Source organism: Mesorhizobium sp. M0052 (assembly GCF_040323255.1).
Taxonomy (GTDB): Bacteria; Pseudomonadota; Alphaproteobacteria; order Rhizobiales; family Rhizobiaceae; genus Mesorhizobium.
Genome location: NZ_JAMYUS010000001.1, coordinates 235,172 through 347,156, shown reverse-complemented (window position 1 = coordinate 347,156; position 111,985 = coordinate 235,172). Strand labels below are relative to the sequence as shown.

Genomic DNA, 111,985 nt, shown 5'->3' with positions numbered 1-111,985 from the left:
AGTCTTTGTAAAGACAGGCGAAATTATCGCTGCGTCAGCTGTTGCGAACGCGCCGCCAGGAGTATTTCGGCCCCTTCGGCTCCGACGCTTCGGTCGGCTGATAGTAAAGGCCCAGCCCGCCTGTGCGGCCTTCTTCGAGGCGCTTCAGCAGAACCGGGTTGGAGATTTCGAACTCGTCGAAGCCGAGGCGCAGCATATGCGGCAGCTGGTCGACGAGCACCTGGCCAGTGGCGCGGACCGCGCCCTCGAAATGGTAGCGGCTGCGCAGCAATTCGCCCTTGGAAAACGAGCGGCCGTCGCTGAAGGCCGGGAAGGCCAGCGCCACCAGCGACAGCTGGTCGAGCAGATCCACAATCTTTTCCAGCTGGTCGCCGGGCTGCAGCGCGACGCCAAGCCGCTCCTTGGCCGAGCGCCGCACTTCGGCATCGAGGCCGAGAAATGCCTGCAACGGCAGGATGAAGCGGCCATTGCCCGCCAGTGCATCCGCACTTTCGGCATGTGTCCACTCGTCTTCGCGAAAACCCGTCCGGGTCCAGAGGCGGGTCTCCGCTGTCGTCGGTTCAGTCATCGAAAATTCCTAAAAGCCCCAAAATCGAAGTCCGCGAAAGCCGGTCCACACGAAACCGGCGGCCTCCGGGCGGAAGCCGCCGTTGCAGGCCAGCCTCACCTGAATATCACCATAGCTTAAAGGGATGCGTCGGTCAGCGACACTTCCAGTCCCGACAGATGGATGCCGCACTCGGTCTTGGCATGACCGGCCCAGCGTCCGCTGCGCGCATCTTCGCCCGGCTGCACCGGCTGCGTGCATGGGAAGCAGCCGATCGACAGATAGCCGTACGCAACCAGCGGATTTTCGCGCAGCGCATGCGCGCGCATGTAGTCGGCCTGATCGGATGTCGTCCAGTGCGCCAGCGGATTGATGCGTACGCGCGGGCCGACCGCCTCGAACACCGGCAGCGCGGCTCGCGTCGCCGCCTGGAAGCGCTTGCGGCCGGTCAGCCAGGCCCGGAAGGGGGCGACGCCGCGCGCCAGCGGCTCGACCTTGCGCACGTCGCAGCAGGCATCGGTGTTGCTCTGGTGCAGATTGCCGGTCGGATCGACCCGTTCGAGCGCTGCGTCTTCGGGCTTGATCACCCTGATGTTGGTCAGCCCGAAATCGGCGACCAGCGCATCGCGATAGCCCAGCGTCTCTTCGAAATGCTTGCCGGTGTCCAGGAAGATGACCGGCAGCGTGCGGTCGACCTTGGCGATCATATGCAGCAGGACGGCGGAATCCGCGCCGAAGGACGACACGGCGGCGATCTCGTCATGAAACAATTCGCTCGCCGCGCGTTCGATGATGTCGAGCGGGCTCAGATGTCCATACAGCGCGTCGAAGCCCGCCGCTTTGGCGGCGATGCTGTCGTCGACGTCGAGGATGCGGTCAAGCGGCCTTGGTTTCGCCAGCATAGAGCGCCTCCTTGAACGGCGCGGGACCGACACGGCGGTAGGCGTCGATAAAACGTTCACTGGGACCGAGCCGAAGGCCGAGATAGGTGTCGACGATCTGCTCGATGGCGTCCGTGATCTCTTCCGAAGAGAAGCCGCGGCCGATGATTTCGCCAACCGAGGTGTTCTCGTCGGCCGATCCGCCAAGCGTCACCTGGTAGAGTTCGGAGCCTTTCTTCTCGACGCCGAGGATACCGATATGGCCGACATGGTGATGGCCGCAGGCATTGATGCAGCCGGAAATCTTGAGCTTCAATTCGCCGATCTCGCGCTGCCGCTCGAGCGAGGCGAAGCGAAGCGAAATCTCCTGCGCGATCGGGATCGAGCGCGCCGTCGCCAGCGCGCAATAGTCGAGGCCAGGGCACGCGATAATATCGCTGATCAGGTTGGAATTGGCCGTCGCGAGGCCAATGTCGACCAAAGCGTCGTAGACCGCTTTCAAATCGGCGCGCGCCACATGCGGCAGGATCAGGTTCTGCTCATGGCTGACGCGCAGTTCGTCGAACGCGTATTTCTCGGCGATGTCGGCGACCGCTTCCATCTGGCTGTCGGTGGCATCGCCCGGCACCTCGCCGATGCCTTTCAGCGAGATCGTCACCGCGGCATAGTCGGGATGGCGATGCGTCACGACATTCTGGTCGAGCCAGTCCGAGAAGCTTTTGGAATCGAGCCGCGCCAGCTTGATCGCCGCGTCGCCTTCCGGCCGGGCGGTCAGTGCCGGCGGCGCGAAATAGGCGTCGATGGCACGGATGTCGGCTTCCGGCAGCTTCAGCTCGGCGTCCTTCAGCTCCTGCCATTCGGCCTCGACCTGGCGGGTGATTTCCTCGACGCCGGTCTCGTGGACGAGGATCTTGATGCGCGCCTTGTACTTGTTGTCGCGGCGGCCATAGAGGTTGTACACGCGCAGGATCGCGGTGCAGTAGGACAGCAGGTCGGCTTCCGGCAGGAAGTCGCGGATCTTGCGCGCCACCATCGGCGTGCGGCCCTGGCCGCCACCGACATAGACGGCAAAGCCGAGCTCGCCGGCGGCGTCCTTCTTCAGATGCAGACCGATATCATGCGTCTGGATGGCGGCGCGGTCGCGCTCGGCCCCGGTCACCGCGATCTTGAACTTGCGCGGCAGGAACGAGAATTCCGGATGCACAGACGACCATTGCCGCAGGATCTCGGCATAGGGGCGCGGATCAGCGACCTCGTCGGCGGCGGCGCCGGCAAAATGATCGGCGGTGACGTTGCGGATGCAATTGCCGCTGGTCTGGATGGCATGCATCTCGACGCTGGCGAGATCGGCCAGGATCGCCGGAATGTCGGACAGCGCCGGCCAGTTGAACTGGATGTTCTGGCGCGTGGTGAAATGGCCGTAGCCCTTGTCGTATTTGCGCGCGATGTGGCCGAGCATGCGCAACTGGGCGCTGTTCAGCGTGCCATAGGGCACCGCGATGCGCAGCATGTAGGCGTGCAGCTGCAGGTAGACGCCGTTCATCAGCCGCAGCGGCCGGAACTGATCCTCGGTGATCTCGCCGGACAGCCGGCGTTCGACCTGGTCGCTGAACTCGGCGACGCGGGCCTGGACAAAATCGTGGTCGAACTCATCGTAGCGGTACATGTTTCGTCTTTCAGGGCGCGTCCGCCCGTATTTTGTTACGCTGCCCGCGCAGCCTGCTTGCCCAGATCTTCCCGGATGGTCGGGCCGGCGGCGCGGATCTTTTCGCGCAGCCGCACCGGCACGACGATGCCATTGACGACTTCAGCGTCGATCAGATTGACGTCGACAACCTGATTGTTGGCGTTGGCCTTGGCGCCGATTGCTTCCAGCCTGTCCTCTGCCGCTTGGTCATGGGCAAGGTCGGCATGGTCGACCGTCTCGGCCCAGCCGCCGTCGGCGTACCAGACGGCGATGCCGTCGGAGAGGCGGTTTGCGGTCAGTATCTTCATGGCTCGACCTCTGCGCCGGCCGCGTTGGCGGCGCCCTCATAGTTATGTGCCGCGAGCGGCTCGGAACGTTCAAAGTTGGCGCCGGCAACCGCGTCGCCGATGATGGTCATCACCGGACCGGCCAGATCGGCGCGCGCTTCCAGCGACGGCAAATCGGCCAGCGTGCCGTGGAAACGGCGGCGGTTCTGCAAGCTGGCATTCTCGACCACGGCAACCGCCGTGTCCGGCGACAGGCCGGCCTCGATCAGCCGCCCGGCGACTTCGGCGGCGACCGAGCGGCCCATATAGACGGCGACGGTGGCGCCGGAAATGGCGAGCTTGGCCCAATCCGGCAGCGAATTGCCCTTCAGATCATGGCCGGTGGTGAACACCATCGACGAGGAGACGCCGCGCAGCGTCAGCGGCAGCTCGAAGTCGGCGGCGGCGGCAAAGGCGGCGGTGACGCCGGGGACGACATCATAGGCGATTCCGGCATCGCGCAGTGCGGCCATCTCCTCGCCGGCGCGGCCGAACACCAGCGGGTCGCCCGACTTCAGCCGCACGACGCGCTTGCCCTGCCTGCCAAGCTCGACCAGCAGCGCATTGATCTCGGCCTGGCTCTTGGTGTGGCATCCCTTGCGTTTTCCGACCGGCAGCCGCTCGGCGTCGCGGCGGCCCATGGCGACGATCGCCTCCGGCACCAACGCGTCATAGACGATGACGTCGGCTTCCATCAAAAGCCGATGCGCGCGCAGCGTCAGAAGATCCTCAGCACCTGGCCCGGCGCCGACCAGGGCGATATGGCCCGAAGCCGGAGCCTTCGACAGCAACAGATCGGCGGCGGCGTCATGCGCCTGCGAAAGCTCGCCGGCTTCGACGGCGCGCGCCGGTGCACCCTGGAAAAAACTGCTCCAGAACTGGCGGCGGGCGTTGCCTTTCGGCAGCAGCTTTTCGGCGGCACCCCGGAACGAGGCGGCAAGCGCTGCCAGCGGCCCGAGCGACGGCGACAGCATGCGGTCGATGCGGCTGCGCAGCATCTGCGCCAGCACCGGACCCGCGCCTTCCGTGCCGATGGCGATGGCGACCGGGGCGCGGTTGACCAGCGCCGGGGTGAAGAAATCGCACAGCTCCGGCCGGTCGACGGCATTGACCGGAATGCCAAGGCGGCGCGCATCGTCGGCGACGCGGCGGTCGAGCCTCTCGTCGCCGCTGGCGGCAAACACCAGGATCGCGCCTTCGAGATGCGCGGCGTCGTAGGGGGCGTCGATACGGATGGCGCCGGTCGCGGCGATGAAGCTCAGCAATTCGGCGTCGGCAACATCGGCGATGATGCGAAGCACAGCACTTGACTGATCGAGCAGCCGCGCCTTGGCCAATGCTTCGCCTCCGCCGCCGACGATGGCCACGGCTTCGCCTTCGACCCGCATGAAGACCGGGAACGCGGTGAGCTTGGGATTGGCGTGCGGCATGACGAACAGATTCCGGAACAATTCGGCAGTTTTAGGCGCGGACGCGAAAAAGCTGAAGGAACCCACTCGCGCATCCTCTGACGGGAGGCAATCGGTTTTCCGCAAGCCAAGGGGCCAAGAGAAAAATATTCCACATCCGCATATCAGGCGGATTCAAGCTGCTGCCGCAGGCTTTGTTCTGCGGCTCTTTTATCCGGGAGCCGGCCAAGCTGCAAAATTATTTTTTCTAAATTCTACCAATCTAGTAGATTAAAGCCGTCACCTCGGACATTGCTCCGATGGACGATAGATCGGGCTTGATATGGCTGCGTGCGATCTCGGCGAACGAAGTGGAACGTTCCCGCTTCGCCACGCGTTCTGCCCCTGCCGTAACAGACAATCGTCGGCTGGATTTGAACCTTCAAACAGGAGCCCGCAAATGAGCAAGATCAACCTGAAACATGGCCTTTTGGTCATGGTGGCCGATGGCGAGAAAGCGCTGTTCCTGAAGAACGAGGGCGACAATCTCTATCCGAACCTGCAGCTCTTCCAGGAGATGAAACAGGACAATCCGGCAACGCGCGAACAAGGCAGCGACAGTCCCGGCCGCTACAATGACGGCCCCTCCGTGCATCGCAGCGCGGTTGAGGAAACCGACTGGCACCGGCAGGGCAAGGAACGCTTTGCCGAAGAGATCGCAGACCGGCTCTACAAGCTCGCCCATCACGGCATCTTCGACGACATCGTGCTGGTCGCGCCACCGCTGGTGCTCGGCACCATGCGCAAGAAACTGCACAAGGAAGTCACCGACAAGGTGCAGGCGGAGATCCCAAAGACACTGACCAACCGCCCGCTGATCGACATCGAGGCCATGCTGCACGCGGCGTGACGCTCATCGATCATTCGGTATTGGCGCGCGCAGCGGTTTTGCTGCGCGTGCCTTTCGTTTTCGGTGCCTCTGGCCACCAATTTACGTCTTGCGGGTTGCGTCGCCCGCACCCCCTCCACCATATTGAAAAAGGCGGCGGCTTCGGGCGGCGCACACCCGACATTTCCCGAAAGGCGCTCCATAGACAATGCCGCATGACACGCCCCTTATCGCCACCATCGTCGCCGGTCTGGGGCTGGCATTCATCTTCGGGGCGCTCGCCAACCGTTTTCGCATCCCGCCGCTGGTCGGCTACCTCGTCGCCGGCGTGCTGGTCGGACCGAACACGCCGGGTTTCGTCGCCGATGCCAGTCTTGCCAATGAGTTGGCCGAAATCGGCGTCATCCTGCTCATGTTCGGCGTCGGCCTGCATTTCTCCCTGAAGGATCTTCTCTCCGTCCGCGCCATCGCCGTACCCGGCGCCATCTTCCAGATCGGCTTTGCCACCGCGCTGGGCGCCGGCCTTGCCTGGATGCTCGGCTGGTCGATGGGCGCAGGCCTCGTCTTCGGCCTAGCGCTTTCCGTCGCGTCCACAGTGGTGCTGTTGCGCGCGTTGCAGGAGCGACGGCTGATCGAGACCGAGCGCGGCCGCATCGCCGTCGGCTGGCTGATCGTCGAGGACCTCGCCATGGTGCTGGCGCTGGTGCTTTTGCCGGCGTTGGCCGGCGTGCTCGGCGGCCAGCCGCAGGTCGATGACCATGCGAGCCTTTTGTCGCTGCCGGCCAGCTTCGGCATCTGGGGCGTCGTCGGCCTCACGCTGGCCAAGGTCGTCGCCTTCGTCATCGTCATGCTGGTGGTTGGCCGCCGCGTCATTCCGTGGATCCTGCATTACGTCGCCCATACCGGCTCGCGCGAACTGTTCCGGCTGGCGGTGCTGGCGATCGCGCTCGGCGTCGCCTTCGGCGCCGCCAAACTGTTCGGCGTCTCGCTGGCGCTCGGTGCCTTCTTCGCCGGCATGATCATGAGCGAATCCGAGCTCAGCCACCGCGCGGCGGAGGAATCACTGCCGCTGCGCGACGCCTTCTCGGTGCTGTTCTTCGTCTCGGTCGGCATGCTGTTCGATCCGTTCAGCCTGATGAGCAATGGCTGGCCGATCCTGGCGACGCTGGCCATCATCGTCATCGGCAAGTCGCTGGCCGCCTTCGTTATCGTCATCGCCTTCCGCTATCCGCTGGGAACCGCCTTGATGATCTCGGCCAGCCTCGCGCAGATCGGCGAATTCTCCTTCATCCTGGCGGAGCTCGGCGTCGGGCTGAAGCTGTTGCCCGAACAGGGACGCGACCTGATCCTGGCAGGCGCCATCCTGTCGATCCTGGTCAATCCCCTGATGTTCCTCGCCCTCGACTGGATGAAGCCATGGCTGGACGCGCGCGCCGCCAAGGCAGCACCACCGGAAGAGGCCAAGCCGGTCGGCCCGGCGACGCAGCCCGGACAAGTGGCCTCGGTGGCCGCCGCGGCAAAAGAGAATGGCCCACCGCCACGCACAACGCTCTCGGGCCACACCATCCTGGTCGGCTACGGCCGCGTCGGCAGCCTGGTCGGCGCGGCGCTGAAACAGGCATCGCTGCCCTTCCTGGTCATCGAGGACGCCGACAAGACGCTGGCGAGGCTCAGAGACGACGGCGTCGAAATCGTCTCCGGCAATGCGGCCAATGGGGGCGTGTTTGCCGCCGCCAATCCGCAGGGGGCCAAACGCTTGATCCTTGCCATCCCCAACGCGTTCGAGGCCGGGCAGATCGTGCTCAGGGCACGCGCCGCCAATCCCGGCATCAACGTCATAGCGCGGGCCCATTCCGATGCCGAGGTCGAGCACCTGATGGGGCTCGGCGCCGACACCGTCATCATGGGCGAACGCGAGATCGCCCGCAGCATCGTGCAAGAAGTGCTGGAGCAAAAGCCGATGCCGCGCCCCGAAGCCATTGAGCCCTCCCCGGCCTGAGGCTTGCCACAGGCGCATCGATCATCCAACGAAGGCGGAGCCGCCATTGTGCGCGACGCTGGCGAGATACTTTGCCGGCGGCTTGCCAAGCGCCTTCTTGAACATGGTGATGAAGGCGGTGACGGAGCCATAGCCAAGATCGCCTGAAACCTGCTGCACGCTGGCACCCGAGGCCAGCTCCCTTATGGCGACGATCAGGTGCAATTGCTGGCGCCAGCGGCCGAAGCTCAGGCCGGTCTGCTTCACGATGAGACGGGCGAGGCTGCTTTCTGAGAGCGCAACACGGTTGGCCCACTCGGCAAGCGTGCTGCGATCGGCAGGGTTCTGCGCCAACGCTTCGGCGATCCGCCGCAAGCGCGGCTCGGCGGAGATCGGCAGATGCAGCTGCTGGACAGGCATGCGCGGCAGTTCCGAAAGCAGGATCGTGGTCAAGAGCCCGTCCCTCGCCTCATCTTCCTCCACGCGATCGGCCAGCTCGATGATCAGTTCGCGCAACAATGGCGAGATCGACAGCGTGCAGCACCGGTCCGGCAGATCGGCGGCTCCCGGCTCGATATAGACGAAGAAGATCCGCGCATTGGCGGTCGCGATGTTGCTGTGTTCCATACTGCCAGGAAGCCACACACCGCAATGCGGCGGCACCATCCACAGGCCGCTCGGGACGCGGCAAGTGACGCCACCGCCGAGCGCGAAGACGAGCTGGCCCTTGCGGTGCCAATGGGCGGCGACTTCCGCTTTGGTTTCGGTGACATCGACGCGCACGGCAATCGCAGGTGCCTGCACATCATCGACATCGAAATTGACCCAGGGGTAGCGGAGCGGCTGCCTCATGATTGATGGCTTTTAGGGACTATTCGCCGTGATAGCTAAATTCTTTGATGCGGGGAGTCGATAGACTCTGGTTCGTGGCTGGCATGTCACAAACCGGCAGGAAGGCTTCCCATGCGCGCGCTTGTCATCTCTCCCGAGAGCATCACCCGGATCAGTCTCGCCGAGGTCGAGGACCCTCGGCCCCTCCCCAACGAAGCGCTTGTCTGCGTCCACGCAACCTCCTTGAACCGCGGTGAATTGCGCCTGCTCACCATACGCCCGGAAGGCTGGATACCTGGCCAGGACGTGGTTGGAGTAATCAAGCGGGCGGCAGCCGATGGCTCCGGGCCTGCCGTCGGCGCCCGGGTTGTGGCTTTGGTCGACGAGGCCGGCTGGGCCGAACAGGTCGCCGTTCCGACCGACCGCCTCGCCGTCATCCCGGACGAGGTCAGCTTCGGGTCCGCCGCCACGCTTCCGGTCGCGGGCACGACGGCTCTCAGGGTCTTGCGCCATGGCGGCGACCTCGCGGGACAGCAGGTGTTGATCACCGGCGCCAGCGGCGCGGTCGGCCGTTTCCAGATCCAGATCGCCCGCGAGCAAGGCGCCGCGGTGATTGCAATCGCCGCCGCCCGGCACGCCGAGGATCTCCGCGGTCTTGGTGCTCACGAGGTCGTCGAGTCGATCGAACTGGCCGAAGGGCCATTCTCTCTGATCACCGAGTCGGTCGGCGGCCAAAGCCTCGCCCATGCCATCGACCGCGTCGCCCCCGGCGGCACCATCGTCATGTTCGGTTCGAGCAGCGGCGAACTCACGCCGGTTGGCTTCAGACAGTTCGTTCCGGGCCATGAGGGAGCGAGGCTTCAGACTTTCGCCTACTACACATCCGGTCCAGCCATTGGCGCGGACATCGCCTCGCTGCTCGCTCTGGTCGCGGCTGGCCGGCTGGAAACCCGTGTGTCCATGACCGTGCCGTGGACAGACATCGCCCAGGCTCTGGACGCCCTGCGACAGCGCAGCTTCAGCGGCAAGGCTGTTCTCACCATCGCCGAATGAGCAGTCTGTCAGTGCTCAGACGTGCTGGCCGCCATTGATGTGGATTTCCGAGCCCGTCACATAGGACGCCTGCTGCGAGCACAGGAAGAAGATGATGTCGGCGACTTCCGAGGTGGCGCCAAGGCGCCTGAGTGGGATCGTCTCGACGATCTTGTCGGTGCCAGGCGACAGGATCGCGGTGTCGATCTCGCCCGGCGCAATCGCATTGACGCGGATGCCGTGCGGGCCGAAATCATGCGCCATCTCGCGCGTCAGCGAGCCGAGCGCCGCCTTCGAGGTCGCATAGGCGGTGCCGGCGAAAGGATGCACGCGCGTGCCGGCGATCGAGGTGACGTTGACGATCGAACCTTTCGCTGCAGCAAGCTCCTTGAAGAGGCCCCGCGCGAGCATGATCGGCGCGAAGAAATTCACCTGGAACACATCGCGCCAGACATGCATCGGCGTGTCGATCGAATCCATGCGGCTGTTGCCGTCCTTGAGCTTCGGCGAAATGCCGGCATTGTTGACCAGCGCGTGCAATTGCCCGCCATGCGCTTCCAGCCGGTGACGGATCTCCGAGACGGCGATGCCGACATCCTCCTGGTCGGCGAGATCGACCTTGATGTGGTCCTCTGGGCCGGCCGGCCACGGGCAATCCTCGGCAAAAGCCTGGCGCGAACAGGTGATGACCCGCCAGCCCTCACGCGAAAAGCGCTTGACCGTGGCATGGCCGATGCCGCGGCTGGCTCCGGTCAGCACGATGGTTTTTCTGGTGTCGGTCTCAGCCATGTCTGTCACTCCGGCCGGAGATGTAGCCGAATGCGGCGGAGGTGGCGAGAGGCCGAATTGTCAACTCAGCTCTCATATGAGGAACGGATTGCCAGCTCGCCATTGGTTTGAAGCCAGAATGACGAGCCGCTCAGCCGCCGCCGAGAATATCCAGGATTGAGGTTTTCCGCTTCTTGGCCGGGCCGCCGACGCTGCCCGGCGGTACCGGGTGCTTGATCGAGGCCGTGGTGCCGCCGTCGCCCGGCATGTCGAAGCCGTCGGCATCGACCGTTTCGGCCGGACGGCGGACCGGTGCTTGTGCGGGTACAGCAGCAGGTGCCGGCGCGGCAGCAGGCTCCGAACGGCTGACGGCCACGGCAGGCAACGGCGCCGCCTGATTGTTATCGACTGACGGAATATCGTCGGGCACGATGGTGTCGGGCGGCGTCGATTTCCAGGTCCCGGGCAGCGGCCTGACCGGCACGCCTTCATGCGCCGCCACCATGAATTCGTGCCAGGCCTGTGCCGGCAGCGCGCCACCGGTGACCTTCTTCATCGGCGTGCCGTCATCATTGCCGAACCATACGCCGGTGGTGAGGTTTGCGGTGTAACCGACGAACCAGGCGTCGCGCGAATTCTGGCTGGTTCCGGTCTTGCCGGCAGACGGCCAGGCGAAGGCCGCCTTCTTCGCCGTGCCGATCTCGACCGTGCCGGTCATCATCGAGTTCATCATGCCGACAATGTTCTGCTTGACGACGCGCGGCGCGCTGCCGCCATTGTCGTCATAGAGCACCTTGCCTTCGGTCGTGGTGATGCGGCGGATGAAATGGATGTCGGGCTTGTAGCCGCCATTGGCGAACGGCACATAGGCCGATGTCAGCTCCAGCGGCGTCACCTCCGAAGTGCCGAGCGCGATCGAGGTGTTGGCGATCAGATCGGACTGAATGCCCATACGGTGCGCCGCCTCGACCACGGCGTCGGGCCCGACTTCCATGGTCAGCTGTGCGGCGACGGAATTCAGCGACTTCGCCAAAGCGGTCGCCAACGTCACCTTGCCGAAATACTTGCCGCCGTAATTGTCCGGTGTCCACTTGCCGATCTTGATCGGTGCGTCGTTGCGCACGCTGTCGGGCGTGCGGCCGGCTTCCAGCGCGGCCATATAGACGAACGGCTTGAACGCCGAGCCCGGCTGGCGGCGTGCTTCGGAGGCGCGGTCGAACTGGCTGGTCGAATAGTCGTAGCCGCCGACCATGGCGCGCACGGCGCCGGAATTGTCGATCGAGACCAGCGCGCCTTGGCTGACATTGAGCTTCTTGCCGCTCTCGTCGATCAGCCGGCGGATCGACTGTTCGGCGAGCTTCTGCAGGTTGAGGTCGACGGTGGTGTCGACGACGATGTCGCTGCGCACGTCACCAATCAAATCGGGCAATTCTTCCATGATGGTGTCGGCGACATAGTTTTCCGAGCCGGTCCAATAGGATGGCGCGCGCGTTGCCGGCGCGCTCATCGCCGAGGCCAGTTCCTTGGCGCTGATCTTGCCTTCGTCGCGCATGGCGGCGAGCACCAGCTGCGAACGCTCCTCCGCCGCCTTCGGATCCCGCGCCGGCGACAGTCGCGACGGCGCCTTCAAGAGGCCGGCGAGAAGGGCCGCCTCCGACAGAGTGACGTCGCGCGCGCTCTTGCCGAAATAGCGGCGCGAGGCCGCCTCGACGCCATAGGCGCCGGAGCCGAAATAGACCCGGTTGAGGTACATTTCGAGGATCTGGTCCTTGGTATGCTTGTGCTCCAGCCACAGCGCCAGCAGCACTTCCTGCACCTTGCGCTCCAGCGTGCGGTCGGGCTTCAGGAACAGGTTCTTGGCCAGTTGCTGGGTCAGCGTCGAGCCGCCCTGCGAGAAACGCCGGCCCAGAACATTGGTCACCATGGCGCGTGACAGGCCGATCGGGTCGATGCCGAAATGCGAATAGAAGCGGCGGTCCTCGATGGCGATGACGGCTTCCGGAATGTAGGGCGACATTTCGTGCAGGCCGACCGCCTCGCCGCCGCTCATGCCGCGGTTGGCAAGCAGTTGCCCGTCGACCGAGACGATCTTGATGTTGGGCGCACGGTCGGGGATCGACCAGGTGGTCGCCGCCGGCATCTTGGCGCCGTAATAGACGACGATGCCGGCCACCGCGATGCCGCCCCAGATGCAGAGCACGAAGCACCAGTAGAACATCCGGGCCATCACGCCGAACAGCCCGCGCCGGGGTTTGCCGCGCTTGCCGCGTGACGATGATTTTGCCTTGGAGGTTTTGCGCGCCGAAGATGATTTGCGATTGGCCGGCACGACCCGATCCTCCTCGTTCACCGAAAAACCGGCCGCGGATTTCGCCTTTGGCGATCCCTCGAAGCTGGGTTCGACGCGACTGTCTCTGCGGTTCGCCATGCGTTGCGCTGTCTTCCCGGTATCAATGGCGCTCGGGTTGGAGGGTAGATGCGGCGGTTTAAGGGCGCGTTAAAGCAGGGCTCGTGCAGGCCGCTGAAATTCCTTACGAAATTCTTAATCCGTTACCGCGCGTTACCGCCGCCGTTACCGCTCTGTTCACGTCGCTTGACGCGCGCGTCAGCAAAGCGGTCCGCAGCCTCCAACACGGCGCGATCATACTGCTTGGTGGTGGTGGTTGCGCTATGCCCGGCGACCTTGCTGGCATCGTCCAGACTGGCATCGGATGCCCTGCCCTCGGTGATGCCTGAAGCCCGCAAGTCTCGCGCCCAAAGGGTCACCGGAAGACCTGCCACCTTGCGGTCGACAGACCAGCGCTGCGCGAAAATCGTGGCGCGCCAGGGCAAGCCGTTTTCCTCGGCCACGATGATCGGCCCCTTGCGCTTCTCGATCGGCCAGTGCTGCAGCTCTTCCATGACCATCGGCGCCTTCCTCAGCGAATAGGAAATGCTGAAGCCTGTGCTATCGGCGGTCTTGGATGGCGTGTAGTGCAGCACCATGTCGGCGTCGATGTCTTCCCAGCGAAGGCCAAACCATTTCAGATCCCGGTCGGCGTCAAGCACTTCGGAAATTCCGCCCATGTCCATCGGCCACCACTGGCCGATCACGTCCCACAACCGAAGCACCGTCTCGAAGCACAAGGCATAGGCGAGCGCCGACGAAGGCCGGCCGGCCTGATGCGCTGCCGCGCGCGCCGCGATGATCTGGGTGGCGGTGGCGGACTGTTTGCGGGGCTTGGGGTGCGGGAGCCTCTTTGCAGTCTCGCGCATGACGACCGACAATTCCGAACAGCCGGGCAAGCGCATCATGATGCCGAAGCTGACTGCAGCGAAAAGAACGGCGCGCGCGGTCGACGCAGCGGCGAGATAACGCCCGTTCTCCGACCAAACGTCATGCCAGTCGATGAGGTCAACGCCGGTTGTTTCGTCAAGCCGGACGCTGCCTATGTGGCCCTTCAGGTTCTTCAGATAGTGGTTATAGGGCCGCAGCGAACCGGGTTTCAGCTTCCGGTATGGGCTGCGCTTGTGCGTCTCGTAGATGGTCAGGAGCGACTTGATCGTTCCGTCGAACTTCAGAGGGTCGGCACGGTAGCCGGTGCGCCATAGAAGCATCTCGGCTTGGAGCGAATGGCATTTCGCCTTCAGCATCTCCGGCTGATCGGCCAGATAGTAGAGGTTCACCGTTTTCGGGATGTAGCCGTTCTTTACGTCATTTTCGTCGGCAACCCAGTGCGGCACTCGGCCGCCAGCGCGCTTGATCCATTTCAGACCTGGGGCCTTTGTCGCGTCTTCGTTTTCCATTGGCTTGCGTCCGCTTTGCCGGGTGGCGCTGTTGCCGTGGTCGAGCCGGTTCCAAGGTAATTTTCATAGAACCGCTGCACCAAGGCGACCGGGCGCCCTCCGTGAAATTCATCAATAGCCGGGAAACCGGGCTTGTTGGCAAGGGTCGGCAGGCGCTCGCGCATCCATTTGCCTGCTTTATCCTTCCCGACGATGGCCTCTGCGATCTGCTCGTCCGATGCGAACATGGGCAGATCGTCGAGGGTTGCCCCGGCGCGGGTCATCTGCCCGCCCTCGCGCAGGTCCAGAACCACAGGCCGGCTTTGTCACAATGTTGCTGTGCTTTCGAAAAATTGCTGAAATCGCCGTTCATCCGGCGCGCGCCATCGATTGGCAAGCGTCTTCGAGCCGATTGGTTGAGCCGTTCAGCGCTTCGCGTATCGGCGTCAATGTGCCGTCATCATCCAGATCTGACGTGTTGCCCAGGGCCAACCAAATGGTGCGCAGTTCGTCTCGCACTTGGTGAAGCTGGTCGATCGCTGAGAGCGGGACAACCCGGCCGCCTCCTAGTGGATCGCCCTCCCCGCTGAGCAACCATTCCCACCGGACGCCATAGCCAGCCGCATACAGGCGGGCGACTTCATAGTCGAAAGCGCGGTTTCCGCTCTCGTGGCCCGCATATGTGCCGGGCGGCACTTTCAGCGCTTCGGCGCCGCCGCTGACGGTGTGGATACCGGCCTGAGTTCTCGCCCAGGCCAGCCGCGCGCCAGCGGTCTTGATCTTGCTCGTAATGCTGACGACTTGGATCACTTCGCACCTGCCTTCGGACCTTCATGGCCCTCAAGCGCATCGGTAACGGGTCCAAGGAGTTCGTCGGCGGCGGCAAGAGCATCAACGATGCTGGTTGCCATATTCACATGGCCGCCTTCCTGGATCGCCCAGGCCGCTGCACCGCAAACCCGGACGATTGCAGCCGCTTGGATGCAGCAAGACATTATCTGATCTGCAGACATGTCTCTGTGATCGATGAAGCGGCTCATTTGCCACCTTCCCGGGTAAGCTGCCAATCGATGTCCCCGGCAATCCTGGCCAACTCCGCGACAACCGATGCAGGGCTGTCGGTGCCCCCGTCATACTGGCCGACTATGATCCCAAACTTAAGTTCGCCTTCGTCTCGGGTGCTGACTGGCCTTTGCAACACGGCCTCGCGTATGTCGTCGATCTCGCAGCCGATATTGTTGCGGAGGAACTCTAGTATCTCGCCAGCTTCGTTGTACGGTTGACCGTCATCCGGGCCGTTGAAACGAGGCTGCTCCTGAAGACCGCTGAGAACTTGGGCGACAGTGGTCAGCGTCTCGACGAGTGCCGACAGTTGCTTGAGCGAGAGAAGGTCGGTTTTGAAGCCGAGCGGGTGCGCTGGGCGGCTCATTCCGCACCGCCTTCCGACTTGCCCATGGTTTTGACCACGGCAACCATTGTCGCAGCGTAGCGGTTGACCTCGCCCAGGAAACCGATCTCGACGCCGGTCAGATGGTTGCGGGACGGCAAGCGTTCTTCCTGCCGGAGTCGGCACATATCGTTGACGATGCAGCCGAGAAGTGTGGTTGCGCCGTTGGTCGGGTGACGGCCGATGAAGTCGAGATATTCGCGCGCCAGTTCATGGCCTTTGTCGCAGTCCTTGCCGAAATGGCCGGTTGCGTCGACATTCCAGTAGCAGATGCCACCGCCGGCATCGCGGCCTTTGCGGTGCATAAACGACAGGGTGTCAGCCTCATGCGCTATCTTCGCAGCGGGGCGACCAGTTTGAATTTTCGCCGATGCGGTGTTATGTAACGCCTTGGTCATCTTCAATATCCTTTGTCGGTGATCGTGGGGAGCCGCCGTGCAAGGCGGTTTCATTTCGAACGACGATCAGATTGAGCTTGCCGGCTCGCTGGTCGTCGTTTTCGTTTCGTCCATGCGGTTACGGATGCACCGCACGATTTCAGAATTTTGAGAACTTCCGTTCCGCGCGGCCTGCGTGGCGATGAATGCCTTTACGTCTGCCGGCAGTCTCACCAGAAATTTCGGGTCCGCCCGACTCATGTCCTTTCCTTCCCGTTAACCAAGACGGAATATAGCACCGTGCTAGGTTGCGAGCAATAGCACCGTGCTATATATCCCCAGCCTATGGCGCGCGAAGATCCCCAGATAAACATCCGGCTACCGGCGAACTTGAAAGAGCGCCTGGAGGAGCGCGCCGAACGCAACAACCGCAGCACCACCGCTGAAATCGTCGCTCGGCTGGAACAGTCCTTTCTCGGCCCCAAGCATCCGCCGTCGATCACGATCCGCTTGGAGGCGTTGCCGTTTGGGACGCCTGCCATCGACGTATCTATCGGCACATTCTTTTCCGACCTGTCGAAGACGCTGAAAGAAAGCGTCGAAAGCATTCGCGCCGCTGAACGGGTCGAACGGCTTGCGGAGCGCGAGCGCGCCGCAAATAGCCTCGAACCCGCACAAGATGCCGGTATCGACGACGCAAGAATCGTTGTCTCGGTCGCGGCGGAAAATACCGAACGGCGCCGACTAAAACGGTTGGCCAAGCTCGAACGCGACGCTGCCGCCGCTAAGGCAGCCCAAGACGATGAAAGCGGCGAATAGCTCACGCCGCGCAATCCTTCAGCAGAAACGTTAGCACCTTGTGGACGGCGCGGGTGTCGGCCGCGTTGCTGAATTCGCCGCCGTCGTAAACGCCGGGCTGACTGTTGAGATAGTGGCACCAGCCCCAAACCATCGCGGCGACCCGCGCCCCATCCATGGTCTCGGGCGTGAGCGTCAGGATTCGGTCGGAGAGCTCCGAGCATCGATGGAATGCGGCCGCAATAGAGGGGTCTTTGTCGAAGTCCTCTCCTGAATCGCTGAAGGCGGCGCGCTCGTCCGCCCAGGCCTTGCGGAATTCGACGCCAAGGGCGATCAGGTCAGCGTCAGTATGCATAAGGCTTGATAAGGGAGTGGGGTTCATTGAAAGCTCCATCGGATGCGATGGATACTATTCAAGCACCGCTTAACCATATAGTCAAGCCACGCTTAACACCTTTTCAAGTTCGGCTTCACCTTGTTCGGCGCCGGAACCTTCGATGCTCGTTCATTGTCCCGACAATTCGGCCAGGATTCTTGGCTGAGATGGTCAGCGTAGGATAGTCGGGGTTGAGCGGGTAAAGTTCGATGATCGGCTGGCCGTTGTCGTCCAAGCCGCGCGGGCGGTACTTCTTGAAAGTTGCCTCTTCCTCACTCTCAATGGCGGCCACCACGCAATCGCCAGGCAGAGGCCGAAGGCCGGTGTCGACTATAATCACGTCGCCGCTCTGAAATTCGGGAAGCATGCTGTCGCCATCGATTTCCAAAGAAAAGGCGTATCCGGCCGGCTCCCAATGGATTTCAAAAGCTTGGGTATCTGGGGGCAGTGGCTGCTCGGCAATGACTGGTGACCAAGAGCCTGCTGTCACGCGGCTGATCAGCGGCGCGGCGAAAACCTTGCCTTCCGCTTTGAAAGGGAGCAACTCGCGCCGGCCACCAGCTGGGGCTAGATCGATACCCAGCAAATTGCTGAGCTTGATCAATCTGCCTCCAGTCGGCGTGGTGGTGTCACTTTCCCATTGGGATACAGCCTGAAGACTTACGCCCATGGAATTGGCGACCGAGGCCAGCGTCAAATCCTTCGCCTTGCGCGCGGCTTTGATGGTTTCCCCCAAGGTCATGAAAAAATTCTCCGTTTCAATTCAAGAGACTAAAGTCAGACTTGATTAATTCAAGCAAGCTGCACTTGAACTTATGGTTAAGCCGTGCTTGAATTTCACTTCGCAATTCGAGCCAGGGGTGCAGAACTTCATGAGTGATCCGGACGGAAAGAGCGGCCTCGAACTGGCCGTTGAAGCAATTGGCCAGGCCAAGAAGCTTGCCGAGATGCTGGATATCACGCCGCAGGCCGTAAGCCAGTGGAAGCAGATCCCGCACGACCGCGTGATTGCAGTCGAGCGGCTGACAGGCATCCATCGTGGCCGCCTCCGTCCCGACCTGTACCCGCCGGAACTGCCGTCAGTTGATTTGGTGCGAGCATCGGCATGACGGCGGCGCAATGACCAGCGGCGTTTTCGCGGTGTCTCGCGACATCTTCGAACATCATTTTTTCGCGGCGGAACCGTTCACCGAGCGCGAGGCATGGGTTTGGCTGATCCGCGAGGCGGCATGGAAAGCGCGGCGCGTTCGGGTCAAGGACGGCATGGTAGCGTTGAAGCGCGGCCAGCTCGCGTCATCGGTCAGGTTCATGGCCGATCGCTGGCAATGGCACCGGTCCAGTGTCGACCGCTTTCTAAAGCGTCTAAAAACCGAGACAATGATCAGCATCTCCGTCGAGACAGGGCAGAGCGTCATAACTATCTGTAAATACGACACTTATCAGCGCGTCAGCCTTCCAGCCGAGACAGCTAGCGAGACACCAAGCGAGACGACCGCGAGACAACCCCGAGACAAACAAGAAGACATTAAAGGCATTGAAGGCATTAAAAAGAAGAACAACGCGCCTTCGGCTGTGGTCGACAAAGTTCCCCCTCAAGCCGTCCAACCCAACCCGGCAGAAAACAAGAATGACCGCGAGGGCGGGCCGGATTGGCACGGGTCGGCCGAAGAGAAGTTTTATGCCGCCCTGCCCGGATGGCAGAAAGCCGGAGTGCCGAGCGGGATGCTGTTTCAGATCGGCGAGCATCTTGGCGGCGACTTCGATCAGTTGATTGACATCGCTGGTCGAGCCGCGAGCGCCAAAAAGCCAAAGGCCTATCTCGGCGGAGTGCTGAAACAATACCGCCCCCCGGCGCCGGCAAAGGTCGATCCCAAATTACCGGCATGGATCACAGACGCGCGCTGCCAGGGTTACCCGGTCGAGCGGGAAGGCACGTACTGGCGCTTCGCTGGCGGCCTCTACGACGACACCAAGCAACAGGTCGGCAACTGATGCGCGAGCTGAGCGAACTCGGAATTTTCATCAATGATCGCGATGGCGAGCAGCGGACTACCTGCCCGTCTTGTTCCCCGCATCGCCGGAAGAAAAAGGACAAATGCCTTGCTGTCAGGATCGACGGAGACGGAGCAACCTACTTCTGCCACCACTGCGGTTTCAACGGTGGCGTTCGAACAGGGCAAGCTTTCGGCGGCGGCAAAGGACTACGCAAAGACGGTCCGGGGCATAAGCGCGACGACTTTGGCGCAGCTCGGCGCCGCCTCAGGAACGGTCTACTTTCCTCGCCGTCTTGAACGCAAAAGCGAGGCCGTTTTCTTCCCCTACACGCTCAGCGGCAAGCGGGTGAACTACAAGGCCTGCGCCTTCCCAGAGAAGGATTTCATCGGCGAGAAGGGCGGCAAGCTTTGCTTCTACAATCTCGACCGCGTGTTGGCCGCGCCCCCCGGCGATGTCTACATGGTCGAAGGCGAATGGGACTTGGCCGCCATGGTCGAGGCCGGTTTACCGATCGGCCGGATTCTGTCTGTGCCAAACGGCGGCCGGGAGAAGAAGGAAGGCGCGGACGACAAGCCAGCGGAGCCCGCCGGCTATGAGTACGTCGAACAGGCTCTGGCGCGCGGCCTCGGCAAGCACAAGCGTTTCATCTGGTGCGGGGACATGGACGACACCGGGCTTTCGCTCCGGGCGGACATGGCCCATCTGCTCGGCGCCGCCAAGTTCTGGTTCATCGACTGGCCCGAAGGTATCAAAGACGCCAACGACATGTTGCGCGCTGATGGCATCGAAGCGCTGAAAGACCTGGTCACCAATGGTGCGTTGCCGTGGCCGGTCGCCGGTCTCTACAGGCTCGCGGAACTGCCGGAGATGGCGCCGATCCGAGCTTGGGAGGTTCCCCGCATGCCGGCCTGGCGCGGCAAGATCCTTTTCGCGCCCGGCACCATGTCAGTGGTCACCGGTCACCCTGGCCACGGCAAGACGGCAGTGATGGCGCAGGTTTGGGCCGACATCGCCGACAAATACGGGCTGGTCATCGCCACGGCCACGTTTGAGACGCGGGCCAAGCCACACTACCGGCGCATCCTGCGGACGCTGCATGCAGGCCGTCTGGAGCGAGAAATGACGCCGGAAGAAATCCGGTACTCGGACCAGTGGATAAACGACCACTACCTGTTCATGCAGCACCCGGAGCAGACGCCAACGCTAGGCTGGCTACTTGAAACGGCAGAGGCCGCGGTGGTCAGGCACGGCGCATCAGTGGTGCAGCTCGACCCATGGAACCGACTGGAAAGCCAGCGCGAGGCTCGGGAAACAGAAACCGAATACATCGGCCGCTGCCTGACGGCGATCTACAAATTTTCGCAGGACATGGGCTGTCACGTCCAAGTGTTGGCCCATCCGGCGAAAATGGACGGGCCGCGCAAAGGTTCGCCCCCGGAGCTCGACGACATAGCCGGCTCAAAGCATTGGGACAACCGCGTTGACCAGGGCTTGGTCGTGCACCGCCCGAAGATGTTCGACGAGGGCCAACGCTGCACCGATGCGGTGATCTTCCACAAGAAGACCCGCTTCGACGAGCTGGGCCATCCCTGCAAGCTGAAGATCAACTTCAACATCCAGAACGGGAGGTTTGAAGATGCCGAATAAGGAAAAATCCGAGCGGCTTCCGTGGTCTGTTGAACAGGCGTTGCTTGTCCACACGAGCATCAATCTCGCGGCCCGCGACGCTGTAATCGGCATCTGGTGCGAGTTGCCAGACAAGACTTGGTTGGCAATGAAACCCGTCCTGGAGCGGTGGATAGCGATCGGCAACGCCAATAGGGCGGATCTGCGGCGGATCATTGACGAGGTTGATTACCGGCGCCGCGAATTTCCCCGAGGCCTGACACTTTCGAACGACAACAAAGGGCGTTGCCATGACCGTGATTGAAGCTTCGGGCGGGGGCTGGATTGTGGTTTCTCGCGGCGAAACCTTGGCGGGGCCGTTTCCGACCAACGCGGAAGCCTGGCGCGCGGCTGATCGCATCGAGGGCTCGCCCATATCGCCAGCCGAAAAGCGGGCTGACTGGATCTCGAACAAGATCCTGTCGAGCGGGCCGGCAGAAAACGGGTTGCAGGAAAACCCGTTTCCCACCCTTCCGAAGCAGACCCGGCAGGAGAAGAAACAGGCCGCTAAGAAACGGCGGACGAAAGAGCGGCGGACGCCCGCTGCAGCAAAGGCTCCGAAATGGCTGCGGACAATAGCGGCGACTGACTTCGACCCGAAGGGAAAGCGCAATTATCGGGATGCGCAGCTCGGGACATTTGGCGCGGCATCGCCCGTCCGCCACATCAGTCCAGCGGAATATCTAGCGGCAAGCGAAGGGAACGAAAATTGAGCGGTTCGCAAGCGTTCGTTCACCAATCTTTCGGCTACCGGTGGGCAGACACCGAGAATGTCGGGGAAAGCTCGGCGCGCTTGGTCGTTGTCCACAGCGAGGCCTGCAACCAAGCAGCCGGGCACTCATGCAGAGGCGTCCCCGCTCAGGTTGAGCTGCGTAACAGGAAAAACTCTGTGGAACTTCTCAATGGTATTGCCGCGATCTCAACAACCGGCCTCAATCCACGTAAGCCCAGCACAGGTGAGCCGATCTGCGAGCGCGTAGATCCGTCGGCCCTATTCGTCGACCATGAGTACCAGCGTGCTATTGGCGAAAAAGGCCACAGACAAATCCGGCAAATCATCGAGAGGTTTTGCTGGACGAAATATAAGCCGCCGATCTGTGCCTACGCCGAGCATGGCGGCAAAACTATCTTGAAGGTGCTTGACGGGCAGCACACTGCAATTGCAGCTGCGAGTAATCCTCATATCGATCTTATCCCGGTGATGATCGTCGACGCGCCCGACACCCAGACCCAGGCAGCGGCATTCGTCGGTCAAAACACTCAGCGGCTTGGAGTTACCGCACTGCATCTCCATCACTCTGCGGTCTTAGCGGGTTTTGAGGACGCTGTGGACGTTGACCGTACCTGTCAGCGGGCCGGGGTCAAAGTTCTTAAGAATCTGCCCAAGTCGGGCAAATATCAGCCTGGCGATACGATTGCGATTTCGGCCATCAGGGGCCTCGTCGCCCGTCGTGAACCACTGGGAGCGCGGATCATCCTTGAGGTCTTGGCCAAGGCTCATTTGGCACCCATCACCGCAACTCACATCAAGGCTGCCGAGTACGTCATGACCGACAGTGAGATGTCGATAAAGCTCGATCCCGATGATCTGTCGAAAACGATAGGCGATCTGTACCTGTCGGCCGAAGACGAAGCGAAACTAATGGCGAAGACCCATCGCACGTCGGAATGGAAGGCGCTCGGATCAATCTGGTACCGCAAGACAAAGAAGAAGCGACAGGTGATGCGCTTGGTCGCCTGAAACGGCGCGCCGCGGCGAATTGACGGCGCGGCGCACCCCAACGGAGTTTCGTATGACGAAAGCAGCAAAGAAAACCAAGCCGACCGCGCCAAAGATGCGCAAGGGTGAGGCCGAACAGGTGAAAATCCGTCGCGACCTCGGCCATGACTTCGCTGTCCAGACGGATGATTACGGGCGCGATCGGCTTATCGCCGGGACGGCAGAAGCGCGTCGGGTCTACGATGTCAGCAATGGCGGCTATATCAGCACGGGTGGCATAGCCCGGGTTCGCAAGGTCGATCCCCTCAAGGGCATCTCGAGCCTGACGTACAAGCAGCGGGAGGCCGGTACTCGCTATCGCGCTGACTTCGAACTGGCCACGCGCGAGGGCCTGAAGACCATGGGCATGGGCGAGCGCGTGGACGGAGGGCGGTCCGGAGCGAGTGTCCCGGCCAAGCTGATCGACAACCATGCTGTCATGGCGCGGGCGCGGCAAGCTCTGGTCTATCCCGAGATACTGGCTGTAATCGATGCGGTATGCGGTCTCGGGATGTCAATCAAGGAAGTGGCGCAGCGGGAGAACGTGGTCCGAGACATTCCCGCCCAGCTTTTGCGCATGGGTCTGGAACGCCTCGTTTTCCACTACGGGTCGCAGTCAGCAACGCGTCACAACAGTTGAAACGTGCCGTCACGTATGGTAGATATTTGGGCACGGTGACGATTTGCGCCGGAACCCGCCTAAGTCAGGCGGGTTTTTTGTTGAGCAGCGAAGCAGGAAGCTCCTCCAGAGACGCGGTTCGCTCTTCTTGCAGCCTGACCGTCTCAAGTGAGCGTTGGCTCGATCCCCGGCGGGTTAAGCCTTATCCGCTGACCGGCCGCAAAATTCCTGGCAAATTCTTCGTTCTCAAAAAGATGCTGGGTGGTTTCGCCGTTCTCAAAAATCTGCACCGCCCATTTGCCGTCGATGCGTTCGATACGAACACCAGTTGTCTTATCGTCCAAGTCGCCACTCCCACACACGAGCTCCAACAAACCATAGCGTCTTAGAACGCACAAGTTCCTGCATGCGCTCAGACCGCAAGGTGCCTCAATGCCCGCAAAAGAGCTAACCCCGAAGCAAGCGCGCTTCGTCGAAGAATTCATGATCGACCTGAACGCCACACAGGCGGCAAAGCGGGCCGGCTACAGCGAATTGACGGCTCAGGTGCAGGGATCGCGCCTATTATCGAATGTTATGGTTGGCGAGGCCATCGCAGCGAGGCAAGCGGCCATCGCGCAGAAGCTCGGCGTCACTCAGGAACGCATCGTGGCCGAGTTGGCAAAGATAGCCTTTTCTGACATTCGCAAGGCGGTGCAGTGGGGCCGCAGCCCGATCGACACGGAATCGGAGAACGCAAAGCCGAATGGCCTAGGCATCTATCCGGTCGAGCTGGTCGGCAGCGACAAGATTGACGACGACACGGCCGCCGCAGTGTCCGAGGTTTCGCTCACCCAAACCGGTATCAAGATCAAGATGCACGACAAGAAATCGGCGCTGGTCGACCTGGGCAAGCATCTCGGCATGTTCAAGGAACGCGTCGAGCTCACTGGCAAGGACGGCGCTGCGCTCGTCCCCGTGGTCAATGTCCGCCTCCGCAGCCGCAGCTGAAATCAATCTCGACCTGCACGACAAGCAGGCGCTGGCATTCGAGACGGAAGCAACCGAAGCGCTCTATGGCGGTGCTGCTGGTGGTGGCAAGTCGCACCTGATGCGCGCGGCCGCCATCACGTGGTGCGCCGAAATCCCAGGCCTTCAGGTCTATCTCTTCCGCCGCATCCGCGACGACCTGATCAAGAACCACATGGAAGGCCCGCAAGGCTTTCGCCAGATGCTCGCCGGCTGGGTGGAATGCGGGTTCGTCACCATCGTCGAGGATGAAATTCGGTTCTGGAACGGATCGAGGATCTACCTTTGCCACTGCAAGGACGAGAAGGACCGTTTCAAATATCAGGGCGCTGAAATCCATGTGCTGCTGATCGACGAGCTGACCCACTTCACCGAAGTGATTTATCGGTTCCTCCGCAACCGCGTGCGCATGGTCGGGATCAAGGTTCCACCGCAATACGCCGGCCGGTTCCCGCGCATCCTGTGTGGCGCCAATCCGGGCGGCATTGGTCACCAGTTCGTCAAGGCAACATTCATTGACGGCGTGCTGCCGCTGAAGGTGTACAAGGCCGAAGTCAGCGAAGGCGGCATGCAGCGTCAGTTCATCCCTGCGCAGCTCGAAGACAACCCGTCGATGAACGACAACGATCCCGGCTATGAAAGCCGGTTGATGGGTCTCGGTTCGGAAAGCCTGGTGCGCGCGATGCGCTATGGCGACTGGGATGTGGTCGAGGGCGCCTATTTCGACAACTTCGAACGACGCCGGCATGTCGTCAAACCGTTCACAATTCCAGACCACTGGACACGCTTCAGGGCGGGCGACTGGGGCAGCGCCAAGCCCTTCTCTTTCGGGTGGTATGCGGTGGCGTCCGACGACACGATAGTGCCGTCTGGCGTGGCTGGCGCGCCCGGCATCGTCATTCCGCGCGGCGCGCTCATCAAGTACCGCGAATGGTATGGCGTGAAGATCGACAAGTCGGGCCGCTATCTGCCCAACACCGGTCTGAAGCTGCATGCCGAAGCAGTCGGCGCCGGTGTCCGGCAGCGCGATTATGACGACACCATTAGCTATGGCGTGCTTGACCCTGCTGCCTTCAGCCAGGACGGCGGGCCATCTCTCGCCGAGCGCATGGCTAACGGGACCAACTCCAACGGATCGACCTTCCGACGCGCCGACAACAAGCGAGCGGCTGGACGCGGTGCCATGGGCGGCTGGGACCAGTTGCGCGGCCGACTGACCGGCGACGAGGACGGCCGTGCGATGCTGTTCTTCTTCGAGACCTGCATCCACACGATTCGGACACTGCCGGCGCTGCAGCACGACGAGGCGAACCCGGAAGACCTCAACAGCGACCAGGAAGACCATGCGGCCGACGAGACGCGCTACGCGTGCATGTCGCGGCCATGGGCAGCCAAGACCAAGACGCCGGCTCCCAAGGTGCCACAGGGCTATGTCCAGCTTCCCGGCGTGCCTGACGACGGCAACGGGCGTCGAAGGATTCGCATATGATCAACGACACTGAAGACGAGATCGACAACACTGCAGATGATGCGGTCGACCCGTCGCTGAAGCCGAAGGCCTCCAAGGGCTGGCTGAAGCTGATCACGGATCAGGAGAAGGCCGGCATTGCCGACTATCAGACACGGTGCACCAACATCCAGAAGCGGTATGCCGATCTGGAGCGCCTGGCGAACGTCACCCGAGACCGCGAGTTTCAAATCTTCTGGGCCAATATCGAAGTCCTGAAGCCTTCCATGTATTCCCGCCCACCGGTTCCGGTGGTCGCGCCGCGCTTTCAGGACAGGCGGCCGCTCCCGCGCACGGCATCGGAGCTTGTCGAGCGCTCGACGGCGGTGACGTTCGATCGGCAGAACATTGACGGCGTGATGCGGCTGGTGCGAGACGACCTGGCCACGATTGCGCGCGGCTGCATGTGGATCCGGTACGAGACCAAGAGCCGAGAGAACGGCTACACCGAAACCGTCTGCATCGAGCACAAGAACCGTCGCGACTTCGTGCATGATCCCGCCCGAAACTGGAAGGAAGTGGACTGGGTCGCGGGCGGCGCATGGATGACGCGCAAAGAGATGCGCAAGCGCTTCAAGGCGACGTCGGGCAACGCCTATCAGGATGCCGAGTTCGCCAAGCGCAAGGACGACAAGAACAACACCGACGGCAAGCTGAAGGCGCGGGTCTGGGAACTGTGGTCGAAGTCCGAAAACAAGGTGGTGTGGCTGTCACCGGGCGTTGATGTCGTGCTGGACGAGGGCGCGCCGCACCTGACGCTGGAAAACTTCTTCCCGTGTCCGCAGCCGGCCTACGGGACGTTGCAGCCGGAGAGCCTTATCCCGGTCCCCGATTACGTCTTCTACAAAGACCAGATCGAGGAAATCAACGACATCACCAACCGCATTTCGGCATTGACCGAAGCGCTTCAAGTGCGCGGCTTCTATCCGGCCGGCGCTGGTGAAATCGGCGATGCGATCGAGGCTGCGGTTAAGACGCGCGATCCGCGCCAGATCATGGTTCCGGTCAGCAACTGGGCCGCGTTCGGCAATGGATCGGCCAAGGACACGGTTGTCTGGCTGCCGACCGACATGGTGGCGTCGACCATCACGCAGCTGATCGCGCTTCGCAAGCAGCTCATCGAGGACATTTACCAGATCAGCGGCCTGTCGGACATCATGCGGGGCGAGAGCAACCCGAACGAAACGCTCGGCGCGCAGCAGATCAAGACGCAATACGGCTCTGTCCGCATTCGCGACCGGCAGAACGAGCTGGTGCGCATCGCTCGCGACGCGGCGCGCATCATCGCCGAGGTGATGGCAGAGAATTTCCAGTCGAAGACGCTGCTGGAAATGAGCCAGATGGAACTGCCGAGCGATGCCGATATCGCCAAACAGGTAAAGCCGCTGGAGGCCCAGGCCAAGAGCATCGAGAAGGAATTGGAGGGCGCGTCGAGCGATCCTGAAGTCGCCGCGATGGCGAAGCAGAACCCGGAAGCCGCGCAGCAGATCATGCAGCAGGCTCAGGGCCAGATTGCCGAGATCGCCAATCAGATCGAGGAGCTGAAAAAGACCGTCACCATCGACCAGGTGATGGACTTCCTGCACGACCAGAAAATCCGGCCGTTCAGTCTCGACATCGAGACAGACAGCACCATCCAGCCCGACGAGAACGCCGAGAAGCAGCGCCGCAGCGAGTTCCTGACGGCACTGGCTGGCACGCTCGCCCAGCTTGGCCCGATGGTGCAGGCGCAACCCGAGACGGCTCCCTTTGCTGCCGAGGTGCTGAAGTTCGCCATGGCGCCGTTCCGTCCCGGTCGCAGCATGGATGCGACGATCGACGAGTTCGCCGAGCAAATGAAGGCGATGGGTTCCCAGCCTAGGCCAGATCCCAGTGCAGGTAAGGCCGAAGCTGACGCCAAGGCCAACGAAGGCAAGATGGCGGTGGAAAAGGCCAAGTCTGACGCCGCAATGGCCAAGTCCCAAAGCGACGCGGAAATCGCCAGGACTAAGGCGGAGGCCGATATCGCCAGGATCAACGCCGATGCCGCGCAAAAGCAGCGCGAGGCCGATATCCGCATCCGCGAGATTGAGGCGAACGCGGCCGCCGCAGCTCAGAAGCACGAGCAGGACATGCAGAAGGGTCAGCTCGAAATCGAAAAGCTGCGCCTTCAGGTGCTCGGCCAAGCGCAGAAGAACGCCGCGCCTCAGCCAGCTGCTGCTCAACTTTGACAAGGACAACACCATGCCAGTCAGTGCTGATGAACTCTGCCGGGGCGGGATGTCATATCCGGTGGCGGTCGAAGTAGCCCGCCAGATGAATGCTGGCCTCACCAATGGCAACGTCGACCGGCTTATGTCCGTTGGGGTGCCTGGCGAGCAGGCAAAGGAACTGGCCAAGCAGATCAACGCCGGTGTCTTCGATGCGCACAAGCTTGCTTTAAGCAATGTGAACCCGGGCGTCGCAACTCTGCTGAAGCGGACCAGCGGCCTGTGATGGCTTACACGTGGATCAATCTCGGCGACGGCCGGCAGGTTTTCCGCAAGGTGGATACCACCAAGCCGAAGCGCTCGCATCTATCGGCGCCAATGATTAATTCGGACACCATGTCCGAAGTCCAATCAATGCACGACGGCAAGGTCTACACCTCGAAATCGGCTCTTCGCGCGACTTACCGCGCCGCCGGGCTCGAGGAAGTTGGCAACGATCCGGCACGGCTGCGGCCCCGCAAGCGTCCGAAGATCGACCGTAAGGCGATCAAAGAAACAGTGCTGAAAGCAAAAGCCCGATTTGACCGCGGCGAACGGGTCCGGGCGCCGTGATCAGCGCCGGCCTCGCCAACGCGATCGAGGCATCATTCAAAGCCAGTCGCCTCGATATTGGCCAGCAGGCTGTCTTGTGTGTCGCCATGATTGAGGGCGCGCTGTCCCTGATCATCCCGAACGACATTCAGGCGAAGATGGAAGACAAGTTTCTGCGCGGCATCACGCGCGAGCACATTGACCAGGCGCTGGAATTGATGCGCCAGGACCACCAGTAACCAGCAATCCCTCAGACGGAGCAATCCCATGGAAGACTTGAACGGAGGCGCTTCGGCGCCCGCCGAAATCTCGACTGTTGCCGACGACGTGCAGACGCCGACTCCGATCAGCACCGAACCAAACACCGCCGAGCCCAAGCCGGAACCGGAAGCGAAGAAGGCCCCGACCGCTCGGGAAGCGCTGAAGGCAGCGGCCGAAAAGGTCAATGAGAAAGCCAAGGCCGAAGGGACCGACACCGGCAAGAAACCTGCGCCGGTGGAGACCCAGCCCAAGCCGGGCGAGAAGGCTGCTGACAAGACCGACAAGACGCTTCCCGATCCGAAGCCTACCAAGCACGCGAACACCACTCAGCAGCCTGCCAAGCCGGCAGAGACAGCCAAAACCGAGTCCGGCAAGACGCAAACCAGCCATGCCGAGGCGCCAGCGCGCTTCAAGAGCGATGCCGCTGCGATGGCCGAATGGGAGAAGGCTCCCGACCCGGTCAAGGCGGCCGTTCACCGCTCGATCCGCGAGCTTGAAGCCGGCATCGAAAAGCACCGCGTGCCAGCGGAGGAATTCGAGAAGGTCCGTGACTTCCACGAACTGGCCACCAAGAACAACACCACGATGCGCGATGCGATGACGCGCTACACCAATCTGGAGCGGACGCTACTCTCGGACCCGCTGAAGGGCATTGAAGCCGTTTGCGACTATGCCGGCATCTCGCTTCGCCAGCTCGCTGCGCATGTCATGGGCCAGAAGCCGGACGAGGTGCAGGGCCAGAACGACGCCACCATCCAGCAGCTCAAGCGCGAGATCGAGACCCTCAAGCATAGCGTCGGCGGCGTGACCAGCACGATGCAGCAGCAGCATGTCGCAACGATCGACGCCCAGGTGCAGAAATTCGCGGCTGACAATCCCCGTTTTGAGGACCTGGCCGAAGACATCGCCTTTTTCCTGAAATCAGGCAAAACCGCCAATCTGGCCGAAGCTTACAAGCTCGCGGAAATGCTCAATCCCGACCCGGCCGCATCGACAACCACAGTTTCAGCAGCGCCTCAGACGCGCACCGCTCAAGACCCGCAGGCTCAGACCCTGAAGGGCCAGAAATCCATCACAGGCGCGCCCTCGGCTGGCTCAGACCCGGCAACGAAGCGGGCTTCCACCTCAATCAAGGATTCGCTCCGGCGGGCTGTGTCCCAGATCGGATAATCCATCGCAAAAAGGAGGGCCGAAATGGCTCTTACTTCCGTAGAAAAGAACCAGGAGATTTTGTCTCTGGCGCTTGAGGATCGAGCCTCGGGTTACCAGGACCTGGTCTCCAATTCCAACGCCTTGCTCAACGTGCTTAAGCGCAAGGGCAAGTTCAAGGAATACTCCGGCCCGAAGATCCGCCAGCGCCTGCTCTATACCAAGACGGGTTCGGCGGTCTGGTATAACGGCTTCGACTTCCTCAACCCGGTTCCGGCCGAGTTGTTCAACGACGCCGAATACTCGCCGAAAATGTGCGCGGTTGCCGTCACTCTCGCGAACGAGGACATCCTCAACAACGAGGGCGAAAACCAGCTCATGGACATTCTGGAGTCTCATATCGAGGCTGCGGAAGGTGAGCTGCAGGACGAGGTCGATATCTCGCTCCACGGCAACGGCACTCGCTTCGGCGGCAAGGAACTTGGCGGCCTCCAGCTCGCGGTTCCGACTGTGGTCAACTCCGGCGTCTATGCCGGAATCGACCGCGGCGCCAACGCGATTTGGCGCACTTCAGTGTTCGACGCGAACTCTGCCTTCCCGGCTATCGGAACGCAGGTCACGGCGACCACCATTCGCCCGATGCTCAACTCGATCATGACGCAGCGCTCGCGTGGCACCAGGGCCGCCGATCTCCTGCTGATGTCGCCGGAGCATTACGCGGCCTATGACGCGGCCACCGTGGCAATCCAGCGCGTCAACGATGTTTCTGGGCTCGGCAAGCTCGGCTTCACGTCGCTGAAATACTTCGGCGCCGGTCGCTCTGCTGAAATCGTCCAGGAAGGCGGCATTGGTTCCAACATGCCGGCGAACACGACCTATGGTCTGGACACCGACACGCTCTGGCTCCGCTACCACCCGGAACGAAACTTCAACAAGATCGGCAAATCCATGATGCCGATCAATCAGGACGCAAATGTCCAGTACATCGGCTTCATGGGCGAACTGACGATGAACAATCCGCTGTTCCAGTGGAAGCTCATCGACAGCAACCCGGCCGCGTAAAGGAGAGGATCCAGAAAAATGGCTTACGTTCCTCACACTCCGCACCTCGGTCTCCCGCCGATCGCCGCAACGCTCCCGGCCTCTACGGCGGCCGGGCGCTCCACTCCTGGCCCTTGGCTGGGTCAGATCATCCAGGCGCAAGATCCGGTCTACGGCGTCGGCGAGTTCATCTATCTCGCCGGCGTCGCCACCACCGGTGTCGGCTCGTGGGTGCTCTACAATCCTGACGACTGGTCGACGGTGCTCCTCGGCCCCGACATGATCGGTTCCGTTGCAGTCGCCATGTCCGCGAATGTCGCCAGCCAGTTCGGTTGGTATCAGATCAAGGGCAAGGCGATCGGCAAGGCTCTGGTCGGCTTCCTCGACAATGCCAACGTCTACGCCACGGCGACCGCCGGCAGCGTCGACGATGCTGTTGTCGCTGGCGACCGCGTCAAGAACGCCAAGGGCGCTTCTGCGATCGGCGTACCGTCTGCCGGTCTCGGCGAGTTCGAGATCGATCGACCGTACGTCGACGACGCTCTGGCCGCGTAAACGGGCCAATTCCAACAGGACACTGAAACGGGGGCTTCGGCTCCCGTTTTTCTTTGCACCCTCTCAGACAGGAGTTTCGCCATGAGTGCGAACCTGAACATCGTCAACGTCGTTTTTCGAAATCACGTCATCCCCAACGAACAAGCCAGCAGGTCCGCCGGCCGGCCGATCTTCACCGATATGGAGGTCTGCGACCTTTCATTCCCGGCAAACCGCCAGACCAAGGCGACCTATCCGGCACATGATGCCGAACCGAACGCCACGCGCGAGAGCATCGCGGCCGGCGGCGGTCTCGTCACGTATGCGCAGCTCTACAACAAGCAATATCTCGCCTTCAAAGACGGAACCTCTCAGCCGCTCTCCGGCACGCCGCTGTCCGAAGCGCCGTTCCTGAAGGAAGGCAAGCGCCGCGAACTGAAGGCTCTCGGCGTCCACACAGTCGAGCAGCTTGCTTCGCTGGACGGCACCCCGCTGAAGCAGCTCGGCATGGGCGGACGCGAACTGAAGAACCAGGCGCAGGCTTATCTCGACAATGCGGCCGGCAGCGCCGACATCGTCAACCTTGCGGCTCAGGTCGCGGCCCTGACCCAGCAGTTGGCGGATGAACGCCGGCTGCGCGAGGAGTTCATGCAAGCGGGAAAGCCACTGGAGGGCGCCAGCGCGACGGCCAAAGATACCGCCGCCGACGATGAACCCGGCGACGACGACGAGGAAACTAGCGAGGACGAGGACGGCGACGAAGAGACCGAGCCGACCACGCCGCCAACCGCTGCCGAAATCGAGGCGATGGATGATGAAGCTCTGAAGGTCTACATCGCCAAGGAAACCGGCAGTCGCCCTCGCGGCAATCCGAACCATGACACCTTGGTGGCCGCCGCCAAGGAACTGGCGATGGTGGACTGATCCCAATGACGATCCTCAGCGTCATCAAGGATGTCTGCACGGTCATCGGTTTGACCGTGCCGACCGCCGTCTTTTCGTCGACCGACCGCGAGGATATCGAATTGCAGTCGCTCGCCAACGAGATGGCGCAGAGGATCGCATTCGACACACGGGACTGGACCAAACTCAAGACGCTTGCCACCCTCACCGGCGACGGCGTTTCGACCGGCCTCAATCTCCCGGTCGATTACCAGCGCATGCTGAAGAAAGCACGCGTCTGGCCGTCGGCAAGCCCTTATACATCGCTCACGCACTATCCCGACAGCGACGAGTGGCTGGGCCTGGCGGTGCAGAATTTTCAGATCCTCGTCGGCGCCTGGACGATGATCGGCGATCAGATCCAGATCAAGCCCGCCATCCCCAACCCGGCCACGGCGCAATTCTACTATCTGACGAACAAAATCATCAAGGACAAGGACGGCGCCACAAAAGCAGCTTTCACGGCTGACGATGACGTGTTCCGGCTCGATGAGCGCGTGTTGAAACTCGGCATGATCTGGCAATGGAAGGCCAACAAGGGGCAGTCCTATTCCGAGGACATGGCGACCTATGAGGATGCCATCTCGGTGTCAGCCGGCGCTGACAAGGGCTCCAACATTCTGGCCGTCGGTGGGCGCCGCTCGACGATCGATGCTGACTTTGCCTTCCCGGGAGTAATCACGCCATGAGGGCCGGCTTCAGGCGCGTCCCTGTTGCGGCCCAATCGCAGCAGCGGCACAGCACGCTTACATTTCCAGCACCGATCCGGGGCAAGATTTCGAATGAAAATCTCGCTGCATCGAAGCCGCAGGGTGCCCGCGTCCTCGAGAACTGGTTTCCGACGACAACCGGCATCCGATTGCGCGGCGGCGAGAAGAAGAAGGCGACGATCGGCACTATCGCAGTGGTCAGCATGATGTCCTATGACGCGTCGCCGGGCCGGTTCATGTTCGCGGCGGATGGCACGAAGATTTTCGATGTCACGAACCCTGCCAACCCCAATGTAGCGCCGGCTCCCGTGGTCTCCGGGCTGACCAGCGGTTATTTCTCCTATGTGCAGTTCGAGACCGCTGGCGGCGACTACCTGTCGGCGGTGAACGGCACGGACAGCATGCGCCAATTCGACGGCACGGCATGGACGACGGTGGCCGCGCTGGGCACCATTGCCACGAACAAGCTCTCGCACGTCTGGACCTATCGCAACCGCGAATTCTTCATCCAAAAAAACAGCCTTACGGCGTGGTTTCTACCAGTCGACACCATTGCCGGCGCCGCCGTCGATCTCTCACTTGCCGGTGTCTTCCAGAAGGGCGGATCGCTGCTTTTTGGCGGCACCTGGTCGCTCGATGCCGGCGACGGTGTCGACGACAAATTCGTGTTCGTTTCGACCAAGGGCGAGGTAGCGGTCTACGAGGGTGCAAACCCCGCCGATCCGAATGACTGGTCGCTCGTCGGCCGCTATGACATGTCGCCGCCTCGCGGCAAACGGGCTGTCATGCAGGCTGGCGGCGAACTGCTGATCGGCATGGATGATGGCATCATCCCGATCTCGCAGGCGATCCAGAAAGATCGTGCCGCGCTGTCCATGATTAGTGTTTCCCGCAACATAGAACCGGACTGGCGCCGTGAGGCGGCGGCGCGCGCCAATCTGCCTTGGGAAATCCTGAAGTGGCCGCTGTTCAACATGGCAATCGTCTCGCTGCCGGCGGATGTCGGACAGGATGCGAGGTGCTTCGTCGTCAACCTGCAAACTGGAGCATGGGCGGACTACACAGGCTGGGATACGCGATGCCTAGTCCTGCATGACGGCTGGGCGTATTTTGGGACGTCGGACGGCAAGATCATGCAGTGCGAGGTCAGCGGCAGTGATGATGGCTCGCCTTATACCTGCACCTATGTTGGCCTGTTCGATCACATGAAGTCGCCGGCGCGGAGCAAGATCGTTCACATGGCGCGGACGGTCTTCCTGGCCAGCCGCAAATTCATCGCCAAGCTTTCAGTCTCGAAGGACTATCAGGTCTCACTGCCTTCGGCGCCGTCGTCGGTTGCCGACGATGTCGTTTTCGATGAATGGGATCTGGGCCTCTGGGATGTTGCGAAGTGGGACGCCAGCGCAACGAAGACGGTTTCCACGAAATGGGTCTCTGTCGGCCTGACGGGCTTTGCCATCGCGCCTCAGGTGCAGGTGACCTGTGGTGTGACGCCGACGCCTGATGCCGAGCTCGTCGCGATCGACATGACCTATGAAGTCGGTTCGGTGGTCGTTTGAAACTGATTTTCGGCCATAGCGAAGCGGTCGCTCGGTTCGTGGCCGACATGACGCCGGGCTGCGAAACCGGCTTCGGCAAATGCCAGGCGATCGGCGTGGGCGATGACGAAACCGGCGAACTCGTCGCCGGCATGGTGTTTCATGACTTTCAACCAGGCCCGGGGCTGATCCAGATTTCGAGCGCTTCGAAAACGCCGCGGTGGCTGACGGCGGATGTCCGCCACATCATGTTTTCGTATCCGTTCGACCAGATCGGTTGCCAGATGGTGGTTCTGCAGGTTTCCGCAAAGAACGAGCGCATGGTTCGAATCGCGAAGGCCTTCGGCTTCACCCCTTACCTGATCAAGCGCATGCGCGGCCGCGACGAAGACGGCTACGTTTTCACGCTCACTGAAGAAGACTGGCGCAACGGCCGTTTTACGAGGAAGACAAATGGGTAAAGCCTCAGCACCTAAGCCGCCAGATCCCAAGGAAACATCCGCGGCGTCGACCGGGACGAACATCTCGACTGCTATTGCCAACTCGTATTTGAACAACGCCAATCAGGTCGGGCCTGATGGCACGATCACCTATACGAACAGCGGCACGCAATCGATCACTGATCCCTATACGGGCAAGACCTATCAAATCCCGACGCGCACCGCGACGACGACGCTTTCCGCTGCGCAGCAGGCGATCAAGGATCAGACCGACAAGGCGCAGCTGAACCTTGGCACCCTTGCCAACAATCAGTCGTCGTTCCTGAACGATTACATGGCCAAGCCCTTCGACGGCTCAAACGATGCGACCGAAGCACGGCTGCTGCAGCTCGGGAAAGCGCGCCTCGATCCGATCTTGGCTCAACAACAAGATGCCTTGGCAACAAAGCTCTCAAATCAGGGCATCAAACTTGGCTCGGCCGCCTATGACCGAGCGATGGCCCAGCAAGGCCAGAACGTCAATGACGCCAACAACCAGCTAATCCTTTCGGGGCATGGGCAGGCGTTCGCGGAAGGGCAGGCGATCCGCAACCAGCCGATCAACGAAATCACGGCGCTGCTTTCCGGCTCGCAGGTCAGTTCGCCACAGGCCGCCGGCTATACCGGCAGCACCATTCCGACGACCGACAACGCTGGGCTGATCAACCAGAATTACCAGCAGCGCGTCGACGCAGTGAATGCAAAAAACGCGCAGACCGGAAGCTTGGTCGGAGGTCTTTTCGGTCTCGGCAGCAAGCTCATCGGACTGTCCGACGACGACGCGAAAAAGGACAAGGAACGGCTCGCCGACATCACCCCGGAAATGGGGCTGTGGAAGTTCCACTACAAAGGCGAGGCAAAGGGCGCTCCGATGCGGCTTGGGCTCATGGCCAGCGAAGTCGAGAAGGTGCGACCCGATGCTGTTTCGCGTCGGCCTGACGGTTATCGCCAGGTCGACTACGGCAAAGCTCTGTCGTTGGGGGCCTGAGACATGGCGTTGTCATTCATCTTCGATGCCGAGAAGGGCGAGACGCCTGCGTCGGTCGCCAAGAAGCGGGCTATTGTCCAGGCGCTGATGACGTCCCAGCGCGCGCCGCAGAACATCGGCGAGGGCTTGAACGCGCTCGGCGATGGCATCGTGCAGAATGTGCTCAACAGGCGCGCCGACGCGGCAGAGACCGCCGGACAAGCCCGTGCAACCGACGCGTTTGGCGGCATGATCAATGCGGGCACCTTCCCGGCGGCCCCGGGCTCTCCAGTTGCGGCCTCCGCGAGCGGCGCGGCCGACTACGGCGGCGACCAACTCGCATGGCAAGACGCAAAGCCCTATCAGAAGGCGCTGCTCAACACGATTTCCGGCCCAGAAAGCGGCGGTCGCTACAACGTCATCTATGGCGGCGGAAAGTTCGATGATTTCTCCCACCATCCGAACCAGGCGGTGCGCATCCAAACAGGGCCGAATGCTGGCCGCACCTCGTCGGCCGCCGGCAAATATCAGTTTCTTGGCTCCACATGGGACGATGAGGCGAAGGAACTCGGTTTGCCCGACTTCTCGCCAGTCAACCAGGATAAGGCTGCATGGAACCTCGCCGCTAAGACCTACAAGGCCAAAACGGGCCAAGTGCTTGATGACGTTCTTCAGTCCGGCGATCCTGACGCAATCGCCAAGGTCGGCCAGGTCTTGAGCGGGACGTGGACGAGCCTTCCCGGTGGTATCGAACAGGGGACAAACACGAACAGGTTCGTTGCGACCTATCAGAAGGCGCTTGGCGCTGGCGCTACACCCGCACAGGCAGCGCAGGTGGCTCAGCAGGAGCAGTCACAAGACCCAGTTCAGGTTGCCTCGCTTGATCCCTCCGCTGGCATGAAACCAGCCCCAGCCCCCCTCACCGCCATGGCACCCGGCACCACGGCTCCTGCGTATGATCCCAGCGGCCTCCCTCCGCTCGATCCTAATGACCCGATGGCACCCGCAACGCGTCCGACTTATCCAGGCGCTCCGCAAGGGTCTGGCACAGCTGGTGAAGTTCGCCGGGGCGCCGACGGCAAGACCTATCAGTTTGTCGAGACAACTGGCATGGCCGGCGCGACTGGTGATCAGGGATGGATTCCGGTCAATGCTGATGCGCCTTTGCCCAATCCCGGCCCCGGCGATCCTGCTGCGACCACGCCGGCCGGCCAGCGCGTGCTGTCAACAATGATGAGCCCAGAACTGCTGAGCGGTCGCGGTGGCGTCGTGCAGGCCCTCAGCGCGGCTCAGCAGCCCGTACCAGCAGCGGCAGCCCCGTCGCCGGTAGTTGCGGCTCTCGCGGGCGCTCATCAGCCGCAGCAGGCCTCGCCAGCCTCTCCCGGCGTCCAGAAGGTCGCTCAGGCAATGTCTCCGCAGCAAGACCTGTCCAGCATCCCGGTAGAGGCTGGCGGCACTGGCGGCGCTATCCAGCCCGGTCAGGGCGGTCCGTCTATTCAGCAGATCATGCAGGTTGCCGCTGACCCGTGGGCATCGCCCGAGCAAAAGGCGATGGCCAATATGATGCTCCAGCAGAAAATGCAGGAGGCCGATCCTTTGCGGCAGCTGCAAATTCAGGCTGCGCGAAAGTCTTTGGCCGTTCCGCCGAAGCAGTGGCAAAAGCTCGATGACGACACCCTGTTCGATCCGGCCAGCGGCGAGACGAAAAGCATTTCAGGCGGCGGCCCGACGAAGTTCGAAGGCAACGGCCTCGATGCGCAGGCTTGGAACATCCTCTCGACCGCCGATCCCGCTTCGCGAGAATATGCGACTGCCTACGCTATCATTTCGCAGCCAAAAACGCAGATGGTGCAGACGCCTGATGGCATGGTGCCTATTCAGATGCCGCCCAACCTTCCGGCATGGCTACAGGCTCCCGGTGGTGGTGTCGTGCCTGCCGCACCAGCCGCGCCAGGAGTGACTTCGCCCGCTCAGGTAGCGCCTCCTGCTGCTGGGGCACCGGCTCCCGCCGTCGCTGCGCCGCCTTCGGCCGCTCCTTCTGCAGGAGCCGTCATCCCAGGCACAATGAAGCCGACAGAAACACAGCGGAACCGGGTTTCCTCGGTCGACCAGGCGTTCGATGCCATCACCGGCGAACTCGACCGCTATTCGGAGCTGGTCGCCAAGACCGGCATCGAGGCAATGCCCGGCGCGTCCAAGGACAATCTGAACACCGTCCGCCAGGGCATCATGTTGCAGATGAAGGAACTCTTCAATCTGGGCGTTCTCAACGGGCCTGATCTCCAGTTGATGGAAAACATGATCTACGACCCGGTTGTCGACGTGACCAAGGACGGCGGGGCATGGAACCTTCCGAGCCAGGTCTACACCGCAGCTACTGGCGGGGCGGGTGACAGGGCGGCCAACAGCGTCAAAGAGCTGAAGCGCATGCTGGAAGGCATCAAGGATTCGGTCGACCGGACGACGGCCGAGCCGAACGCTCCGGCAGCATCGCCAAATCCGGATGGCTGGAAAGATGTCGGCAACGGTGTTCGGATCAGGGTGAAACCATAATGGCGACATTCGAAATTCAAGGCGCGGACGGCAAGACCTACGAAGTCGACGCGCCCGACGAAAGGACCGCGCTGAGCGCGCTCGGCCAGGCGGGCGCATCCTCGGGTCCCGATGCTCGCGCTCAAGCCGGCATTGCGCTCGCCCAACAGATGCATGCGCTGTCGCCCGACCAAAAGCGCGCGATTGCCGGGGTCGACCAAGAGACGTTGCAGCCGGCCCGCGTGCCAGCATTCGCGCCTCCTGGCTATAATTCGCTCACCGACAAGATCGAGGGCGATGATGCTCTGAGCAAAATGCGCACCACGTCGGGCGGGATTCTGGAGGGCATCCCGATCTTGGGCCCAATGATCCGAGGCGGCGTCGATCGGGCAGCTGCTGCGACAATCGCAGGAGCGTCTGACGAGACCTATGACCAAGTTCTGAAGCGAATTCAGGCCGGCACCGCTGCGGAAAAGTCGATGAACCCGAAGCTGGATCGGGCGTCTCAGATTACTGGTGCGGTTGCTGGCACGATACCGGCCATGGCCGCAGCGCCGGAGGCTTTTGGCATTAACGCCGCCACTAATTTCGGCAAATTTGGAATGGGTGCGGCCTCTGGCGCGGTCATCAATGGAACTGACGCGCTAGTCCGCTCTGGTGGCGATCTGAACGAGGCCGGTTGGGGAGCTGCCACAGGCGCGGGCCTCGGCCTCGTTGCCCCTGCTGTGGCTCCTTTGGTCGGGAAGGGCGTCAAATATCTCGCCGATGGCTGGAACCTGCGAGGTGCGGCGAAGTCGCTCGGCGTCGATAAGGTTGCTGCCGCGATGATGGCAAAGGCTTTTGGGAACGATGCGCTCGACGCAGGTGCGCGAGGGAAACTAGCCGATCTCGGGCCATCGGGCATGGTCATGGATCTCGGCGACAACATGCGGCAGCAGGCCGCCGGCTTGGTGACGTTGCCCGGAGAAGGCCGATCGATTGTAAAAGGGGCAATCAACGCTCGCGACGCTGACGCCAACTGGCGCATTCGCTCGGGACTTGACGAAACCCTTGGCGAGGCTCCTACGCCGTCGCGCATCATCGATCGCGCCAACCGCAATCAGCAGGCGCTGGCGCCGGAGTATCGCGAAGCTTTGCGTGATGCCGGCCCCGTCGACACTCTGCCGATTGCCCGATATTTGGAGACCGAAGCCCAGACGCTGCGCGGCGATCCTCAACGGCTCGTTCAGCGCGTCCGCGCGATGCTGGACCACCAGCCTACGCCGGCCGATATTGCCAGGGCTCGCGCTAACGGCCAGCCGCCGCCCGGGACGACGCTGGTGAGCGATGCCAGCGAGTTGTTGAACACCCGTCATGCGATCGATGACATGCTGGAGACTACGCAGGGAACGAATGCGGTCAACGCGCTGACCACAGCCCGTCAGGCCGTCGATGACGAGCTTCGCGCGTCTGTTCCCGGCATCAAAGAGGTTGACGCGAAATACGCCGAACTCGCAAGGCAGAAGGAAGCGGTCGGCCGTGGTCAGACGGTCCTATCCAGCGGTAGAGAAGCGCCTCGCCCCGACGAGTTGGCGGCAGAGGCCAGCCAGGGCGCCTTGCCGCAGGGGTTGCAGATCGGACCGTCTGCCGTCCCGGTTCGTCTGCGCGAGGGAGCTCGTGCCGAGATCGAGCGCATTGTTGGCACCAAAGCCAACGACCGGGTCGCGCTTCAGCAGATCATCAAGGGCGAAGGGGACTGGAATCGCGCTCGGCTATCGACGCTCTTCGGGCAAGAGAGGGCCGGAAAAATCATCGATCTGCTGGACAGGGAGCGACTCTTTGCCGAGACCACCGATGAGGTTACCCGCAATTCGTACACAGCTGCGCGGCAGGCGGCGCAGAAGGCGCTCACAGGTCAAGGTGGCGACGGGTTCGGCGTTCCTCAAGCCTATATGGCCGGAGGGCTTCCGGGCGTGGCTCGCGCAACAGGCGTCAAGGGCGTGAATGCAGTTGTCGACGCGCTGAGCGGCCTCAAATCGGAAGCATCTCGCGCTGCGATTGCCAGGACCCTGACCAGTAACAACAGCGCCGTGATCGATGCCTTGTTGAAAGCTAACGCGGGATCGCGGTTGCCAACCTCAGAGATCGACGATGTCGCTCGAGCCTTACTGCTGTCGTCGGGCCAGCGTCCGTCGATCCCACAACGCCAGTGAACCAAAGAGCGCCAACATCGCAACTATGCCGACCCCCACTCCGACCACGAATAGCCGTCCGCTGGCTATCGTGTCCGCTGCGGCAAACCAAAAGGCGTAAGTCCCCGCCAGGCATGCGGCAATGACAAACGATATCTGGTATCGCCCGGCTTTGCTCACTCCCGCAGTCGCAGCCGGGTTCTGCATATGCACCGCCATGACAGCGCCGATTGTGCCGATGCCGCCCACCACAAGCCCTGCCATCAGATGCAGCTCAAGCATGCGCACAAGGACGGCTAGGACATCGTGAACGAAAACCAAGATCACGATCGTGATCACGGCAGCGATGACCTGAAGAATTCTGACGCGCATGGGCGCGGAACATAGACCAATCCCCCAAAAAGCAAAAGGTGCTGCCAATGCCTATGAATGGAGCCGGCGTCACGTCATGGCCGCCGAACACAACGGCGATTCCGAACACGACGATCGAGAGCGGGAAGTACAACGCCTTCTTGGCCGATCTTCTGTCGATCATGAACACGCCGCGCCCAATCACGATGGGCGGCACGGGCGCGAGCTCGGCGGTCGGTGGCAATGATGCTCTGCACACGACCAGCAGTGTCATCGCATCAGCTGCGACGACTGATCTGGCCGCGGCAACCGGTGTCTCCGTCACGGTGTCGGGCGCGGCGGTGATCACCGCTTTGGGCGTGCTGCCCAGCGGCGTCTTGCGTTTCCTGACCTTCTCCGGAGCGGCGACGCTTACCCATAATGCCGCCACGCTCATCCTGCCGGGGGCCGCCAACATCGTTGCCGCAGCCGGTGATACCGCCGTGGCGCAGTCCCTGGGTGGTGGCAACTGGCGTGTTCGATCCTACATCCGCGCGTCTGGCCAACCAGTCGCAGTAATCTCTGATGCCAACCTCCCCGCGCGCCTTGGTGTGGTGGCTAAGACGATCACCGACTGGAACACTGCGGTCGACAACGGCTGGTATATGGGCAGTGGGGCGGCCAACGCCCCTGCGGCAAACACCGGGTGGAATATCGGCACGGTCGAGGCACACGGGGCGGCCGGCTACCGAACCCAAACGGTTTACGATTTTGTGAATGCCACGGCGGCCAACACCACCATCTGGCGCCGTTACCAGAACGGCGGCGTGTGGGGTGCTTGGTTTAAAATCCAGTGGTCTCAGGCCGAGCAAGACGCCCGCTACGTTCAGTCGAGCACGGCGCTTCTGCAGAAAGCCTACGAGAGCGCCCAGCAGACCATCACGGCCGGCGGCACATTGACGCTGGCGCATGGGCTAGGGGTGAAGCCGAAGCTCTACATCGCCGTCATCCAGTGCACGACTGCGGACTTGGCGTATTCGATCGGCGATGAAGTCGCCATCAATCCTATGCTGAACACTACTGACGCTACCGTGCAGGCCATCAGCATGGTTCCGGATACAACCAATTTGAATGTTCGAATTGGCGCCAATTCCAGTTCACTTCGAATTATGGCCAAAAGCGGAGCAAGCCTTACCAACATAACGAACACAAGCTGGAGGCTGGTATTCAGGGCGTGGGCCTAGCTTGCTGAATAGGATCCGTCTAAACCTGCGAAATGCATGCTACTGTCGTGGTTCAAGGCGAAATACCCTGCAAAGGTTACGGTGGCACTCAGCGCCAAGTAGACTGGCTGGCCACCACGCTGGTCGGTCTGGGGCATCGGGTCACGCTGATTGCCGCCCATGGCTCTACACATCCCCTTTGTGAGGTTCGACACGCTGCATCTGCGCCCGAAAGCGTGGCGGCAATCCCGCCAGATACCGACATTGTGCATTTCAACGGCTGGTACGAGGCCGAGACCAGTCACCGAGCGCTCTACACGCTGCACGGCTATGTGCCGAATACGCCAAGGGAAGGGCTGAACTGGAGTTTCGTTAGCGCCAGCCACGCCCGGCACCAGGGCCGGCAGACATTCGTCTACAACGGGTTCCCGGTGGATGCCTACCGGCTCGCCGACAAGAAGACCGGTCGGCTGTTGTTTCTCGGCGGTATCGCAAGAGCGGGAAAGGGTCTCGGTCGCGCCGTCGACCTCGCCAAGAGATTTGACTTCGATCTCGACGTTGCCGGCGGCTCTCGCTGGAAGTTGCTCGGGCGTAGCAAGACTCGGGGCGTGTTCCTCAAAAGCCTTTCGCGTCGTTTCAATTTCACGGGGACTGTCGACGGTGACGAAAAGCTGCGGCTGTTGGGCGAGGCAAAAGCCTTCCTCAACCCGATTTCTTGGGATGAGCCGTTCGGCATGGCGCCGGTCGAGGCAATGCTATGCGGAACTCCAGTACTGACTACTCGACGCGGCGCGCTACCTGAAACAGTTAACGCAGAGACCGGACGCTTTTTCGACAGTAACGATGAATTCGCGACCGGCCTGAACGAGATCAGCGGGATGTCCGCACTCCGCTGCCGCGAATCGGCTGCTGACCGATTCCCAATCGAAAAGACCACTAAAGCCTACCTGGCCCTCTACCAGCGCGTTCTTGACGGCGAAACGCTTCCGTAAAGTTTCCGGACGGGCGGCAATGCCCAAACCGGAGGTTTCCCATGACAAAATACTTCGCCAAAGCTCAAGGCGTGCGCCGCTAGCCGGCGGAAGGCCTATGCTGCTAACGCTCTTCCCCCCGCCTGATCTCAAAATCATCATGGTGCGTCCAATAATAAACGGCAGCTGACATTGCCACGATGCCCAACGCAAAGCCGACCGCCAACCCCAAATAAAACATCTCTGCCTCACGGCGAAAAACCATGCTTGGCGAAGGCATACACCAATGACAAATTCTGAGTAAAGGGATCGGCAGATATGACCAAATTCTTCGTCGACGCGGATGGCGTCTATCTCGGCGGCTTTGACGGTGAAAACGTCGATCTGCCTCAAAATGGCATTGAGGTCTTGGAGGCCCCGGCAGATGCCCGCCAACTCTGGGATGGCAAAGCGTGGAGCGCGCCGCCTGGTGAGCGTCGCATGGTGCCAAAATCGGTTGTGCAGGCTCGGATTATTGAGGCTGGCAAGATGTCGCAGGCCTATGCCGCCCTGGCGGGCAACCCAATCTATTTTGCCCGCTGGTTCGCGCCGGATCGGCCGGAAGTTTACAGCGACGATCCTGACGCAGTCGGGCTAGTCCGTGCTCTTGGGCTTGATCCTGCAGTCATCCTCGCGCCTTGAGTTTTTGGCGAATGATATCCACCGGCGTCCGCCACACTCGATATCGGCCAGCTTCGACGATTTGCCGTGCAACGGGCTCGGCAGCGTATGCATCGAAGAAGCGATGTACACGAGGTTCTGCGAACGCCTTCTTCCCTCGCGTATTATAGTCCCTGATCTTGAGCTTATGCGGGCTGATCGTCCGCCCCCCCAAGGACAAGGCTATGCCGATGCAGAACTGCTCCGCAGCGTCAATTTTCGATATCTGATGGACAGCAAGCATCGGTGGATACGCGTCCATCAGAGCGGGAAGATTGTCTCGATGCACTCCGAGAATGCCACTTTGCCACATAGGTTCGCGGCCCGTGATAACATGTTCGCCGATCCGAAGGCCTTCCCCTTCCAGCACAGGCGTCCATTTGTGGGGTTTCTCTAGGCGTCGCATCACTGAATGCTTAGGCGAAATGCTTTCGAAGCCAAGGGATAGAAATCCTGCTGGGTAGTGGTCTGAGTCCATGAAGATGAGGCGGTCGGTCATCCTCAGCAGTTTGATCAGCGCCCGTGCCTTGATGCCAAAATGATATTGACCGCTGAAGGACCAAGCCTCTTTCTGCATGTCAGTCAGAAGCAACGTCTCCATGGGATAGTCGATAAACAATTCGGGCCTGTCCGTCGCAACAATGATCTTTGCTTCTGGACAATGATACAAAAGCTTGAGTGCGCTCAGCAACGCGCCGCGATGGTACAATTCGTTTTCGCCATACGCGATATAACCGAAAACGTCCCTCATCGAGTGGCGTGCTTTGCAATGAAAGTCTCGATCGGACCGCTGAGAGTAGCTGCCTCGCTCTTGATCTTATCGTCGTCCCACAACCACCACTGTATTTCCAGCAATTGCACAACGGTATCAGCAGGGAACCGGCTGCGGACAACTTGCGCGCGATTGCCGGCCACTATCGCATAGGGCTCGACAGACTTGGCGACGACGGAGCCGGCACCCACAACAGCGCCGTCGCCGACTGTCACGCCTGGCAATATGATCGCACCGTGGCCAATCCAAACATCGTTGCCGATCGTGATGCCCCCAGGCTTCCCAGCGTTGGGTAAAGGCTCAGGCTGCTTCAGGACGCGGCTATAGATCGGGAATGAAGTGGCACTCTTGGTTTGGTGTTGGCCGGTGCACATGAACAGGACTTGGCCAGCAACAGAGCAGAAGCTTCCCACATTTAGAGGGGCTTCATTAGTCGGAAAAAGCACCTTCCGCCAAGTGACGCCATAGGTGTGGCGGCCGACCGACACATTATCGGGCAGTTTCGCGCGCGCGTCTTTGAACCACTTAGAGAATACTGACATTTAGACATCCCGCCCTGACCGCCAAATAGCGGTTACCTTCTTTCAAATGCAACCTCAAGAGGCTTACACATGGACCGCAATTTCGCGCGGGCGCTCTCGCTCGTTCTCAAATCGGAAGGGCTCTGGTCGGACAATCCGGCCGACCCTGGCGGCGCGACCATGAAAGGCGTGACGCTGGCCAACTTCCGCCGCTATGTGAAGGCCGATGCCAGCAAAGCCGATCTGCGCAAGATCAGCGATGACCAAGTCGCGACGGTCTATCGCCGCTTCTATTGGGACGCAGTGGCCGGCGCTCAGTTGCCAGGTGGCGTCGATTACGCGCTGTTTGACTATGCGGTGAACTCCGGGCCGGGACGTGCTGCAAAGTGCCTTCAGGCGGTCGTAGGCGCCAAGCAGGATGGGAAGATCGGCCCTGACACGCTGGTCAAGCTGAAGGGCATGATGCGCGCTACCGTGGTGGACGAGGTCTGCGACCAGCGTATGGCCTTCCTGAAGCGTCTGCCGACATGGAAGACTTTCGGCAAGGGTTGGTCGTCCCGCGTGTCCTCAGTGCGGGATGAAGCCATAAAGATGGCCGCTCTGCCCGATGCGCCGCCGCCGATCAGGGTTGAAGTGCCCGTCGAAGTCCCGAAACCTGTCGTTCCTGAAAAGGTGGAGCAGAAGGTCAAGGAGAAATCCGGCTTCCTGTCCTGGCTCACCGGCCTCTTCGGTTCCGGCGCCATCGGGCTCGGCTGGCTCGGCGGCATGGATTGGCAGGCGGTTCTCGCCGGTGGCGTCGTGCTGCTGGTGTTCCTCCTGATCTTGCTCTTGCTGCGCTCGCAGATCGTCGCAGCGGTGCGTCAGATCAAGGCTGAGGTGGCCGAGTGATGGAAGGCTTCCGCGAACTGCTCATCCCGGCGTTCGATCGCCTGCTGCGCACTGTCGGCGCTGTCAGCCTGGCTATCATCGCCGCCTTTGCCGTCTGGTTTTGGTGGCCGCTATGAGTGCGGTCATCGCATGGTTCCTGAGCAACCCGACCGTCCTTGCAATCGGGGCGGCCATCATCGGCGCGCTTGGGTTCGGCTTTCAACAGCGACTCGCCGGCGCAAAGGCCGAGCGCAACAAGCAGACAGCAGACAATGCCGTGGCCGCAACCGAAGCCGACAAGATCGATGATGCCGTCGCCGGCCGCGCGCCGGGCGTCAACCGGGAGAGGCTGGGCAAATGGTCACCAAAGCAATAGCCCTTGCGGTGCTCATCGCGATTGCCGGCTGCGCGACGGCTGGCGGCTCATTTTGCGCGGTGGAGCACCCGATCCGCCTATCCGCCGAGGCCATCGCAGCGCTCTCAGACGGCGAGGTGAGCCAGGTCTTGGCCCACAACGAAAAAGGTCAAAAGCTTTGCGGCTGGCGGCCGTAAGCAGTGCGTGGGTGGGGCGAACAGAATGGCGGATGACATGAACAACGGACAGTCAGTCCCTTTCGACCCCTTGGCGTCATATGCCCGTCTCAGCGAGCGGGTGGAGAACCAGGGCCGCGACATCGTGGATCTGCGGTCCAACATGAACACCGGCTTTCGCAACATCGAAGGCGCGGTGAATTCGCTGGCAACCGAGTTGCGCGGGAGCTCCAAGACGCAATGGCCTGTCATCTGGTCGGCGATCGGCGTCTCGTTCGCTATCCTGCTGGCCGTAGGCAGCCAAGCTCTGGCCCCGATCCGTGAAAATGTCAGCGATGTCAAGGGCGCGCTGAGCGTCGTTGTCGACAAGATGGTCACGCAAGCCGAGATGAAATGGCGAACGGATCGTGGGGCGGAAGACCGCCTGCGCACTGAGGCTGCCATTGCCGACATCCGCAGCGGCCTGGTTCCGCGCGCCGAACATGAGCGCGTCTGGCAAAACTACGATCAGCGCTTCGCCGATGAGCAGCGCCAGATCGATGAGATGAAGGCCGCAACCGCCAGCGTCTACAATCAGCGGGATATAATCCGCGACATCCTCGAGCGGCTTGACCGGGCGGAGCATCGCGTGCCGCCGGCGCCCTGACGACGGTATCCTTCTGACTTTCTGACTTTCTGACCTTCCTACTCGCCCGTCTCGGCTTCGCGCCGGGGCGGGCTTTTCGCTTTTCTCGCCCCCCCAGCTGATGCGAAATTGAGTACTGAGGTTGTTATTGGGCTACTTGTTCCATACCCTCACGTACGTTTCACTCTGTGTAAGCGCGAGCCTAGCAGCAACCGGCAGCAAGTATTTGAGCAAGTCCAGTTTCCGGCCTGAGATTCAGGGGCTGCGTGCTATCGCTGTCTGCTCAGTCGCTTTGTTCCACGTCTGGCCGTGGCTGGTCCCCGGCGGCTATGTGGGCGTTGACGTGTTTTTTGTGATTTCTGGGTTCTTGATCACCGGCGTCTTGCTGCGGGAGGTGGAGGACACCGGAAGAATTGGCCTACTTGGTTTCTATATTCGCCGGGCGCGGCGCCTGTTGCCTGCCGCGATGCTTGTGCTTCTGGTGGTGGGCTTGGCGACCCCGCTCTATCTACCCTCGGCCCTTTGGAGGGACGGCACAAACGAACTAGTGCACAGCGCCCTCCAATTGGAGAACTGGCGGCTCGCCGCGAAGGCGATTGATTACCTGGCGATGACGAGCGCGCCGAGTCCGGTCCAACATTACTGGTCGCTGTCGATCGAAGAACAATTCTACGTTGTCTGGCCGGGGCTGATCATCGGCGTCCTGTGGCTTTCACGAAAGGCCCGCAGGCCTTGGCGGCCCTTGCTGGTCACCGTGCTAGGCGCAATCTTCATCGCCTCGCTTGCCACCTCCGTATGGCTCACCCTTGTTGACCCGGCGCGGGCGTATTTCGTCACTCACACTCGTATCTGGGAGCTGGCGCTCGGCGCTCTGCTGTGCCTTTCGTCTGCGGAAATGTGGTTCAGCGAACGAACCCGGCGGGTGCTGGGCCTTGCCGGCATAGCTTCAATCCTCGCGGCTGCCTTTCTGTTCTCGGCCAAGACACCCTTCCCCGGCTACGCGGCGCTGTTGCCGACGGTAGCGGCCGCGCTGGTGATCGTCTCCGGTCAAAGCCGGTTGTCGTTCAGCGCCTTTGCTTTGCTCAAGTCACGACCGTTCCAATTCCTCGGCGACATCTCTTACTCGCTCTATCTTTGGCATTGGCCGATCATCGTCTTTTCCACACAGCAAAGTGGCGAAACGATGGGCTTTTGGGGAGGCGTGGCCATCCTTACGGCAAGCGTCGGTCTGGCCGCCGTCACAAAGGTCCAGGTCGAGGACCGTTTCCGCTTCCGCGCATCGTTGCCATCACGCCCCCGACTGATCGAGTGCCTGACCGTTTTCGCCCCGGTTCCCCTGGTGCCTCTAATCGCATTTTGCGCTGTCTCAATAGAAATTGCCCGGCAAGAAGCGTTGATCTCGAACAACCCCGACGACTATCCAGGGGCTAGGTCGTTGTTCTCCAACAAGCCGGTGCCGACCGTAGCGGCCTATGCTCCTTCGCTACCGACAATAAAGCAGGATAAGCCACAAACGGACAGCTGCCGCCCGCCTCGCGAAAACAGCGAACCTGTCGGTTGCCAGGTTGGCGATCCAAATGGGCGGCTCAAGGTGTTCCTGGTTGGCGATTCGCACGCAGAACACTGGCTTCCGGCGTTTCAGGTGACCGCGTCGGATCGAGGGTGGAATGCGGAGAGTTTTACCAAGCCCGGTTGCCCGCTGTTCCCCGCCATGATCATGGTGTCTGACAGCGACCGTCCGTTTCCAGATTGCCTGACCTGGGGCCAGCATATGCTGCGAATTTTTCAACAACAAAGGCCAGACATCATCATTTTCGGACAGAGAGACGTTTTACGTGCTTATCCCGACGACGGAAGCCAGCTGCCCGTGAGCGATACGTTGGTGCAGCTATGGCGCAACATCGAGGCATTGGGCATTAAGGTGGTGGTAATAGCCGACACACCAGCTTGGGGAACGAACCCGGAGCGATGCATGGCTCGGGACCGTCGCTGCTCCGTTCCATATAAATCGGAACGTGATCGTGATCCGCTGGTCGTTGCTCACCGCCTCTACCCGCATGTGCCCCTCGTCGACTTCAGCGACATCGTGTGCCCAGGCAACATCTGCGCCGCTGTTATCGGCAACGTGTATGTCTGGCGTGACGGTGACCACCTCACCGCCACCTATTCACGCTCTATGGCCGACATTTTCGGCAAACGCATCGACGCGGCAATCAATGAGCCACGGGCGGCTGGCACTCATTGGTCGAACTCCAGGGGCTCGTGATCTGGTTGCTGGTGCCACATGACCTGGCGGAAGTCGCGCCGGTCGACCTGCTGGCCGCAGATGGGGCAGACATGGAAATGCTCTTGCAAGTGAGGATCATGTGGCTTACCGGGCTTAGGCGGTCCGAGGTCGGCTATTCTCGTCATGCTCGAACGAACACCATTCCACGGCAAAAGTTCCGTCAGTTTGGTCTTCTCAGTTGGTGAAAGACATCGCACCAAAAGCGGCAGTCATGGCGGAGCGACTGCTTCCATCGGCACCGGCGGCGCCAATGACGGTGTCGTCACCGGGGTCGGTACCGAAGTAAATGTCGGCGTTGGAGCCAATCCAGCCGCCAACCCCAGCAACCCGACCGCTCCGAGCAACCCGAATCTGGCTAGCGTTGTCGGCGATATGTCGAACGCCCAGGTCACTCGGATGAAGAAGCGCTGCGTCGAAGTGCTTAGCAACGAAGATACCTATGATCGTGACCTGCGCCGGCTTGCCTGCTGATCTCGCGCCGTTAACCAGCGACCCCTTTCCGACCTGTCGCGGCTGTCGACATGACACTCTCCAGTTCCGACAGTGCAAGCCCGCCCGCCGAAAGGTTGGGCGGGCTTTTACAGTCAGCGTCCTTCCATCCGCAGCAGACAATCGCGCTTGGCATCAGCGACCTGGCCGAGCAAGCGAAGGAAGACCGCGCGGACAAGCTGGGCATATCCTGCGCAGAGGAAGTCGGCAGCGTGTACGCCGCGATTCTCGGTGCTATCGTGCACCGCGACGCCGGCTTGGCTGACTGACCGAGGCCGCTATATCGCGCCCGGCGGGCGTATTCAGTTCAGCGAGCCCGTGGGAAGCCAAGGCCATCCAGTTGATAACAGCGGCAGAGAAGGCCGGCATCGCCCCTCATGAAATCGCTGGCGAGGTCGAAAGCCTCTTCGAACTGCTCTTAGAGGGATGCGGCGGTGAGGTGCGCGAGACCGGGCATAGCCCGGACAAAACGTCTCTCAGAAGGGCAATTGGCGGAGAGGATGGGATTCGAACCCACGAGAAGCTTTTGACCTCTACTCCCTTAGCAGGGGAGCGCCTTCGACCACTCGGCCACCTCTCCATAACGCCGCAAGCTACAGCGACTTCTGCACCCAATGGGACGTGGGTAAGGTCTGACAAAATGAAAACCCGGCGGTTGCCCGCCGGGTTCCATTTTCCAATCAAGCGCGCTATCAGAACGAGCGCTGGAAGCGGAGCATGCCGCCGATGGCGTCGTCGCCATCAGTGATACCGGTCCAGTTGTGGTTCAGGGTGCCACCGTCTTCACCGATGCTGCCTGCATTGACGTAGTCAACTTCGGCAGTGATCGTGAACCCGGGAACGACGTCGTAGGCGATGTTGGCTGCGATGCCGAGGTTTTCACCTTCGTCATACGAAACCTGAGCGTTGAACGAGGTCTTCTCGTTGATGGTGTAGGTGCCACCACCCCAGACTGCCCAGTTGCCATCCCACGGCTTATAGAAGCCGCGGCCGCCGGCCGGGAACGCGTAGCCCGTATCCGTCAGGTTGTCGTCGGTGCCGTAGCCGCCCATGATGAAGAGCGACAGGTTCTGCATCGGGGTGATGTCCAAACGAACCTTGCCGGAGACTTCTTCATAGTTGCTGTCATAAGCGAGCACGCCGGTGATGGCGCCCCAGCCCTGCGTGTACTTCAGACCGCCGACGACATGCGGAACGTAGCTGTCGATAGTGCCCACGCCGTAGACGCCGTTGCCGGCAAGATCTACCGTGCCGCCGCCCGAACCTTCTTCGAGCGAGATCACGGCCGAGAAGCCGTTGCCTGCGTCGAAGTAGTACTGGATGACGTTGGTGTCGAAATCACCGTAGGGAACGAGCGTATCCTGGATGACGTTGCCGGCGTAGCCGATGAACGTGTTGAACGCCGATTCGTCCTTACCGACGCGCAGACCACCAAGCTGGATCCAGGCGAAGTTCAGCGAAGCACCGGTGTTGCCGGCAGGATTTACGTCACCAAGCGCGCCCGCATCACGGTTGTTGTTCTGGAAGTTGAAGCGGGTCTCGGTGTAGGTCTTCAAGGTGCCGAGCTCGGTTTCCTGGCCGGTCCAGGTCTTCAGCGAGAAGCGGGCCTTCTTGAAGTAGGTGTCATTGCTGCCGCCGTCCTCAACGTCAGCGGACGTCGCACCGTCGAACGAACCGACATCACCCACGCCGATGTCGTAACGGACATAGCCGCCGATGCGCAGGCAGGTTTCGGTGCCGGGGATGTAGAAGTAGCCCGAGCCGTAAACGTCGCAAATCTTGACGTATTCAGCCGGTTCCGGCTCGGCGACGACGACGGCGTCGGCGGCGCGCGCACCGGAAACTGCGATCAGGGCCGCAGCGGAGCCGAGAAGAAGGCTCTTAATGTTCATTTTCTGACCTCCAGTCAAAAGTTAAAAAACGGGTCTGGGTATTCTTTGCTGAAGGACAGCGTTCCCTGCCCCATCCCCACTACCGAAAAAGTGCGCACCGCGCCGCTCCTTCGAAGTCAACATTATCCATGAGGTTTTGATGATCAACCCAGATCGTCAATTCGAAGGACGCCTCTTACCGCTATCCGCGGCGCGTGTTGCAGAAACGTCACGTTTTCGCCCTGCGAGCAACAATTTGGTAACGAATTGGCGTTGCTCGGCCCGCTTTTATGATCTTTGTATGGCGGTGGGATGCCTTGTCTAACAACAGAATCGAGAGCGCAATGACAACCAGAAGACGTTTTTCCAAACTGCGGCACAGGGAAAAGCTTGAAAGCCGCGAAGGCCTGCAGGAGACCCTCTATCTAGCCATTGAAAGCGTGCTCCAAACGGATGGACCGAAGATTCGCCTGCCGGCGATGAGGGCTGCGGCTGAGATAGCGGCCATCATCGTATCCCAGATAGTATGTCAGCCAGACGCTATTCAGAGGGCCTTCAAAACCATTGAGGAAGACGTTCCGAATTACGCGACTGAGTTTGCGACCGAGTTGACACAGATCGCCTTGGGACAAGTTTCTAGGCGCCTCGTTCGTCTCAAAGCCAGCCGTTCCGAACAGACAGCAACTCTGAAACTGGCGGACGATTGGGCCGGCCCGGTGGCTGGCCCAACGGAGATCGAGCGTTTCTTCGGAATTCCGCGCTCCACATTATATCGTTGGCAGAAACGAAATGAAGCCGTCGCTCTAAATACCAGGAGCAGCAGCAAGCCCGTATTCCCTTTAAGGCAGTTTGCTGATGGACGGCCCGTTCCTGGCATCGCTGAGGTAATCTCGGTCGTTGGTAGTCCACGTCAAGCATGGGAATGGCTCATATCCCCAAACGTTCTGCTTAAGGAACAAAGACCAATCGATGTTCTTCACGCTGGCGACGTAAAAGGGGTGGTTTCAGCTGCTCGGAACCTCGCACCGAATGACCCTACAGTTATCCCGTTCAAAGTCTCAACGTAAGTTTTGGTTGTGCCAACACGAAAATCCCGCCCCTCGGTTGGTCGCGAATAGCTCGCCTCGTTCTTGAGTTCATTTCGCACAGCGCGCTCCATCGCGGATTCCATTGGATTGTAGTTTTCCATTGCATTTCTCTCCCCAACGCCCCGAACGATCGGAACCAACGGTAACGACTTCAAACAAATTCAACGGCTTAGTGTTAAGGGCGCGTTAAAGCAGGGTTTATGCACCCTTCTGAAATTCCTTAAGAATTTCTAAAATCCGCTGCCGCCAACTGGGTCCGAAAGCCGCATCCTCGCGGCCTGTCTGCCGCAAAAGGCAGAGGCCCTGGCTACCCCGAATATTTCAATTCTGCTGGATCGAAATGCCCTTGTCGTCGATCTTCAGTTCGACGCCCTTGGGCTTGGTCTATTCGTGATAGACATATGCACCGAGCGCGATGACCACGACAACGAGCGCGCCGACAAGGAGATAGAGAGTGTTCTGTTTCACGGCGCGCTCCTTTGGCAGCAATTCCAGGAAAGCACAGGCTTTCTCCTGAGGAATTGCGTTGAATGAAACTTAGAGCGTCAAGCTCGCTTCAGAACCTTGACCAGCACCAGCAGGATGACGGCGCCGATCGTGGCGTTGATGATGGCAGCCAGAATGCCGCCGCCGATAGCGAAACCGAGCCTTGGAAATAGCCAGCCGGCGATCAGGGCGCCGATAATGCCGACGATGATGTTGCCGATGAGGCCGAAGCCGAAGCCCGAGACGATGAGGCCGGCGAGCCAGCCGGCAATGGCGCCGATTATGATGAAGATGAGAAGGCTTTCGATGCCCATGACGCGTTCCTCCAGGAAGAGAGGCTACGGAGCGGAAGGCCCCGAATCGGCCTCGATATCAACGACTTCAGGCTATGCGAAAGCAGTTGCACCCGCCAGCGGCGCTCATTGATCGTCGTCATCGTCGCTGGAGACTGGCCGCCAGCTGGTCGGGTCGACCTTTTTCTGGGTATCGCTGTCGGTGTAGACCCACCAGGCGCCGTCGCGATATTGCCCGACGGATTCGCTGACGACGCCGGCGCCGTCCTTCCACAGAACAGTGACCTTGGATCCATCCGTCGGGGCGGTCGCTATCGGTTTGCGGTCTGCCACGTCATCCCCCTCATTGAGTCGACAGAACGCCACGACGCGTGTCTGGTTGCAAGGCTGCCGGAAGCGTTATCCGAAGGCCATCAGCTGTGGGCAAAAATATCCTCTTCGTCCCAACCCATCAAATCGAGCTTGGCACGCGTCGGCAGGAAGCGGAAGCAGGCGTCGGCTTCCTTGGTGCGCCCGTCCCGCGCCAGGCGTCCAGCCAGCACCTCGCGCAGACGGTGCAGATAGAGAACGTCGGAAGCGGCATATTCGAGCTGTTCGGGCGACAGGGTCTCGGCCGCCCAGTCCGACGATTGCTGCGCCTTCGACAGGCCGACGCCAAGCAGTTCGAAGCAGATGTCCTTCAAGCCGTGCCGGTCGGTATAAGTGCGGGTCAGCCGCGAGGCGATCTTGGTGCAGAACACCGGCTCCGGCATGACGCCGAAGGCGTTGTAGAGCACGGCGAGGTCGAAACGGCCGTAGTGGAACAGTTTCGATATGCCGCGGTTGCGGAGCAGGCTGACGAGGTTCGGCGCTTTCTTCTGGCCGGGCGCGATCTGGATCACGTCGGCCGAGCCATCGCCGGGCGAGATCTGCACCACGCACAGCCGGTCGCGGTGCGGGTTCAACCCCAGCGTCTCGGTATCGATGGCCACCGCGTCGACATTGTAGTGGGCGAGGTCGGGCAGATCGTTCTTGTGGAAGCGGATGTCGGGCATAGTTGTCTCCGGATCGCGGCGTAACTCGTCCTCGCCGCGATCCGCTGAAAAATCAACAAGAAAACTTCCCAGCCTCCTCAGCGCGTCAGCGCATCGAGAATGCGCGCCCAGGAGCGCTGGCCCTTGTGGAAGGAGGTCAGCTCGTATTTCTCGTTGGGCGAGTGGATGCGGTCGTCGTCGAGGCCGAACCCGACCAGCAGCGATTCCATGCCGAGATAGGTCTGGAAGTCGCCGACCACCGGTATCGAGCCGCCGCTGCCCGTCGTCACCGCTGGCTTCGGCCATTCATCCGACAGCGCAGTCTTGGCCTTGGCCAGGAATGGCGAGTCGTAGGAAAGCTGAATTGCCGACCCGCCGCCATGCGGGTGGAATTCGACCGAACAGTCCCCGGGAATGCGCGCCTTGACGAATTTCCGGAAAGCGGCGCGGATCTTCTCGGGGTCCTGCTTGTGGACGAGGCGGAAGGAGATTTTGGACGACGCTTCCGCCGCGATCACCGTCTTGAACCCCTTGCCGGTATAGCCGCCGATGATGCCGTTGAACTCGGCCGCCGGCCGCGCCCAGGTCAGTTCCATCACCGAGCGGCCTTTTTCGCCCGACGGGATCGAGAGGCCGATCGGTCCGAGGAAGGTTTCGGCGGTCTCGCCCAGAGTTTCCCATGATTTCAGGATCTGCGACGGCGTTTCCTCGACCCCGTCATAGAAGCCGGGAATGGTGATGTGGCCGTTCTCGTCATGGATGTCGGCGAGGATTTTCGCCAGGATGCGGATCGGGTTGGCGGCGGCGCCGCCATAGAGGCCCGAATGCAGGTCGCGATCGGCAGCCTTGACCGTGACCTCCTCGCCGACCATTCCGCGCAGCGAAACGCAGATCGACGGCGTTTCGCGGTCCCACATGCCGGTGTCGCAGACCAGAGCGAAATCGGCCTTGAGCTCATCGGCATTGGCCTCGAGGAACGGCTTGAGCGACGGCGAACCGGACTCCTCCTCGCCCTCGAACAGGATGGTGATGCGGCAGGGCAGATTGCCATGCACCTGCTTCCAGGCGCGGCAGGCCTCGACGAAGGTCATCAGCTGCCCCTTGTCGTCGGCCGAGCCACGGCCGGTGATTACCTTGTGACCGGGCTCGATCTCCTTGACCGCCGGCGCAAACGGGTCGTTCTCCCAAAGCTCGATCGGATCGACCGGCTGCACGTCGTAATGGCCGTAAAACAGCACATGCGGCGAACCGGCGGGACCTTCATGGTGCGCAACCACCATCGGGTGTCCCGGCGTGTCGCGCACCGAAGCGTCGAAGCCGATCAGCTTGAGGTCCGCCACCAGCCACTCCGCGGCCTTGCGGCAGTCGGCGGCATAGTCGGAATCGGTCGAGATCGACTTGATGCGAAGCAGGCCGAACAGGCGCTCCAGGCTATGGTCGAGATTTTTGTCGAGACGGTCTAGGACGGAGGAAATGGTGGACATTACTGCGGGCCTTTCTTTTCGGTGCCGGGACCGTAAAGGCAGCGCATCAAAACGAAAAGCCCGCGATCGTTGGACCACGGACCGTAAACACTTGTCAGAAGGCAAAAAAGAACCGCCGTGGTGGAGGGGAACCACGGCGGTCTTTTACTCGAAACGATGCGGCAGCCCGGAGAGGGGGGATAGGCTGCCGCAATTGTCCGGGATAGGCGGGGGACGGGCCTTGCTCCGGACTCGGCGAAAACTGCCGATGACCTTTATTTGTGTCTCGGATCGTGGCGTTTCAAGGGCACAAAAATTACACTTTTGTAACATCGCCGTGAGCGCCGAGGCAAACAGCAGCAGGGCCTATCGGCAGGCAGGCTCTGTCAGGATGTCGCCGCAACACCTGTTGGAAGCCCGCCTTTGCCATGGACCGCGCCGTCCCGCCGCGCTATCCCTGCCGGCATGAAAAAAGGCGATCATCTCTTCCTTATCGACGGCTCCGGTTACATCTTTCGCGCCTATCATGCGCTGCCGCCGCTAACCCGCAAATCCGATGGGCTACCGGTCGGCGCGGTCTCCGGCTTCTGCAACATGTTGTGGAAGCTGATGCAGGACGCCCGCAACACCGATGTAGGCATTGTGCCGACGCATTTAGCGGTCATTTTCGATTATTCGTCGAAAACCTTCCGCAACGATCTCTACCCGGAATACAAGGCAAACCGCAACGCGCCGCCCGAAGACCTGATCCCGCAATTCGGTCTGATCCGCCAGGCAACCGTGGCCTTCAACCTGCCTTGCATCGAGATCGAAGGCTACGAGGCCGACGACCTCATCGCCACTTATGCCAGGCTGGCGTGCGAGGCCGGCGGCGACACCACTATCATCTCCTCCGACAAGGATCTGATGCAGCTGGTCGGACCCACGGTCGGCATGTACGACCCGATGAAGGACCGCCAGATCGGCATCCCCGAAGTCATCGAGAAATGGGGCGTGCCGCCGGAAAAGATGATCGACCTGCAGGCGCTGACCGGCGACTCCGTCGACAATGTGCCGGGCGTACCCGGCATCGGGCCGAAGACGGCGGCGCAATTGCTGGAACAGTTCGGCGACCTTGACGGGTTGCTCGCAAGGGCCAGCGAGATCAAGCAGGAAAAAAGGCGCGAATCCATCATCGCCAATGCCGACAAGGCGCGCATATCGCGCCAGCTGGTGACGCTGAAGAACGACGTGCCGGTGACCGACGGGCTCGACGATTTCGTGTTGCACGCGCCGGACGGGCCGAAGCTGATCGGCTTCCTCAAGACCATGGAATTCACCTCGCTGACCCGGCGCGTTGCTGAAGCGACCAGCACCGAAGCCGGCGATGTGCAGGCTGTCGCCGTCACCGTCGAGCGCGCCGACACCGCGCACGGCCCCGATGTCGGTTCCGGCATAGCGGCGCCTGCGGCAACACAGGATGAAGCCAAAACCGAAACCGCCAGGGCCGGCGACGCCCCTTCGCTGCTTGCCGCACTTCGCCTGGAAACGGCCGCTGCGGCCAAAATCGATCCCGCCGCCTATGTCGCCATCCGCGACACGGCGACGCTCAAGACCTGGCTGGCCCAGGCCAAGGAGACCGGCATCGTCGCCTTCGACACCGAAACCACGTCTTCCGATCCGATGCTGGCCGACCTCATCGGTTTCTCTCTGGCGATCGGCCCCGGCCGCGCCGCCTATGTGCCGCTCGCCCACAAGAGCGGCGCCGGCGACCTGCTCGGTGGCGGTACGCTGGAGAACCAGATTCCGGTCCGCGAGGCGCTGGCGCTTCTGAAGCCGCTGCTGGAAGACAAATCGGTCCTCAAGATCGCCCAGGACGCCAAATACGACATCGTCGTCATGAGCCGCCACGGCATCGATATCGCACCCTTCGACGACACGATGTTGATTTCCTATGTGCTCGACGCCGGCACCGGCCACCACACTTTGTCCTCGCTTGCCGACAAATGGCTCGGCCATGCCACGACGCCGCTCAAGGATCTCGCGGGTTCCGGCAGAAGCTCGGTCGGCTTCGACCAGGTCGACATCGACCGGGCGACCACCTACGCCGCCGGCCATGCCGACGTGGCGCTGCGGCTATGGCAGGTGCTGAAGCCCCGACTTGCCGCCAAGGGCCTCGTCTCGGTCTATGAGCGGCTGGAGCGGCCGCTGGTGCCGGTGCTGGCGCGGATGGAGCAGCGCGGCATCTCGGTCGACCGCCAGATCCTGTCGCGGCTCTCCGGCGAGCTGGCGCAAGGCGCCGCACGGCTGGAAGAGGAAATCTACGGCCTTGTCGGCGAGCGCATCAACATCGGGTCGCCAAAGCAGCTGGGCGACATCCTGTTCGGCCGCATGGGCCTGCCCGGCGGCTCCAAGACCAAGACCGGGCAATGGTCGACTTCCGCGCAGCTTCTGGAGGATCTCGCCGCCGAAGGCCACGAACTGCCGCGCAAGATCGTCGACTGGCGTCAGCTGACCAAGCTGAAATCGACCTACACCGACGCGCTGCCCGGCTTCATCCATCCCGACACCAGGCGCGTGCACACATCTTATGCGCTGGCCGCAACGACGACGGGCCGGCTGTCCTCCTCCGATCCCAATCTGCAGAACATCCCGGTGCGCACCGCGGAGGGACGCAAGATCAGGACGGCCTTCATCGCCGACAAGGGCCAGAAACTGGTCTCGGCCGACTACAGCCAGATCGAACTGCGCGTGCTTGCCCACGTCGCCGAGATCCCGCAGTTGAAGCAGGCCTTCGCCGATGGCGCCGACATCCACGCCATCACCGCCTCGGAAATGTTCAACGTGCCGGTCGAAGGCATGCCTTCCGAAGTGCGCCGCCGCGCCAAGGCGATCAATTTCGGCATCATCTACGGCATCTCGGCCTTTGGGCTCGCCAACCAGCTGTCGATCCCGCGCGAGGAGGCCGGCGCCTACATCAAGAAGTACTTCGAGCGTTTCCCCGGCATCCGCGACTATATCGAGGCAACAAAGGCCTATGCGCGCGAACATGGCTTCGTCGAAACCATCTTCGGCCGCCGCATCCACTATCCTGAGATCCGGTCGTCAAACCCGTCGATCCGCGCGTTCAACGAGCGCGCCTCGATCAACGCCAGGCTGCAAGGCACCGCCGCCGACATTATCCGTCGCGCCATGGTGCATATGGACGAGGCGCTGGAGAAGGCCGGCCTGTCCGCCCGCATGCTCTTACAGGTGCATGACGAATTGATCTTCGAGACGGTTGAAGCGGAAGTCGAGGCGACGATCCCCGTGGTGCGCAGGGTGATGGAGAACGCGCCGATGCCGGCCATCTCGATGTCGGTGCCGCTGCATGTCGATGCCCGCGCAGCGAACAACTGGGACGAGGCGCATTAGCGCCGGATACGCCTCGATCCTTCACACCCCCCTCTGCCCTGCCGGGCATCTCCCCCGCAAGGGAGGAGATCAGCCGCCACTTCCGGTTTCGCCAATCTACGACGTTGCTGCAATGGGCGCAGCGCTTGAACTGCCAATCTCCCCCCTTGCGGGGAAGATGTCCGGCAGGACAGAGGGGGTGCTGTCCCGCCAGCGTCGAAAAGTTAGGCAGCCTCAGCCAGGCACTTGGCACACGTCCCCCGAAACTCGATCACCGCCTTCTTGGCGGCAAACCCGGTCGAGCGCACCCATTCGTCCAGCCGATGGTCGACGTCATGGTCCGACATTTCCATCACCTGCCCGCATGTGTCGCAGATAGCGAAGGCCGTCATCGAATGCGTATGGTCGTGCGGTTCGGCGCAGGCGACGAAGGAGTTGAGGCTTTCCAACCGGTGCACGAAGCCTGACTTCACCAGGCTGTCGAGCGCCCGGTAAACCTGTAGCGGCGCGCGGAAACCGCGCTCGCGCAGCTGGTCGAGAAGCGTATAGGCGCTGAGCGGTCCGCTGGCGGCCTCAAGCTTCTCGAGCACGCTCAGCTGATTCTTCGTCAGCACATCCCTTGCCGCCATGATCCCGTTTCCGATCGTTTAGAGCATGATGCCGAAAAGTGTGAAGCGGTTCTCGGACGACATCATGTTCTATCTGTTTGATCCAGCGCCGCTCGCAAATCATTTCTGCCATGCGACGGTCTCAATTCTCTTGAGATAGCGATGAAGCCGGCTTTTTGCCACTGTTTCCGTTATCGCCATCGACACCATGACCACCACCGCCGATTGACGGCACCGACCACATTCAAAATACTGACAAAATTCGCGACGAAAGGTGCCGCACTTGCAAATTCGATCGGGCTTGGGGAAGCAATTATGATCAAACTGACACGACGGACGCTGCTCGTCGGCACGTCGGCGCTTGTGGCTGCCGGTACTGTCTCGTTCCGCGCTCTCGCCGCCTCGCGCACCTATCACGCGCTGCTGGTTGCCTGCACCGACTATCCGAACCTGCCGCAGAAGAACTGGCTGATCGGGCCGAAGAACGATGCCGGCCTAGTGCGCGACTATCTCCTGAAGAACACGCCCGATCCGGTGAAATTCTCGGCCGAGAACGTGATCCTGCTCGCCAAGGACGTCGAAGGCGCCAACGGCCCGCCGACGCATGCGGCGATCAAGGCCGCTCTTGCCGACCTCGCCGGCAAGGTGCAACGCGACGATTTCGTCTATCTGCACCTCTCCGGCCACGGCGCCCAGCAGCCGCAGGCCAAGGCCGGCGACGAGACCGACGGCCTCGACGAGATTTTCCTGCCCTCCGATATCGACAAATGGATCAACCGCGAAGAGGGCGTGCCGAACGCGCTGGTCGACAACGAAGTCGGCGCCGCACTCGACGCCATCCGCGACAAGGGCGCCTTTGTCTGGGTGGTGTTCGACTGCTGCCATTCCGGCACCGCGACGCGCGCCGCGGAAGTCGATGACGAACTGGAGCGCAAGGTCGAGTTCGCCGACCTCGTCGGCGGCGACGACGCGGCGGGAGCAGCGGCGGTGAAGGCCTATGACGACATCTCGGCAAGCGCATCGCGCGGTTTCGACGAGAATGGCGGCCGCAAGCCGGCCTTCAACCTGACCCCGACCGGGGCCGAGCCGATCGCCCGGGGCAAGCTGGTCGCCTTCTATGCGGCGCAGACGGTCGAGACGACGCCGGAAATGCCGCTGCCCAAGGGCACGCCCGACGCGCCGCGCTTCGGCCTGTTCACCTTCACCATCCTGTCGAAATTGGCCGAGAACCCCAACGTCACCTATCGCCAGCTCGGCCAGGCCGTGCTGCAGCAATATTCGGCCGACGGCCGCACAAGGCCGACGCCCCTGTTCGAGGGCGAACTGGACGCCCGCGTGTTCGGCACCGACAAGACCGACGCCGTCATGCAATGGCCGATTGCCGTCAAGGACGGCGATGTCGCGATCGGCGCCGGGCTGCTGCAGGGTCTGACCCCCGGCAGCAAGCTCGCCATTTTGCCTTCGGCGCTGTCGAAGCTCTCCGACGCCGTCGGCTATCTCGAAGTGAAATCGGCAAAAAACCTCGAAAGCCAGCTCGCACCGGTCGAATTCGACGGCAAGCCGGCGCTTGCGCCGACGGCGGTGCCCGCCGGCGCCTATGCGCGCGTTGCCGAACTCGCAGTCGACTACAAGCTGCTGGTGGCAAAGCCGGCCCCGACCGCAGGGCTCGAAAAAGAAACCGAGCTGGTCAATTCGGTTCTGGACGAATTGGTGGCGAAGCCGAAGTCCGGCTTCCACATCGCGCTGGTCGAGCCCGGCAAGAGCGCCGATCTGCGGCTTGCGGTGCTGCGCGAAAAATCCATGGACGGCGCTGCCGCCAACGCCAGCGACGAACCGGCGCTGTGGTTCCTGCCGGCGTCCGGCGACATCAGCCTGAAGGACGGCAGCAAGCCGCCACGCATCGTCATCCATCAGGATGGCCGCGACAAGCTTGCGGAAAACACAGCCAAGACCCTGACCACGATCTTCCGCGCCACCGGCCTGTCGCGGCTCGCCGCGGCGTCCGACTACCGGCCGGACGAGGTCAGCGTCCAGTTCCTGATCAAGCGCCAGGACAGCGATGCGCTGGAGCCGATCGAATCGTCAAAGGTGCCGCGCGTTTCGCCGGGCGATCAGGTACACATTGCGTCAAAGAACGAGTCCGACGAGTTCGTCGACATCAACGTGCTGTATATCGGCAGCGACTATTCGATCACCCACATCGTCGCCGAGCGGCTGGCCCCGATCAATCAGCAGGCCGATCAGGGCCTGAAGGAAGGGCTGCTCGCCTTCACCGACACCAGCTTCGGCATGGAGCGCATGATTGCCGTGCTGACCGAGGCGCCGCCGCAAAGCGAGAAAGAGGATCTGAGCTTTCTTGCCCAGGAAGGCGTGCGCGCCGTGACGCGTGCCGCATCGGGAACGCCTGGTTTTTCCGACATGCTGGCCGACATCGGCATGGCGCCGGCAACGCGCTCCGTGATGCGGCTTGCCGACAAGAGCGGTCCCAAAGGCGCGGTGATGATCTTCCCGATGGAGACGGTGCCCCGCGCCTGACCTGACATCGCTTCGCCGGCTCTTGTCGGCGTGATATAGGAACATTCCCGGCTCGCGACACTTCTATGCGCCGCGGCTGAATGCAACAGATGAGGACATCAGTGACTATCCCCGTGCTCTCCTGGCGTGCAGCGACAGCCGGCCTTGCCGGCAGCCTGTTGCTGGTTGCCAGCGCCTCGGCGGACGAGAATTGCGGCTTGTGCGCCAAGCAGATCGTCACCAACTCCGAGCTCGCCACCTGCTTTCTCGACCAGTACGACCAGATCGCCAAGACCGGCAACAGGGCCGTTGTCGTCGATCTCTCCAGCTGCGCCTCGCGCGGCGTGGTCGAGCCCTTGCCGTCACCCAGCAAGGCGGCTGCCGAACCGGACGTGCAGTTCATGATTTCGCGCACGCAGCTCGATTGCCTAAAAAAGAAGCTAGAGACACCCGGCATCGTGCTCGATCCCACCGCCACCATCCAACTGGACAGCTGCGGATGAAAAAGCCGGGGGGCACTGCAACGCAGAAATCGCCGGCCACATTGGCGCCTCCGCCGGCCAAGAAGCCGGCGACCTTGCCCGAAACCACCGAAGGCTTTCCGTGGCCGAGCAGTCACGAGATCAAGAAGGAAGCCAACCCCTTCACCGACCGCGACTGGCGCATGCTGATCTACGCCTGGTCGGGTCTCGCCGTGCGCCTGGCGATCATCTTCACCCTGGCCTTCTCGGTCTTCCAGTTTCTCGCAAACCAGGAACAGAAGCGCGTCGAGCAGACGATGTCGCTGGTCGAGCTTTGGGAAAGCAAGGATTTTCAGCAGGCGCAGCGCGCGCTCAAGGAGCGCCTCTCGTCGCTCAACGCCAAATACGACAATCTGCTCAGCGCCACGCCGTCGCCGACCGAGGAACGGGTCTTCCGGCAACGCATTGGCATTGAGGCGATGACTGCCGGCGGCGGCACCATGCCGATCGCCGATTTCAACGACAATTTTGATCGCATCGTCTATTTCCTCAATCGTCTCTCCATCTGCGTTGAGGGCAAGCTCTGTTCGCGCGATGTCGCCGATGCCTATTTCCGCGACTATGCGGTGTCGTTCTGGAGCTATTTTGCCAGCTACATCGAAAAAGAACGCAAGGCCGGTTCCGCCAATTATGCCCAGGCGATCGAGAATTATGTGCGTCACGGGTCGCCGCCGCCCGCCGACTCCAAATAGCGGCGCAACAAGGTGCCGGGCAGCTCCCATCCCTTGCGTGCTATCCGGTGGCTAATCCTGGTCGGTCTTCTGGCGTTAACGTCAACCGCCGGTGCCGAGGACCTCGATTTCCATCTCGATCTCAACACCGGCGGCCACAGCGCCAGGGTCACCGATCTTGCCTTCACGCCGGACGGCGAGGGACTGGTCTCGGCGTCCGATGACAAGACCATCCGCATCTGGGACTGGCAGAGCGGGGTGACGCTCCGCACCATTCGCGGCTATCTTGGCAATGGCAATGACGGCAAGGTCTTTGCGATTGCCGTGTCGCCGGATGGCAAGACGATCGCCGCCGGCGGTTATTTCGGCGCCGGCATCGGCGACAAGCCCCCTTATGGCGATATCAGGCTGTTCGATTTCGCCACCGGCAAGATCAAAACCGTGCTCAAGGCCGCCGACTATGCCATCTATGATGTCGCCTTTTCACCCGACGGAAACACGCTCGCCGCCGGCGGTGGCGATGGTTTCGTCTACCTCTGGCGGGCGGACGACAAATCCGCGTCGGGCTGGACGCTGGCGGAAAAACTCGATGCCGATTCCTGGCGTGTGGAAAAGCTCGCCTTCGCCGCTGCGGGAACCCGGCTGGTGGCGACGACCACCGACAACGGCATAAGGCTCTGGGACATCGCCAAGTCAGAGGAAATCGCTTTGCCCGCCGAGGCCGAACCGCTGCGCGATGTCGGCGTCGCCGCACTCGCCGTGTCATTGGATGGCAGGCTGTTCGCCACCGGCAGCAAGGACGGCGACGTCCAGCTCTGGCAGGCCAGCACCGGCAAATTCGTCCGCGCCATGCCGAAGCAGGATTTCCAGATCGGCGCTCTGAGCTTCGCCACGGGTTCGCGGCTTGTGGCGTCATGCAGCTATCGCTGCGCCGACAAGCATCGCTCGGCGGTCTGGAATACCGACAGCCGCGAGCAACTGCTCGATTATAACGGCCATGACGGCACGGTCTTTGCTGGCGCCGGCAATGCCGACGGCTCGCTGGTGGCGACAGCCGGCGGCACCCGCAACGCCATCCAGGTCTGGAACCCCATGACCGGCGAGCGCAAGGCGCTGCTGCAAGGGGTCGGTGAACCGGTGACGGCGATCGGGATCGATGCGGCGAGCAGCTCCATCGCTTGGGGCAACACCAACCCCTGCCCTGAACGCGTGTCCTGTCCCGAGCTGCAGGGCACGCTGGACAAGGTACTGGCGCTACCGACGGCCGAGCGGTTCTTCGAGGACCCGGAGGCGCTGGCGGAACAGGGCGCCTATGCCCGCGCGGCACTGACCGACGGTGGGTGGTTGCTTCGCGCCGTCCCCGGCGGCAAGGACGGCCTGGAGAATGCCGTGCTCGAAATCGCGAGCGGCGGAAAGGTGATGCACAGCATCGAGAATTCCGCCACCAATGGCTTCGTCCATTCGGCTTACACGCTGATCGGCAATGGGCTTGGCCTGATCACCGGCGGCAGCGACGGCACGCTGTTGGAATACAAAACCGCGACCGCCGAGGTATCGAGTGAATTCACCGGCCACACCGGCGAGATCAACGCCATGGTTGCCGTCGAGAAGGAAGGGCTGTTGGTCACCGGCAGCGCCGACCAGACCGTGCGGCTGTGGAATTTGAAGAGCCACAAACTGATCGTGTCGATGTTCTTCGCCGACTCCGAATGGATCGCCTGGATGCCGCAGGGCTACTATTATTCCTCCGCCGATGGCGACAAGTTGATCGGCTGGCACGTCAATCAGGGCCGCGACCACGAAGGGCGTTTCATCAGCGCCGGCCAGCTGAAGAAATATCTCTGGAGCCCGGAAATGGTGCGCCGGGCCATCATCCTGCGCAGCGCCGAACAGGCGGTCCAGGAAATGCGCCCCGGCGTCGACCGCGAACTGGAAAAGCTGCTTGAACGCAAGCCGCCGGAATTCGGCATCAAGCTTGCCGCCGACCAGAGCAGTGTCCGCGAAGGCTATGTCGCCGTCGAAATATCAGGCGTGCAGGAAGCAGGCGCCGACGTCGCCGGGTTTTCGATCCTGTCGAACAGCCGCAATGTCGGCAATGTCACGGCGCGCTCGGCCGATGGCGGCAAGAGCACCATCGTCGAAGTGCCGGTCGAGAATGGCGAGAACACCATCCGCATCACCGGCACGAATGAGTTCGGCTATTTGACCGAGCGCAGCGTAACGGCACTTGGCCAAAAACCCGAGAAGCAGGCCAACAAGGGCAAGCTCTACGTCGCCGTGATCGGCGTCGACAAATATCCCTTCCTCACCGACGCATGCGCCGGCCACGCCTGCGATCTGCGCTATCCCGTCGACGACGCTACCGAATTCCTCAAGGTGATCTCGCAGAAATCCGCGCCCTTGTTTTCGGCGATGGAGACGCTGGTTCTGGTCAACCGCGAAGCGCTGGATGAGGCGCCCGATTCCGGCAAGGACGTGTTCAAGGTCGCCAGCGCCGACACCATCCTGGAACCGGATTCCGACACCATCGACGACCAGCTCGCCGACTTCCTCGACAGACCCGGCGAGAACGACACCACCATCATTTTCGTCGCCGGTCACGGCATCAACATCGACGAAGACTATTATTTCATCCCCACGGACGGCCGCAAACAGGATGCCGACCGCTGGAAGCGCTCCTCGCTGGTCGACTGGGGCGACATCCAGAAATCGGTTGAGCGGGCCAAGGGCATGCGCTTCATGCTGCTCGACACCTGCCACGCCGCCAACGCCTTCAACCCGCGCCTGGAAAAAGACGCGCAGGACGCACGCATCGTCGTCTTCTCGGCCACCGCTGCCAACAACACCGCCGCCGAAATGCCCGAGCTCGGCCATGGCGTCTTCACCTATTCGATCCTCGAAGGCCTGCGCGGCCGGGCCAAGACCTCCGGCGGCGGCGTGACGCTGTTCGGCCTCGCCGACTATATTTCGCGCGAAGTGCTGCGGCTGACCGCGTCCAAGCAGAAGCCGTTCTACTATGTCGGCGGCGTGGAGAACATTGTGCTGGCTGAGCCGTGAGAGGTCGGCACCCAGGCACCCACCTCTGGCCTGCCGGCCATCTCCCCCGCAAGGGGGGAGATCAGCCTCTTCATTGCTGGAGATCTATTTTCAAGGTTGATGATTGGCGAAAGTCGAGGCGACATCCAATCTCCCCCCTTGCGGGGGAGATGTCCGGCAGGACAGCGGGGGGTGCCTGGGCACGGACCAGCATTCTGGTCTTTGCCACCGCCTTGCTTATCCTCTCAGTGCTTCAAGCGTCTGCCGCCCCCATCACCTGCCCGCCCGGCGACACAAACTTCCCGTCCTTCTACTCCGACCCCACACCCTTCACCGACGCCATCGCCGCCGTCGCCAGAATCGAGCCGTCCAACCAACGCCTCACCGGCATCACAGTCCCCCACCACCTGCTCGTCGCAGATCTCGTCGCACTCGGTTTCCACGCCGCGTCCGGCTTCCGCTACAAGCGCATCGTCATCCTGTCGCCGGACCATTTCCACGAGACGCAGAAACTCTTCGCTACGACGCCGCGCGGTTTTGAAACAGTGCTCGGTCCAGTCCAGGCCGACACGGAAGCCGTGCACCTTCTGGAAGCGAACAGCGACATGGTCGAAGACTCCTGCCTGTTCGCCAGGGAGCATGGCGTGCAGGCGATGCTGCCTTTCCTGCATCACTATTTCCCCGAAGCTGAAATCGTGCCGGTGGCGATGTCGGTCAAAGCCAAGCGAGCCGACTGGGACCGGCTGGCGCAGGCGCTGAAAGCGATCGTCGACAAGGACACGCTGATCGTCGAATCCACCGATTTCTCCCACTATCTGCCGCAGCACGAAGCCAGGCGTTTCGACCAGCAGACGCTGAACATGCTCGCCGCCGGTTCGCTCGACGGCATCGCGGCGCTGCGCCAGCCGGATCACGCCGATTCGGTCGGTGCGCTCTATATCCAGACCAGGCTGCAGCGCGAACTGTTCGGTGCTGCGCCGCTGGTCGTCGCCAACGAGAACTCGCAGGCGCATTCAAGCCACTATGTCGAGCGCACCACCAGCTATGTCGTGGCGCTGTTCGGCGCCTTCGGCCCCGGCTTCAACAATCCTGCCCGTCCCGACGACAAGCTCTATTATTTCGCGGGCGACGTGAATTTCGGCCGCGCCATGAAGAAGATCCTGGTCCGCGACGGTGTTGCCGAGAAGATCGTCGAAAGCGTGCTGGCCCTGACCCGCTCGCGGCCGCTGATCGTCAATCTCGAAGGCGTGATCCTGCCCAACGTCCCTGAAGCGATCGACGACATGACGCTGGCCATGCCCGCAGACCTCGCCATCGACATGCTCAAGAAATTGCATGTCGCCGCTGTCAGCCTCGCCAACAATCACGCCTACGACCTCGGCCCGTCAGGCTATGCCGAGACGCTGGCCGCACTCGATGCGGCCGGCATCGCCCATTTCGGGCAGGGCGAGACGCTGGCGCTTGCCGATCTCGACCTGGTCGGGCTGACCGACATCGATACCAACGGCTCCAGGAACACCGACCTTCTGACGCCTGCTTTGCTCGACCGGCTGCTGCACGACAATGCCGAGCGGCCGGTGATTGCCTTCGTCCATTGGGGCCGCGAGTACAAGACGGAGCCGTCGCCGCGCGAGGAGATGCTTGCCGACCAGATGCGGCTGCGCGGTGTCACGGCAATCGTCGGCGGTCATCCGCATGTATCGAGCGAGGCGATCCTGCCGCTCGGCGGCGGCGATGTTGCGGAGATCTATTCGCTCGGCAATTTCCTGTTCGACCAGAAAGCCGAACGATCGTCCGGGTCGATGCTGGAACTCAGGGTGTTCAGCCAGGGCACGATCTTTGCCCGGCTGATCCCGCTGCCCAATTTTTTCGAGATGGGCTCGAAATGACGCGATTCCCGAAAGGACGTGACAGGACCTCAACAGCCTTGCAGATCTTCCGGCAGATAGCAGACCGCCGGCTTGGTGCTGGTTTCGAACAGCGACTGCTTCGGCCTGAAATAGAAGAACGTGGCCGGCTTGCTCTCGCGTGTGCTGCCATCGGCGAAATGGGCGGCGATGCTGAAGCGATGGATCGACGACATTGACGACCACATTTTCAGCCGTGCCGTGTAGGCGCTGAGATTCTTGTTGCCGCGCACCGGCATGGGGATGCTGTAATCGGTCTTGCCGATCGGAAATTCGATGTTCTGGTAGCGCAGCGCTTCGGGCGACGCGCCGCCGCCATCGCCGCATTCGGCGAGCGATTCTGGGACCTCGATGCTGACCAGCGAGACGATGACGCGAAACGGCTCGCTCTGCTGGTAGACAGCGCCCTGATCGTCCGCCCAGGAATAATCGAGCTTGCCAATCCCGGTCACGCTCATTTTCTCGACGCTGCCGCTGACGTAATCGGCAACGTCGCCGAACTTGACCTTGTTGGCCACCTGGGCGCGGCAGACATCCAGGCTGTCCCTTGACGGGCAGGTGAAGCGCTCGGTCTCGAGCGTGGTTGTGTCGACGCCGGCTTCAGTCAGCACGTCCTTGATCGAGACGTCGACGCCATCGCCGAAAGTGCCGATGTCCTTCGTGAACATGCGGCTCGGCTCGCCGGTCGCGTTGTCCTCCTCGTCGGTCCTGGTGAACTGGATCGACATCTTCATGTCTTTCACGTCGCCCCAGCCATTGTTGACGATCGAGAAGTCGGGGCGGAAGCCGACGCAGCCATAGTGCTCGCTGATCGACAGCATCGGCTTGCGGTAGGCCTCGCTCGCGGCCACCTTCATTTCCAGGCTGTCGATCTTGACCCTCGACCGGTCGGTGGTCTTGAGGTCGACTTCGGCGAAGGCCGGCGCCGTCTCCCAGTCCATGCCTTCATAGACATTGCCGGTACGAATCTCTCCGGTGCCGTTCCAGGCATCGTTGTACTGGTCCGACACCGGATAGATCGCGATGTCTTCGTCGCGCACCAGATGCTGGTACTGCATGTCGGCCTGCTGCGTCATGCGCTGGTCGACGGCAATGCCGATCTCGACCTTGTCGGCGGAACCGCCGCCGGTCTGCGCCTTGAGCAACCCGCCCACTCTGGCATCGGCCAGCACGTCGGGGCGCGCACCGCCGATCTCCTTGCCCATCGCCCATTGCGACCAGTAGACGGTGCCGCCGGACAGCCGGGTGCGGCCCTTGCCGTCCTTCAGCCCATCGGCAAAAGAGCCGACGAATATCTCGCCTGTCTTCGTCTCCAGCCTGCCCTCGCCATTCGGCACACCGGCCCTGAATTGCCCTTCATAGCGATTGCCGTCGGCATCGACATGGATCGCATGGCCGTAGAGCTGGCCGGCGACCCAACGGCCGTCGAGAATCTCGCCTGAACGCAGCTCCAGCCGGCCTTGTCCTTCAGGGCGGCCATTCCTGATCTCGCCGAAATAGCTGGAATAGATCGTCTTGGGGTCATAGCTCGCCGAGCCGCGTACGCGCCAGACCAGCCTGCCCTTGCCGTTGACGGTGCCGTCGGCTGCGACGGTGCGGTCCGGCGACACGCCGGCTGCCGGCTCCCAGGTGAAATCAAGACCCAATTCCGGGTGGGAATCCCAGACCCGTACATTCTTGCGCAGCACCGAACGTGTTTCGCTTTTATAGAGGATTTGCACCCGCTCGGCCCAGGCGCCATCGGGTGTGGCACCGCCTTGATCGGCCATAGCGGAAAAGCATGTCAGTGCGGCCAGCATGGATGCAGCCGCCATCGCTTTGACTCCGAAGATCATTCTTGCCCGCGCCATCTTACCCAACCCCTTGGATCGCCTAGCGTAAGCACCGCTGTAACACAGTGCAAGAGAGGTGTTCCGATACAAAAACACCGGCGGCAGGAACGTCCCGCCGCCGGTTTGCTAATGCTGTTTCTCGCCGCTGTTTGCCGGCGAAAGATCGGGCCTTATTTGTACAGGCTGTTGATCCACGCCACGTTGGCAGCGTTCAGGCGCACCGCTGTGTTGGCGTTGGGGCTTTCGGCCACGTTCACGCCGGTGACGACGCGCTGCTTGGCGCCATTGTCATAGGCGTAGACCGAGCTGCCGCTCGACCCCGGATAGGTGTCGCAGTCGTACTGGAAATACTCCGCGCCGATGTTTTCGGCTTTCACTTCGCAGGTCGCCTTCCACATCGTACCCATCGGCTTGTCGCCGGGGTAGCCAACGATGTTGGCGGTGAAATCGCCGAGGTTCTCATAGTTGGCATAACCCAGCCAGCCGAGATTGGTGCCGACATCCTGCTTCAGCGTGATGATGCCGAGGTCCCACGGAATGACCGAGCCGTAGTAACCCTGATAATTGTCGATGAAGCCCTGCAGGATGTAGACGCTCTCATAGCTGAAAGCGCCAAACGGTGCATCGTCGGCGGTGTTGCCGTTGAGCGACGGCACGAAGATGACGTCGTCGAGCCAAGCCTTATCTTCATTGCTGTAGAGGCAATGCGCGGCGGTGAGCACCGTGCGCGGACCGATCAGGGTTCCCGAGCAGCTGCCATAACCGCTCTTGGCTTTGCCTTCGATATACCCGATCGCGGTGAACGGGTAGGTCTTGGTGTTCTTGATCTGCTCGCGATCGTCGGCCCCGAACACCTGGCGGCCGGCTTCGTCGCCGCCCGTCAATCCGGTCTTGTCGGCGTTCGGTGTGTTGGCGGGCGCGTTCAATTCCTTGATGACAAGGTCCTTCAGCGTCTCGCCTGCATCGATCTTGATGTCCTTGCCATCGGCGGAACGTCCGACGATGCCATAGGATTTGACCGCCGTGCCCTCGTCGGTCAGCGGCGCTGCCCGGCTGGCTTCATCTTCGGTCAGTTTCGGCGGCGCGATCGGCTTTGCACGGCCGGGCTGGTAGTCGCCCGTTCCGAGATCGCGCATGCTTTCGCCATTGCCGGCATTCGCTGAGCCGGGATCGGCGGCGAAGGCAGGCATCGTCCACAGTGCGGTGGATAGCAGTGCGGACGCAATGATAGTGCTTGTCAGTTTCGTCATGGTGAGACTCTCCCAAAGGTCAGCAAGGAGTGGAGCAAAATACAGAAATATTGTCGAGATCGTGGTGGAGTTAAAAAATTAGTTTGGTTACCCGCCCGTATCGGATCATCGGTCCGGGCGGCCTCGTTAAAGCCCTCCGCCAAACGCACCCGCGTCGATATACTGCCTAAAATAATCCAACATTGGCAATGACAAATCGCTTCCACGTAGGCCGTGGGGGGCTATAGGGTTTGGGTGGGCTCTGCCCGATGGGGCACGATTAGCAAAAGTGGTATTTCGGTTTTATGACCGCGCGGATGTCGTTCGTTCTGGCAGAAGGCGATCGAGGTACCGCTACCGCTTCTGTTGGTTATGCGTCAGTGCGGCATGGCTCGGCATTTTTCATCTCAGGAGGGTTTCAAGGTGAACATTATCCATCGGTTCAGGCCGCTTGCCGCTGCATCGCTGCTGGGCATCGCGGCCGCTTTCCCCGCCGTCAACGCGCTCTATGCAGCCGACGACGCCGCCAGGCCGGAAGCGGCGGTCTCGCCGATGCAGCGCGTCGCCGAATCCCGGGACAAGGCCAAGGCCGAGAATCCCGACGGGGCCGACCGCGTCTATGGCGGCAAGGAAGCCGACAAAGGGGCCTATCCGTTCCAGGTGGCGCTGCTGACCAGCGCCCGGCTGGACCCCAGCCCGGCCTCGCAGCCGAACGCGCAATTCTGCGGCGGCAGCCTGATTGCTCCGCAATGGGTGCTGACGGCGGCGCACTGCCTCAACGACAAGGGCCGGCCGATTTCGCCCGACACGGTGACCGTGCTGACCGGCGCCACCGATCTTACCGAAGGCAAGCGCTACAAGGTGGTCGAGGTCATCGTCAACGAGGGCTACAGCGAACAGACGCTGGACAATGATCTCGGCCTGCTCCGGCTGGCGGAGCCCGCCGATGCGCCGGTCATCAAGATCACCAATGAGCCGACGCCAGACAGCGGCAAGACCACGGTCATCGGCTGGGGCAAGATGCAGGACGGCACCTTCCCGACCGCGCTGATGGTGGCCGATCTCGATCTCGAGCCGAGCGCTGCCTGCAACAGCGGCATCAAGTCGATCTATGCGCATGACCTGAAGGCGGCACTTGGCGATCTCTCGCATCGGATGCGTTATTCGGAAAAGGGCATCGATGCCGCCGCCAATGCGATCGCCGCCGATATGTCGGATCCGCTGACCAAGAACATGATCTGCGCCGGCACCGACAGCGGCGAACGCGACGCCTGCAACGGCGACAGCGGCGGTCCGCTGTTCATGACCGGCGCCAACGGTCCGGTCCAGGTCGGCGTCGTCTCCTGGGGCGAAGGTCCGTCCGACGGCACCGCCGCTTGCGGCCACAAGAATGCCTATGGCATCTACACGCGATTGGCCAACTATACGGGTTGGATCGAAGCCAAGATGAAGACCCCGGCTCCGGCAGCCGCGGCGGCGCCCAGGGCCGGTCTCGGCACGGCCAAGAAGCCCTGAACGGGCCCGAAGCTTGATAAACGCAAAACGGCGGGATCTTTCCCGCCGTTTTAATTCATGTCCGGTGCCGGCTGTTCCGCTTACTTCCGCGGCGGGCCTTTGCGCTCGGCCGACGCCGCCCACAGATTGATGTCGGACTCGCGTGCGTAAGTGTCGATTTCGGCGAGCTCGGCATCGCTGAACTCGAGCACCTTGAGCGCGCCGACGCAGTCCTCGACCTGTTCGGGCCGGCTGGCGCCGATCAGCGCCGAGGTGACCCGGCCCTTGCGCAGCACCCAGGCTAGCGCCATCTGCGCCAGCGTCTGGCCACGCTTGCCGGCGATCGCGTTCAGCGCCTGGATGTTAGCGATGGTCTTTTCGTTGATGAAGGCGGGCCGCAGCGACTTGCCTTGGCTGGCGCGGCTACCCTCGGGGATGCCGCCGAGATATTTGTCGGTCAGCATGCCTTGCGCCAGCGGCGAGAACACGATCGATCCGACACCGAGCCCTTCCAGCGTATCGAGCAGTCCGTCCTCTTCGACCCAGCGGTTGAGCATCGAATAGCTCGGCTGATGGATGATGCAGGGCGTACCGAGCTGCTTCAATATGTCGGCGGCCTCGCGCGTGCGCTGCGAATTGTAGGACGAGATGCCGGCATAGAGCGCCTTGCCAGAACGCACCGCATGGTCGAGCGCGCCCATCGTTTCCTCAAGCGGCGTATCCGGATCGAAGCGGTGCGAATAGAAGATGTCGATATAGTCGAGCCCCATCCGCTTCAGGCTCTGGTCGAGGCTCGCCAGCACATATTTGCGGCTGCCCCATTCGCCGTAAGGCCCTGCCCACATCTCATAGCCGGCCTTGGTCGAGATGATCAGCTCGTCGCGATAACTGGCGAAGTCGGTGCGCAATATCTCGCCGAAGGCGATCTCGGCCGAGCCCGGCGGCGGGCCGTAATTGTTGGCAAGATCGAAATGGGTGATGCCGATATCGAAGGCCTTGCGCGCGATCGCCTGCTTGGTCTTGTGTGGCGTGTCGTTGCCGAAATTGTGCCACAGGCCGAGCGAGATCGCCGGCAGTTTCAGGCCGGATCGCCCGCACCTGTTGTAGAGCATTTTCTCATAGCGGTGTTCAGCCGGCTGCCAGCGCATGGGTACAGATCCTGGATTGTATGGATGTCGGCGCGAGCGCGCCGACACCCTTCTACCTCATTTCTGCTTCGCCAACAGTCCTTTTGCGTCCTTGACGCCGAGCGCGGCCGGCCGCTCGCAGCTGGTCTGCATAGCGACGAACTTGCCGGTCTCGCCCGACCGCAACAGGCCGGTCATGACGTCGACGGCATGCAGCGCGAGCTCCATCGAGCAACGATGCGGCCGGCCCTCGGCGATCGCCAGCGCCATGTCGGCAAGGCCTGCGGTGCGGTAGTTGGCCATCATGCCTTGGCCGTGCATTTCGTTGGGCACGCCGAACGGATGCTGCCATTTCGGCAGTTTCTTCACCGGTTTTGCCGCCTTGGTTATGCGCACGTCGCCACCGAAGAAATTCGGATCCGGCACGAACACCGTGCCCGTTTCGCCATAGAGTTCCATCGGCGCATGACCATGCGCCCAGACGTCCCAGCTGGTGTTAAGCGTGATCACGGCGCCGTTCTCGAACTCCAGCAGCCCGTGGATCGTCGTCGGCGTGTTGACCGGGATTTTCTCGCCCGCGCGCGGTTTTGATGAGATCGTGCGTTCCTTGGCAGGCGTCGTCGCGAAGGCCGCCACCTGCTTCACCGGCCCGATCAGCTGGATCAGGTTGGTGATGTAGTAAGGCCCGATGTCGAGCACCGGCCCGGCGCCCGGCTGGAAGAAGAAATCGGGATTGGGGTGCCAGTGCTCCATGCCGTGGCCCATCACATGACAGGTGCCGCTGGTGATCTTGCCGAGCGCGCCGGTGTCGACGAGGTTGCGCACCAGCTGGTGCGCGCCGCCGAGGAAAGTGTCCGGAGCCGAACCGATGCGCAGCCCTTTCTTCTCGGCCCGGCTCTTGAGGTCGAGGCCTTCCTTGACCGACAGCACGAACGGCTTTTCCGAATAGACGTGCTTGCCGGCATCGAGGATCTGCTTCGACACCCCGTAGTGCACCGCCGGGATGGTGAGGTTGACGATGATGTCGATCTCGTCATCCTTGAGCAGTTCTTCGACGGTCTCGGCGCGCAGCTTGAACTCCTTCGCCCGTGCCTTGGCCGCGTCCATGTTGATGTCGGCGCAGGCGCGCATCTCGATGCCGCGAAACAGAGGCGCCAGCGAGAAATACGCTTTCGAGATGTTGCCGCAGCCGATGACGCCGATACCCAGTTTCTTTGCCATGATGATTGTTCCTAGTAAGCCTTGACGGATGCGAGCGAGCGGCTGGCGAAGCGCTCGATGTCGTTGGGGTTGTCCTGTTCCATGACGTAATATTTGGCCGCGCTCTTCGCCCGAAGTGTCTTGATCAGGCCGGCCCAGTCGATGGTGCCGTGGCCGACATCCGCCCAGCCGTCCTCGTCAAGGCCTTCGCCTGACTTGGCCATGTCCTTGACATGGACGGCGCTGATGCGCTTGCCGTGCTTTTCGATCCACGGCAGCGGATCAACGCCGCCGCGGATTACCCAGGCGACGTCCATCTCCCAGCCGATGTCGGGCGCAGCCGACAGGATGTGATCCTGCGGCACCGAGCCGTCGGCGAGTGTCTTGAACTCGAAATCATGGTTGTGCCAGGCAAAGCCGTAGCCGGCTTTTTTTGCGGTCTCGCCGACCTTGGCCAGACGCTCGCCAAAGCCGCGCCAGCCGGCAGCGTCGGCCGGCCGCTGCTCGGCCAGCAGATAGGGACAGATGACCAGCGTGATGCCGAGTGCGTCGGCTGTTTTGCGTACGCCGTCGAAATCATTCTCCAGCGCATCGATCGAGAAATGTCCGGTCGGCATCGAAAGCCCGTTCTTGTCGAGTTCGGCGCGGAACGCCGTGGGGTCGTCATAGACGCCGCCGAAACCTTCGACTTCCTTGTAGCCGAGCTTGCCGAGCATTTTCAGGATGCCGTCCCACGGCTGGAAATTGCGGGCGCTGTAGAGTTGGAATGACCAGTTCATCGTCTCTGTCCGTTTCTTGGGTGGTTAAGGCTTGGGGATGTTTTCGGGGGATCGTTTTCGCGAGATCGTTTTAGGGGGATCGTTCTTGGGAGGATGGTTTGCGGATGATTCTAGAGGGTCACAGGCGATTGCCGGTCGCAGCGTCGAACAGCGAGGCGCGCGCCGGATCGAAACCGAACTGGATCGGATCGCCGCTGCGCAGCGTCCGTTCCGCCTCGACGCGGAAGGAGAGGTTGCGGCCGGCAAGCTTCGTCCACACCAGCGTGTCGGAACCCATCGGCTCCACGATCTCGACCGAACCGCCGGCGGAAAACGGCATCGACTTCGCCGCGTCACCGAAAGCGATATGTTCAGGCCGGATGCCCAGCACGCAAGCGCCGGCCGGGCGCTCCGTGCCGTCAAAGGTATAGCGATCGAGCGGCACCGAAACACCGTCGGTCCTGAACACTGGAGCAGCACTGGCCTCCAGCTCCCCTTCGAGGAAATTCATCGCCGGCGAGCCGAGGAAGCCGGCGACAAACCGGTTGACCGGCCGGTTATAGATCGTCTGCGGCGCGTCAAGCTGCTGGATGACGCCGCCGCGCATGACCGCGATACGGTCGGCCAGCGTCATCGCCTCGATCTGGTCGTGGGTGACGTAGATCATGGTGTTCTGCAGCTTGCGATGCAGAAGCTTGATTTCGACGCGCAGTTCCGAGCGCAGCTTGGCGTCGAGATTGGATAGTGGCTCGTCGAACAGGAAGACGTCGACGTCGCGCACCAGAGCCCGCCCGATCGCCACGCGCTGGCGTTGGCCGCCTGACAAGGCCGCGGGCTTGCGCTGCAAAAGCGGCTCGATCTGCAGGATCTCGGCGGCGCGGGCGATGCGCTTGGCGATCTCGTCCCTAGGCACGCCGGCAACGCGCAGGCCGAACGACAGGTTCTTCTCCACCGTCATTTGCGGATAGAGCGCATAGGACTGGAACACCATGCCGATGCCGCGATCCTTGGGCTCTTCCCAGGTGACGTTCTTGCCCTTGATGAAGATGCGGCCTTCGGAAATATCGAGCAGCCCGGCGATGCAGTTGAGCAAGGTCGACTTGCCGCAGCCCGAGGGACCGAGCAGCACGATGAACTCGCCCTCTGCGACCTCGAGATTGAGGGTCTGCAGCACCGATACAGAGCCGAAATTCAGGGACAGGTCCTGGATCGAAACGCTGGTGCCGTTGGCTGCCGTCATCGCCATCACCCTTTCACCGCACCGGCGGCGATGCCGCGCACGAAAAGCTTGCCGGAAATGAAGTAGACGATGAGTGGCACAAGGCCGGTCAGGATGGTGGCGGCCATGTTGACGTTGTACTCCTTCACGCCTTGCACCGAATTGACGATGTTGTTGAGCTGCACCGTCATCGGATAGGTGTCGGGGCGGGTGTAGACGACGCCGAACAGGAAGTCGTTCCAGATGCCGGTCACCTGCAGGATGATGGCGACGACGAAGATCGGCAGCGACATCGGCGCCATGATCCGCAGGAAGATGCCCCAGAAGCCGGCGCCGTCGACCCGTGCCGCCCTGAACAGCTCTTCCGGCATCGAGGCAAAATAGTTGCGGAACAAAAGCGTGAGGATCGGCATGCCGAAGATGGAATGGACGATCACCAGGCCGCTGAGGCTGCCGTAGAGGCCGATCTCGCGCAGGATGATGACGATCGGATAGATCATCACCTGATAGGGGATGAAGGCGCCGACGATCAGGATGACGAAGAATGTGTCGGCGCCCTTGAAGCGCCAGTTGGCGAGCGCATAGCCGTTCACCGAGGCGATCGCGATCGACAGCAGCACTGACGGCACCGTGATGCGCACCGAATTCCAGAAGCCGCGCGAAAGCCCGTCGCAATTGAGGCCGGTGCAGGCCGTCGCCCACGCCTTCACCCACGGTTCGAACGTGATTTCGAGCGGCGGCGAGAAGATATTGCCCATCCGTATCTCGGGCATGCCCTTGAGCGACGTGACCACCATCACATAGAGCGGCAGCAGATAGTAGACTGCCACCACGATCAGCGTGCCATAGAGGAAGATGTTGCGGCGCGAGAAGACATGCCGCGGCTTCGGCCCGCGCGGCCCCGAGGCTTCGCGCTCGGCGGCACCCGCGCTGGCGGGCAAAGGGACGGCCGGGTCAGCCACGCTTCCTGCCTCCGAATTCAAGGTAGGCCCACGGCACGACGACGATCACCACCGAGAGCAGCATCATGGTCGAGGCGGCGAAGCCCTGGCCAAGATTCTGTGCGAAGAACATGTAGTCATAGACATATTTGGCCGGCACTTCGGAGGCGATTCCGGGGCCGCCGCTGGTCTGGGCGACAACGAGGTCGTAGACCTTGACGATGCCCGACGCGATGATGACCAGCGTGGTGATGAAAACCGGCCGCATCATCGGGATGACGATGAACAGATAGGTCTTCCACATCGGGATCCCGTCTACCCGCGCCGCCTTCCAGATGTCCTCGTCGATGCCGCGCAGGCCGGCCAGCATCAAGCACATGATGAGCCCGGTGCCTTGCCACAGCGCCGCAATCGAAATGCCGTAGATGACGATGCTGGAATTGTAGAGCGGGTCGAAGTTGAAGCTCGTCCAGCCGAGGTCCCGCACCACATGCTGGATGCCGAAATCCGGATTGAGCAGCCACTGCCAGACCAGGCCGGTGACGATGAAGGAAAGCGCGAACGGATAGAGGAAGATGGTGCGGAACGTGTCCTCGAAACGGATCTTCTGGTCGAGAAGCGCTGCAAGCAGGAAGCCGATGACCAGTGAGAACACCAGCGAGATCGCGCCGTAGATCAAAAGGTTCTCGATCGATATCAACCAGCGCGGCGTCGCCCACAGCCGGTAATACTGGTCGAGCCCGGCGAAATTCAGCCGTGGCAGCAGCTTCGAATTGGTGAAGGAATAGAACACCGTCCAGACGGTGCCGCCGACGAAAACCACCGACGCGGTGAGGATCATCGGGATCGAGGCGACCTTCGCATTGAGGTTGCGGAACAGCGGGTTGGGGCGTTCGCTCTTGCTCATCTCGTCAGCCGGCTGGGTAAGGGCGGTGCGATCCCGGCCCTGCTTTCGCAAGACCGGGAGCGAGGTGTATTGCCTCCAACGTCAGTCTGCCGAAGCGATGAGGTCGGCGAAGCGCTTCTGCGCGTCTTCGATGGTCAGGTCCGGCTTGGCGAAGAATTCGGCGAAGAGATCTTCCTTCTGCTTCTGGGTGTCCTGCGAAAGCAGTTGGTCAGTCCACGGGATGACGGCGCCCTTGGCGAGGATCGCCAGACCCTTCTTCATGCAGTCGTTCGCCGCATTGAGATCGACGTCACCGCGCACCGGCAGCGAACCCTTCTTGAGATTGAAGGCGACCTGAGTCTTAGGGTCGAGCAGCGTCTCTGCCAACACCTCCTGCGCCTTGGACTTGTCGGCATCCTTGAGCAGCGGGAAATAGAAGGCGTCGCCGCCGGTGGCGATAACTTCGTTCAGACCGAGGCCCGGCAGGCAGGCATAGTCCTTGCCGGCGACCTTGCCGGCAACCTGGAACTCGCCTTGCGCCCAGTCACCCATGATCTGGCCGCCGGCCTTGCCGGTGATGACGAGATTGGTCGCTTGGTTCCAGTCCTGCACATTGGTGTTCTTCGCCATCTTGCGGGCATCGTCGGCGGCCTTGAAGACCTTGGCGATCTCGGGCCCGGCGGCGAACTTGGCGTCCTTGTCCTTATAGACCTTGAGGAATGCATCGGTGCCGCCGACCGCCGCCAGCAGCACATCGAAGGCGCCGGAAGATTGCCAGGCCTGTCCGCCGACAGCGAGCGGGATGATGCCCGCCTTTTCCAGGGCGGGCGCTGCCGCCACGAATTCATTCCAGTCCTTCGGCAGCGGCACGCCGGCCTTCTCGAAGGCTTCGTTCGACAGCCACAACCACTGCCAGGAGTGGATATTGACCGGCACGCAATAGATCTTGCCGTCGATGGTGCAGCTGTCGAGCAGGCTCTTCGGCCGCACGATTTCCGTCCACTTGCCCTTGGTGGCGACATCGGTGAGGTCGCGCATCAGGCCGGCCTGCACCAGTTCTTCGGCCTGCCGGCCGTGATTGAACTGGGTGGCGCCCATCGGATCGCCGCCGGTGATGCGGCTGATCATGATCGGCCGTGCCGTGCCGCCGGATCCGGCAATGGCGCCATCGACCCAGTGATTGCCGGTGGCGTCGAAGGCCTTGGCGAATTCCGCAACCGCCGCCGCCTCGCCGCCCGACGTCCACCAATGGGTGACTTCCAGGTCGGTGGCGGCCGCCGGGCCGGCAAGCTGAAGCGCGGCCGTCGCGGCAAGGGCAGCGGTCAAAAGTCTATAGCGCATTTCGGTTCCTCCCAGAATCTGAAACGTTACAGATTTTCGATACGGCAATTATGCGGTGCGTGCAACCCCTGAGATAAACGAGCTCGAATGTTTTTTCGAGGCGCGAACAAATTCGTTGCGTGCAAACCGGCAAACTCCGCGCAAAACCGGGTGCTGCGCTTCAAAATCATGCTGCAGCGCAAGAAAACCGTCTCGAACCTGATTGTCGCGCAACGTTTCTGGCCGCCAAAACCCTGCCAAAACCATGGCTTGAGAGACCCACGCGCTGCGATGTTGGAAATCTGTAACGTTTCAGTGTATTGAGGCCTGACGGCGAAGAACCGTGCCACATCGTCATCGAAGCGATTGTCGGCTGGTCCGGCGGCTGCTATGCGCCTGACGGGGCGGGACGAATGGACAGGGACCAGACGGAGAAGGACGACGAGGCGTCGGCGCATGAGCGGCCGACGCTGAAAACGCTTGCCTTCATGACGGGGCTCGGCGTCACCACCGTCTCGCGCGCACTCAAGGATGCACCCGAGATCGGCGCCGAGACCAGGCGGCGGGTTCAACTCGTCGCCAGGCAGATCGGCTACCGGCCGAACCGCGCCGGCGTGCGCCTGCGGACTGGCAAGACCAATGTTATCAGCCTCGTGCTCAATACCGAGCGCGAGATCATGAGCTTTGTCTCGGACATCATCTACGGCGTCTCGGAGGTCATTGCCGACACACCCTATCACCTGATCGTCACGCCCTACTCGCGCTCGCAGGATCCGCTGGACCCGGTAAAGTATCTGGTCGAGTCCGGCTCGGCCGATGGCGTCATCATCTCACGCACGCAGCCCAACGATCCGCGCGCCCGCTACATGCTGGAGCGTGGCATACCCTTTGCCACGCATGGCCGCACCGATATGGGGCTTGTCCACCCCTATCACGACTTCGACAATTACGCCTTCGCCGCCGAAGCGGTGCGCCATCTGGCCGGCGTCGGCCGGCGCCGGCTGGCGCTGGTAGCGCCGCCGGTCGGGCTCACCTATTACGACCACACGGTCAATGGCTTTGCCGACGCACTGAGCGAGGTCGATGCCAGCGAAGTGCCGTTCAACGCTGTTTCAATCGACCAGTCGATCGATCAAATCAGGACGCGGACCGCGCAGTTGATGCGCCGCGACGTCAGGCCGGACGGTTTCGTCAGCAGCGCCGCCGCAGCGACGCTGGCAATCGTCGCCGGCATCGAGGATGCCGGCCTGAAACTCGGCCGCGACGTCGATGTCGTGTCCAAGCAATCGTCGGAACTGCTGCATCTGTTCCGCCGGGAGTTGCTGATCGTCAACGAAGACTTCCGCCTCGCCGGCACCGAGCTTGCCCGCGCCGTGCTGGGCTGGATAGGCGGCGCGGCACCTGGCTCTTTGCAGACAGTGGTCAAGCCAGGCGACGTCGTCGCGTATCAGGGCTGACTGGCACGACCTGAGAGGTCCGCCTCACCTGACCCTATCCGGCCGCTCCACTTCCCCATGGCCCATGGAAAGCGCCCTGCTCGCCGATGCGCTCGAAGCCATGCGCGCCGAAGAAGTCGCGCTGCGCCTGGATCAGGTTCGAGGTGCCGCGGCCCTGGCGGTAGCTGTCGAAATAGGCAAGTGCCGACGCCAGTGCAGGCACCGGCGAGCCTGCTTCCGATGCCTTGGCAACGGTGCGCCTAAGCGACGGATGCGCCTCCTGCATCATGGTGGTGAAAGCCGGCGCCATCAAAAGGTTGGTGGACGCGCCGCCCGAGCCGAAGGCTTCCGCCATGGTGTCGAGCATCTGCGAGCGGATGATACAGCCGGCACGCCAAATCTTGGCGATGGTCGGCATCGGCAGGCTCCAGTTGAACTCCTTCGAGGCGGCGCTCATCACCGCGAAACCTTGTGCATAGGCGGCGATCTTGCCGGCGAGCAGCGCCAGCTCCAGGTCTTTCAGAAGTGCCGCCTTGTCGCCGGAGATCTTGGTGACGCCGATATTGCCATAGGCTTTTTCGGCCGCCTGCCGCTCATCCTTGATCGAGGACAGCACGCGGGCCGCCACCGCCGCCTCGATGGCCGTCGCCGGAATGCCGAGCTGCTGCGCCTCGATGACAGACCATTTGCCGGTGCCCTTCTGGCCGGCACGGTCGAGGATGATGTCGACCACCGGCTTGCCGGTCTTTGCATCGTCAGCGGCCAGCACCCTGGCGGTGATCTCGATCAGATACGAATCGAGCCGGCCCTTGTTCCAGTCCTCGAAGACCTTGCCGATCTCCTTCGGCCCCATGCCGAGACCGTCACGCAGGATACCGTAGATCTCGGCGATCATCTGCATGTCGGCATATTCGATGCCGTTGTGGATGGTTTTCACGAAATGCCCGGCGCCGTCTGTGCCAAGCCAGGCAGCGCACGGTTCATCCTTGAACTTGGCCGAGATCGCGGTCAGCACGCGTTCGACGCGCTTCCAGGAGTCTTCGGTGCCGCCGACCATGATCGACGGTCCATGGCGCGCGCCTTCCTCGCCGCCGGATACGCCCATGCCGATGAAGGTGAGACCTGAGCCCGACAGTTCCGAAAAGCGCCGCATCGTATCGCGGAAATTGGCGTTGCCGGCATCGATGACGATATCGTTGTCAGACAACACGCCGCGCAGCGCTTCGATCTGTTCGTCGACCGGCTTGCCGGCCAGCACCATGATGATGACCGGGCGCGGCGGCTTGATCGCAGCTGCCAGTTCCTCCAGGCTGTAGCAGGGCACCACCATGTCCCTGAGCGAACCGGCGCCTTCGAGGAAGGCATCGGTGCGCGCCTTGGTGCGGTTGAAGACGGCGATGCGGTGCCCGTGCTCGGCAATGTTGAGCGCGAGGTTGGAGCCCATTGTGCCAAGGCCGATCAGGCCTATTTCGGCTTTTTCCATCGTTTCTTCCCTGCTTTCGGATTTTGTTGAGGCCGCGTTTTTCGGGATGCCCATTTTTCGGCGAGATGATTGACGGGCCTTTCGCGCCACGTCAACCGCCTCGCCGAATTGTGTTGCGTCTGCGTTGTGTCAGACCGAGTCAGGAAGGGTCAGTTGGTGACCAGGCGACGCCTTGCCGATCGAACATATGACGTTAGGTTGAACTTATGGCAGTCAAACGGATGGACAATGTCGGAATCGTCGTCGATGACCTCGACGAGACGATTACCTTCTTTCGCGAGCTCGGCCTCGAACTGGAAGGGCGGGCGACGATCGAAGGCGAGTGGGCCGGACGTGTCACCGGGCTCGGCGATCAGCACGTCGAGATTGCCATGATGCGCACACCGGATGGCCATAGCCGGCTCGAGCTCTCCCGCTTCCTCACGCCGACGGTCGTCGCCGATCACCGCAACGCCCCGGTCAATGCCCTGGGCTACCTGCGCGTCATGTTTACCGTGGACGACATCGACGACACGCTTGAAAGGCTCCGCAAGCGTGGCGCGCAGCTGGCCGGTGAAGTCGTCCGTTACCAGGACGTGTATCGGCTCTGCTACATCCGCGGGCCGGAAGGGCATCTCATCGGGTTAGCCCAGGAACTCGGCTGAGCGCCCTTCGCGGGCGGGCTGAATATCACTCGGCGCGGATATCGATCGGCGCTTCGATCTTTATCACTTCGAAATCCGAAACCAGAACATCGAGCCGCGCCGTCCAGCGGCCTGGAATCGGAATGACGAGATTATCGACCCGCCAGGTGCCGTCGCCTGGCTTGGTCGCCGGACGCTTGATCGGCTCGATCTCCGAATCGGGCTTGGACAGCACCAGCGTCACTTCCTTGGCGTCGAGCGGGCCGAAATCGCCATCCATGATGACGATGGAGGCGGTGACCTCCCCGGTATGGCCGGGCGTGATGTCGATGTCGGCCATCGCCTTCATAGTGTGGATATGGGTTGACGTCGGTTGTGCCGCGGCGATTGCCAGCGCCCGTGGCGGCGGCGTGAAGCGCCAGCCGGCGGCAACGCCGAAGATCAGGAGCACGATCAGCATTTCGACTGAGATCGAGCGGCTAAGCCGTCGCCGCACTTCCGTCGCTCCGGCCTCGGCCAAGGCGGTGAGCCGCCATCGATTGACCGCCGCCAGCGTGAACAGAAACACCAGCAGCGCCAGCTTGATCAGCAGCAGCCGGCCATAGGCGGTGTTGACCAGTGCCGCCGGTGTCTGCACCTGGATGATGGCGAGCGCCACACCGGCGGCGGCAAGCGCTACCACCACGGGCATGATCGCGCGCGAAAACCGCCGCAGGAACGCCCCGGCTTCCACCGATTGGCTGCTCAACGCCAGGCCGAGCGGCAGCAATGCTCCAGCCCAGAAAGCGATGCCGGCGCCATGCAGGAACACCATAGGCCGCGTCAGCCATTGCGGTTCGGCTGCACTGGCATGGCCGCTGGCGGCAAGAGCTGCACCCACACCGGCCAGCCCGGCGAGCGCCAACGGCCTGGCGCCGGCACGCGATCCGACCAACGACAGCAGGCCAAGCCCGAGCGCCGCCAGCGAAATCAGCACCGTCCAGCCGAAGCTGGTGCCAAGCGCCGTCCGCCAGACCACCGGTTGCGCCAGCCGGGCGAGTGGCGCGCCCAGCGCGTCCAGCCCCTGGAACCCGAGCGACAGGGGTGCTGCGACCAGCCCGCAGAGGATGGCGGCAATGACGAAGCGCTGGCCTGAGCGCTGGCCTTGCGCCAGCCATGTCAGCGCGAAGGCGCCGCCAATGCCGAGGAAAAGCCCGATGTAGAGAAGAACCTTGCCGGTCCAGATCGCTGACCGCAAATCTATATCGACAGCTTCCCCCACCGCCGGCGCCGCACTTGGCGCGCCAACGGAAAACAGCACCGAGCCGCCGACCGGATGGCCATCGGCGGAAATCACCCGCCAGCTCAAGACTTGGGTGCCCGGCCCGAGCTTTTGTGGATTGTCGATCTCAACCGTTTGGTCGCTCAACCGAAACGAGGTCAAAGCGACAGGCGTACCGTCGGGCCGCACCAAGGTCAGCACCAGCGGCGACACAGGCTCGCTGAAGGTCAGCGAAAATTGCGTCGGCGCTCGCTCCAGAACCGCGCCGTCGGCAGGCTCGGCCTTGATCAGCGCCGCATGGGCAAAGGCCTGGTTTGGCGTGGCAAGGACGGCAAGCAGCAGGATCGCGGCCAGCAAGCTGAAGCACCTGCCGGCTGTCCGTTCTATCCGCTGGAAACAGGCCACGTTCATGCCATCCACCAAAACAGTGGCGCGCCGCTTCGAAGCAGCGCGCCGCCAATGCATCATTTCTTCGGCAGCAGGTTGAGGCCGGGCGCCGGATCTTCCAGCGCATCCTCATCCTGACCAGCCGCCGGAATCTCTATCCAACGCGCGGTGGCGCCATCGCATTCCTGCACCACCGGAAAATAGAGTTTTTGCCCGGCCGGCAGATCGGCGGCCAACGTGCCGCGGAAGACGAACTCGTCATAAAATTCATCCGGCAGGCTGCCGCCGCTCCAGTCGACTTCCTTGACGCCCGAGGTCACCGCCTCGCCATAGAGCTGGTAGGATTTCTCGTACTTGCCTTTCTTGACCTGCAGCGTCCAGCCCGGCTTCGGCATCGGCTTCACTCCGATCACCCCTTCCGGGATCTGCACGCGCACGGCAATCGTCGCCTTGCCGTCGCAGCCATGCGGCACCCGCAGCACGGCCTTGTAGGTCGAACCGACCGGCGCTTCCTGGGTTTCGAGCGTGATATGGCCGAAGGCAGCGCTCGTCCCCAGGACAAGAAATGCAGCGGCCGGCAAAAGATACTTGTTCATGATGGTCCCTCTCGAAAAATCGATTGGCAAATTGATTGGTCAGTCGTTGTCTTCGAGGGGTGGCGCGCTGCCTATGGCTTGCACGGCAAACTCGACGGTCACGGTTCCGGCCTTCTCGAAAGTCAGCGTGGCGGCAAACATCTGGCCTCCTTTAGGCGGCTGCTTCAAATCCATGAACATCACGTGGTAGGCGCCAGGACCCAGCGTGATCTTGCCGCCCGCCGGAATGTCCAGGCCGCCACTGACCGGGCGCATGGTCATGACGCCATCCTTCACCCCCATTTCATGCAGTTCGGCCTTCCCCGAAATGTCGGAGGAAATCGACAGCAGCCGGTCTGGTGCGCTGCCCTTGTTGACGATGGTGAAATAGCCGCCGGCAACCTTGGCGCCGGCTGGCGTGGCACGGGACCAGGGATGCTCGATCTCGATGTCACCGGCCTTGAACTCATGCGCAAGGACGGAATGGGCGCCGACGAACAACAGTGCAAAGGCAAAGAGGGCGCTGCCGAGACGCTGCTCGATAGTGGTGAAGATAGGGGTGCTGCGGCGCAACGCGCCGGCATGACGAAAACGGGACATGGGTAGGCTCCATGAATATGAGGTCGCGCCTTTGTCCGGCTGCGAACGAGTTTATCATTGGATGATTATCGCCCGCGCGGGTTACGCCAAGCGAGCGGCGGTTTTTCAGCCCGCAAGCGGCGGGGCGCGCGGATTGGCCGGAGAGCGCTCACGCGTAACGTCGGGATGCCTGACTGCCGGCGGAAGAAACGCGACTGTTTCAAAAGACAGGCTCACCGGCGCCACGCCGACGCCTGCTGGCGGCGCATAGGCGACGGAGGCCATGCTGCAGCCGAGCATGCAGCATGCCGGCATGTGCGGCTGGTGCGGATCGCCGCCGGGAAGCTGGACCGCCCCCTCATGTGTACAGATGACGTTGCCGAAAACGTCGAGTTGCGAGGCATCCGGCGCAATGCCGAAAGCAAACACGCCGAGCGTCGACTGGAGCAGCAGCACACAGGCCGCGACAAAGGCGGCCATCATGCTCCATCTCTTACGCCGGAAGTCCAAAGACCTGCCTCTTCACGCAGCAACGCTTGGATATCTAGCACGCGGCATGTCGGCGGAAAATCGCCAAATCATCGCTGCGGCAACGCGGCGCGTTCAATCCATGTCGCCAAAAAGTGCGCTGCGGTTTGGGATAACGACATGCATAGGCAAAGATCTTGTGCGCATAACCTCCCTTCGGACGTCGCGCTCAGGAAGCCGGGCGGCCGCCGATTTCCGGAATCGACGTCAACAGCGTGTGGCGTGCCGACTTCAGATGCTTGCGGCAGGCGGCGTCGACCTTGCCGAGATCGCGCGATTTCAGCGCCGCGATGTAGGCGAGATGCTCGCTCACCGCGACTTCGTTGCGCTCGCGCTCTTGCGCCTTGTTCCACTGGTAGTGGTAGTGAAAGATCATGGCGATGACGTCGTAGAAATCGACGATGAAGCGGTTGTGCGACGCCCGGTGGATCAGCCGGTGGAAGCGCTCGTCTAGCTCAGAGAATTCGTTGAAGCGGATGGCGATTTCGCTGGCCAGAAGCCGGTGCTCGTCTTCCAGCCGGTCGAGATCCGCCCAGACCGGACTGTCCCCAGGCAAGGCGGCAAAGGCCGCCGCCGAGCGTATCTCGAACATCTCGCGGATTTCAGTGAGTTCGAGCGCGAAGGCTCGCGTAAATCCTTTCAGCACCCAGTGGCTGTTGCGCCGCTTCTCGATCAGGCCGAATCGGGAGAAGCGGATGAGGAACTCTCGCACGCTGGTGGTGCCGACGCCGATCTCGCGCGCCAGTTCGAGCTCGTTGATCTGCATGCCGGCCGCGGCGCCGCCGGCCAGCAACCTGCGCATAAACGACCGCTCGATGATCTGGGCCAGTGTGTCTGTCTCCTCCTCGGGGAAGAAATCATCCGGCTTCGGCGTCCTGAGCACTGTCTTGCTGCGTTTGTTCCACGCGATCAGCCCGGTCTCTTCCATGCGCGCCAGAATGGTGCGCACGGTGGTACGGCTGACGCCAAGCAAAGTGCCCAGCTCCGGCTCCGACGGCAGGCTCTGCGTCTCATCGAGCAGCCGCAGACCCCTGTTGTAAGCGTCCTTGTAGACGTTGTTGCTCTTCGACATCCCTGCCCCGTTGCGCGCCGGCGCTTGCTGTGGCTGGCTTGAAGCGCGATATCACATATGTCCTGGCGCTCACCCGGCAAAGCAAAACGCTCTGCGTGTCAGACGCCGCTCCCCACAAGCCAAGCGTCCATCGGACGCATGGTCTCCTCCTGAAAAAACAATTGACGCACAAATGTTTTTTCACGATAAAAGACATTATATGTAAACAGACGCGTGTCAATCCGCGCATCCCCAGGAACAGACCCAGGAAACTGCCCGTGAACGCCTCGAACAGCATTCTTCTGTCCCCCGCCGACAATGTCGCGGTCGCCAATGGCCGCATCGAGATCGGCACCCCTCTGCCCGGCGGCGCCGTCGCCACGGCCTTGATCGAGCCCGGCCACAAGGTGGCGATCAAGCCTATCGCCGCCGGCGAGGCGGTGGTCAAGTATGCCCAGGCCATCGGCCGCGCCACCCAGGACATCGCGCCCGGCGACCACGTCCATTCGCACAATCTGGTTTTTGAATCCGGCCGCCTGCCGGTGGTGCCGCCGAGCGAGGCCGAGCACGCCACCGAAGCTGACCGCGCCCGGACATTCATGGGCTATCGTCGCGCCGATGGCCGTGCCGGCACCCGCAACTTCATCGGCATCATCGCCAGCGTCAATTGCTCGGCCACCGTCTGCCACGCCATCGCCGACGAGGCCAACCGCGTGCTGCTGCCGAAATATCCGGGGATCGACGGCTTCGTCCCGATCGTCCATGGCCAGGGCTGCGGCATGAGCGGCACCGGCGACGGCATGATGGTGCTGCACCGCACGCTCGCCGGCTACACCCGCCACCCGAATTTCGGCGGCGCGCTGATGGTCGGCCTCGGCTGCGAGGTCAACCAGCTTACCCTTTACGGCCAGAAAGGTGCGGCGGCGGGAAAACGCCATTTCAACATCCAGGACGCCGGCGGTTCGCGCAAATCGGTCGAAAAAGCGATGGGCGTGCTCGCCGAAATCGCCGAGGAAGTCGGCCAGTATCAGCGCGAGCCGATCCCGGTCTCGGAGATCGTCGTCGGCCTGCAATGCGGCGGTTCCGACGGCATGTCGGGCATCACCGCCAATCCCGCGCTGGGAGCGGCGGTCGACATCCTGGCCGGCGTCGGCGGCATCGGCATCCTGTCGGAGACGACGGAGATCTATGGCGCCGAACATCTGCTCGCCTATCGCGCGGCAACGCCGGAGATCGCCAAGAAGCTCGACGGTTTCGTCAAATGGTGGGAGGACCATGTCGCCAAGCACGGCGCCTCGATCGACAACAACCCCTCGCCCGGCAACAAGCGCGGTGGCCTGACCACCATCCTGGAAAAGTCGCTGGGCGCCGTGGCCAAAGGCGGCCAGACTCCGCTCAACGGCGTCTTCGGTTATGCCGAAAAGGTCACCGGCAGTGGCTTGGTGTTCATGGACACGCCCGGTTACGACCCGGTCTCGGCGACCGGTCAGGTGGCGGGCGGCGCCAACATCATCGTCTTCACCACCGGCCGCGGCTCCTGCTTCGGCTGCCGGCCCACGCCGTCGATCAAGGTCGCCACCAACTCGACCATGTACCACCAGATGGAAGAGGACATGGACGTCAATTGCGGCGTCATCGCTTCGGGTGAGAAGACCATCGCCGGCATGGGCCGGGAACTCTTCGAACTCATCGTCGAGACGGCATCGGGCCGCAAGACCAAGAGCGAGGCGTTCGGCTACGGCGACAACGAGTTCGTGCCGTGGCACCTCGGCGCGACGCTCTAACCACCGACGAAAAAAGCGGGCTGCAAAGACGGCTCACAAGGGGAGGCTGTGGATGGACAAACGCCGCATCGGCACGACTGCGCTCGAGGTAACCGAGATAAGCTTCGGCGGGGCGGCGATCGGCGGGCTCTACCGGGCCTGTCCGCGCGAAGCGGCGATGGAGACGCTGCAGACAGCCTGGGATGCCGGCCTGCGCTATTTCGACACCGCGCCCTTCTATGGCTTCGGCCTGTCGGAACGGCGGACCGGCGATTTCCTGCGCTACAAGCCGCGGGATTCCTATGTGCTGTCGACCAAGGTCGGACGGTTGTTCCGCCCGGTGCCGGAAGACCAGGTTCCCGATCATTCCTATGTCGACCCGCTGCCCTTCGAGCTCGACTACGACTACTCCTATGACGGCATCATGCGCTCGGTCGAGTTCTCCTATGCCCGGCTCGGGCTGAACCGGATAGACATCCTGTTTGTGCACGACATCGGCACCTACACACATGGCGTCGAGAAGACGAAGCTGCACTTTCGCCAGCTGATCGACGGCGGCTTGAAGGCGCTGGAAGAGCTTAAAACGTCCGGCGTGATTTCCGCCTATGGGCTCGGCGTCAACGAGGTGCAGATCTGCCTCGACGTGCTGTGCGAAGCGCCGCTCGACTGCATCCTGCTGGCCAGCCGCTATTCGCTGCTCGACCGCTCGGCTGAAGCCGAGTTGCTGCCGCTGTGTCGTGAGCGACAGACTTCGCTCATCATCGGCGGCGTTTTCAACTCCGGCATCCTGGCGACCGGGCCGGTGCACGGCGCGCATTTCGATTATCTGCCGGCGACGCAGGACATACTCGAGCGTGTTGGGGCGATGGAGAAAATCGCTGATGAGGGCGGATATCCGCTGGCGGCGGCTGCATTGCAGTTTCCGCTGCAGGAGCCTGTCGTGGCCAGCGTGCTGACCGGAACGGCCAAGCCCGCCAACCTGACGCGCAACCTCGACCTGTTCAACGTCCAGGTGCCGCAAGCGGAATTCGCCCGCTACACTCCCTACACCATCGTTCAGGAGCTCGGCTGACGAAACGCCACGATCACGGCTCTCAAGAAGGAATGAATATTCCATATTGACTCGACGGTGGAATTAATATTCCATGATGATCAAGGAGGATCGGGAGCGTCTGGACGTGGCACTGAGGATCGGCAGGGAGGTTTCCCCGCCGAGCCATGCGCAGGCCTATATGAAACACCGCTTGCGTCGGCCGGACCGATGCACTATCAAAAAGCGGCAACTGTTTTTTATTGATAAAGTTCCTTTTGGGCCGCGCCTATCCAAATGGAGCTTCCGCAACCTTCACCGGGCGATCTAGGGAGGATTCCTAATGAAATTCGTGACCAGCATTCTCAACCGCCGCTCACTGATGGCACTTGCTGCCGCCTCGATGCTTGCCGGCACGCTGCAGACGGCGCCGGCTTCGGCGGCGGACGTGACCATTCCGATCATCGTCAAGGACACCACGTCCTTCTACTGGCAGATCGTCCTGGCCGGCGCCCGCAAGGCCGGCAAGGATCTCGGCGTCAACGTACCCGAGCTCGGCGCCCAGGCTGAAACCGACGTCAACGGCCAGGTTTCGATCCTCGAGAATGCCGTCGCCGGCAACCCGGCCGCGATCGTCATCGCGCCGACCGAATTCAAGGCGCTCGGCAAGCCCATCGATGAAGCGGCCAGCAAGGTCAAGGTCATCGGCATCGACTCCGGCGCCGACTCCAAGGCGTTCACCTCGTTCCTGACCACCGACAATGTGCAGGGCGGTCGCGTCGCCGCTGACGGTCTTGCAGCAGCCATCGGCGAAGCCAATGGCGGCAAGATCGAGGGCGACGTCGCGCTGATCACCAACGCGCCGGGCGCCGGTTCGCTGGAGCAGCGCAAGCAGGGCTTCACCGAGCAGCTGGCCGCGAAATATCCGGGGCTGAAGCTCGTCGCCGACAAATATGCCGACGGCCAGGCAACGACCGGTCTCAACATCGCCACCGACCTGATCACCGCCAACCCGAACCTCAAGGGCATCTTCGCGTCCAACCTGATCATGGCGCAGGGCGTCGGTCAGGCAGTCGCCGAGAACAACCTTGGCGGCAAGCTGGCGCTGGTCGGCTTCGACAGCGACGAGAAGCTGATCAAGTTCCTCAATGACGGCGTCATTTCCGCGCTCGTCGTCCAGGATCCGTACCGGATGGGCTATGACGGCATCAAGACCGCGCTCGCCGCCTCGAAGGGCGAGAAGGTCGAAGCCAATGTCGACACCGGCGCCAACCTGGTGACCAAGGCAAACATGAAAGACCCCAAGATCGACGCCCTGCTCAACCCGAAGCTTTGAGCCCGTCAACCAAAAATCCTTTCCGGGGCCTCGCGCCCCGGAAACACCGGATACAAGCTTGAATATCCACCGGCTTGAATTACCTCGACGATGCGGCTTGACTGCATCGTGACGTGCCAATCGTAAGGCCAATCTGGGAGGATTGTCATGACGCCCACGGCGCAGGAACTGCACCCGGCCCCAACGCTAGCGCCCGGCAGGACGATCCTGGAACTGCACGGGCTGGAAAAGCGCTATCCCGGCACGCATGCGCTGAAGCCCGTTCACCTTGCCTTCAAGGCAGGTGAGATCCACGCCATCGTCGGCGAGAACGGCGCCGGCAAATCCACCTTGATCAAGCTTCTGACCGGCGTCATGCCGCGCACCTCCGGCGATGTCATCTGGGAGGGCAAGCCGGCAGCGCTGGCAACCCCGCACGAGGCGATGGCGCTCGGCATCAACGCCGTGCATCAGGAGGTCGTGCTCTGCCGCCATCTCAGCGTCGCCGCCAACATGTTCCTCGGCGAGGAGAATTCGCGCTTCGGCATCCTGCAGCAGCGCGCCATGGTCAAGGAAGCGCAGAAGATCATCGACGGTCTCGGCTTCGATCTGCCCGCGCATGTCATGCTGGGTGACCTCACCATCGGTCAGCAGCAGCTGATCGCCGCCGCCCGCGCCACCGTGCGCGGCACCAAATTCCTCATCTTCGACGAGCCGACCGCCTATCTCACCCGCAAGGAAGCCGACCAGCTGTTCACGCTGATCCGCAGGCTCAAGGGCGAAGGCGTCACCATCATCTACATCAGCCATCGCATGGAAGAGGTGTTCGAGCTCGCCGATCGCGTCTCGGTGCTGCGCGACGGCACGCTGGTCGGCACCCGCAACATTGCCGAGACCAATGACGCCGAGCTGGTCAAGATGATGATCAACCGCTCGATCGAGCAAGTCTACCACAAGGAGCATTTCACTCCCGGTGCCGTGATCGTTGAAGCGAAAAACCTGTCGGGCAAGGGCTTCGAAGACGTCTCGATGACAGTGCGTGCCGGCGAGATCGTCGGGCTCTATGGCCTGATCGGCGCCGGCCGCAGCGAGTTTGTCACCACGCTTTATGGCCGCCACAAGAAGTCGGCCGGCCAGATCCGCTGGCAAGGCAAACCGGTGCTGATCAATTCCGAGCACGACGCGATCAAGCTCGGCATGGCGCTGGCGCCGGAAAGCCGCCGCGACCAGGGCCTGTGCCTGAACCTGCCGGTCGGCCTCAACCTCAACTTGCCGATCTACAAGCGCATCTCCAACAACCTGCTGATTTCGAACACAAAGGAAAAGGCTGAAGCCGATCGCCAGATCGCCGGCCTCCGCATCAAAACGCCGACGCGCGGCGCACTGGCCTCCAGCCTCTCCGGCGGCAACCAGCAGAAGATCGTCATCGGCAAATGGCTGGCGCATGGCGCCAAGCTGTTCATCTTCGACGAGCCTACGGTCGGCGTCGATGTCGGCACCAAGGCCGAGATCTACCGCCTGTTCGGGGAACTGTTGTCCAAGGGCGCCGGCATCATCCTGATCTCGTCCTATCTGCCCGAGGTTTACGAGCTCGCCGATACGCTGCACGTGTTCCGGCGCGGTAAACTGGTCGCCAGCCATGGCTTTCGCGCCGCTAGCCACGAAGACGTGCTGACGCAGGCGATCGGCTGACAAAACAAGAAACGGGAGGAACCATGAGCATCGAAACCGCCGCGATCGAAAAACCGAAACGGAACTACAACGTCCTGTTCGGGCTGACGCTTCTGGCGTTGCTGGTTCTGCTCTGGATCGTGCTGTCGGTGGCGACGCCGAGCTTCGCCTCCTCCAACAACATCGCCAATCTTTTGCGGCAGGGCTCGATGATCGCCATCATGGCGGTCGGCCAGACCTTCGTCATCATCACCGGCGGCATCGACCTCTCGGTCGGCGCCGTGGTCGGCTTCGCCACCGTCATTGTCGCCATGATGATCAATGCCGGCTTCCCGATCTGGGTCGCCATTCTGGTGACGCTGCTGGTCGGCGTTGCCATCGGCCTGTTCCATGGCTTCGGCATCGTCAAGATGGGCCTGCCGCCCTTCATCATCACGCTGGCGACGCTGACCTCGTTGCGCGGCATCGGCCTGTTGATGACCAACGGCAATTCGATCAACATCAACAGCGACAGCTTCACGGCCTTCTCGCGCAGTTCCTTTGTCGGCATCCCCAATCTGTTCTGGATGGTGATCCTGGTCGGTATCCCGGCCTACATCTTCCTGCACCACAGCCGCTGGGGCCGCTATCTCTTCTCTGTGGGATCCAATGCCGAGGCCTCGCGCCTCTCGGGCGTCAATGTCCAGCGCACCATCTACATGGCCTACACGCTGTCGGGCCTGTGCGCGGCCTTCGTCGGCGTGCTGCTGGCGGCGCGCATCGGCATCGGCAACCCGACCCAGGCGGAAGGTTGGGAGTTGCAGGCGATCGCCTCATCGGTGATCGGCGGCACTTCGCTGTTCGGCGCCGTCGGCTCGGTGCATGGCCCGCTGCTCGGCGCCTTCATCCTGGCCACCATCAACAACGGCGCCAATCTGCTCAATGTCAACTCGTTCTGGCAGCGCATCATCACCGGCGCGTTGATCATCATCATCGTCTATTTCGACGGCCTGCGCCGTCGCGGCAAGTAATCCTCCCTGACCTTCCGTGTCGGTCCGCTCAACAACGGACCGGCGCCTTTTTGAACACTGGAATTGCCGAATGAAAGCTGTTGTCTGCCGCTCGCCCGGCGAGCTTGTCCTGGAAGACCGGCCGGCGCCAGGAGCGCCGCTTGCCGGCTGGGCGCTGGTCGCCGTCAGCCATGTCGGCATCTGCGGCACCGACTACCACATCTTCGAAGGCAAGCACCCGTTCCTCGCCTATCCCCGCATCATGGGCCACGAAGTGTCGGGCACCGTCGTCGAGACCGGCGAAGATGTCGACCTTGCCGTGGGCGAGCCCGTCATCATCAATCCCTATCTCGCTTGCGGAAAATGCATCGCCTGCCGGCACGGCAAGCCGAATTGCTGCGTCAGGATCGAAGTGCTTGGCGTGCATCGCGACGGCGCCATGGCCGAGCAGATCCTGGTGCCGGCACGGAATCTCTATCCAGCAAACGGCTTGTCGCTGGCCGACGCGGCGGCGGTGGAATTCCTCGCCATCGGCGCGCATGCCGTGCGGCGTGCCCGCGCCGAACCAGGCGCCCGCACGTTGGTCATCGGCGCCGGGCCGATCGGCCTTGGCGCAGCGCTGTTTGCGCGCATCGCCGGGCTCGATGTCAGCCTGCTCGACATGAGCACGGAGCGGCTGGATTTTGCAAAAGGCGAACTCGGCTTCGCCACGCTCGACGGTTCACAAAAAGCGGCAGCCGAACTGGTGCGCGACGCAACCGGCGGCGAAGGGTTCGACGTCGTCTTCGACGCCACCGGCAACACCGCCTCGGTGCAGTCGGCCTTCGCCCATGTCGCGCATGGTGGCACGCTCGTGCTGGTCAGCGTCGTCAAGGACGACATCGTCTTTTCCGATCCGGAATTCCACAAGCGCGAAATGACATTGATCGGCAGCCGCAACGCGCTGAAAGTCGATTTCGACCACGTCGCCGCCTCGATACGCAACGGCGCCGTGCCTCTGGCAAAACTCGTCACCCACCGCACCACGCTGGCCGGCACGCCGGATGATCTCGCCCGCTGGGCGCATGAGAAATCGGGGTTGATCAAGGCTGTGATCGAGGTGGGGTAAGACATCCGAAAAATTTGGTGGAGCGATAAGTGCCGAGTTAAGGCAGATCGCATACCTCGGCGATTTGCGAAAAGGCCCGTCGCTTCCTCATCCACGGGCGGAGCAAGGAGCGAAGCGACGCGGCGCAGACCCGAGGTTTCATTCGGTGACGTCTGCGCTAGAATCCACCGGTGCAAAAAGAGGCGTCCATTCGCATCTCCTACCTGCACCGCTGCGGCGCGCGACAGTCGCGGCATGGGTCCTCGGGTCTCCGCGTCCGCTGCGCTCCCGCTCCGCCCGTGGATGAGGAAGTGAGCGGCTAAGCCGCCCGCTTCCACCCATCCCTGATATGCCTGTATCCCTCGCGATAAACTGCCTCCGGCGTCTCGGAAAAATCCCGCCACACCTTGGTCGCCGCCGCCAGATCCTTCAGCGATCTGCCAAACGCCTCGATCGTCAGCCAGTCGTCATAGCCGCTCTTGCGGATGGCCGCGAAAGTCTCTTTCCACGGAATGTTCCCGCGCCCCGGCACGCCGCGATCGTTCTCCGAAATGTGGATGTGCACGACATTCCGCCGGTGCTTCATGTAGGCGCCGATCGGGTCGGCTTCCTCGATATTGGCGTGGAAGGTGTCGTACATCGCCTTGATGTGCGGCCGGTCGATGGCATCGACGTGCTCGGACAGATCGGCCATCGTGTTCAGCAGATAGCACTCGAAACGGTTGAGCGCCTCCAACCCGATGGTAACGTTCCGCTTGCCGGCATGATCGCCAATGGCGCGCTGCGAGGCGATCGAGCGCTTCTTCTCGGCAGCGGTCGGCCCGCTGCCGGAGAAGGCGCCGAGCGTCGAATGCAGCGGCCCGCTCAGCGTACTCGCGCCGAGCGCCTGGGCGCAATCGATCGCCCATTTCATGTAGCCGATGCCGGCCTTGCGGGTCGCGGCATCCGGCGAAATCAGATTCATCGCCGGGTCGCCCATCGCCGTAACAGCCGTGCGCTCCAACCCGATGCGGTCGAGCAAATCGCCAAGGTTCTTGTAGTCCTCTGGCGTGCCTGAGAAGATCGGTATCTCGACGCCGTCGAAGCCGGTCGCCTTGATGTCGCGCAGCAACGGCTCGTGTTTCTTAGACACGGAAGTCGTCCACAAAAACATGCACATGCCGATTTTCATCGACAGCCCCTCCCCGTTTGACGGCGCGCGCTGGTTTCTTTCGCACCTCGCACCATGCGCCCTCATTCGGCCGCTTCGCGGCCACCTTCTCCCCGAAGGGAGAAGAGACTTGGCGCCGGCGCTCCCTAAAGTTTCGTCCACGCCCCGTTCTTCTTCGATGACTTCACGCAGGCCTCGATGAACGCCATACCTTCGACGCCGTCCTGGATGGTCGGGAACACCACGTCCTTGCCCGGCTTGCCGCCCTTCTTGCGTGCCGCGCGGATCGCCCGCGCCGCCTCCTGGTAGATGTTGGCGAAGCCTTCGAGATAGCCTTCCGGATGGCCAGACGGAACGCGGCTGACGCGTCCCGCAACTGGCAGCGCGCCGGCGCCGTTGCGGGTGAGCAGCTGCTTGGGCTGGCCAAACGGCGTGTACCAGAGATAGTTCGGATCGGCCTGCACCCATTCCAGCCCGCCTTTAGAGCCATAGATGCGCAGCTTCAGCCCGTTCTCGTGGCCCGGCGCCACCTGGCTCGCCCAGATCATGCCCTTGGCCGGATGCACCTTGCCGACCGGCTTGAAGCGCAGCATGACATTGACATTGTCGTCGAGCAGTCGCCCCGGCACGAAAGCGTCGAGATCGGCCGACAGGGAATCGAGCTCCAGACCCGAGACGAAGCGCGCCAGATTGTAGGCATGCGTGCCGATGTCGCCGAGCGCGCCGCCCGCGCCCGCCTGCTTGGGGTCGGAGCGCCACGCCGCCTGCTTCTGGCCGGTGGCGGCAAGATCCTCGGTCAGCCAGTCCTGCGGGTACTCGGACTGAACGATGCGGATGTCGCCAAGCTGCCCCTTGGCCACCATCTCGCGCGCCTGCCGGATCATCGGATAGGCAGTGTAATTGTGCGTCAGCACGAACACCTTGCCGGTCTTTTCAACCACGGCCGCGAGCTTCTTGGCCTCGGCCAAAGTCGTCGCCAGCGGCTTGTCGCAGATGACGTGGATGCCCGCCTCGAGGAAGACCTTGGCCGCCGGCACGTGCACATTGTTGGGGGTGACGATCGCCACCGCCTCGATGCCGTCCGGGCGCTTGGCCTCGGCCTTGGCCATCTCGGCATAGGAGGCGTAGCTGCGCGCCGGGTCGAGACCGAGTTCGGCGGCGGAAGCCTTGGCGCGCTCGGGATTGGCCGACAGGGCGCCGGCCACCAGCACGAAGTCATTGTCCATGCGCGCCGCGATCCGGTGCACCGCGCCGATGAAGGCGCCTTGGCCGCCGCCGACCATACCATAGCGGATCGGGCCGCCCCCCGCTTCCGACTTCGATGCGCCGACCATGTCTTTCTCCTGCTTGTGTCAAATACCCATCATGGCGCGCAGCATCTTCTTGTCGGTGGTGCCGCCGGCGAAATCATCAAAGGCCTTTTCCGTCACCCGGATAATGTGGTGCTGGATGAAGGGCGCGCCTTCGGCCGCGCCGTCCTCCGGATGCTTGAGGCAACACTCCCATTCCAGCACCGCCCAGGAATCGTAGCCATACTGGGTAAGCTTGGAGAAGATGCCGCCGAAATCGACCTGCCCGTCGCCAAGCGAGCGGAAGCGGCCGGCGCGATTGGTCCAGCTCTGATAGCCGGAATAGACGCCTTGCCGCCCCGTCGGATTGAACTCGGCATCCTTGGCATGGAAGGCCTTGATCCGCTCGTGATAGATGTCGATGAATTCGAGATAGTCGAGTTGCTGCAAAAGGAAATGCGACGGGTCGTAGTTGATGTTGCAGCGCTTGTGACCGCCAACCGCATCTAGGAACATCTCGAAGGTTGCGCCGTCGAAGATGTCCTCGCCGGGATGGATCTCATAGCCGACGTCGACGCCGTTCTCGTCATAGACGTCGAGGATCGGCTTCCAGCGCTTGCCGAGTTCGGCAAAGGCCTCCTCGATCAGCCCGGCCGGCCGCTGTGGCCAGGGATAGAGATACGGGAAGGCCAGAGCGCCGGAAAACGTCACCGAGGTTTTCAGGCCAAGATTCTTCGAGGCCTCGGCGCCGAACTCCATCTGTTCGACCGCCCATTTCTGCCTGGCCTTGGGGTTGTTGTGCACCGCAGGCGGTGCAAAGCCGTCGAACTGGGCATCATAGGCCGGGTGCACCGCCACCAGCTGCCCTTGAAGATGCGTCGACAGCTCGGTGATCTCGACGCCGGCATCAGTGCAGACGCCTTTCACCTCGTCGCAATAGGTCTTGGAAGACGCCGCCTTCTTGAGGTCGAACAGGCGTGCATCCCAGGTCGGGATCTGCACGCCCTTGTAACCGAGACCGGCCGCCCATTTGGTGATCGAGGCCAGCGAATTGAACGGCGCGGTATCCCCCGCGAACTGCGCCAGAAACAGCCCCGGACCCTTCATTGTCGACGGCATCGGCATCCTCCCAATTCATTTTTCCAAGGACCAAGCATAGCGCCTGATGAAAGCAGGGCCAGCCTCTTTGGTCTCTTGTGATGTGCATTCTCGTATCGGCATTCTGGTATTACCAAATACCGGAAATGGGTCAAGCCATTTGACTCACGCGCAAAGCTGCCGGGGCATTCCATTTTTGGCGATATATACCAGCATAATCAATACGGTACACAGATGCCGATATCGCATCGCGGCGGTTCTTGCCGCGCGACAAAAATTGCTGTAGACCTCCATTAGGGCCCAATTGGTCGAACCAGTTGCGCAAAAACGCTGGAGCGCCTTGGGGAGGAAACACGCGACGCGCCTTGTGGGGCGCATCGCAGGCGAACTGGCACAGACGAATTCTGGGAAGGATAGACCATGCATCTTTCGACGCACAACTGGATGCGCGCGGAACCGTTGGAGGTGACGCTGAAGCGCATCAAGAAATTCGGCTACGAGTCGATCGAGATTTCCGGCGAGCCCGAGCAATACAAGACCAAGGAGACCCGCGCGCTGCTGAAAGAATACGGCATCCGCTGCTGGGGGTCGGTGACGCTGATGCTGGGCGAACGCAACCTTGCCGCCAGGGACCAGGGCCAGCGCGAACGCTCGGTGCAGTACGTCAAGGACGTGCTGACCATGGTCAGCGAACTTGATGGCGAGATCATAACGCTGGTGCCCGCGACCGTCGGCAAAGTGGTGCCGGACGGCACCGAGCAAGAGGAATGGAAGTGGGTGGTCGACGCCACCCGCGAATGCTTCACCCATGCCAGGAAGGTCGGCGTCAAGATCGCGGTCGAGCCGCTCAACCGCTTCGAGACCTATCTGTTCAACCGCGGCGCGCAGGCGTTGGCCCTGGCCGATGCGGTCAGCCCCGAATGCGGCGTCTGCCTCGACGCCTATCACATCCATATGGAAGAATTTAACGTCCATGACGCGATCCGTCAGGTCGGCAAACGGCTGTTCGACTTCCACGTCGCCGACAACAACCGCTTTGCCGCCGGCCTTGGCCAGATTGATTGGCCACGGATCGTGCAGACGCTGAAGGAAGTCGGCTATGACGGCGCGCTGACGAACGAATTTGTCGCGCCCGTCGACCGCACACCCGCCGCGCCCTATCCCGACATGGTCGAGCGCAATCCGGTCGACATTTCTCCCGAACAGCTGAAGTTCATCCAGGATCACGGCTCCAGCGTGCTGACGGAGAAATTCTACACCGACCAGATGCGCATCACGGCCGAAACGCTGCTGCCGCTGATCAAGTAGCCGATCGGGATGCGCATCAAAACGGTCCAGGCGTGGTGGGTCCGCGTGCCGATTGAGGCCGCGAAGCAGCATCGCAGCGACTTTGGCCAGGTGACGACGTTCGACGCCGCCATCCTGCGCATTGAGACTGACGACGGGCTGATCGGCTGGGGCGAGGGCAAGAACGCCGCCGGCAGCGCCGGCAGCTATGGTGCGCTGGTCTACATGCTGAATCACGAGGTCGGGCCGCAGCTGATCGGCCGCGACCCCGCCGACATCGGCATGATCTGGGAGATGCTCTACAACGGCGTGCGCCATGACAGTGCCGCGCGCGCCGGCCATGCCATGCCGCAGCTGGCGCGGCGCGGCATGAGCATTGCGGCAATCAGCGCCGTCGATATCGCGCTCTGGGATATTCTGGGCAAGTCGTTGGGACAGCCGGTGTGGCGGCTCATCGGCGGCCGCAAGCTCGACCGCATGCCGGCCTACGCCTCCGGCGGCTGGGCTGCCGCCGACGCTATCGGCGAGCAGCTCAAATCCTACATCGCCAAAGGCGGCTTCAAGGCGCTGAAGATGCGCGTCGGCGCCATGGACGGCGCCCCGCACATTTCCGCCGCCCGCGTCCGCGCCGCACGGCAGGCGCTCGGTCCTGACGTCGAGTTGATGGTCGACGCGCACGGCACCTATACGGTGGCCGAGGCCAAGCGCTTCATCAGCCTGGCCAGCGATCTCGACCTCGCCTGGTTCGAGGAGCCTGTTATCGCCGACGACAAGGCTGGTATGGCCGAGGTGCGCGCCTCGGGTTCGATCCCGATCGCCACCGGCGAAAGCGAAGCGACGCGCTACGCCTTCCGCGATCTCGCGGTGCTGAAATCCGCCGACATCTTCCAGCCGGATCCGGCCTTTTGCGGCGGTATCAGCGAGGCGATGAAGATCGGCACCATCGCCAGTGCCTTCAATCTGCGCTTTGCCCCGCATCTGTGGGCCGGCGCGCCATGCTTCTTCGCCGGCCTGCATGTTTGTGCGGCCTCGCCTGCCAGTTTTACCGTCGAATATTCGCTCGGCGCCAACCCGATGATCCACGATCTTATCGAAGAGACTGTCGAAGCAAGGGACGGTATGATAGCGATCCCTGAAAAGCCGGGTCTGGGATTCACCATTTCGGAGCGGTTCCTGGAGGCGCACGCGCAACGCGGTTGACGATGAAAGAAAAGAACCTTCTCGCCGAGCTCGCCGCCTATCTCTTCGCCCATTCGGACAAGGAGACCGGCCGCACGCCTTCGGAGCGCGAACTGGCGGAGCATTTCGTCGTCAGTCGCGGCCAGATCCGCGAGGCGCTGGCCATTCTGGAGGCCATGCGCATCGTCGAGCGCCGCGCCAAATCCGGCATCTATGTCGACACCAGGCAGGCCAGTGTCGAGGCGCTGGCGCTGTTTGCCCGTGCCGGCCTGCCGCTCGACCCGGTGCAAATCTACGAGACCGTCGAACTGCGCAAGATCCACGAGATAAAGGCCGCCGAACTTGCCTGTTCCCGCGCCACTGAAGAGAATTTCGAACGCCTGCGGGAGATCCTGAAAGCCTCGGAGGAGTGCATCGCCGCCGGCGAAGGCCTCGCCAAGGAAGACCGCGAATTCCACCTCGAAATCGTGCGGGCGACCAAGAACGGCGTCTTCCACAATATCTGCAGTGTCTATTACCTGATGGGCGAGCAGCGGCTGCCGATCTACTTCAACGATCCCGAGCGCTCAGTGCGCTCGCATGCCGAGCATATCCAGATCTACGAGGCGCTGCTGCGTCGCGACGGCAATCTCGCCCAGGCGCTGATGAGCGCCCACCTGCAAGGCGCGGAAAGCTACTGGAAGGGGATCATCGAGGGCCGCGAGGCGCAAGCGCAAAGCCTGGCATTTGAGAAAGCCTAGAGCAATTCCAGGAAAAGTGTGAAACGGTTTTCCCGGGAAAGCGCGCAGCGCTTTCCCTTGCGACAAACACGAGAGCCCCATGCCCAGAATCCTGTCGACGCACACGCTGCATCCGCGTGCCTCCGCAATGCTGGCGGGCGCCGGTGAACTCGTCGTCGCCTCAGCGCTCGATGCGGCAACGCTGACCGCCGAGGCGAAGCATGCCGACGTCATCATCGTTCGCGCACCGCTGCCGCCGTCGCTGTTCGAAAACGCCACGAAACTCAGAGCAGCGGTCCGCCACGGCGCCGGGCTCGACATGGTGCCGATGGAGGCCGCGGCCGCGGCCGGCGTGCTGGTCGCCAACGTGCCGGCGGTCAATGCGCGTTCGGTCGCCGAATATGTGATGTTCGCGGCCCTTGCCCTGCTTCGGCGCTTCCGTTCGGTCGACCGCGACTTGCGCGCCAAGGGCTGGAATGCCGGCCGCGACCACGCCAGCCATGCCAGCGAGCTTGCCGGCAAGACCATCGGCATCATCGGCTTCGGCGCCATCGGTCAGGCGGTCGCCCATATCGCCGCGCACGGCTTCGGCCTCGACGTCGTGGCGACGACCCGCAGCATGCAGCCGGCACCCGACAGGATCGGCTTCCTGTCGATCGATGCGCTGATCGAACAGAGCGACATCATCGTGCTCTGCTGCCCGCTGACGCCGGAAACGCGCGGCCTGATCAGCCGCGAACGCATTGCCCGCATGAAGCCGGACGCGCTTTTGATCAACATTTCGCGCGGACCGGTGATCGACGACGAGGCGCTGATCGAGGCCTTGCGCCAAGACCGGATCGGCGGCGCCGCACTCGACGTCTTTGCCACGCAGCCGCTGCCGGCAAACCATCCCTATTTCGGTTTCGACAATGTTATCGTCACCCCGCATATGGCGGGGATTACCGAGCAATCGATGATGCGCATGGGCGTGGGCGCGGCCGGCGAGACCTTGCTGGTGCTGGCCAACCGGCTGCCTGTCAATCTGCGCAATCCCGACGTGGTCGAGCATTACCGCAGACGGTTCCCGGCGGACGCGTGAACCATGTCCGGTTTTCGCTTCGCATCTCTGGTTCTCGCAGTGTCGTCGATCGTGGCCTTACCTTCGCTCGCGGCGGCACAAAGCAGCGATTATGTCTATTGCAGCAATGGGATCGTCTGCATGATGGCGCCCTGCCCGTCAGGCAATGCGCTGGATCTGACCACCGGCAATGTCGTTAAAGGCGTGGAGCTCAACACTACGGAATTGCCGCCGCTGGACAGATCGGCACCTGACCTCTCCGACAAGCTTTATGCTGGAAAACTCGTCGTCCGAGGATCGATCCAGCATCGCGGCCAGCCGAACGATCCGCCGATGCTGGTCGTTACCAAAATCGAACGCTCCTCCAAGAAAAGCGAGCGCAAGCGCTGCGCGGCACGTTGACTGCCGACCTACGGCTCGCTGCCTATCGGAGCAGCCGCTCGACTTCAGCCGCGATGCGCAGCAGATGGTGGTCGTGGCCATTGCGCGCCACCAGCATCAGTCCGGCCGGCAGCGTCATGCCGGGCATCGGCAGCGAGATCGCGCAGAGGTCGAACTGGTTGGCGACCTGGGTATTGCGCAGCAGCAGACCTTCGGTGCGTTCACGCAGAGCCGTATCCTCGGCCATCGAAACGATAGTCGGCGCTGTCACCGGCGTGGTCGGCAGAGCCAGCACATCGACCGAACCCAACCGCTCGTCCATGGCTATGCACAGTGCCGCGCGACGACGCATTGCCCTGATATAAACCGGCGTCGGTATGGCCGCCGCCCGCGACAGCGGCCCGCTGACATGGGGATCGACCGGCACCGATGCGCCCGTCGCCAGCCAGTCGGCATGGATTTCAGCACCTTCCATGGCCGCGATCGAGCCGCGTTTGGTGGCCAGGCGCAGATCGGCAATGAGGTCGTCGATCGAAATGTCCGTGAGCCACGCGCCTGCCTGCTCGATCCCGGCAAGGCTGCGATCGAACGCGGCGGCAATCTCCGTTTCCGTGTCTTCGAAAAGCAGGCCGCGCGGAATGCCGACACGAAGCCCGGCAAGCGCTAACGGCAGGGGCAGTTGCGGCATCTGCTCGCCCGTCATCGCGGCGTCAGCCAGGGCACACGCAGCAACACTCAGCGCCAGCGGCCCGATCGAATCCAGCGTCGCGGAAAGGGGATAGGCACCAGTCAGCGGCACGCGCCGCGCCGTCGGCTTGAAACCGACGACGCCGTTCAGCGATGCCGGGATGCGCACCGAACCGCCGGTGTCGGAGCCGATGGAAATGTCGCTCGTCCCCTCGCCAACGGACACGGCGGCGCCCGACGACGAACCGCCTGGAATGCGGCTGGTGTCGGCGGCATTGCCCGGTGTGCCGTAGTGCATGTTGTCGCCGATAGCGGTGAAGGCGAATTCGGTCATGTTGGTCTTGCCGATGATGACGGCGCCGGCCTGGCGCAGACGGCTGACGACCGCAGCGTCGTGCCGACGGGGCGCGGTGTCCCTCAGCATCAGCGACCCGGCCGTGGTCGATTCACCGGCGACATCGAACAGATCCTTGATCGAGATGATGGCGCCGTCGAGCGGCCCGAGCGATACGCCGGCCTTCTTGCGCGCATCGGTGGCCTCGGCCGCTGCGCGCGCCGCCTCGGCATAGAGTTTGGTGAACACCTTCTCGCCTGCCGCGCAACTGGCAAGACGTGACAGGATGATCTCGAGACGATCGCGGATTGATTGCATGTCGATGTCGGATTCCGTCAAGGTGGAGCGTCTTTAAGGCATATGGGCCGCTAGGTCAGCGGAAGGAATAGCCCGGACAGCGTGCCTTTGCACCTGCCAGCGATAGGAAGGGACTGATGCTGTACAAAGGCAGCTGCCACTGCGGCAAGGTTGCGTTCGAATTCAAGGCGCAGCTGACCGGCGCCGTGCGGTGCAATTGTTCGATCTGCTCGCGCAAGGGCGCGCTGTTGGCCGCCATCCCGCATGACAGCCTGACGGTGCTGGCGTGGGGCGACGATCTCGGCACCTACACATTCGGCAATCATGCAATGGCGCATCGCTTCTGCCGCACCTGCGGCATCCATCCCTTTGCCGAGGATGTCAGTCAGGGCAGCGAACGCAGCGCCTACATCAACCTCAGCTGCGTCGCCGATTTCGATCCCACCGGCCTGCCGGGCTTCGACTTCGACGGCCGCGCGGTCTGACCCTACGGTGGCCTCTCACCACAAAAGCAACGCCCCGAAAACCTTGATAGTTCTCGGGCCCGCTGCTTCAGCCAAGGATGGCTATCGGCTATTCGACGCGCTTAGGGCCGCGCGCGAACACAACGATCGCCGCCAGCAAGGTCGCAGCGCCACAATAGGCGAAGGCGCTGGCCACACCGGCATTGTCGACCACCAGGCCGCCGAAGACGGCGCGTTTCTGGCGCTCGCCGTTTCTTGCGTCTTTCCCGCTCGCGCCTTTGCCCTCGAGGACAGCTATCTCCCGGCCGACAAGATCCCCTATGTCGCCGAAGTGCCAGACCAGCCGCATCGCCTTGGCCCGTTGTGGGGTGACCGGGCCAAAGGCCCGGCGGGCACCTTGCTGAAAGTTCCCGGCAACTGGCGCGCGCCGGTTCATGCGCACACCGCCGACTATCGCGCGGTGGTCATCAAGGGACTGTGGGCGCATTGGCAAATGGACGGCGGCGAAGCGACGAAGGTCGAATTGCCGCCGGGATCCTACTGGACCCAGAAGGCCAACGAGATGCACGACGACGCCTGCCTCTCAGAGACGGAGTGCGTGATCCTGCTGATCAACGATACGCCTTACGAGACCTACTTCCAGAAATAGTCAGGCGGCGCCGTCGTTCGACCGCAACTAGCTGGCGTGCCGCAAGCTCACGTCGCTGCCCTTGTCGAACAGCACCACCTTGTCCTGATTCCAGGCAAAGCGCACCGGCTGCTCGATCTGGACATCGGTTCTGGCCGGCACCGTGGCGCGCAGCGTCGTGTCGCCGACCCGCAGAGTCAGGATCTTTTCCACGCCATGGTTCTCGACATCGTGGACGCGTGCCTCGACCGGCGCACCGCTTTCAAGATACACATCCTCAGGTCGAATACCGAAGACGAGCGGGCGACCGTCGGTCGCACCGCCCGCCTTGGCACCCCCAGAGAAAGGCAGTTCGAAATTCAGCGGCGCCATCACCGCGCGGCCGTTGACCAGCTTGCCATCGATCAGGTTCATCGGCGGCGAGCCGACGAAGCTGGCCACATAGGTATCGCGCGGATTGTTGTAGATCTCGTGCGGCGTGCCGGTCTGGATGATGCGGCCATGGTTGAGCACGCCCACCTTGTCGCCCATCGACATCGCCTCGATCTGGTCGTGAGTGACGAACAGAAAGGTGGCGCCGAGCTGGATCTGCAGGTTCTTCAGTTCCGTGCGCAGCGCCTCGCGCAGCTTGGCGTCGAGCGCCGACAGCGGTTCGTCCATCAGGAACACGCGCGGCTTGCGCACGATGGCGCGCCCGATCGAAACGCGCTGCATTTCGCCGCCTGAAAGGCGGTCGGTCTTGCGGTCGAGCAGATGTTCGATCCTGAGTGTTTTGGCGGCGCGGTCGACACGATCCTTGATCTCGGCGTCGGGTCCTCCGGTCAAGCCGGAGGATGACGGCGTGAGAGTTGAGAGGGCGACGCACACCGACCGTCGCGGACGGGCGCGAGCGCGACCTGCCGGATAGCGTCAGCTGCTGATCATCGCGCTGTCTTGTTGAGAGCGGTGACGATCAGCGCGAGAATCACCGCCGCGGCGGCGATTTCCCACACGAAAGCCTGCTTGTAGAAAGGCGGCGTGGCGAGCTGCGCCTTGCCGGCGAGAGTGTTGGGGTCCGGTGGATTGAGGAAGAAGACGCCGTAGAGATGCGCCGCCGTGATCGATACCAGCAGCGCAATGCAGAAGACCAGCGCCACGACCAGCGCTACGGTCACCACACTGCGCACCTTGACGCCCGGCTGGGCCAACGGCAGCAGGTTGTTGATGAGCCCGGCAAGCACCACGAGACCGCTGCCGACCGCGTACAGGCCGATGGAAAAGGGTTGAAAGATCAGCACCAGCGCCAAGACGCCGAGGCCAATGATGAAGAGCTCGAGGCGGAACGCGCCGGCGCGGCTCATGCCGGAAGAACTGTCGCTCATGACCGCACCGCCTTTCCGGCGCCATCGAAGACATGGGTTTGCCTGGGATCGGGGCGTAGATTCAGCGCCTCGCCGACCTTGACCCACTGGCTTCTCGTCACCACGACGCGGATGTCGGCGCCTGCCGCCGTGCGGGCATGAATAAGGGTTTCGGCGCCCATGGGCTCGATGAGCTCGGCTCTGGCGGAGATGGTGCCACGGTCCCCCGTATCGGTCACGGTGAAAGCACGGGGGCGGACACCGATCGTCACCTTGCCGGGCTGCAGGCGCGCGACCGCCGCGTCCGTGCGGATCGCCAGACTAATGCCGGCCACGGTCATGTCCGCCGTGCCATCGGCGAAGGCCTTGAGGTCGGCCTCGAGAAGATTCATCTGCGGCGTGCCGATGAAGCTCGCCACGAAAGCATTGGCGGGCTTGGCAAATACCTCGTGCGGTGAGCCGACTTGCTCGATCAGGCCGTCCTTCATGATGGCGATGCGGTTGGCCATGGTGAGCGCTTCGAGCTGGTCATGGGTCACGATCACGGTCGCTTTGGAGAGGCCCTGCAGCACTTCCTTGATCTGGCCACGCATGGTTTGGCGCAGTTCGACATCGAGACGCGACAAGGGCTCGTCGAAGAGGAAGCAATTGGGGTCGCGGACGATGGCGCGGGCCATGGCGGCGCGCTGCTTTTCGCCCTCGGATATCTGGTTCGGCAGCCGGTCGAGAACGTGCTCCAAGTGAAGGATCGCGGCGACGCGGTTGACGCGGGCAGTCCGCTCAGCCCCGGAAATGCCGTCATGATAGAGCGGGAAGGCGATGTTCTCGGCGATCGATGCCGACGGGTAGAGCGCGTAGAACTGGAACACCATGGCGATGTCGCGCTTTTCGGGCGGCAGTTTGTTCATCACCTTGCCGGCGACGACGACCTCGCCGTCAGTGACGCTTTCCAGCCCGGCGATGACGCGTAAGGTCGTCGTCTTGCCACAGCCGGACGGGCCGAGAAGGCAGACGACCTCACCGGCGGCCACCGACAGGTCAACGTCCTTGACCGCGGTGAAGGAGCCGAAGCGCTTGGTGACTTTGCGGAGTTCGATGGTTGACATCTCAGCGCTTCACCGTGCCGAAGGTAACACCGCGCAACAGATGGTTTTGCAAGAAGAAGGTGACCAGGAAGACTGGGACGAGGAACAGGGTTTCGATGGCGGCAAGCAAAGTCCAGTCGGTGCCGCGTCCACCCGACGACACGGCCTGGTTCATGGCGACCGGGACCGTCCTCGTGTCGGGCCCCGAGAGCAAGAGGGCGAAGAGGAACTCGTTCCAGGTGAGGATCAGGCCGAACACGAACGTGGCGGCGAGCCCGGCAATGACCTGGGGCAGGCAAATCTTGAAGAACACCCGCATTCCGGACGATCCGTCGAGGCGGGCGGCATCCTCGACGTCTGGCGACAATTCATCGAAGAAGCTCTTCATCATCCAGATGGTGAAGGCCAGGTTGAAGGCGGTGTAGAGCATGATGATGCCGAGATACGAGCCCGACAGGCCCACTACGCGGAACATCAGGATCACCGGAATGATCACCACAATCGCCGGCAGCATGCGCGTGGTCAGGATGATGAACAGGTAGGTGTCATTGCCTTTCAGCGGATAGCGCGAGAAGCCGAAGGCCGCCAGGGTGCCGATGACCAGCGCCAGCAGCACCGAAGCCGAGGCGATGAAGATCGAGTTGAAGAAATAACGGTCGAATCCTGTCGCTTCCGGGGCACCGCCCGACGTCATCGAGCGAGAAAAGACGGACCCAAAATTTTCGAGCGTGGGCTTGAACACAAAATGATCCGGAATCAAGCCGAACAGCGACGTGGGCGACAGCGTCGGAGGCACCAGAAGCGCGTCGCCCTGCGGTTTGAAGGCGGTGAATATGATGAACAGCACCGGCAGAAAATAGATAAAGGCGACGACGGCCACGGCGAGCGTCCGCCCCCAGCCGGCCTCGTCTACTCCGCTGGCCCTGCGGAAGCCGAGCTTTCCCAATATCGATTCGGTCACGGGTTAGGCTCCCTGCGTACGGCGGTTTGCGAGGTACAGGTAGAGGTTGGTGAGAACGATCACCATGAACAGCATCAGATAGGAGATCGACGCGCCCTCACTCGTCTTGTTCTGCTCGTTGGCGATGCGGATCAAGTGATAGGAGATCGTCAGCGTGTCGTTGCCGCCCTTGGTGAGGAGGATGACGAGATCCGCCAGCTTGAATGCCTCGATGGTGCGGAAGAGAAGGGCCAACATCAGAAGGCCGCGGATGTAGGGGAAGGTGATCATCCAGAATTGCCGCCAGCTGGAAATACGGTCGATGGCAGCGGCCTCGTAAAGGTATTTCGGCACCGAGACGAGGCCCGCCAGCACAAGGAGCATGACGAAGGGCGACCACATCCATGCGTCGGCGAAAACGATTCCCGCCACGGCACCGACTTTGTTGCTCATCAGGATGAACTGGTTGCCGGAGATGGAATTGATGACGTAGCTGAGAATCCCGAATGTCGGGTCATAGTAGTAGGTGAAGAACACGCCAGAGGCGACAACCGAAAGCATCATCGGTGTCAGCACCAGGATCAACAAATACTTGCGCAGCGGAAATTGCTTGGCGAACAGGATGGCCAGCAGAAAGCCGACGATCATCTGCGCGGAGACGGTGAACACGACGAACATGGCGGTATTGATCAGCGCGCCCCAAGTCGCGTGAGCAGCGAGATCGTTGGTAAGGATCCGGATGTAGTTCCCGAGTCCGACGAAGCGGATCGTCTGCTGGTTTGCCTGGTAGGCGAAGAACGAAAGGCCCAGCGACCACAGCAGGGGGAAGATATTCATCACAAACAGAACGGCGATTGCCGGAGCGACCAGCAAGGCGCCGAAGTAGTGGCGGCGATACGCGTTGACGGTAAATGCGGCCGCGACCAACGCCACCGCGGCGCCCACCACCCAGAAGGAGACAGCCGCAGGCAAGCCCGCCATTGATATGGCCGACACGACGACAGCGACAGCGATGGCGAGTTTCCAGTTGTGGGCAACAACCGCGGTAAGGCGTGGTGTCAGCAGCGTGCTTGAAACAGCGGTCATGGGAGTCCGAAATATGGAGCGCCTGAAGTGGCAATGACGGGGAGCGGCTTTTGCCCGCTCCCCGCAGCTATGTCGGAAGGTTACTGGATAAGACCATCGTTCTTCAGGAGGTCCTCCTGGAACTTGGCGATGTTATCCAAGGTGGTCTTGGCGTCCTGCTTGCCAGTGATGGCTAGGTCGTACTGGTCCTGCTGCTGGGTGAGCAGTTCGAAGAACTGCGGCACGTGCCACATGTCCTTCTGCCAGTCGAGCGAGTTCGCCCAGGCGCGGTC

Annotated in this window: 113 protein-coding genes and 1 tRNA gene (1 of these 114 only partly in view); 61 read left to right on the top strand and 53 right to left on the bottom strand. The window is 62.1% G+C overall.

Features of this window, described 5'->3' with window-relative positions:
* Window positions 1-34: 34 nt before the first annotated feature.
* The 5 genes from NKJ77_RS01680 to cysG form a co-directional block, all read right to left on the bottom strand.
* On the bottom strand, window positions 35-568 hold the full coding sequence (locus tag NKJ77_RS01680; protein WP_023686582.1) for a DUF934 domain-containing protein: 534 nt from the start codon (window positions 566-568) through the stop codon (window positions 35-37).
* Window positions 569-684: 116 nt separating this feature from the next.
* Window positions 685-1,449 carry a phosphoadenylyl-sulfate reductase gene (locus tag NKJ77_RS01675; protein WP_023691979.1) on the bottom strand — a complete coding sequence of 255 codons (765 nt, stop codon included), beginning with the start codon at window positions 1,447-1,449 and terminating at the stop codon, window positions 685-687.
* A complete protein-coding gene (locus tag NKJ77_RS01670; protein WP_023726455.1) occupies window positions 1,424-3,094 on the bottom strand; it encodes a nitrite/sulfite reductase in 1,671 nt (556 codons plus the stop codon). Before NKJ77_RS01670 ends, NKJ77_RS01675 begins: the two co-directional genes overlap by 26 nt.
* A 35-nt stretch (window positions 3,095-3,129) precedes the next feature.
* A complete protein-coding gene (locus NKJ77_RS01665) occupies window positions 3,130-3,423 on the bottom strand; it encodes a DUF2849 domain-containing protein (protein ID WP_023691980.1) in 294 nt (97 codons plus the stop codon).
* The gene (gene cysG / locus NKJ77_RS01660) at window positions 3,420-4,871 is read right to left on the bottom strand and encodes a siroheme synthase CysG (protein WP_023826332.1); all 1,452 of its coding nucleotides are present in this window, start codon (window positions 4,869-4,871) and stop codon (window positions 3,420-3,422) included. Before cysG ends, NKJ77_RS01665 begins: the two co-directional genes overlap by 4 nt.
* Window positions 4,872-5,289: 418 nt before the next feature.
* On the opposite strand from cysG, the gene NKJ77_RS01655 reads away from it, so the two are divergent.
* A complete protein-coding gene (locus tag NKJ77_RS01655; protein WP_023726453.1) occupies window positions 5,290-5,739 on the top strand; it encodes a baeRF12 domain-containing protein in 450 nt (149 codons plus the stop codon).
* Between the two features lie 187 nt (window positions 5,740-5,926).
* Window positions 5,927-7,717: a cation:proton antiporter domain-containing protein gene (locus NKJ77_RS01650; protein ID WP_352534060.1), complete on the top strand. Its 1,791-nt coding sequence runs from the start codon at window positions 5,927-5,929 to the stop codon at window positions 7,715-7,717.
* A gap of 21 nt (window positions 7,718-7,738) precedes the next feature.
* Here the strand turns inward: NKJ77_RS01650 and NKJ77_RS01645 are convergent, their stop codons facing one another.
* Window positions 7,739-8,548 (bottom strand): AraC family transcriptional regulator, encoded by an 810-nt coding sequence (locus NKJ77_RS01645; RefSeq protein WP_352534058.1) that lies wholly within the window; start codon window positions 8,546-8,548, stop codon window positions 7,739-7,741.
* A gap of 111 nt (window positions 8,549-8,659) precedes the next feature.
* On the opposite strand from NKJ77_RS01645, the gene NKJ77_RS01640 reads away from it, so the two are divergent.
* Window positions 8,660-9,580, top strand: coding sequence for a zinc-binding dehydrogenase (locus tag NKJ77_RS01640; protein WP_023712327.1), 921 nt, complete (start codon window positions 8,660-8,662; stop codon window positions 9,578-9,580).
* Between the two features lie 15 nt (window positions 9,581-9,595).
* On the opposite strand, the gene NKJ77_RS01635 is transcribed toward NKJ77_RS01640, so the two are convergent.
* The 9 genes from NKJ77_RS01635 to NKJ77_RS01595 all read right to left on the bottom strand — a co-directional run bounded on the left by NKJ77_RS01635 (window position 9,596) and on the right by NKJ77_RS01595 (window position 16,177).
* Window positions 9,596-10,348 (bottom strand): SDR family NAD(P)-dependent oxidoreductase, encoded by a 753-nt coding sequence (locus tag NKJ77_RS01635; RefSeq protein ID WP_023669777.1) that lies wholly within the window; start codon window positions 10,346-10,348, stop codon window positions 9,596-9,598.
* Window positions 10,349-10,478: 130 nt separating this feature from the next.
* Window positions 10,479-12,755 carry a transglycosylase domain-containing protein gene (locus NKJ77_RS01630; protein ID WP_352534057.1) on the bottom strand — a complete coding sequence of 759 codons (2,277 nt, stop codon included), beginning with the start codon at window positions 12,753-12,755 and terminating at the stop codon, window positions 10,479-10,481.
* Between the two features lie 122 nt (window positions 12,756-12,877).
* Window positions 12,878-14,113: a site-specific integrase gene (locus tag NKJ77_RS01625; protein ID WP_352534055.1), complete on the bottom strand. Its 1,236-nt coding sequence runs from the start codon at window positions 14,111-14,113 to the stop codon at window positions 12,878-12,880.
* Window positions 14,077-14,406 carry a hypothetical protein gene (locus NKJ77_RS01620; RefSeq protein WP_023820563.1) on the bottom strand — a complete coding sequence of 110 codons (330 nt, stop codon included), beginning with the start codon at window positions 14,404-14,406 and terminating at the stop codon, window positions 14,077-14,079. Before NKJ77_RS01620 ends, NKJ77_RS01625 begins: the two co-directional genes overlap by 37 nt.
* Before the next feature lie 55 nt (window positions 14,407-14,461).
* The gene (locus tag NKJ77_RS01615) at window positions 14,462-14,902 is read right to left on the bottom strand and encodes a helix-turn-helix domain-containing protein (RefSeq protein WP_352534053.1); all 441 of its coding nucleotides are present in this window, start codon (window positions 14,900-14,902) and stop codon (window positions 14,462-14,464) included.
* Complete coding sequence (locus NKJ77_RS01610; protein WP_023820561.1) at window positions 14,899-15,132, bottom strand: hypothetical protein; 234 nt, start codon at window positions 15,130-15,132, stop codon at window positions 14,899-14,901. Before NKJ77_RS01610 ends, NKJ77_RS01615 begins: the two co-directional genes overlap by 4 nt.
* Window positions 15,129-15,521, bottom strand: coding sequence for a hypothetical protein (locus tag NKJ77_RS01605; RefSeq protein ID WP_352534051.1), 393 nt, complete (start codon window positions 15,519-15,521; stop codon window positions 15,129-15,131). The genes NKJ77_RS01610 and NKJ77_RS01605 overlap by 4 nt, the downstream gene beginning before the upstream one ends.
* Window positions 15,518-15,937, bottom strand: coding sequence for a hypothetical protein (locus NKJ77_RS01600; RefSeq protein ID WP_352534049.1), 420 nt, complete (start codon window positions 15,935-15,937; stop codon window positions 15,518-15,520). The genes NKJ77_RS01605 and NKJ77_RS01600 overlap by 4 nt, the downstream gene beginning before the upstream one ends.
* Window positions 15,938-16,003: 66 nt before the next feature.
* Window positions 16,004-16,177 carry an Arc family DNA-binding protein gene (locus tag NKJ77_RS01595; RefSeq protein ID WP_081731199.1) on the bottom strand — a complete coding sequence of 58 codons (174 nt, stop codon included), beginning with the start codon at window positions 16,175-16,177 and terminating at the stop codon, window positions 16,004-16,006.
* Window positions 16,178-16,261: 84 nt separating this feature from the next.
* On the opposite strand from NKJ77_RS01595, the gene NKJ77_RS01590 reads away from it, so the two are divergent.
* Window positions 16,262-16,735 (top strand): Arc family DNA-binding protein, encoded by a 474-nt coding sequence (locus NKJ77_RS01590; RefSeq protein ID WP_352534047.1) that lies wholly within the window; start codon window positions 16,262-16,264, stop codon window positions 16,733-16,735.
* 1 nt (window position 16,736) lies between these two features.
* On the opposite strand, the gene NKJ77_RS01585 is transcribed toward NKJ77_RS01590, so the two are convergent.
* Both NKJ77_RS01585 and NKJ77_RS01580 read right to left on the bottom strand, forming a co-directional pair.
* On the bottom strand, window positions 16,737-17,096 hold the full coding sequence (locus tag NKJ77_RS01585) for a hypothetical protein (protein ID WP_155921514.1): 360 nt from the start codon (window positions 17,094-17,096) through the stop codon (window positions 16,737-16,739).
* A gap of 88 nt (window positions 17,097-17,184) precedes the next feature.
* Window positions 17,185-17,832, bottom strand: a complete 648-nt coding sequence (locus NKJ77_RS01580; protein WP_023820555.1) for a LexA family protein — start codon at window positions 17,830-17,832, stop codon at window positions 17,185-17,187.
* Between the two features lie 130 nt (window positions 17,833-17,962).
* Here NKJ77_RS01580 and NKJ77_RS01575 point away from each other — a divergent pair, with 130 nt between their 5' ends.
* From NKJ77_RS01575 to NKJ77_RS01545, 7 genes are all read left to right on the top strand, one after another.
* Complete coding sequence (locus NKJ77_RS01575; RefSeq protein WP_023820554.1) at window positions 17,963-18,199, top strand: transcriptional regulator; 237 nt, start codon at window positions 17,963-17,965, stop codon at window positions 18,197-18,199.
* A 10-nt stretch (window positions 18,200-18,209) separates the two neighbouring features.
* A complete protein-coding gene (locus NKJ77_RS01570) occupies window positions 18,210-19,082 on the top strand; it encodes a hypothetical protein (RefSeq protein WP_352534045.1) in 873 nt (290 codons plus the stop codon).
* A 33-nt stretch (window positions 19,083-19,115) separates the two neighbouring features.
* Window positions 19,116-20,732, top strand: coding sequence for an AAA family ATPase (locus NKJ77_RS01565; protein WP_081731198.1), 1,617 nt, complete (start codon window positions 19,116-19,118; stop codon window positions 20,730-20,732).
* Window positions 20,722-21,015, top strand: a complete 294-nt coding sequence (locus NKJ77_RS01560; RefSeq protein WP_352534043.1) for a hypothetical protein — start codon at window positions 20,722-20,724, stop codon at window positions 21,013-21,015. The genes NKJ77_RS01565 and NKJ77_RS01560 overlap by 11 nt, the downstream gene beginning before the upstream one ends.
* Window positions 21,002-21,463 (top strand): hypothetical protein, encoded by a 462-nt coding sequence (locus NKJ77_RS01555; RefSeq protein WP_352534041.1) that lies wholly within the window; start codon window positions 21,002-21,004, stop codon window positions 21,461-21,463. The genes NKJ77_RS01560 and NKJ77_RS01555 overlap by 14 nt, the downstream gene beginning before the upstream one ends.
* Before the next feature lie 176 nt (window positions 21,464-21,639).
* Complete coding sequence (locus NKJ77_RS01550) at window positions 21,640-22,491, top strand: hypothetical protein (RefSeq protein WP_352499011.1); 852 nt, start codon at window positions 21,640-21,642, stop codon at window positions 22,489-22,491.
* A gap of 52 nt (window positions 22,492-22,543) precedes the next feature.
* A complete protein-coding gene (locus tag NKJ77_RS01545) occupies window positions 22,544-23,149 on the top strand; it encodes a DUF6456 domain-containing protein (protein ID WP_352499010.1) in 606 nt (201 codons plus the stop codon).
* Between the two features lie 143 nt (window positions 23,150-23,292).
* Here NKJ77_RS01545 and NKJ77_RS01540 read toward each other — a convergent pair whose 3' ends face one another.
* The gene (locus tag NKJ77_RS01540) at window positions 23,293-23,472 is read right to left on the bottom strand and encodes a hypothetical protein (protein WP_081731211.1); all 180 of its coding nucleotides are present in this window, start codon (window positions 23,470-23,472) and stop codon (window positions 23,293-23,295) included.
* 88 nt (window positions 23,473-23,560) lie between these two features.
* Here NKJ77_RS01540 and NKJ77_RS01535 point away from each other — a divergent pair, with 88 nt between their 5' ends.
* From NKJ77_RS01535 to NKJ77_RS01460, 16 genes are all read left to right on the top strand, one after another.
* Entirely contained in the window at window positions 23,561-24,118 is a 558-nt protein-coding gene (locus tag NKJ77_RS01535) for a terminase small subunit (RefSeq protein ID WP_023820547.1), read from the top strand.
* A complete protein-coding gene (locus NKJ77_RS01530) occupies window positions 24,093-25,625 on the top strand; it encodes a terminase large subunit domain-containing protein (protein WP_352534039.1) in 1,533 nt (510 codons plus the stop codon). Before NKJ77_RS01535 ends, NKJ77_RS01530 begins: the two co-directional genes overlap by 26 nt.
* On the top strand, window positions 25,622-27,853 hold the full coding sequence (locus tag NKJ77_RS01525; protein ID WP_352534037.1) for a hypothetical protein: 2,232 nt from the start codon (window positions 25,622-25,624) through the stop codon (window positions 27,851-27,853). Before NKJ77_RS01530 ends, NKJ77_RS01525 begins: the two co-directional genes overlap by 4 nt.
* A 13-nt stretch (window positions 27,854-27,866) precedes the next feature.
* The gene (locus NKJ77_RS01520; protein ID WP_156939134.1) at window positions 27,867-28,118 is read left to right on the top strand and encodes a hypothetical protein; all 252 of its coding nucleotides are present in this window, start codon (window positions 27,867-27,869) and stop codon (window positions 28,116-28,118) included.
* Window positions 28,118-28,444, top strand: a complete 327-nt coding sequence (locus NKJ77_RS01515; RefSeq protein ID WP_352534035.1) for a hypothetical protein — start codon at window positions 28,118-28,120, stop codon at window positions 28,442-28,444. Before NKJ77_RS01520 ends, NKJ77_RS01515 begins: the two co-directional genes overlap by 1 nt.
* Window positions 28,441-28,662 (top strand): hypothetical protein, encoded by a 222-nt coding sequence (locus tag NKJ77_RS01510; RefSeq protein ID WP_352534033.1) that lies wholly within the window; start codon window positions 28,441-28,443, stop codon window positions 28,660-28,662. The genes NKJ77_RS01515 and NKJ77_RS01510 overlap by 4 nt, the downstream gene beginning before the upstream one ends.
* A gap of 28 nt (window positions 28,663-28,690) precedes the next feature.
* Window positions 28,691-29,854: a hypothetical protein gene (locus NKJ77_RS01505; protein WP_352534031.1), complete on the top strand. Its 1,164-nt coding sequence runs from the start codon at window positions 28,691-28,693 to the stop codon at window positions 29,852-29,854.
* A 24-nt stretch (window positions 29,855-29,878) separates the two neighbouring features.
* Window positions 29,879-30,895: a phage major capsid protein gene (locus tag NKJ77_RS01500; protein ID WP_023831661.1), complete on the top strand. Its 1,017-nt coding sequence runs from the start codon at window positions 29,879-29,881 to the stop codon at window positions 30,893-30,895.
* An 18-nt stretch (window positions 30,896-30,913) separates the two neighbouring features.
* Window positions 30,914-31,429: a hypothetical protein gene (locus NKJ77_RS01495; protein ID WP_352534030.1), complete on the top strand. Its 516-nt coding sequence runs from the start codon at window positions 30,914-30,916 to the stop codon at window positions 31,427-31,429.
* Window positions 31,430-31,510: 81 nt separating this feature from the next.
* Window positions 31,511-32,332 carry a hypothetical protein gene (locus NKJ77_RS01490; protein WP_352534028.1) on the top strand — a complete coding sequence of 274 codons (822 nt, stop codon included), beginning with the start codon at window positions 31,511-31,513 and terminating at the stop codon, window positions 32,330-32,332.
* Between the two features lie 5 nt (window positions 32,333-32,337).
* Window positions 32,338-33,039 (top strand): phage adaptor protein, encoded by a 702-nt coding sequence (locus tag NKJ77_RS01485; protein ID WP_352534026.1) that lies wholly within the window; start codon window positions 32,338-32,340, stop codon window positions 33,037-33,039.
* Complete coding sequence (locus NKJ77_RS01480) at window positions 33,036-34,619, top strand: hypothetical protein (RefSeq protein ID WP_352534024.1); 1,584 nt, start codon at window positions 33,036-33,038, stop codon at window positions 34,617-34,619. Before NKJ77_RS01485 ends, NKJ77_RS01480 begins: the two co-directional genes overlap by 4 nt.
* A gap of 47 nt (window positions 34,620-34,666) precedes the next feature.
* On the top strand, window positions 34,667-35,059 hold the full coding sequence (locus NKJ77_RS01475; protein ID WP_081726051.1) for a GNAT family N-acetyltransferase: 393 nt from the start codon (window positions 34,667-34,669) through the stop codon (window positions 35,057-35,059).
* Entirely contained in the window at window positions 35,052-36,065 is a 1,014-nt protein-coding gene (locus NKJ77_RS01470; RefSeq protein WP_031201276.1) for a hypothetical protein, read from the top strand. Before NKJ77_RS01475 ends, NKJ77_RS01470 begins: the two co-directional genes overlap by 8 nt.
* Window positions 36,066-36,068: 3 nt before the next feature.
* Entirely contained in the window at window positions 36,069-38,597 is a 2,529-nt protein-coding gene (locus NKJ77_RS01465; RefSeq protein WP_352534022.1) for a glycoside hydrolase family 24 protein, read from the top strand.
* Window positions 38,597-40,768, top strand: coding sequence for a hypothetical protein (locus tag NKJ77_RS01460; protein WP_352534020.1), 2,172 nt, complete (start codon window positions 38,597-38,599; stop codon window positions 40,766-40,768). Before NKJ77_RS01465 ends, NKJ77_RS01460 begins: the two co-directional genes overlap by 1 nt.
* Here NKJ77_RS01460 and NKJ77_RS01455 read toward each other — a convergent pair.
* A complete protein-coding gene (locus NKJ77_RS01455) occupies window positions 40,721-41,119 on the bottom strand; it encodes a hypothetical protein (RefSeq protein WP_352534018.1) in 399 nt (132 codons plus the stop codon). The two genes, NKJ77_RS01460 and NKJ77_RS01455, sit on opposite strands and share 48 nt — an antisense overlap.
* A gap of 47 nt (window positions 41,120-41,166) precedes the next feature.
* Between NKJ77_RS01455 and NKJ77_RS01450 the strand changes: the two genes are divergently transcribed.
* The 3 genes from NKJ77_RS01450 to NKJ77_RS01440 all read left to right on the top strand — a co-directional run bounded on the left by NKJ77_RS01450 (window position 41,167) and on the right by NKJ77_RS01440 (window position 43,952).
* On the top strand, window positions 41,167-42,321 hold the full coding sequence (locus tag NKJ77_RS01450; protein WP_352534016.1) for a pyocin knob domain-containing protein: 1,155 nt from the start codon (window positions 41,167-41,169) through the stop codon (window positions 42,319-42,321).
* Between the two features lie 47 nt (window positions 42,322-42,368).
* Complete coding sequence (locus NKJ77_RS01445) at window positions 42,369-43,292, top strand: glycosyltransferase (RefSeq protein ID WP_352534014.1); 924 nt, start codon at window positions 42,369-42,371, stop codon at window positions 43,290-43,292.
* Window positions 43,293-43,589: 297 nt separating this feature from the next.
* Window positions 43,590-43,952: a hypothetical protein gene (locus NKJ77_RS01440; protein WP_352534013.1), complete on the top strand. Its 363-nt coding sequence runs from the start codon at window positions 43,590-43,592 to the stop codon at window positions 43,950-43,952.
* Here the strand turns inward: NKJ77_RS01440 and NKJ77_RS01435 are convergent.
* Entirely contained in the window at window positions 43,936-44,721 is a 786-nt protein-coding gene (locus NKJ77_RS01435) for a hypothetical protein (RefSeq protein WP_352534011.1), read from the bottom strand. The genes NKJ77_RS01440 and NKJ77_RS01435 overlap by 17 nt on opposite strands.
* Complete coding sequence (locus tag NKJ77_RS01430) at window positions 44,718-45,284, bottom strand: CatB-related O-acetyltransferase (RefSeq protein ID WP_023807183.1); 567 nt, start codon at window positions 45,282-45,284, stop codon at window positions 44,718-44,720. Before NKJ77_RS01430 ends, NKJ77_RS01435 begins: the two co-directional genes overlap by 4 nt.
* A gap of 69 nt (window positions 45,285-45,353) precedes the next feature.
* Here NKJ77_RS01430 and NKJ77_RS01425 point away from each other — a divergent pair, with 69 nt between their 5' ends.
* The 7 genes from NKJ77_RS01425 (at window position 45,354) to NKJ77_RS01395 (ending at window position 50,331) form a co-directional block, all read left to right on the top strand.
* Window positions 45,354-46,151 (top strand): glycoside hydrolase family 108 protein, encoded by a 798-nt coding sequence (locus NKJ77_RS01425; protein ID WP_352534009.1) that lies wholly within the window; start codon window positions 45,354-45,356, stop codon window positions 46,149-46,151.
* Between the two features lie 112 nt (window positions 46,152-46,263).
* Entirely contained in the window at window positions 46,264-46,506 is a 243-nt protein-coding gene (locus NKJ77_RS01420; RefSeq protein ID WP_352534007.1) for an ABC transporter permease, read from the top strand.
* A complete protein-coding gene (locus tag NKJ77_RS01415) occupies window positions 46,488-46,682 on the top strand; it encodes a hypothetical protein (RefSeq protein ID WP_352534005.1) in 195 nt (64 codons plus the stop codon). Before NKJ77_RS01420 ends, NKJ77_RS01415 begins: the two co-directional genes overlap by 19 nt.
* Window positions 46,683-46,707: 25 nt before the next feature.
* Window positions 46,708-47,307, top strand: a complete 600-nt coding sequence (locus NKJ77_RS01410; protein WP_352534003.1) for a hypothetical protein — start codon at window positions 46,708-46,710, stop codon at window positions 47,305-47,307.
* Between the two features lie 205 nt (window positions 47,308-47,512).
* On the top strand, window positions 47,513-49,552 hold the full coding sequence (locus NKJ77_RS01405) for an acyltransferase family protein (RefSeq protein ID WP_352534001.1): 2,040 nt from the start codon (window positions 47,513-47,515) through the stop codon (window positions 49,550-49,552).
* 144 nt (window positions 49,553-49,696) lie between these two features.
* The gene (locus NKJ77_RS01400; RefSeq protein WP_352533999.1) at window positions 49,697-50,044 is read left to right on the top strand and encodes a hypothetical protein; all 348 of its coding nucleotides are present in this window, start codon (window positions 49,697-49,699) and stop codon (window positions 50,042-50,044) included.
* Between the two features lie 50 nt (window positions 50,045-50,094).
* Complete coding sequence (locus tag NKJ77_RS01395) at window positions 50,095-50,331, top strand: hypothetical protein (protein ID WP_352533997.1); 237 nt, start codon at window positions 50,095-50,097, stop codon at window positions 50,329-50,331.
* Window positions 50,332-50,551: 220 nt separating this feature from the next.
* Here NKJ77_RS01395 and NKJ77_RS01390 read toward each other — a convergent pair.
* Window positions 50,552-50,642, bottom strand: a tRNA-Ser gene (locus NKJ77_RS01390).
* A 112-nt stretch (window positions 50,643-50,754) separates the two neighbouring features.
* A complete protein-coding gene (locus NKJ77_RS01385) occupies window positions 50,755-51,954 on the bottom strand; it encodes a porin (RefSeq protein WP_352533995.1) in 1,200 nt (399 codons plus the stop codon).
* A gap of 323 nt (window positions 51,955-52,277) precedes the next feature.
* Between NKJ77_RS01385 and NKJ77_RS01380 the strand changes: the two genes are divergently transcribed.
* Window positions 52,278-53,000 carry an antitoxin Xre/MbcA/ParS-like domain-containing protein gene (locus NKJ77_RS01380; protein WP_023814763.1) on the top strand — a complete coding sequence of 241 codons (723 nt, stop codon included), beginning with the start codon at window positions 52,278-52,280 and terminating at the stop codon, window positions 52,998-53,000.
* 566 nt (window positions 53,001-53,566) lie between these two features.
* Here the strand turns inward: NKJ77_RS01380 and NKJ77_RS01375 are convergent.
* From NKJ77_RS01375 to NKJ77_RS01360, 4 genes are all read right to left on the bottom strand, one after another.
* A complete protein-coding gene (locus tag NKJ77_RS01375) occupies window positions 53,567-53,821 on the bottom strand; it encodes a GlsB/YeaQ/YmgE family stress response membrane protein (protein WP_023704219.1) in 255 nt (84 codons plus the stop codon).
* 105 nt (window positions 53,822-53,926) lie between these two features.
* Entirely contained in the window at window positions 53,927-54,133 is a 207-nt protein-coding gene (locus tag NKJ77_RS01370) for a hypothetical protein (RefSeq protein WP_023683046.1), read from the bottom strand.
* 80 nt (window positions 54,134-54,213) lie between these two features.
* The gene (locus NKJ77_RS01365) at window positions 54,214-54,834 is read right to left on the bottom strand and encodes a ribonuclease D (protein WP_023698188.1); all 621 of its coding nucleotides are present in this window, start codon (window positions 54,832-54,834) and stop codon (window positions 54,214-54,216) included.
* A gap of 77 nt (window positions 54,835-54,911) precedes the next feature.
* Complete coding sequence (locus NKJ77_RS01360; RefSeq protein WP_023831633.1) at window positions 54,912-56,297, bottom strand: M20/M25/M40 family metallo-hydrolase; 1,386 nt, start codon at window positions 56,295-56,297, stop codon at window positions 54,912-54,914.
* A 444-nt stretch (window positions 56,298-56,741) separates the two neighbouring features.
* Here NKJ77_RS01360 and polA point away from each other — a divergent pair, with 444 nt between their 5' ends.
* Window positions 56,742-59,669: a DNA polymerase I gene (gene polA / locus NKJ77_RS01355; RefSeq protein WP_023831632.1), complete on the top strand. Its 2,928-nt coding sequence runs from the start codon at window positions 56,742-56,744 to the stop codon at window positions 59,667-59,669.
* Window positions 59,670-59,872: 203 nt separating this feature from the next.
* On the opposite strand, the gene NKJ77_RS01350 is transcribed toward polA, so the two are convergent.
* Window positions 59,873-60,277 (bottom strand): Fur family transcriptional regulator, encoded by a 405-nt coding sequence (locus NKJ77_RS01350; RefSeq protein ID WP_023669789.1) that lies wholly within the window; start codon window positions 60,275-60,277, stop codon window positions 59,873-59,875.
* A 294-nt stretch (window positions 60,278-60,571) separates the two neighbouring features.
* Here NKJ77_RS01350 and NKJ77_RS01345 point away from each other — a divergent pair, with 294 nt between their 5' ends.
* The 5 genes from NKJ77_RS01345 to amrB all read left to right on the top strand — a co-directional run bounded on the left by NKJ77_RS01345 (window position 60,572) and on the right by amrB (window position 68,887).
* Complete coding sequence (locus tag NKJ77_RS01345; protein ID WP_352533992.1) at window positions 60,572-62,791, top strand: caspase family protein; 2,220 nt, start codon at window positions 60,572-60,574, stop codon at window positions 62,789-62,791.
* Window positions 62,792-62,892: 101 nt separating this feature from the next.
* Window positions 62,893-63,273: a hypothetical protein gene (locus NKJ77_RS01340; RefSeq protein ID WP_245266142.1), complete on the top strand. Its 381-nt coding sequence runs from the start codon at window positions 62,893-62,895 to the stop codon at window positions 63,271-63,273.
* Window positions 63,270-63,983, top strand: coding sequence for a DUF4760 domain-containing protein (locus NKJ77_RS01335; protein WP_023831629.1), 714 nt, complete (start codon window positions 63,270-63,272; stop codon window positions 63,981-63,983). Before NKJ77_RS01340 ends, NKJ77_RS01335 begins: the two co-directional genes overlap by 4 nt.
* 12 nt (window positions 63,984-63,995) lie before the next feature.
* Window positions 63,996-67,019: a hypothetical protein gene (locus tag NKJ77_RS01330; protein WP_352533990.1), complete on the top strand. Its 3,024-nt coding sequence runs from the start codon at window positions 63,996-63,998 to the stop codon at window positions 67,017-67,019.
* 149 nt (window positions 67,020-67,168) lie between these two features.
* On the top strand, window positions 67,169-68,887 hold the full coding sequence (gene amrB / locus NKJ77_RS01325) for an AmmeMemoRadiSam system protein B (RefSeq protein ID WP_352533988.1): 1,719 nt from the start codon (window positions 67,169-67,171) through the stop codon (window positions 68,885-68,887).
* A gap of 29 nt (window positions 68,888-68,916) precedes the next feature.
* On the opposite strand, the gene NKJ77_RS01320 is transcribed toward amrB, so the two are convergent.
* Window positions 68,917-70,719, bottom strand: a complete 1,803-nt coding sequence (locus NKJ77_RS01320) for an MORN repeat-containing protein (protein ID WP_245266141.1) — start codon at window positions 70,717-70,719, stop codon at window positions 68,917-68,919.
* 188 nt (window positions 70,720-70,907) lie between these two features.
* The gene (locus tag NKJ77_RS01315) at window positions 70,908-71,987 is read right to left on the bottom strand and encodes a trypsin-like serine peptidase (protein ID WP_023733608.1); all 1,080 of its coding nucleotides are present in this window, start codon (window positions 71,985-71,987) and stop codon (window positions 70,908-70,910) included.
* 402 nt (window positions 71,988-72,389) lie between these two features.
* Between NKJ77_RS01315 and NKJ77_RS01310 the strand changes: the two genes are divergently transcribed.
* Window positions 72,390-73,481 (top strand): S1 family serine peptidase, encoded by a 1,092-nt coding sequence (locus tag NKJ77_RS01310; RefSeq protein ID WP_023831625.1) that lies wholly within the window; start codon window positions 72,390-72,392, stop codon window positions 73,479-73,481.
* A gap of 80 nt (window positions 73,482-73,561) precedes the next feature.
* Here the strand turns inward: NKJ77_RS01310 and mgrA are convergent, their stop codons facing one another.
* The 7 genes from mgrA to NKJ77_RS01275 all read right to left on the bottom strand — a co-directional run bounded on the left by mgrA (window position 73,562) and on the right by NKJ77_RS01275 (window position 80,932).
* Complete coding sequence (gene mgrA / locus NKJ77_RS01305) at window positions 73,562-74,608, bottom strand: L-glyceraldehyde 3-phosphate reductase (protein WP_352533986.1); 1,047 nt, start codon at window positions 74,606-74,608, stop codon at window positions 73,562-73,564.
* A 57-nt stretch (window positions 74,609-74,665) separates the two neighbouring features.
* Window positions 74,666-75,808 carry a Gfo/Idh/MocA family protein gene (locus NKJ77_RS01300; RefSeq protein ID WP_023691996.1) on the bottom strand — a complete coding sequence of 381 codons (1,143 nt, stop codon included), beginning with the start codon at window positions 75,806-75,808 and terminating at the stop codon, window positions 74,666-74,668.
* A gap of 11 nt (window positions 75,809-75,819) precedes the next feature.
* Entirely contained in the window at window positions 75,820-76,566 is a 747-nt protein-coding gene (locus NKJ77_RS01295) for a sugar phosphate isomerase/epimerase family protein (protein ID WP_023831623.1), read from the bottom strand.
* A gap of 118 nt (window positions 76,567-76,684) precedes the next feature.
* Window positions 76,685-77,785, bottom strand: coding sequence for an ABC transporter ATP-binding protein (locus NKJ77_RS01290; RefSeq protein ID WP_023728557.1), 1,101 nt, complete (start codon window positions 77,783-77,785; stop codon window positions 76,685-76,687).
* Between the two features lie 5 nt (window positions 77,786-77,790).
* A complete protein-coding gene (locus tag NKJ77_RS01285) occupies window positions 77,791-78,726 on the bottom strand; it encodes a carbohydrate ABC transporter permease (protein WP_023669802.1) in 936 nt (311 codons plus the stop codon).
* On the bottom strand, window positions 78,719-79,612 hold the full coding sequence (locus NKJ77_RS01280) for a carbohydrate ABC transporter permease (RefSeq protein WP_023669803.1): 894 nt from the start codon (window positions 79,610-79,612) through the stop codon (window positions 78,719-78,721). The genes NKJ77_RS01285 and NKJ77_RS01280 overlap by 8 nt, the downstream gene beginning before the upstream one ends.
* A gap of 81 nt (window positions 79,613-79,693) precedes the next feature.
* The gene (locus tag NKJ77_RS01275) at window positions 79,694-80,932 is read right to left on the bottom strand and encodes an ABC transporter substrate-binding protein (protein WP_023683028.1); all 1,239 of its coding nucleotides are present in this window, start codon (window positions 80,930-80,932) and stop codon (window positions 79,694-79,696) included.
* Window positions 80,933-81,324: 392 nt separating this feature from the next.
* Between NKJ77_RS01275 and NKJ77_RS01270 the strand changes: the two genes are divergently transcribed.
* The gene (locus NKJ77_RS01270; RefSeq protein ID WP_023692000.1) at window positions 81,325-82,368 is read left to right on the top strand and encodes a LacI family transcriptional regulator; all 1,044 of its coding nucleotides are present in this window, start codon (window positions 81,325-81,327) and stop codon (window positions 82,366-82,368) included.
* Between the two features lie 34 nt (window positions 82,369-82,402).
* Here the strand turns inward: NKJ77_RS01270 and gnd are convergent, their stop codons facing one another.
* Window positions 82,403-83,830, bottom strand: a complete 1,428-nt coding sequence (gene gnd, locus NKJ77_RS01265) for an NADP-dependent phosphogluconate dehydrogenase (RefSeq protein ID WP_352533983.1) — start codon at window positions 83,828-83,830, stop codon at window positions 82,403-82,405.
* Between the two features lie 206 nt (window positions 83,831-84,036).
* Between gnd and NKJ77_RS01260 the strand changes: the two genes are divergently transcribed.
* The gene (locus tag NKJ77_RS01260; protein ID WP_352533981.1) at window positions 84,037-84,474 is read left to right on the top strand and encodes a VOC family protein; all 438 of its coding nucleotides are present in this window, start codon (window positions 84,037-84,039) and stop codon (window positions 84,472-84,474) included.
* Between the two features lie 25 nt (window positions 84,475-84,499).
* On the opposite strand, the gene NKJ77_RS01255 is transcribed toward NKJ77_RS01260, so the two are convergent.
* The 5 genes from NKJ77_RS01255 to NKJ77_RS01235 all read right to left on the bottom strand — a co-directional run bounded on the left by NKJ77_RS01255 (window position 84,500) and on the right by NKJ77_RS01235 (window position 88,855).
* Window positions 84,500-86,125, bottom strand: coding sequence for a copper resistance CopC/CopD family protein (locus NKJ77_RS01255; RefSeq protein WP_352533979.1), 1,626 nt, complete (start codon window positions 86,123-86,125; stop codon window positions 84,500-84,502).
* A gap of 53 nt (window positions 86,126-86,178) precedes the next feature.
* On the bottom strand, window positions 86,179-86,697 hold the full coding sequence (locus NKJ77_RS01250; RefSeq protein ID WP_352521595.1) for a YcnI family copper-binding membrane protein: 519 nt from the start codon (window positions 86,695-86,697) through the stop codon (window positions 86,179-86,181).
* A 39-nt stretch (window positions 86,698-86,736) separates the two neighbouring features.
* A complete protein-coding gene (locus NKJ77_RS01245; RefSeq protein WP_352533977.1) occupies window positions 86,737-87,276 on the bottom strand; it encodes a copper chaperone PCu(A)C in 540 nt (179 codons plus the stop codon).
* A 105-nt stretch (window positions 87,277-87,381) separates the two neighbouring features.
* On the bottom strand, window positions 87,382-87,738 hold the full coding sequence (locus NKJ77_RS01240; RefSeq protein ID WP_023713447.1) for a DUF2946 family protein: 357 nt from the start codon (window positions 87,736-87,738) through the stop codon (window positions 87,382-87,384).
* 214 nt (window positions 87,739-87,952) lie between these two features.
* Window positions 87,953-88,855, bottom strand: a complete 903-nt coding sequence (locus NKJ77_RS01235) for a GntR family transcriptional regulator (RefSeq protein ID WP_352533975.1) — start codon at window positions 88,853-88,855, stop codon at window positions 87,953-87,955.
* A 257-nt stretch (window positions 88,856-89,112) separates the two neighbouring features.
* Between NKJ77_RS01235 and NKJ77_RS01230 the strand changes: the two genes are divergently transcribed.
* From NKJ77_RS01230 to NKJ77_RS01200, 7 genes are all read left to right on the top strand, one after another.
* On the top strand, window positions 89,113-90,618 hold the full coding sequence (locus NKJ77_RS01230) for a UxaA family hydrolase (protein ID WP_023683018.1): 1,506 nt from the start codon (window positions 89,113-89,115) through the stop codon (window positions 90,616-90,618).
* Window positions 90,619-90,670: 52 nt separating this feature from the next.
* Complete coding sequence (locus NKJ77_RS01225; protein ID WP_023698173.1) at window positions 90,671-91,669, top strand: aldo/keto reductase; 999 nt, start codon at window positions 90,671-90,673, stop codon at window positions 91,667-91,669.
* A gap of 73 nt (window positions 91,670-91,742) precedes the next feature.
* On the top strand, window positions 91,743-91,958 hold the full coding sequence (locus NKJ77_RS01220) for a hypothetical protein (protein WP_023686617.1): 216 nt from the start codon (window positions 91,743-91,745) through the stop codon (window positions 91,956-91,958).
* Window positions 91,959-91,970: 12 nt separating this feature from the next.
* Window positions 91,971-92,963: an ABC transporter substrate-binding protein gene (locus tag NKJ77_RS01215; RefSeq protein WP_023686618.1), complete on the top strand. Its 993-nt coding sequence runs from the start codon at window positions 91,971-91,973 to the stop codon at window positions 92,961-92,963.
* 147 nt (window positions 92,964-93,110) lie between these two features.
* Window positions 93,111-94,634, top strand: coding sequence for a sugar ABC transporter ATP-binding protein (locus NKJ77_RS01210; protein WP_023698172.1), 1,524 nt, complete (start codon window positions 93,111-93,113; stop codon window positions 94,632-94,634).
* A gap of 23 nt (window positions 94,635-94,657) precedes the next feature.
* Window positions 94,658-95,623, top strand: coding sequence for an ABC transporter permease (locus NKJ77_RS01205; RefSeq protein WP_023669818.1), 966 nt, complete (start codon window positions 94,658-94,660; stop codon window positions 95,621-95,623).
* Window positions 95,624-95,693: 70 nt separating this feature from the next.
* On the top strand, window positions 95,694-96,710 hold the full coding sequence (locus NKJ77_RS01200) for a zinc-binding alcohol dehydrogenase family protein (protein WP_023831616.1): 1,017 nt from the start codon (window positions 95,694-95,696) through the stop codon (window positions 96,708-96,710).
* A 298-nt stretch (window positions 96,711-97,008) separates the two neighbouring features.
* Here the strand turns inward: NKJ77_RS01200 and NKJ77_RS01195 are convergent, their stop codons facing one another.
* The 3 genes from NKJ77_RS01195 to NKJ77_RS01185 form a co-directional block, all read right to left on the bottom strand.
* Window positions 97,009-97,860, bottom strand: a complete 852-nt coding sequence (locus NKJ77_RS01195) for a sugar phosphate isomerase/epimerase family protein (protein ID WP_023683013.1) — start codon at window positions 97,858-97,860, stop codon at window positions 97,009-97,011.
* A 125-nt stretch (window positions 97,861-97,985) separates the two neighbouring features.
* A complete protein-coding gene (locus NKJ77_RS01190; RefSeq protein WP_023683012.1) occupies window positions 97,986-99,173 on the bottom strand; it encodes a Gfo/Idh/MocA family protein in 1,188 nt (395 codons plus the stop codon).
* Between the two features lie 18 nt (window positions 99,174-99,191).
* The gene (locus tag NKJ77_RS01185) at window positions 99,192-100,247 is read right to left on the bottom strand and encodes a sugar phosphate isomerase/epimerase family protein (RefSeq protein WP_352533972.1); all 1,056 of its coding nucleotides are present in this window, start codon (window positions 100,245-100,247) and stop codon (window positions 99,192-99,194) included.
* A 399-nt stretch (window positions 100,248-100,646) separates the two neighbouring features.
* On the opposite strand from NKJ77_RS01185, the gene NKJ77_RS01180 reads away from it, so the two are divergent.
* The 5 genes from NKJ77_RS01180 (at window position 100,647) to NKJ77_RS01160 (ending at window position 104,873) form a co-directional block, all read left to right on the top strand.
* A complete protein-coding gene (locus NKJ77_RS01180; protein WP_352533970.1) occupies window positions 100,647-101,534 on the top strand; it encodes a sugar phosphate isomerase/epimerase family protein in 888 nt (295 codons plus the stop codon).
* A gap of 9 nt (window positions 101,535-101,543) precedes the next feature.
* Complete coding sequence (locus tag NKJ77_RS01175; RefSeq protein WP_023683009.1) at window positions 101,544-102,713, top strand: mandelate racemase/muconate lactonizing enzyme family protein; 1,170 nt, start codon at window positions 101,544-101,546, stop codon at window positions 102,711-102,713.
* A 2-nt stretch (window positions 102,714-102,715) separates the two neighbouring features.
* A complete protein-coding gene (locus NKJ77_RS01170; protein WP_352533968.1) occupies window positions 102,716-103,432 on the top strand; it encodes a FadR/GntR family transcriptional regulator in 717 nt (238 codons plus the stop codon).
* A 79-nt stretch (window positions 103,433-103,511) separates the two neighbouring features.
* Window positions 103,512-104,492 carry an NAD(P)-dependent oxidoreductase gene (locus tag NKJ77_RS01165; RefSeq protein WP_023686626.1) on the top strand — a complete coding sequence of 327 codons (981 nt, stop codon included), beginning with the start codon at window positions 103,512-103,514 and terminating at the stop codon, window positions 104,490-104,492.
* A gap of 3 nt (window positions 104,493-104,495) precedes the next feature.
* Window positions 104,496-104,873 (top strand): hypothetical protein, encoded by a 378-nt coding sequence (locus NKJ77_RS01160; protein WP_023692018.1) that lies wholly within the window; start codon window positions 104,496-104,498, stop codon window positions 104,871-104,873.
* A gap of 22 nt (window positions 104,874-104,895) precedes the next feature.
* Here the strand turns inward: NKJ77_RS01160 and NKJ77_RS01155 are convergent, their stop codons facing one another.
* The gene (locus tag NKJ77_RS01155; protein WP_352534133.1) at window positions 104,896-106,191 is read right to left on the bottom strand and encodes an amidase; all 1,296 of its coding nucleotides are present in this window, start codon (window positions 106,189-106,191) and stop codon (window positions 104,896-104,898) included.
* A 116-nt stretch (window positions 106,192-106,307) separates the two neighbouring features.
* On the opposite strand from NKJ77_RS01155, the gene NKJ77_RS01150 reads away from it, so the two are divergent.
* Together NKJ77_RS01150 and NKJ77_RS01145 are read left to right on the top strand one after the other, a co-directional pair.
* Window positions 106,308-106,655 (top strand): GFA family protein, encoded by a 348-nt coding sequence (locus tag NKJ77_RS01150; RefSeq protein ID WP_352533966.1) that lies wholly within the window; start codon window positions 106,308-106,310, stop codon window positions 106,653-106,655.
* Between the two features lie 217 nt (window positions 106,656-106,872).
* A complete protein-coding gene (locus NKJ77_RS01145; protein ID WP_027048960.1) occupies window positions 106,873-107,283 on the top strand; it encodes a DUF4437 domain-containing protein in 411 nt (136 codons plus the stop codon).
* Window positions 107,284-107,310: 27 nt separating this feature from the next.
* On the opposite strand, the gene NKJ77_RS01140 is transcribed toward NKJ77_RS01145, so the two are convergent.
* The 6 genes from NKJ77_RS01140 to NKJ77_RS01115 form a co-directional block, all read right to left on the bottom strand.
* Window positions 107,311-108,129, bottom strand: a complete 819-nt coding sequence (locus tag NKJ77_RS01140; RefSeq protein ID WP_502902059.1) for an ABC transporter ATP-binding protein — start codon at window positions 108,127-108,129, stop codon at window positions 107,311-107,313.
* 53 nt (window positions 108,130-108,182) lie between these two features.
* Window positions 108,183-108,623, bottom strand: coding sequence for a hypothetical protein (locus tag NKJ77_RS01135; protein ID WP_023728570.1), 441 nt, complete (start codon window positions 108,621-108,623; stop codon window positions 108,183-108,185).
* On the bottom strand, window positions 108,620-109,708 hold the full coding sequence (locus tag NKJ77_RS01130) for an ABC transporter ATP-binding protein (protein WP_023733630.1): 1,089 nt from the start codon (window positions 109,706-109,708) through the stop codon (window positions 108,620-108,622). Before NKJ77_RS01130 ends, NKJ77_RS01135 begins: the two co-directional genes overlap by 4 nt.
* A gap of 1 nt (window position 109,709) precedes the next feature.
* Entirely contained in the window at window positions 109,710-110,648 is a 939-nt protein-coding gene (locus NKJ77_RS01125; protein WP_023728572.1) for a carbohydrate ABC transporter permease, read from the bottom strand.
* 3 nt (window positions 110,649-110,651) lie between these two features.
* Complete coding sequence (locus NKJ77_RS01120) at window positions 110,652-111,713, bottom strand: carbohydrate ABC transporter permease (protein ID WP_023835039.1); 1,062 nt, start codon at window positions 111,711-111,713, stop codon at window positions 110,652-110,654.
* A gap of 80 nt (window positions 111,714-111,793) precedes the next feature.
* Window positions 111,794-111,985 carry the final stretch of an ABC transporter substrate-binding protein gene (locus tag NKJ77_RS01115; protein WP_023728574.1) on the bottom strand. It continues 1,242 nt past the right edge of the window, so only the last 192 of its 1,434 coding nucleotides appear in the window; the start codon falls outside the window, past its right edge; its stop codon occupies window positions 111,794-111,796.

Excerpts from the sequence above, each read along its gene's own strand:
- NKJ77_RS01130 (WP_023733630.1), bottom strand. The coding sequence starts at position 109,708 with ATGTCAACCATCGAACTCCGCAAAGTCACCAAGCGCTTCGGCTCCTTC.
- NKJ77_RS01315 (WP_023733608.1), bottom strand. The coding sequence starts at position 71,987 with ATGACGAAACTGACAAGCACTATCATTGCGTCCGCACTGCTATCCACC.
- NKJ77_RS01630 (WP_352534057.1), bottom strand. The coding sequence starts at position 12,755 with ATGGCGAACCGCAGAGACAGTCGCGTCGAACCCAGCTTCGAGGGATCG.
- NKJ77_RS01455 (WP_352534018.1), bottom strand. The coding sequence starts at position 41,119 with ATGCGCGTCAGAATTCTTCAGGTCATCGCTGCCGTGATCACGATCGTG.
- NKJ77_RS01270 (WP_023692000.1), top strand. The coding sequence starts at position 81,325 with ATGGACAGGGACCAGACGGAGAAGGACGACGAGGCGTCGGCGCATGAG.
- NKJ77_RS01545 (WP_352499010.1), top strand. The coding sequence starts at position 22,544 with ATGACGAAAGCAGCAAAGAAAACCAAGCCGACCGCGCCAAAGATGCGC.
- NKJ77_RS01255 (WP_352533979.1), bottom strand. The coding sequence starts at position 86,125 with ATGAACGTGGCCTGTTTCCAGCGGATAGAACGGACAGCCGGCAGGTGC.
- NKJ77_RS01650 (WP_352534060.1), top strand. The coding sequence starts at position 5,927 with ATGCCGCATGACACGCCCCTTATCGCCACCATCGTCGCCGGTCTGGGG.
- NKJ77_RS01400 (WP_352533999.1), top strand. The coding sequence starts at position 49,697 with ATGCTCGAACGAACACCATTCCACGGCAAAAGTTCCGTCAGTTTGGTC.
- NKJ77_RS01635 (WP_023669777.1), bottom strand. The coding sequence starts at position 10,348 with ATGGCTGAGACCGACACCAGAAAAACCATCGTGCTGACCGGAGCCAGC.
- NKJ77_RS01155 (WP_352534133.1), bottom strand. The coding sequence starts at position 106,191 with ATGCAATCAATCCGCGATCGTCTCGAGATCATCCTGTCACGTCTTGCC.
- NKJ77_RS01580 (WP_023820555.1), bottom strand. The coding sequence starts at position 17,832 with ATGACCTTGGGGGAAACCATCAAAGCCGCGCGCAAGGCGAAGGATTTG.
- NKJ77_RS01595 (WP_081731199.1), bottom strand. The coding sequence starts at position 16,177 with ATGAGTCGGGCGGACCCGAAATTTCTGGTGAGACTGCCGGCAGACGTA.
- NKJ77_RS01570 (WP_352534045.1), top strand. The coding sequence starts at position 18,210 with ATGACCAGCGGCGTTTTCGCGGTGTCTCGCGACATCTTCGAACATCAT.
- NKJ77_RS01430 (WP_023807183.1), bottom strand. The coding sequence starts at position 45,284 with ATGTCAGTATTCTCTAAGTGGTTCAAAGACGCGCGCGCGAAACTGCCC.
- NKJ77_RS01180 (WP_352533970.1), top strand. The coding sequence starts at position 100,647 with ATGCATCTTTCGACGCACAACTGGATGCGCGCGGAACCGTTGGAGGTG.
- NKJ77_RS01605 (WP_352534051.1), bottom strand. The coding sequence starts at position 15,521 with ATGAGCCGCCCAGCGCACCCGCTCGGCTTCAAAACCGACCTTCTCTCG.
- NKJ77_RS01460 (WP_352534020.1), top strand. The coding sequence starts at position 38,597 with ATGGCGACATTCGAAATTCAAGGCGCGGACGGCAAGACCTACGAAGTC.
- amrB (WP_352533988.1), top strand. The coding sequence starts at position 67,169 with ATGTCCGGCAGGACAGCGGGGGGTGCCTGGGCACGGACCAGCATTCTG.
- NKJ77_RS01345 (WP_352533992.1), top strand. The coding sequence starts at position 60,572 with ATGATCAAACTGACACGACGGACGCTGCTCGTCGGCACGTCGGCGCTT.
- NKJ77_RS01210 (WP_023698172.1), top strand. The coding sequence starts at position 93,111 with ATGACGCCCACGGCGCAGGAACTGCACCCGGCCCCAACGCTAGCGCCC.
- mgrA (WP_352533986.1), bottom strand. The coding sequence starts at position 74,608 with ATGCGCTGGCAGCCGGCTGAACACCGCTATGAGAAAATGCTCTACAAC.
- NKJ77_RS01205 (WP_023669818.1), top strand. The coding sequence starts at position 94,658 with ATGAGCATCGAAACCGCCGCGATCGAAAAACCGAAACGGAACTACAAC.
- NKJ77_RS01280 (WP_023669803.1), bottom strand. The coding sequence starts at position 79,612 with ATGAGCAAGAGCGAACGCCCCAACCCGCTGTTCCGCAACCTCAATGCG.
- NKJ77_RS01590 (WP_352534047.1), top strand. The coding sequence starts at position 16,262 with ATGGCGCGCGAAGATCCCCAGATAAACATCCGGCTACCGGCGAACTTG.
- NKJ77_RS01485 (WP_352534026.1), top strand. The coding sequence starts at position 32,338 with ATGACGATCCTCAGCGTCATCAAGGATGTCTGCACGGTCATCGGTTTG.
- NKJ77_RS01220 (WP_023686617.1), top strand. The coding sequence starts at position 91,743 with ATGATGATCAAGGAGGATCGGGAGCGTCTGGACGTGGCACTGAGGATC.
- NKJ77_RS01415 (WP_352534005.1), top strand. The coding sequence starts at position 46,488 with ATGGTCACCAAAGCAATAGCCCTTGCGGTGCTCATCGCGATTGCCGGC.
- NKJ77_RS01515 (WP_352534035.1), top strand. The coding sequence starts at position 28,118 with ATGGCTTACACGTGGATCAATCTCGGCGACGGCCGGCAGGTTTTCCGC.
- NKJ77_RS01440 (WP_352534013.1), top strand. The coding sequence starts at position 43,590 with ATGACCAAATTCTTCGTCGACGCGGATGGCGTCTATCTCGGCGGCTTT.
- NKJ77_RS01535 (WP_023820547.1), top strand. The coding sequence starts at position 23,561 with ATGCCCGCAAAAGAGCTAACCCCGAAGCAAGCGCGCTTCGTCGAAGAA.
- NKJ77_RS01375 (WP_023704219.1), bottom strand. The coding sequence starts at position 53,821 with ATGGGCATCGAAAGCCTTCTCATCTTCATCATAATCGGCGCCATTGCC.
- NKJ77_RS01295 (WP_023831623.1), bottom strand. The coding sequence starts at position 76,566 with ATGAACTGGTCATTCCAACTCTACAGCGCCCGCAATTTCCAGCCGTGG.
- NKJ77_RS01235 (WP_352533975.1), bottom strand. The coding sequence starts at position 88,855 with ATGTCGAAGAGCAACAACGTCTACAAGGACGCTTACAACAGGGGTCTG.
- NKJ77_RS01610 (WP_023820561.1), bottom strand. The coding sequence starts at position 15,132 with ATGAGCCGCTTCATCGATCACAGAGACATGTCTGCAGATCAGATAATG.
- NKJ77_RS01185 (WP_352533972.1), bottom strand. The coding sequence starts at position 100,247 with ATGCCGTCGACAATGAAGGGTCCGGGGCTGTTTCTGGCGCAGTTCGCG.
- NKJ77_RS01600 (WP_352534049.1), bottom strand. The coding sequence starts at position 15,937 with ATGACCAAGGCGTTACATAACACCGCATCGGCGAAAATTCAAACTGGT.
- NKJ77_RS01420 (WP_352534007.1), top strand. The coding sequence starts at position 46,264 with ATGAGTGCGGTCATCGCATGGTTCCTGAGCAACCCGACCGTCCTTGCA.
- cysG (WP_023826332.1), bottom strand. The coding sequence starts at position 4,871 with ATGCCGCACGCCAATCCCAAGCTCACCGCGTTCCCGGTCTTCATGCGG.
- NKJ77_RS01225 (WP_023698173.1), top strand. The coding sequence starts at position 90,671 with ATGGACAAACGCCGCATCGGCACGACTGCGCTCGAGGTAACCGAGATA.
- NKJ77_RS01500 (WP_023831661.1), top strand. The coding sequence starts at position 29,879 with ATGGCTCTTACTTCCGTAGAAAAGAACCAGGAGATTTTGTCTCTGGCG.
- NKJ77_RS01475 (WP_081726051.1), top strand. The coding sequence starts at position 34,667 with ATGACGCCGGGCTGCGAAACCGGCTTCGGCAAATGCCAGGCGATCGGC.
- NKJ77_RS01365 (WP_023698188.1), bottom strand. The coding sequence starts at position 54,834 with ATGCCCGACATCCGCTTCCACAAGAACGATCTGCCCGACCTCGCCCAC.
- NKJ77_RS01575 (WP_023820554.1), top strand. The coding sequence starts at position 17,963 with ATGAGTGATCCGGACGGAAAGAGCGGCCTCGAACTGGCCGTTGAAGCA.
- NKJ77_RS01395 (WP_352533997.1), top strand. The coding sequence starts at position 50,095 with ATGACACTCTCCAGTTCCGACAGTGCAAGCCCGCCCGCCGAAAGGTTG.
- NKJ77_RS01380 (WP_023814763.1), top strand. The coding sequence starts at position 52,278 with ATGACAACCAGAAGACGTTTTTCCAAACTGCGGCACAGGGAAAAGCTT.
- NKJ77_RS01425 (WP_352534009.1), top strand. The coding sequence starts at position 45,354 with ATGGACCGCAATTTCGCGCGGGCGCTCTCGCTCGTTCTCAAATCGGAA.
- NKJ77_RS01200 (WP_023831616.1), top strand. The coding sequence starts at position 95,694 with ATGAAAGCTGTTGTCTGCCGCTCGCCCGGCGAGCTTGTCCTGGAAGAC.
- NKJ77_RS01190 (WP_023683012.1), bottom strand. The coding sequence starts at position 99,173 with ATGGTCGGCGCATCGAAGTCGGAAGCGGGGGGCGGCCCGATCCGCTAT.
- NKJ77_RS01435 (WP_352534011.1), bottom strand. The coding sequence starts at position 44,721 with ATGAGGGACGTTTTCGGTTATATCGCGTATGGCGAAAACGAATTGTAC.
- NKJ77_RS01175 (WP_023683009.1), top strand. The coding sequence starts at position 101,544 with ATGCGCATCAAAACGGTCCAGGCGTGGTGGGTCCGCGTGCCGATTGAG.
- NKJ77_RS01160 (WP_023692018.1), top strand. The coding sequence starts at position 104,496 with ATGTCCGGTTTTCGCTTCGCATCTCTGGTTCTCGCAGTGTCGTCGATC.
- NKJ77_RS01675 (WP_023691979.1), bottom strand. The coding sequence starts at position 1,449 with ATGCTGGCGAAACCAAGGCCGCTTGACCGCATCCTCGACGTCGACGAC.
- NKJ77_RS01170 (WP_352533968.1), top strand. The coding sequence starts at position 102,716 with ATGAAAGAAAAGAACCTTCTCGCCGAGCTCGCCGCCTATCTCTTCGCC.
- NKJ77_RS01335 (WP_023831629.1), top strand. The coding sequence starts at position 63,270 with ATGAAAAAGCCGGGGGGCACTGCAACGCAGAAATCGCCGGCCACATTG.
- NKJ77_RS01490 (WP_352534028.1), top strand. The coding sequence starts at position 31,511 with ATGAGTGCGAACCTGAACATCGTCAACGTCGTTTTTCGAAATCACGTC.
- NKJ77_RS01505 (WP_352534031.1), top strand. The coding sequence starts at position 28,691 with ATGGAAGACTTGAACGGAGGCGCTTCGGCGCCCGCCGAAATCTCGACT.
- NKJ77_RS01640 (WP_023712327.1), top strand. The coding sequence starts at position 8,660 with ATGCGCGCGCTTGTCATCTCTCCCGAGAGCATCACCCGGATCAGTCTC.
- NKJ77_RS01470 (WP_031201276.1), top strand. The coding sequence starts at position 35,052 with ATGGGTAAAGCCTCAGCACCTAAGCCGCCAGATCCCAAGGAAACATCC.
- NKJ77_RS01680 (WP_023686582.1), bottom strand. The coding sequence starts at position 568 with ATGACTGAACCGACGACAGCGGAGACCCGCCTCTGGACCCGGACGGGT.
- NKJ77_RS01525 (WP_352534037.1), top strand. The coding sequence starts at position 25,622 with ATGATCAACGACACTGAAGACGAGATCGACAACACTGCAGATGATGCG.
- NKJ77_RS01260 (WP_352533981.1), top strand. The coding sequence starts at position 84,037 with ATGGCAGTCAAACGGATGGACAATGTCGGAATCGTCGTCGATGACCTC.
- NKJ77_RS01195 (WP_023683013.1), bottom strand. The coding sequence starts at position 97,860 with ATGAAAATCGGCATGTGCATGTTTTTGTGGACGACTTCCGTGTCTAAG.
- NKJ77_RS01245 (WP_352533977.1), bottom strand. The coding sequence starts at position 87,276 with ATGTCCCGTTTTCGTCATGCCGGCGCGTTGCGCCGCAGCACCCCTATC.
- NKJ77_RS01215 (WP_023686618.1), top strand. The coding sequence starts at position 91,971 with ATGAAATTCGTGACCAGCATTCTCAACCGCCGCTCACTGATGGCACTT.
- NKJ77_RS01300 (WP_023691996.1), bottom strand. The coding sequence starts at position 75,808 with ATGGCAAAGAAACTGGGTATCGGCGTCATCGGCTGCGGCAACATCTCG.
- NKJ77_RS01480 (WP_352534024.1), top strand. The coding sequence starts at position 33,036 with ATGAGGGCCGGCTTCAGGCGCGTCCCTGTTGCGGCCCAATCGCAGCAG.
- NKJ77_RS01135 (WP_023728570.1), bottom strand. The coding sequence starts at position 108,623 with ATGAGCGACAGTTCTTCCGGCATGAGCCGCGCCGGCGCGTTCCGCCTC.
- NKJ77_RS01645 (WP_352534058.1), bottom strand. The coding sequence starts at position 8,548 with ATGAGGCAGCCGCTCCGCTACCCCTGGGTCAATTTCGATGTCGATGAT.
- NKJ77_RS01410 (WP_352534003.1), top strand. The coding sequence starts at position 46,708 with ATGGCGGATGACATGAACAACGGACAGTCAGTCCCTTTCGACCCCTTG.
- NKJ77_RS01655 (WP_023726453.1), top strand. The coding sequence starts at position 5,290 with ATGAGCAAGATCAACCTGAAACATGGCCTTTTGGTCATGGTGGCCGAT.
- gnd (WP_352533983.1), bottom strand. The coding sequence starts at position 83,830 with ATGGAAAAAGCCGAAATAGGCCTGATCGGCCTTGGCACAATGGGCTCC.
- NKJ77_RS01465 (WP_352534022.1), top strand. The coding sequence starts at position 36,069 with ATGGCGTTGTCATTCATCTTCGATGCCGAGAAGGGCGAGACGCCTGCG.
- NKJ77_RS01625 (WP_352534055.1), bottom strand. The coding sequence starts at position 14,113 with ATGGAAAACGAAGACGCGACAAAGGCCCCAGGTCTGAAATGGATCAAG.
- NKJ77_RS01565 (WP_081731198.1), top strand. The coding sequence starts at position 19,116 with ATGATCGCGATGGCGAGCAGCGGACTACCTGCCCGTCTTGTTCCCCGC.
- NKJ77_RS01450 (WP_352534016.1), top strand. The coding sequence starts at position 41,167 with ATGCCTATGAATGGAGCCGGCGTCACGTCATGGCCGCCGAACACAACG.
- polA (WP_023831632.1), top strand. The coding sequence starts at position 56,742 with ATGAAAAAAGGCGATCATCTCTTCCTTATCGACGGCTCCGGTTACATC.
- NKJ77_RS01495 (WP_352534030.1), top strand. The coding sequence starts at position 30,914 with ATGGCTTACGTTCCTCACACTCCGCACCTCGGTCTCCCGCCGATCGCC.
- NKJ77_RS01350 (WP_023669789.1), bottom strand. The coding sequence starts at position 60,277 with ATGGCGGCAAGGGATGTGCTGACGAAGAATCAGCTGAGCGTGCTCGAG.
- NKJ77_RS01520 (WP_156939134.1), top strand. The coding sequence starts at position 27,867 with ATGCCAGTCAGTGCTGATGAACTCTGCCGGGGCGGGATGTCATATCCG.
- NKJ77_RS01150 (WP_352533966.1), top strand. The coding sequence starts at position 106,308 with ATGCTGTACAAAGGCAGCTGCCACTGCGGCAAGGTTGCGTTCGAATTC.
- NKJ77_RS01165 (WP_023686626.1), top strand. The coding sequence starts at position 103,512 with ATGCCCAGAATCCTGTCGACGCACACGCTGCATCCGCGTGCCTCCGCA.
- NKJ77_RS01290 (WP_023728557.1), bottom strand. The coding sequence starts at position 77,785 with ATGACGGCAGCCAACGGCACCAGCGTTTCGATCCAGGACCTGTCCCTG.
- NKJ77_RS01555 (WP_352534041.1), top strand. The coding sequence starts at position 21,002 with ATGACCGTGATTGAAGCTTCGGGCGGGGGCTGGATTGTGGTTTCTCGC.
- NKJ77_RS01320 (WP_245266141.1), bottom strand. The coding sequence starts at position 70,719 with ATGGCGGCTGCATCCATGCTGGCCGCACTGACATGCTTTTCCGCTATG.
- NKJ77_RS01585 (WP_155921514.1), bottom strand. The coding sequence starts at position 17,096 with ATGAACCCCACTCCCTTATCAAGCCTTATGCATACTGACGCTGACCTG.
- NKJ77_RS01240 (WP_023713447.1), bottom strand. The coding sequence starts at position 87,738 with ATGATGGCCGCCTTTGTCGCGGCCTGTGTGCTGCTGCTCCAGTCGACG.
- NKJ77_RS01120 (WP_023835039.1), bottom strand. The coding sequence starts at position 111,713 with ATGACCGCTGTTTCAAGCACGCTGCTGACACCACGCCTTACCGCGGTT.
- NKJ77_RS01250 (WP_352521595.1), bottom strand. The coding sequence starts at position 86,697 with ATGAACAAGTATCTTTTGCCGGCCGCTGCATTTCTTGTCCTGGGGACG.
- NKJ77_RS01530 (WP_352534039.1), top strand. The coding sequence starts at position 24,093 with ATGTCCGCCTCCGCAGCCGCAGCTGAAATCAATCTCGACCTGCACGAC.
- NKJ77_RS01670 (WP_023726455.1), bottom strand. The coding sequence starts at position 3,094 with ATGTACCGCTACGATGAGTTCGACCACGATTTTGTCCAGGCCCGCGTC.
- NKJ77_RS01665 (WP_023691980.1), bottom strand. The coding sequence starts at position 3,423 with ATGAAGATACTGACCGCAAACCGCCTCTCCGACGGCATCGCCGTCTGG.
- NKJ77_RS01360 (WP_023831633.1), bottom strand. The coding sequence starts at position 56,297 with ATGTCCACCATTTCCTCCGTCCTAGACCGTCTCGACAAAAATCTCGAC.
- NKJ77_RS01385 (WP_352533995.1), bottom strand. The coding sequence starts at position 51,954 with ATGAACATTAAGAGCCTTCTTCTCGGCTCCGCTGCGGCCCTGATCGCA.
- NKJ77_RS01275 (WP_023683028.1), bottom strand. The coding sequence starts at position 80,932 with ATGCGCTATAGACTTTTGACCGCTGCCCTTGCCGCGACGGCCGCGCTT.
- NKJ77_RS01560 (WP_352534043.1), top strand. The coding sequence starts at position 20,722 with ATGCCGAATAAGGAAAAATCCGAGCGGCTTCCGTGGTCTGTTGAACAG.